Annotated in this window: 119 protein-coding genes, 4 tRNA genes and 1 pseudogene (2 of these 124 cut by a window edge); 68 read left to right on the top strand and 56 right to left on the bottom strand. The window is 64.9% G+C overall.

All coding sequences use genetic code 11. From position 1 onward, the window contains the following. Positions 1–763 carry the 3' portion of a GTPBP1 family GTP-binding protein gene (locus HSRCO_RS11985; RefSeq protein ID WP_259517875.1) on the top strand. The gene continues 836 nt to the left of window position 1, outside the view, so the window shows 763 of its 1599 coding nt (coding positions 837–1599); the start codon falls outside the window, past its left edge; the stop codon is at positions 761–763. Here the strand turns inward: HSRCO_RS11985 and HSRCO_RS11980 are convergent. The 5 genes from HSRCO_RS11980 to HSRCO_RS11960 all read right to left on the bottom strand — a co-directional run bounded on the left by HSRCO_RS11980 (position 752) and on the right by HSRCO_RS11960 (position 4520). Continuing rightward, positions 752–1423 carry an HAD family hydrolase gene (locus HSRCO_RS11980; protein WP_259517874.1) on the bottom strand — a complete coding sequence of 224 codons (672 nt, stop codon included), beginning with the start codon at positions 1421–1423 and terminating at the stop codon, positions 752–754. The two genes, HSRCO_RS11985 and HSRCO_RS11980, sit on opposite strands and share 12 nt — an antisense overlap. 48 nt (positions 1424–1471) lie before the next feature. Then, positions 1472–2404, bottom strand: coding sequence for a methenyltetrahydromethanopterin cyclohydrolase (gene mch / locus HSRCO_RS11975; protein WP_259517873.1), 933 nt, complete (start codon positions 2402–2404; stop codon positions 1472–1474). A gap of 39 nt (positions 2405–2443) precedes the next feature. Beyond that, positions 2444–2755 carry an MTH1187 family thiamine-binding protein gene (locus HSRCO_RS11970; protein ID WP_259517872.1) on the bottom strand — a complete coding sequence of 104 codons (312 nt, stop codon included), beginning with the start codon at positions 2753–2755 and terminating at the stop codon, positions 2444–2446. Between the two features lie 35 nt (positions 2756–2790). After that, positions 2791–3267, bottom strand: a complete 477-nt coding sequence (locus tag HSRCO_RS11965; RefSeq protein WP_259517871.1) for a universal stress protein — start codon at positions 3265–3267, stop codon at positions 2791–2793. Positions 3268–3782: 515 nt separating this feature from the next. Beyond that, positions 3783–4520 (bottom strand): thermonuclease family protein, encoded by a 738-nt coding sequence (locus HSRCO_RS11960; RefSeq protein ID WP_259517870.1) that lies wholly within the window; start codon positions 4518–4520, stop codon positions 3783–3785. A gap of 170 nt (positions 4521–4690) precedes the next feature. Here HSRCO_RS11960 and msrB point away from each other — a divergent pair, with 170 nt between their 5' ends. Together msrB and HSRCO_RS11950 are read left to right on the top strand one after the other, a co-directional pair. Next, the gene (gene msrB / locus HSRCO_RS11955) at positions 4691–5116 is read left to right on the top strand and encodes a peptide-methionine (R)-S-oxide reductase MsrB (RefSeq protein WP_259517869.1); all 426 of its coding nucleotides are present in this window, start codon (positions 4691–4693) and stop codon (positions 5114–5116) included. Positions 5117–5196: 80 nt separating this feature from the next. Then, positions 5197–5397, top strand: a complete 201-nt coding sequence (locus tag HSRCO_RS11950) for a hypothetical protein (RefSeq protein WP_259517868.1) — start codon at positions 5197–5199, stop codon at positions 5395–5397. A 79-nt stretch (positions 5398–5476) separates the two neighbouring features. On the opposite strand, the gene HSRCO_RS11945 is transcribed toward HSRCO_RS11950, so the two are convergent. The 3 genes from HSRCO_RS11945 to HSRCO_RS11935 all read right to left on the bottom strand — a co-directional run bounded on the left by HSRCO_RS11945 (position 5477) and on the right by HSRCO_RS11935 (position 7923). Continuing rightward, a complete protein-coding gene (locus HSRCO_RS11945) occupies positions 5477–5941 on the bottom strand; it encodes a pyridoxamine 5'-phosphate oxidase family protein (RefSeq protein ID WP_259517867.1) in 465 nt (154 codons plus the stop codon). 730 nt (positions 5942–6671) lie between these two features. Then, the gene (locus HSRCO_RS11940; protein ID WP_259517866.1) at positions 6672–7136 is read right to left on the bottom strand and encodes an OsmC family protein; all 465 of its coding nucleotides are present in this window, start codon (positions 7134–7136) and stop codon (positions 6672–6674) included. Between the two features lie 716 nt (positions 7137–7852). Beyond that, positions 7853–7923, bottom strand: a tRNA-Gly gene (locus HSRCO_RS11935). A gap of 210 nt (positions 7924–8133) precedes the next feature. Here HSRCO_RS11935 and HSRCO_RS11930 point away from each other — a divergent pair. The 28 genes from HSRCO_RS11930 (at position 8134) to HSRCO_RS11795 (ending at position 28066) form a co-directional block, all read left to right on the top strand. Beyond that, a complete protein-coding gene (locus HSRCO_RS11930; protein WP_259517865.1) occupies positions 8134–9006 on the top strand; it encodes a putative RNA uridine N3 methyltransferase in 873 nt (290 codons plus the stop codon). A 4-nt stretch (positions 9007–9010) separates the two neighbouring features. Beyond that, positions 9011–10024, top strand: coding sequence for a 50S ribosomal protein L3 (locus tag HSRCO_RS11925; protein ID WP_259517864.1), 1014 nt, complete (start codon positions 9011–9013; stop codon positions 10022–10024). Between the two features lie 3 nt (positions 10025–10027). Further along, positions 10028–10780, top strand: coding sequence for a 50S ribosomal protein L4 (rpl4p, locus tag HSRCO_RS11920; protein ID WP_259517863.1), 753 nt, complete (start codon positions 10028–10030; stop codon positions 10778–10780). Continuing rightward, entirely contained in the window at positions 10777–11031 is a 255-nt protein-coding gene (locus HSRCO_RS11915; RefSeq protein WP_259517862.1) for a 50S ribosomal protein L23, read from the top strand. Before rpl4p ends, HSRCO_RS11915 begins: the two co-directional genes overlap by 4 nt. Before the next feature lie 2 nt (positions 11032–11033). After that, positions 11034–11756 carry a 50S ribosomal protein L2 gene (locus HSRCO_RS11910; protein WP_259517861.1) on the top strand — a complete coding sequence of 241 codons (723 nt, stop codon included), beginning with the start codon at positions 11034–11036 and terminating at the stop codon, positions 11754–11756. A gap of 1 nt (position 11757) precedes the next feature. Next, positions 11758–12183, top strand: a complete 426-nt coding sequence (locus HSRCO_RS11905) for a 30S ribosomal protein S19 (protein ID WP_259517860.1) — start codon at positions 11758–11760, stop codon at positions 12181–12183. 3 nt (positions 12184–12186) lie between these two features. Beyond that, positions 12187–12666: a 50S ribosomal protein L22 gene (locus HSRCO_RS11900; protein ID WP_259517859.1), complete on the top strand. Its 480-nt coding sequence runs from the start codon at positions 12187–12189 to the stop codon at positions 12664–12666. Continuing rightward, positions 12666–13571 carry a 30S ribosomal protein S3 gene (locus HSRCO_RS11895; RefSeq protein ID WP_259517858.1) on the top strand — a complete coding sequence of 302 codons (906 nt, stop codon included), beginning with the start codon at positions 12666–12668 and terminating at the stop codon, positions 13569–13571. Before HSRCO_RS11900 ends, HSRCO_RS11895 begins: the two co-directional genes overlap by 1 nt. Next, positions 13568–13849: a 50S ribosomal protein L29 gene (rpmC, locus tag HSRCO_RS11890; RefSeq protein WP_396266401.1), complete on the top strand. Its 282-nt coding sequence runs from the start codon at positions 13568–13570 to the stop codon at positions 13847–13849. The genes HSRCO_RS11895 and rpmC overlap by 4 nt, the downstream gene beginning before the upstream one ends. Beyond that, a complete protein-coding gene (locus HSRCO_RS11885; protein WP_396266400.1) occupies positions 13849–14214 on the top strand; it encodes a ribonuclease P protein component 1 in 366 nt (121 codons plus the stop codon). The genes rpmC and HSRCO_RS11885 overlap by 1 nt, the downstream gene beginning before the upstream one ends. Further along, the gene (locus HSRCO_RS11880; protein ID WP_259517857.1) at positions 14205–14534 is read left to right on the top strand and encodes a 30S ribosomal protein S17; all 330 of its coding nucleotides are present in this window, start codon (positions 14205–14207) and stop codon (positions 14532–14534) included. The genes HSRCO_RS11885 and HSRCO_RS11880 overlap by 10 nt, the downstream gene beginning before the upstream one ends. Further along, positions 14534–14932 (top strand): 50S ribosomal protein L14, encoded by a 399-nt coding sequence (locus HSRCO_RS11875; protein ID WP_259517856.1) that lies wholly within the window; start codon positions 14534–14536, stop codon positions 14930–14932. Before HSRCO_RS11880 ends, HSRCO_RS11875 begins: the two co-directional genes overlap by 1 nt. A gap of 2 nt (positions 14933–14934) precedes the next feature. Further along, positions 14935–15291, top strand: coding sequence for a 50S ribosomal protein L24 (gene rplX / locus HSRCO_RS11870; RefSeq protein ID WP_259517855.1), 357 nt, complete (start codon positions 14935–14937; stop codon positions 15289–15291). Continuing rightward, complete coding sequence (locus HSRCO_RS11865) at positions 15288–15998, top strand: 30S ribosomal protein S4e (protein ID WP_259517854.1); 711 nt, start codon at positions 15288–15290, stop codon at positions 15996–15998. The genes rplX and HSRCO_RS11865 overlap by 4 nt, the downstream gene beginning before the upstream one ends. Further along, positions 15998–16522, top strand: coding sequence for a 50S ribosomal protein L5 (locus HSRCO_RS11860; RefSeq protein ID WP_259517853.1), 525 nt, complete (start codon positions 15998–16000; stop codon positions 16520–16522). Before HSRCO_RS11865 ends, HSRCO_RS11860 begins: the two co-directional genes overlap by 1 nt. Next, positions 16519–16689 carry a 30S ribosomal protein S14 gene (locus HSRCO_RS11855; RefSeq protein WP_259517852.1) on the top strand — a complete coding sequence of 57 codons (171 nt, stop codon included), beginning with the start codon at positions 16519–16521 and terminating at the stop codon, positions 16687–16689. The genes HSRCO_RS11860 and HSRCO_RS11855 overlap by 4 nt, the downstream gene beginning before the upstream one ends. A gap of 2 nt (positions 16690–16691) precedes the next feature. Further along, positions 16692–17084: a 30S ribosomal protein S8 gene (locus HSRCO_RS11850; protein WP_259517851.1), complete on the top strand. Its 393-nt coding sequence runs from the start codon at positions 16692–16694 to the stop codon at positions 17082–17084. Between the two features lie 4 nt (positions 17085–17088). Beyond that, positions 17089–17625, top strand: a complete 537-nt coding sequence (locus HSRCO_RS11845) for a 50S ribosomal protein L6 (protein ID WP_259517850.1) — start codon at positions 17089–17091, stop codon at positions 17623–17625. Next, positions 17626–18342, top strand: a complete 717-nt coding sequence (locus HSRCO_RS11840; RefSeq protein ID WP_259517849.1) for a 50S ribosomal protein L32e — start codon at positions 17626–17628, stop codon at positions 18340–18342. Next, positions 18335–18799 carry a 50S ribosomal protein L19e gene (locus HSRCO_RS11835; RefSeq protein ID WP_259517848.1) on the top strand — a complete coding sequence of 155 codons (465 nt, stop codon included), beginning with the start codon at positions 18335–18337 and terminating at the stop codon, positions 18797–18799. The genes HSRCO_RS11840 and HSRCO_RS11835 overlap by 8 nt, the downstream gene beginning before the upstream one ends. Next, positions 18799–19347: a 50S ribosomal protein L18 gene (locus tag HSRCO_RS11830; RefSeq protein ID WP_259517847.1), complete on the top strand. Its 549-nt coding sequence runs from the start codon at positions 18799–18801 to the stop codon at positions 19345–19347. The genes HSRCO_RS11835 and HSRCO_RS11830 overlap by 1 nt, the downstream gene beginning before the upstream one ends. Before the next feature lie 3 nt (positions 19348–19350). After that, complete coding sequence (locus HSRCO_RS11825; RefSeq protein ID WP_259517846.1) at positions 19351–19986, top strand: 30S ribosomal protein S5; 636 nt, start codon at positions 19351–19353, stop codon at positions 19984–19986. Then, positions 19986–20453, top strand: a complete 468-nt coding sequence (locus tag HSRCO_RS11820; protein WP_259517845.1) for a 50S ribosomal protein L30 — start codon at positions 19986–19988, stop codon at positions 20451–20453. Before HSRCO_RS11825 ends, HSRCO_RS11820 begins: the two co-directional genes overlap by 1 nt. Before the next feature lie 2 nt (positions 20454–20455). Continuing rightward, a complete protein-coding gene (locus HSRCO_RS11815; RefSeq protein ID WP_259517844.1) occupies positions 20456–20917 on the top strand; it encodes an uL15m family ribosomal protein in 462 nt (153 codons plus the stop codon). A 3-nt stretch (positions 20918–20920) separates the two neighbouring features. Further along, entirely contained in the window at positions 20921–22399 is a 1479-nt protein-coding gene (gene secY, locus HSRCO_RS11810) for a preprotein translocase subunit SecY (RefSeq protein ID WP_259517843.1), read from the top strand. Positions 22400–22655: 256 nt separating this feature from the next. Beyond that, positions 22656–24854, top strand: a complete 2199-nt coding sequence (locus HSRCO_RS11805; RefSeq protein WP_259517842.1) for an amino acid permease — start codon at positions 22656–22658, stop codon at positions 24852–24854. A 232-nt stretch (positions 24855–25086) separates the two neighbouring features. Then, the gene (locus tag HSRCO_RS11800; protein ID WP_259517841.1) at positions 25087–26634 is read left to right on the top strand and encodes a TrkH family potassium uptake protein; all 1548 of its coding nucleotides are present in this window, start codon (positions 25087–25089) and stop codon (positions 26632–26634) included. Positions 26635–26815: 181 nt separating this feature from the next. Continuing rightward, entirely contained in the window at positions 26816–28066 is a 1251-nt protein-coding gene (locus HSRCO_RS11795; RefSeq protein WP_259517840.1) for a Glu/Leu/Phe/Val dehydrogenase, read from the top strand. Between the two features lie 44 nt (positions 28067–28110). On the opposite strand, the gene HSRCO_RS11790 is transcribed toward HSRCO_RS11795, so the two are convergent. From HSRCO_RS11790 to HSRCO_RS11775, 4 genes are all read right to left on the bottom strand, one after another. Beyond that, a complete protein-coding gene (locus HSRCO_RS11790; protein WP_259517839.1) occupies positions 28111–30339 on the bottom strand; it encodes an amino acid permease in 2229 nt (742 codons plus the stop codon). A 33-nt stretch (positions 30340–30372) separates the two neighbouring features. Then, positions 30373–31092, bottom strand: a complete 720-nt coding sequence (locus HSRCO_RS11785) for a universal stress protein (protein WP_259517838.1) — start codon at positions 31090–31092, stop codon at positions 30373–30375. Between the two features lie 103 nt (positions 31093–31195). Then, a complete protein-coding gene (locus tag HSRCO_RS11780; protein ID WP_259517837.1) occupies positions 31196–31291 on the bottom strand; it encodes an archaellin/type IV pilin N-terminal domain-containing protein in 96 nt (31 codons plus the stop codon). Between the two features lie 97 nt (positions 31292–31388). Then, positions 31389–32153, bottom strand: a complete 765-nt coding sequence (locus HSRCO_RS11775; protein WP_259517836.1) for a VOC family protein — start codon at positions 32151–32153, stop codon at positions 31389–31391. Between the two features lie 154 nt (positions 32154–32307). On the opposite strand from HSRCO_RS11775, the gene trkA reads away from it, so the two are divergent. Both trkA and HSRCO_RS11765 read left to right on the top strand, forming a co-directional pair. After that, positions 32308–33645 carry a Trk system potassium transporter TrkA gene (gene trkA, locus HSRCO_RS11770; RefSeq protein WP_259517835.1) on the top strand — a complete coding sequence of 446 codons (1338 nt, stop codon included), beginning with the start codon at positions 32308–32310 and terminating at the stop codon, positions 33643–33645. A gap of 2 nt (positions 33646–33647) precedes the next feature. Beyond that, positions 33648–35192 (top strand): TrkH family potassium uptake protein, encoded by a 1545-nt coding sequence (locus HSRCO_RS11765; RefSeq protein WP_259517834.1) that lies wholly within the window; start codon positions 33648–33650, stop codon positions 35190–35192. A gap of 33 nt (positions 35193–35225) precedes the next feature. Here HSRCO_RS11765 and HSRCO_RS11760 read toward each other — a convergent pair whose 3' ends face one another. The 3 genes from HSRCO_RS11760 to HSRCO_RS11750 form a co-directional block, all read right to left on the bottom strand. Continuing rightward, on the bottom strand, positions 35226–37442 hold the full coding sequence (locus HSRCO_RS11760) for an amino acid permease (protein ID WP_259517833.1): 2217 nt from the start codon (positions 37440–37442) through the stop codon (positions 35226–35228). Then, complete coding sequence (locus HSRCO_RS11755; RefSeq protein WP_259517832.1) at positions 37439–37879, bottom strand: universal stress protein; 441 nt, start codon at positions 37877–37879, stop codon at positions 37439–37441. The genes HSRCO_RS11760 and HSRCO_RS11755 overlap by 4 nt, the downstream gene beginning before the upstream one ends. A 104-nt stretch (positions 37880–37983) precedes the next feature. Continuing rightward, on the bottom strand, positions 37984–38376 hold the full coding sequence (locus tag HSRCO_RS11750; RefSeq protein ID WP_259517831.1) for a hypothetical protein: 393 nt from the start codon (positions 38374–38376) through the stop codon (positions 37984–37986). Positions 38377–38453: 77 nt separating this feature from the next. Between HSRCO_RS11750 and HSRCO_RS11745 the strand changes: the two genes are divergently transcribed. The 5 genes from HSRCO_RS11745 (at position 38454) to HSRCO_RS11725 (ending at position 41824) form a co-directional block, all read left to right on the top strand. Continuing rightward, entirely contained in the window at positions 38454–39092 is a 639-nt protein-coding gene (locus HSRCO_RS11745; RefSeq protein ID WP_259517830.1) for an adenylate kinase, read from the top strand. 43 nt (positions 39093–39135) lie between these two features. Further along, the gene (locus HSRCO_RS11740; protein ID WP_259517829.1) at positions 39136–40050 is read left to right on the top strand and encodes a DUF106 domain-containing protein; all 915 of its coding nucleotides are present in this window, start codon (positions 39136–39138) and stop codon (positions 40048–40050) included. 71 nt (positions 40051–40121) lie between these two features. Further along, positions 40122–40700 (top strand): (d)CMP kinase, encoded by a 579-nt coding sequence (cmk, locus tag HSRCO_RS11735; RefSeq protein WP_259517828.1) that lies wholly within the window; start codon positions 40122–40124, stop codon positions 40698–40700. Position 40701: 1 nt separating this feature from the next. Next, positions 40702–41577: an RNA-guided pseudouridylation complex pseudouridine synthase subunit Cbf5 gene (locus HSRCO_RS11730; protein WP_259517827.1), complete on the top strand. Its 876-nt coding sequence runs from the start codon at positions 40702–40704 to the stop codon at positions 41575–41577. A gap of 174 nt (positions 41578–41751) precedes the next feature. Continuing rightward, positions 41752–41824 (top strand) — tRNA-Pro (locus HSRCO_RS11725). Positions 41825–42447: 623 nt separating this feature from the next. Here HSRCO_RS11725 and HSRCO_RS11720 read toward each other — a convergent pair. Next, positions 42448–43143, bottom strand: a complete 696-nt coding sequence (locus HSRCO_RS11720; protein ID WP_259517826.1) for an SOS response-associated peptidase — start codon at positions 43141–43143, stop codon at positions 42448–42450. A 141-nt stretch (positions 43144–43284) separates the two neighbouring features. Here HSRCO_RS11720 and HSRCO_RS11715 point away from each other — a divergent pair, with 141 nt between their 5' ends. The 3 genes from HSRCO_RS11715 (at position 43285) to HSRCO_RS11705 (ending at position 46280) form a co-directional block, all read left to right on the top strand. After that, positions 43285–43701, top strand: coding sequence for a high-potential iron-sulfur protein (locus HSRCO_RS11715; protein WP_259517825.1), 417 nt, complete (start codon positions 43285–43287; stop codon positions 43699–43701). 213 nt (positions 43702–43914) lie between these two features. Beyond that, positions 43915–44793 (top strand): universal stress protein, encoded by an 879-nt coding sequence (locus HSRCO_RS11710; RefSeq protein WP_259517824.1) that lies wholly within the window; start codon positions 43915–43917, stop codon positions 44791–44793. Positions 44794–45035: 242 nt separating this feature from the next. Continuing rightward, the gene (locus HSRCO_RS11705; RefSeq protein WP_259517823.1) at positions 45036–46280 is read left to right on the top strand and encodes an MFS transporter; all 1245 of its coding nucleotides are present in this window, start codon (positions 45036–45038) and stop codon (positions 46278–46280) included. Between the two features lie 64 nt (positions 46281–46344). On the opposite strand, the gene HSRCO_RS11700 is transcribed toward HSRCO_RS11705, so the two are convergent. Then, positions 46345–47082, bottom strand: coding sequence for a hypothetical protein (locus HSRCO_RS11700; protein ID WP_259517822.1), 738 nt, complete (start codon positions 47080–47082; stop codon positions 46345–46347). Between the two features lie 181 nt (positions 47083–47263). On the opposite strand from HSRCO_RS11700, the gene HSRCO_RS11695 reads away from it, so the two are divergent. After that, the gene (locus HSRCO_RS11695; protein ID WP_259517821.1) at positions 47264–48439 is read left to right on the top strand and encodes an inorganic phosphate transporter; all 1176 of its coding nucleotides are present in this window, start codon (positions 47264–47266) and stop codon (positions 48437–48439) included. On the opposite strand, the gene HSRCO_RS11690 is transcribed toward HSRCO_RS11695, so the two are convergent. The 10 genes from HSRCO_RS11690 to HSRCO_RS11645 form a co-directional block, all read right to left on the bottom strand. Then, complete coding sequence (locus HSRCO_RS11690; protein ID WP_259517820.1) at positions 48440–48859, bottom strand: universal stress protein; 420 nt, start codon at positions 48857–48859, stop codon at positions 48440–48442. 84 nt (positions 48860–48943) lie between these two features. Next, the gene (locus HSRCO_RS11685; protein WP_259517819.1) at positions 48944–49966 is read right to left on the bottom strand and encodes a BtrH N-terminal domain-containing protein; all 1023 of its coding nucleotides are present in this window, start codon (positions 49964–49966) and stop codon (positions 48944–48946) included. A 104-nt stretch (positions 49967–50070) separates the two neighbouring features. Further along, entirely contained in the window at positions 50071–51288 is a 1218-nt protein-coding gene (locus HSRCO_RS11680) for a CBS domain-containing protein (protein ID WP_259517818.1), read from the bottom strand. 127 nt (positions 51289–51415) lie between these two features. Further along, the gene (locus HSRCO_RS11675) at positions 51416–51763 is read right to left on the bottom strand and encodes a hypothetical protein (RefSeq protein WP_259517817.1); all 348 of its coding nucleotides are present in this window, start codon (positions 51761–51763) and stop codon (positions 51416–51418) included. 2 nt (positions 51764–51765) lie between these two features. Further along, on the bottom strand, positions 51766–52335 hold the full coding sequence (locus HSRCO_RS11670; protein ID WP_259517816.1) for a molecular chaperone: 570 nt from the start codon (positions 52333–52335) through the stop codon (positions 51766–51768). A 5-nt stretch (positions 52336–52340) separates the two neighbouring features. Next, a complete protein-coding gene (nrfD, locus tag HSRCO_RS11665) occupies positions 52341–53642 on the bottom strand; it encodes an NrfD/PsrC family molybdoenzyme membrane anchor subunit (RefSeq protein ID WP_259517815.1) in 1302 nt (433 codons plus the stop codon). Continuing rightward, positions 53642–54400, bottom strand: a complete 759-nt coding sequence (dsrO, locus tag HSRCO_RS11660) for a sulfate reduction electron transfer complex DsrMKJOP subunit DsrO (RefSeq protein ID WP_259517814.1) — start codon at positions 54398–54400, stop codon at positions 53642–53644. Before dsrO ends, nrfD begins: the two co-directional genes overlap by 1 nt. Further along, positions 54397–56862 carry a molybdopterin-dependent oxidoreductase gene (locus tag HSRCO_RS11655; RefSeq protein ID WP_259517813.1) on the bottom strand — a complete coding sequence of 822 codons (2466 nt, stop codon included), beginning with the start codon at positions 56860–56862 and terminating at the stop codon, positions 54397–54399. The genes dsrO and HSRCO_RS11655 overlap by 4 nt, the downstream gene beginning before the upstream one ends. A gap of 202 nt (positions 56863–57064) precedes the next feature. Further along, positions 57065–57703: a helix-turn-helix domain-containing protein gene (locus HSRCO_RS11650; RefSeq protein ID WP_259517812.1), complete on the bottom strand. Its 639-nt coding sequence runs from the start codon at positions 57701–57703 to the stop codon at positions 57065–57067. A gap of 114 nt (positions 57704–57817) precedes the next feature. Further along, positions 57818–58984 carry a bifunctional oligoribonuclease/PAP phosphatase NrnA gene (locus tag HSRCO_RS11645; RefSeq protein ID WP_259517811.1) on the bottom strand — a complete coding sequence of 389 codons (1167 nt, stop codon included), beginning with the start codon at positions 58982–58984 and terminating at the stop codon, positions 57818–57820. Positions 58985–59072: 88 nt separating this feature from the next. On the opposite strand from HSRCO_RS11645, the gene HSRCO_RS11640 reads away from it, so the two are divergent. Both HSRCO_RS11640 and HSRCO_RS11635 read left to right on the top strand, forming a co-directional pair. Further along, positions 59073–59216: a hypothetical protein gene (locus HSRCO_RS11640; RefSeq protein WP_259517810.1), complete on the top strand. Its 144-nt coding sequence runs from the start codon at positions 59073–59075 to the stop codon at positions 59214–59216. Between the two features lie 67 nt (positions 59217–59283). Beyond that, on the top strand, positions 59284–60252 hold the full coding sequence (locus tag HSRCO_RS11635; RefSeq protein ID WP_259517809.1) for a beta-ribofuranosylaminobenzene 5'-phosphate synthase family protein: 969 nt from the start codon (positions 59284–59286) through the stop codon (positions 60250–60252). A gap of 151 nt (positions 60253–60403) precedes the next feature. Here the strand turns inward: HSRCO_RS11635 and HSRCO_RS11630 are convergent, their stop codons facing one another. Together HSRCO_RS11630 and HSRCO_RS11625 are read right to left on the bottom strand one after the other, a co-directional pair. Continuing rightward, on the bottom strand, positions 60404–62632 hold the full coding sequence (locus HSRCO_RS11630; protein ID WP_259517808.1) for a CDC48 family AAA ATPase: 2229 nt from the start codon (positions 62630–62632) through the stop codon (positions 60404–60406). A 133-nt stretch (positions 62633–62765) separates the two neighbouring features. Further along, positions 62766–63515 (bottom strand): hypothetical protein, encoded by a 750-nt coding sequence (locus tag HSRCO_RS11625; RefSeq protein ID WP_259517807.1) that lies wholly within the window; start codon positions 63513–63515, stop codon positions 62766–62768. 92 nt (positions 63516–63607) lie between these two features. On the opposite strand from HSRCO_RS11625, the gene radB reads away from it, so the two are divergent. Beyond that, positions 63608–64306 carry a DNA repair and recombination protein RadB gene (gene radB / locus HSRCO_RS11620; RefSeq protein WP_259517806.1) on the top strand — a complete coding sequence of 233 codons (699 nt, stop codon included), beginning with the start codon at positions 63608–63610 and terminating at the stop codon, positions 64304–64306. 43 nt (positions 64307–64349) lie between these two features. Here the strand turns inward: radB and HSRCO_RS11615 are convergent, their stop codons facing one another. After that, positions 64350–65492, bottom strand: a complete 1143-nt coding sequence (locus HSRCO_RS11615) for a CBS domain-containing protein (RefSeq protein WP_259517805.1) — start codon at positions 65490–65492, stop codon at positions 64350–64352. 140 nt (positions 65493–65632) lie between these two features. Here HSRCO_RS11615 and HSRCO_RS11610 point away from each other — a divergent pair, with 140 nt between their 5' ends. Next, positions 65633–66919 carry a PQQ-binding-like beta-propeller repeat protein gene (locus HSRCO_RS11610; RefSeq protein ID WP_259517804.1) on the top strand — a complete coding sequence of 429 codons (1287 nt, stop codon included), beginning with the start codon at positions 65633–65635 and terminating at the stop codon, positions 66917–66919. Then, a complete protein-coding gene (locus HSRCO_RS11605; protein ID WP_259517803.1) occupies positions 66919–67557 on the top strand; it encodes a hypothetical protein in 639 nt (212 codons plus the stop codon). Before HSRCO_RS11610 ends, HSRCO_RS11605 begins: the two co-directional genes overlap by 1 nt. Before the next feature lie 45 nt (positions 67558–67602). On the opposite strand, the gene HSRCO_RS11600 is transcribed toward HSRCO_RS11605, so the two are convergent. The 3 genes from HSRCO_RS11600 to HSRCO_RS11590 form a co-directional block, all read right to left on the bottom strand. Next, positions 67603–67746: a hypothetical protein gene (locus tag HSRCO_RS11600; RefSeq protein ID WP_259517802.1), complete on the bottom strand. Its 144-nt coding sequence runs from the start codon at positions 67744–67746 to the stop codon at positions 67603–67605. A gap of 100 nt (positions 67747–67846) precedes the next feature. Further along, a complete protein-coding gene (locus HSRCO_RS11595; protein WP_259517801.1) occupies positions 67847–70105 on the bottom strand; it encodes a PAS domain-containing protein in 2259 nt (752 codons plus the stop codon). Positions 70106–70407: 302 nt separating this feature from the next. Beyond that, positions 70408–70482, bottom strand: a tRNA-Val gene (locus tag HSRCO_RS11590). 157 nt (positions 70483–70639) lie between these two features. On the opposite strand from HSRCO_RS11590, the gene trpD reads away from it, so the two are divergent. From trpD to HSRCO_RS11560, 6 genes are all read left to right on the top strand, one after another. After that, positions 70640–71644 carry an anthranilate phosphoribosyltransferase gene (gene trpD / locus HSRCO_RS11585; protein WP_259517800.1) on the top strand — a complete coding sequence of 335 codons (1005 nt, stop codon included), beginning with the start codon at positions 70640–70642 and terminating at the stop codon, positions 71642–71644. Between the two features lies 1 nt (position 71645). Then, positions 71646–72284: a phosphoribosylanthranilate isomerase gene (locus HSRCO_RS11580; RefSeq protein WP_259517799.1), complete on the top strand. Its 639-nt coding sequence runs from the start codon at positions 71646–71648 to the stop codon at positions 72282–72284. After that, positions 72281–73852, top strand: coding sequence for an anthranilate synthase component I (trpE, locus tag HSRCO_RS11575; protein WP_396266398.1), 1572 nt, complete (start codon positions 72281–72283; stop codon positions 73850–73852). The genes HSRCO_RS11580 and trpE overlap by 4 nt, the downstream gene beginning before the upstream one ends. After that, complete coding sequence (trpG, locus tag HSRCO_RS11570) at positions 73849–74451, top strand: anthranilate synthase component II (protein WP_259517798.1); 603 nt, start codon at positions 73849–73851, stop codon at positions 74449–74451. Before trpE ends, trpG begins: the two co-directional genes overlap by 4 nt. Positions 74452–74729: 278 nt before the next feature. Further along, positions 74730–77894, top strand: a complete 3165-nt coding sequence (locus tag HSRCO_RS11565) for an adenosylcobalamin-dependent ribonucleoside-diphosphate reductase (RefSeq protein ID WP_259517797.1) — start codon at positions 74730–74732, stop codon at positions 77892–77894. A 4-nt stretch (positions 77895–77898) separates the two neighbouring features. After that, positions 77899–78030: an HVO_2523 family zinc finger protein gene (locus tag HSRCO_RS11560; protein WP_259517796.1), complete on the top strand. Its 132-nt coding sequence runs from the start codon at positions 77899–77901 to the stop codon at positions 78028–78030. On the opposite strand, the gene HSRCO_RS11555 is transcribed toward HSRCO_RS11560, so the two are convergent. After that, complete coding sequence (locus HSRCO_RS11555; RefSeq protein WP_259517795.1) at positions 78031–78669, bottom strand: TVP38/TMEM64 family protein; 639 nt, start codon at positions 78667–78669, stop codon at positions 78031–78033. Positions 78670–78748: 79 nt separating this feature from the next. On the opposite strand from HSRCO_RS11555, the gene HSRCO_RS11550 reads away from it, so the two are divergent. Further along, positions 78749–79114, top strand: a complete 366-nt coding sequence (locus HSRCO_RS11550) for a DUF5830 family protein (RefSeq protein ID WP_259517794.1) — start codon at positions 78749–78751, stop codon at positions 79112–79114. Here the strand turns inward: HSRCO_RS11550 and HSRCO_RS11545 are convergent. Next, complete coding sequence (locus HSRCO_RS11545) at positions 79098–80075, bottom strand: hypothetical protein (protein ID WP_259517793.1); 978 nt, start codon at positions 80073–80075, stop codon at positions 79098–79100. The two genes, HSRCO_RS11550 and HSRCO_RS11545, sit on opposite strands and share 17 nt — an antisense overlap. A gap of 399 nt (positions 80076–80474) precedes the next feature. Here HSRCO_RS11545 and HSRCO_RS11540 point away from each other — a divergent pair. Next, a tRNA-Met gene (locus tag HSRCO_RS11540) sits at positions 80475–80625 on the top strand. Positions 80626–80889: 264 nt separating this feature from the next. On the opposite strand, the gene HSRCO_RS11535 is transcribed toward HSRCO_RS11540, so the two are convergent. The 3 genes from HSRCO_RS11535 to HSRCO_RS11525 all read right to left on the bottom strand — a co-directional run bounded on the left by HSRCO_RS11535 (position 80890) and on the right by HSRCO_RS11525 (position 83135). Beyond that, the gene (locus HSRCO_RS11535; protein WP_259517792.1) at positions 80890–81447 is read right to left on the bottom strand and encodes a TIGR02587 family membrane protein; all 558 of its coding nucleotides are present in this window, start codon (positions 81445–81447) and stop codon (positions 80890–80892) included. Then, positions 81444–82622: an NAD-binding protein gene (locus HSRCO_RS11530; RefSeq protein ID WP_259517791.1), complete on the bottom strand. Its 1179-nt coding sequence runs from the start codon at positions 82620–82622 to the stop codon at positions 81444–81446. Before HSRCO_RS11530 ends, HSRCO_RS11535 begins: the two co-directional genes overlap by 4 nt. Before the next feature lie 84 nt (positions 82623–82706). Continuing rightward, positions 82707–83135: a universal stress protein gene (locus HSRCO_RS11525; protein ID WP_259517790.1), complete on the bottom strand. Its 429-nt coding sequence runs from the start codon at positions 83133–83135 to the stop codon at positions 82707–82709. A 234-nt stretch (positions 83136–83369) separates the two neighbouring features. Here HSRCO_RS11525 and HSRCO_RS11520 point away from each other — a divergent pair, with 234 nt between their 5' ends. Beyond that, entirely contained in the window at positions 83370–83630 is a 261-nt protein-coding gene (locus tag HSRCO_RS11520) for a hypothetical protein (protein WP_259517789.1), read from the top strand. 25 nt (positions 83631–83655) lie between these two features. On the opposite strand, the gene HSRCO_RS11515 is transcribed toward HSRCO_RS11520, so the two are convergent. Genes HSRCO_RS11515 through HSRCO_RS11500 form a run of 4 tightly spaced genes read right to left on the bottom strand, consistent with a single transcriptional unit; the run spans position 83656 to position 86266 of the window. Continuing rightward, on the bottom strand, positions 83656–84267 hold the full coding sequence (locus tag HSRCO_RS11515) for a YbhB/YbcL family Raf kinase inhibitor-like protein (protein ID WP_259517788.1): 612 nt from the start codon (positions 84265–84267) through the stop codon (positions 83656–83658). Next, positions 84268–84759: a GNAT family N-acetyltransferase gene (locus HSRCO_RS11510; RefSeq protein WP_259517787.1), complete on the bottom strand. Its 492-nt coding sequence runs from the start codon at positions 84757–84759 to the stop codon at positions 84268–84270. Positions 84760–84799: 40 nt separating this feature from the next. Next, complete coding sequence (locus HSRCO_RS11505; RefSeq protein WP_259517786.1) at positions 84800–85726, bottom strand: DMT family transporter; 927 nt, start codon at positions 85724–85726, stop codon at positions 84800–84802. Between the two features lie 45 nt (positions 85727–85771). Further along, a complete protein-coding gene (locus HSRCO_RS11500) occupies positions 85772–86266 on the bottom strand; it encodes an HPP family protein (protein WP_259517785.1) in 495 nt (164 codons plus the stop codon). A 126-nt stretch (positions 86267–86392) separates the two neighbouring features. On the opposite strand from HSRCO_RS11500, the gene HSRCO_RS11495 reads away from it, so the two are divergent. Further along, positions 86393–87019: a ribonuclease H gene (locus HSRCO_RS11495; protein WP_259517784.1), complete on the top strand. Its 627-nt coding sequence runs from the start codon at positions 86393–86395 to the stop codon at positions 87017–87019. Positions 87020–87390: 371 nt separating this feature from the next. Here the strand turns inward: HSRCO_RS11495 and HSRCO_RS11490 are convergent, their stop codons facing one another. From HSRCO_RS11490 to HSRCO_RS11465, 6 genes and pseudogenes are all read right to left on the bottom strand, one after another. Further along, positions 87391–89646 carry an NADP-dependent malic enzyme gene (locus HSRCO_RS11490; protein ID WP_259517783.1) on the bottom strand — a complete coding sequence of 752 codons (2256 nt, stop codon included), beginning with the start codon at positions 89644–89646 and terminating at the stop codon, positions 87391–87393. 57 nt (positions 89647–89703) lie between these two features. After that, positions 89704–90792: pseudogene (locus tag HSRCO_RS11485) on the bottom strand (zinc-dependent alcohol dehydrogenase family protein). Positions 90793–90826: 34 nt separating this feature from the next. Continuing rightward, the gene (locus HSRCO_RS11480; protein WP_259517782.1) at positions 90827–92263 is read right to left on the bottom strand and encodes a replication factor C large subunit; all 1437 of its coding nucleotides are present in this window, start codon (positions 92261–92263) and stop codon (positions 90827–90829) included. Positions 92264–92306: 43 nt separating this feature from the next. Beyond that, on the bottom strand, positions 92307–92681 hold the full coding sequence (locus tag HSRCO_RS11475) for a PIN domain-containing protein (RefSeq protein ID WP_259517781.1): 375 nt from the start codon (positions 92679–92681) through the stop codon (positions 92307–92309). Next, a complete protein-coding gene (locus HSRCO_RS11470) occupies positions 92682–92912 on the bottom strand; it encodes an AbrB/MazE/SpoVT family DNA-binding domain-containing protein (RefSeq protein WP_259517780.1) in 231 nt (76 codons plus the stop codon). It lies immediately after the preceding gene. A gap of 106 nt (positions 92913–93018) precedes the next feature. Further along, on the bottom strand, positions 93019–93501 hold the full coding sequence (locus tag HSRCO_RS11465; protein WP_259517779.1) for a GNAT family N-acetyltransferase: 483 nt from the start codon (positions 93499–93501) through the stop codon (positions 93019–93021). 159 nt (positions 93502–93660) lie between these two features. Here HSRCO_RS11465 and HSRCO_RS11460 point away from each other — a divergent pair, with 159 nt between their 5' ends. Beyond that, positions 93661–94368 (top strand): helix-turn-helix domain-containing protein, encoded by a 708-nt coding sequence (locus HSRCO_RS11460; protein ID WP_259517778.1) that lies wholly within the window; start codon positions 93661–93663, stop codon positions 94366–94368. Between the two features lie 7 nt (positions 94369–94375). Here the strand turns inward: HSRCO_RS11460 and HSRCO_RS11455 are convergent, their stop codons facing one another. The 3 genes from HSRCO_RS11455 to HSRCO_RS11445 form a co-directional block, all read right to left on the bottom strand. Continuing rightward, entirely contained in the window at positions 94376–94558 is a 183-nt protein-coding gene (locus HSRCO_RS11455; protein WP_259517777.1) for a hypothetical protein, read from the bottom strand. 106 nt (positions 94559–94664) lie between these two features. Next, positions 94665–96002 carry a hydroxymethylglutaryl-CoA synthase gene (hmgB, locus tag HSRCO_RS11450; RefSeq protein WP_259517776.1) on the bottom strand — a complete coding sequence of 446 codons (1338 nt, stop codon included), beginning with the start codon at positions 96000–96002 and terminating at the stop codon, positions 94665–94667. 77 nt (positions 96003–96079) lie between these two features. Further along, a complete protein-coding gene (locus tag HSRCO_RS11445) occupies positions 96080–96934 on the bottom strand; it encodes a type IV pilin N-terminal domain-containing protein (protein WP_259517775.1) in 855 nt (284 codons plus the stop codon). A gap of 98 nt (positions 96935–97032) precedes the next feature. Between HSRCO_RS11445 and HSRCO_RS11440 the strand changes: the two genes are divergently transcribed. Further along, on the top strand, positions 97033–98265 hold the full coding sequence (locus HSRCO_RS11440) for a hypothetical protein (RefSeq protein WP_259517774.1): 1233 nt from the start codon (positions 97033–97035) through the stop codon (positions 98263–98265). A gap of 1 nt (position 98266) precedes the next feature. Here HSRCO_RS11440 and HSRCO_RS11435 read toward each other — a convergent pair whose 3' ends face one another. Further along, complete coding sequence (locus tag HSRCO_RS11435) at positions 98267–98845, bottom strand: DUF2150 family protein (RefSeq protein ID WP_259517773.1); 579 nt, start codon at positions 98843–98845, stop codon at positions 98267–98269. A 121-nt stretch (positions 98846–98966) separates the two neighbouring features. Between HSRCO_RS11435 and HSRCO_RS11430 the strand changes: the two genes are divergently transcribed. Then, entirely contained in the window at positions 98967–99587 is a 621-nt protein-coding gene (locus HSRCO_RS11430) for a SagB/ThcOx family dehydrogenase (protein ID WP_259517772.1), read from the top strand. 16 nt (positions 99588–99603) lie between these two features. Here HSRCO_RS11430 and HSRCO_RS11425 read toward each other — a convergent pair whose 3' ends face one another. Both HSRCO_RS11425 and HSRCO_RS11420 read right to left on the bottom strand, forming a co-directional pair. Then, complete coding sequence (locus tag HSRCO_RS11425) at positions 99604–100452, bottom strand: TatD family hydrolase (protein WP_259517771.1); 849 nt, start codon at positions 100450–100452, stop codon at positions 99604–99606. 30 nt (positions 100453–100482) lie between these two features. Beyond that, positions 100483–100923 (bottom strand): NYN domain-containing protein, encoded by a 441-nt coding sequence (locus HSRCO_RS11420; protein ID WP_259517770.1) that lies wholly within the window; start codon positions 100921–100923, stop codon positions 100483–100485. Positions 100924–101012: 89 nt separating this feature from the next. Here HSRCO_RS11420 and HSRCO_RS11415 point away from each other — a divergent pair, with 89 nt between their 5' ends. The 5 genes from HSRCO_RS11415 (at position 101013) to gcvPB (ending at position 106529) form a co-directional block, all read left to right on the top strand. Continuing rightward, complete coding sequence (locus tag HSRCO_RS11415; RefSeq protein ID WP_259517769.1) at positions 101013–102188, top strand: sorbosone dehydrogenase family protein; 1176 nt, start codon at positions 101013–101015, stop codon at positions 102186–102188. 102 nt (positions 102189–102290) lie between these two features. Continuing rightward, positions 102291–103409, top strand: a complete 1119-nt coding sequence (gene gcvT / locus HSRCO_RS11410) for a glycine cleavage system aminomethyltransferase GcvT (RefSeq protein WP_259517768.1) — start codon at positions 102291–102293, stop codon at positions 103407–103409. After that, complete coding sequence (gcvH, locus tag HSRCO_RS11405; RefSeq protein ID WP_259517767.1) at positions 103409–103786, top strand: glycine cleavage system protein GcvH; 378 nt, start codon at positions 103409–103411, stop codon at positions 103784–103786. Before gcvT ends, gcvH begins: the two co-directional genes overlap by 1 nt. Continuing rightward, positions 103783–105108, top strand: coding sequence for an aminomethyl-transferring glycine dehydrogenase subunit GcvPA (gcvPA, locus tag HSRCO_RS11400; protein WP_259517766.1), 1326 nt, complete (start codon positions 103783–103785; stop codon positions 105106–105108). Before gcvH ends, gcvPA begins: the two co-directional genes overlap by 4 nt. Then, positions 105105–106529, top strand: coding sequence for an aminomethyl-transferring glycine dehydrogenase subunit GcvPB (gene gcvPB / locus HSRCO_RS11395; RefSeq protein ID WP_259517765.1), 1425 nt, complete (start codon positions 105105–105107; stop codon positions 106527–106529). Before gcvPA ends, gcvPB begins: the two co-directional genes overlap by 4 nt. Here gcvPB and HSRCO_RS11390 read toward each other — a convergent pair. Both HSRCO_RS11390 and HSRCO_RS11385 read right to left on the bottom strand, forming a co-directional pair. Beyond that, complete coding sequence (locus HSRCO_RS11390) at positions 106526–106843, bottom strand: MarR family transcriptional regulator (RefSeq protein WP_259517764.1); 318 nt, start codon at positions 106841–106843, stop codon at positions 106526–106528. The genes gcvPB and HSRCO_RS11390 overlap by 4 nt on opposite strands. A gap of 77 nt (positions 106844–106920) precedes the next feature. Further along, the gene (locus tag HSRCO_RS11385) at positions 106921–107292 is read right to left on the bottom strand and encodes a helix-turn-helix domain-containing protein (protein ID WP_259517763.1); all 372 of its coding nucleotides are present in this window, start codon (positions 107290–107292) and stop codon (positions 106921–106923) included. A gap of 281 nt (positions 107293–107573) precedes the next feature. On the opposite strand from HSRCO_RS11385, the gene HSRCO_RS11380 reads away from it, so the two are divergent. The 3 genes in view from HSRCO_RS11380 to HSRCO_RS11370 are tightly spaced (at most 2 nt apart) and all read left to right on the top strand, a layout consistent with a single transcriptional unit that may run on beyond the window. Further along, a complete protein-coding gene (locus HSRCO_RS11380; protein ID WP_259517762.1) occupies positions 107574–108497 on the top strand; it encodes a substrate-binding domain-containing protein in 924 nt (307 codons plus the stop codon). A gap of 2 nt (positions 108498–108499) precedes the next feature. Then, positions 108500–109219 carry an ABC transporter permease gene (locus tag HSRCO_RS11375; protein ID WP_259517761.1) on the top strand — a complete coding sequence of 240 codons (720 nt, stop codon included), beginning with the start codon at positions 108500–108502 and terminating at the stop codon, positions 109217–109219. Then, positions 109216–109325, top strand: partial view of an amino acid ABC transporter ATP-binding protein gene (locus tag HSRCO_RS11370; protein ID WP_259517760.1) — the start only. The gene runs 655 nt beyond the window's last position; only the first 110 of its 765 coding nucleotides appear in the window; the start codon lies at positions 109216–109218; its stop codon lies beyond the right edge, outside the window. The genes HSRCO_RS11375 and HSRCO_RS11370 overlap by 4 nt, the downstream gene beginning before the upstream one ends.

Raw genomic sequence — 109325 nt, 5'->3', positions numbered from 1 at the left:
GGCGCGCGTCGACGAGGTGGAACGGGAAGTGGAGCGACTGCTCCGGAACGCGGACCGCAGTCCACTGCCCGTCTCCCGCCACGGCGTCGAGGCCGCCATCGACGAGATCGGGGACTCCGTCGTTCCGATCGTCCGCACCTCCGCGGTCTCGCGAGAGGGCCTCCCTGCTCTCGACACGCTCTTCGAGCGACTGCCGAAGACGGCCAGGGCTGACGGCGATTTCGAGCTGTACGTCGATCGCTCGTACAAGGTGGCCGGGGTCGGCGCCGTGGCTTCCGGGACCGTGAAATCCGGGACCGTCGACGTGGGCGATCAGCTACAACTCGGTCCGTTCCACGATGGCTCGTACCGGGAGGTGGAGGTCCGGTCCATCGAGATGCATTATCACCGGGTCGACCACGCGGAGGCCGGCCGCATCGTCGGTATCGCCCTGAAAGGGGTCAGGGAAGCCGACGTCGAGCGCGGGATGGCCCTCCTCGCCGAGGACGCCGATCCGGAACCGGTCCGTGCCTTCGAGGCGGAGGTCATGGTGCTCAATCATCCGACGCGGATCCACACGGGCTACGAACCGGTCGTCCACCTCGAAACGATAAGCGAGGCGGCCCGTTTCGACCCCCACGGTGGGCAACTCCTGCCGGGCGACCGGGGGACGACGACGGTCCGGTTCAAGTTCAAACCGTACCACGTCCAGGAGGGACAGCGGTTCGTCTTCCGCGAGGGACGGAGCAAGGGGGTCGGAACCGTGACCGACCTACTGGACTAGCCAGCTATCGAGAAGTTCGTCGAGGCAATCGACAGTCGCGTCGGGTCGCACGGCGGGCGTGCCCTCGGTCCCGTTCCTGATCCACACCGAGCGCAGCCCGACGGACTGTGCGCCGTGGACGTCGGCGACCGGATCGTTGCCGACGAAGGCACCGGTGGGGGCGTCGACGTGCAGGTCCTCGAGGGCCCGTTCGAAAGGTTCTGCGTCCGGTTTCGAGGCCGTATCGTGTCCGGCGTAGACCACCGTGTCGAAGCGCCCGTCGAGCCCCGTCGCTTCGAGCTTTGGCCGCTGCATCTCGGGGTCACCGTTGGTGACCAGCCCGAGTGGCCGGCCGTCGAGCGCGTCGAGGAGCGCTGGGGCGCCGGGGAGGAGGTTCACCCGGGCGTGGTCGCGTTCGTCGGCGTACTTGGCGGCCAGATGACGGCCCAGGGAGGGGTCACGTCCGGCGTCAGTCGCGATGTCCTCGAAGACGAGTTCGCGGAGGTGATCGATCGATTCGCTCTGGGGGAAAAACGTATCGTACCGATCCTGGAAGTCCCGAACGTCGAAGAAGGGGTCGACACCGACCGCCTCGAACGCCAGGTCGAGAACTGCCGATGCGGGTCGCTCGTACCGCACCAGCGTCTCGTCCAGGTCGAAGAGGACGCCGTCGACTGTCATGGTTCGTCGTAGACCGTCGACCCGAATAAGGCTCGCGCTACCTGGCCGCTACAAATCGAAGCTCTCGGCCAGCAGGCCATCGTTCCGTTCCCCGAGCGCGTAGGTGGGGCCACCGACCACGTCGACCGTGACCGTGGCCGGAGCGAAGACCGCGGGGGCGACCGACTGGAGATCCCAGTCCTCCGCCTCGAAGATGTCGAGGAATGGCATCCCGTAGGCGTCGGTCGCGGTGGACGGCAGTTCGTCGAGGATGTCCGCGTCCTCCGTGACCGTCAGGTGGACCTGGCCGCCGTAGGCGATGGCGTCGTTGGTTCGGCCCATCGCCACCTCCTCGGTGGCTGGGATGGGGGCCATGGGGGCTGACCCACTCGCCGTCAGCACGTTCGTCGGGTCGTAGCCGAGTTCGAAGAGGCGGAACATGGCGAGTTCGGCGGCCCGTGCCGCGATGGAGACGCTTCCGGCGATGCTGGCGGTCGGGAACGCGGCGATGTAGACGCCCTCGGGGTTCACTCCGGTCCGATCGGCGACCTCCTCGGCGACCTGCACGGTGGGCAGTCGGTCGGTCTCGACGGCGAGGACGGTGAGGTCGAAGGCGTCGGTGTACTCGATGGCCCTGAACTCATCCTCGTCAGCGACGAGCGATCGGGCGGGGCCACTTCCGAGCCCCTCGAACCCATCAACGCTGAGTTCCCACCCCGCCTTCTGTGAACCGAGCAGCGCGAGATCCGGCCGGTCGGTGGCGAGTTCGACGTGCGGAATCGGTGTCCCGGCGACCGTGTCCATCCGGGTCTGGACCGTCGCGAGGCCGGCGGTCTGTAGTTCGGTGAGGAGGAGACCCGCCTCGATACCGCCGGAGAAGTCGATGCCGAAGTCGATGACCGTCGCGCCGTTGTCGAGTTCGAATGCCCCGACGTTCAGCTCCTCGGCGAAGTCGAGGGCCTCGTCGGCCAGCTCGATGGCCATCCTGTTGAGACTATCCATACGGCCGAATTCGCCGGCCTCGGTGAAAGGGTTTCGTCCTCAGCGTTCCCGACGTGGCGGTCGGCCCAGTTCACGCTCGACGGCGTCGACCTTGTCGGCCGCACTCGTCTCGCTGGTCCGTTTGTCGTCTATCTTGAGGAAGGTGCTCACCCGGTCGCCGTCGACCGCCGTATGTGCGGCCCCCACGGCGGCCAGCAGTTCGTCTACGTCCGTCGCTTCGATGACCGTCCCCATCGGAGTCGTCTCGTAGGTGACGTCGTACTCGTCGAGTGCGGCCACGGCGTGGGCGACGGCTGGAGCGAGACTCCCCTCCTGTACGGGCGATACCGACAGAAAGCCGATGACTGTCATATCGTGTCAGACGGTCGCATCCCGCAAACCAGTTTCTATCGTTCGTCCGGCACGACCGTCGTGACCGGCCCGTCGAACTCGATGATGAGCCGCTGAGCGAGGTCACCGAAGATGGCCTTGCCGCTAGGTGAGCGCTGCTCTCCAACTACGAAGAGGTGGTCTACGTCTCGGTCGTCGGCGACCTCGAGGATCGACCGCCCCTCGCGCCCGACCGTCCCGAGGGGCTCCCACTCGACGGTACCAGCTGTCAGGACGTCGTCGCCCATCCTTTCGGCGAACTCTCTGGCGTCCGACTCGGCCTGGGTGATGGGGTAGGTGCTGTACTCGCTCCCGTCTTTCTGTAGGGCTCCGGATTCCCGCCGGGATTCGGCTCGTTGTTCGTACTCGGACTCCGGCATCACGTGCAGGACGAACAGCGTGCCATCGACGCCACCGACGATGTCGCCCGCTTCTCGAAGCAGCTCTCGTGTCTTCGTGGAGTCTCGCCGGGCGACGAATAACGCTCGTTCCATACCGGTTCGTGGAATCCCGACGAAAAGAATGTGACGTACTGTCCCGGCCACACTTCCATACGTCGCAGTCGCTCCGGATGGACTGAGTCTGTCGAAGGAGGCGGGTTGGCCACACCTCGAGTGACCGCTGTGTCAGCGATGGTACGTCTCGAGGACCGACTGGCAGTTGTCGCAGTAACGGATGCCGCTCTTGCTGTTCGGGTCCCACTGGAACCCGGTCGATCCGGTCGGAAAGCCACTCGAATGGCTCGTCTGGCATGTCGTGCAGTACATTGTATTTCGGTTCCCTGCTCGGGTACTTGCCCATTAACGATGATGATATATAATGGTCGTTAGTGATGCAAGTCTTGGCGCGAGCGCGTCCTGAGTCGCATACCCATTCCTTAAGGTCCAGTGCAGCCATCCGAACTGGCCGGCCGTGCGACCGGCGGTCTCGATAGGCCCCTGGTATTAACGACTCGGACGTCGAACTGGACGACATGGGACACTGTCCATACTGTGAGGAATCCCTCGAATCAGTCGCGGTATCCGACACCGAGGTGACGAGCGGTGTCGTCTACGAATGCGGCGAATGTGGCGCGATACTGGGGGTCTCCGACGCGCTCGACCTGTGACGATCCGGGTCGAACGGCGGGCGCCGTCTGCAAGGTCGATTCGGTCTTATCGAACGCCCAGAGCCCACGCTCGTCATTTCGGGCCTCGGTCTCGGCTGCCTCGAACTCGGAGCGGAGCGAGAATGGCGTGTCGTAGAGTCGGGCGTATCCCTCGCGCAGCAATCGCTCGTTGAAGTTCTTCCCGTCCGCGTAGACGTAGACCAGGAGTCGTCCGTAGCCACCGCGTCGATCCGCCGACTCGTCGACGGCGATCCGGACCGTCTCCCCTTCGAGTTCCTCGGTCGCGAAGGCAGTCGCACGCTCTCCCCACTCGAAGAGGTGGTCGCGTCCCGCGACGGTGTCCGGTACCCCCTCGTATTCGTCAGGAGTGATCCGGTCGTGGGCGGTCTCCGGGGTATCGACGCCGAGCAACCGAAGGGTGGCTGTCTCGCCGTTCGGGAACCGAGCCTCGACGGTGTCGCCGTCGACGACGTGTGTTATGGTAACGTTCCACGCACTACCGTCGCCCGGTCCACCGGTCGAGAGGCCGGATTCGTCGGGACCCGCACTGTAATCCGTCGTCTGGAACGAGATGGTGCATCCCGAGAGGAGTACCAAAATTGCGAGGAGGACCACCACTACGCTGGACCGGTCGGGCATGTACTGTCGCCCAAGCGCGTGTTCACGAAAAGTGTTCTCAGTCGCCTTCCACGAAGGTCGCGTCGTCGAGGGCGAGGAAGGGGCCTCTCGGACCCCGTGATCGGGGAACACTCACCGCCCCGAAACTGTCCCCATCAGACACTTCTCCAACCGGCCCGTATCGGTACGGCATGGACGAATCCACGCCCGCCCCTGCGGAGCGAACCGAGGACGAATGGCGCTCGATACTGTCCGAGGAGGAGTATCACATCCTCCGCGAACGCGGCACCGAACCGAAGTTCAGTGGAGAGTTGCTGGACGTCGACGAGCCAGGGCGATTCCGCTGTGCCGGCTGTGGTGCGGTCCTCTTCGAGAGCGACACGAAATACGGGTCGAACTCTGGCTGGCCGAGTTTCTACGACGTCGTCGACGCCGGCGCCGTGGAGACGGCCGTCGACGACCGACATGGGATGCAGCGCATCGAGGTCACCTGTGGAACCTGTGGCGGCCACCTCGGCCACGTCTTCGACGACGGGCCCGAACCCACCGGCAAGCGATACTGCATCAACTCCGTCGCACTGGAGTTCGACCCCGCCGACGGATCCGAACCCGAGTGACCGAGCGTGCCACCTCGAATCCCTGGACAGAGCGTTGTCCAACCCACTGACCCGACTCGATTCGGGAGCGTTGCTCACCGATGAGCGGTGCCATCGGTGGTATCGAGGTCGAGACGAAGTGGGTGAAACTGGGGCTGGTGATCGGGAGCCTGCACTTCGCGTTCCTTCTCGTCCTGTTGTACCTCCTGACAATCGACGTCACGCTGGGGCTCGCGTTCGCGGTCGTCGGGAGCATCGTCGGTGGTGTCACCCTGATGGTGTTCGTGCTGTACGTATACTGACGCGGTCCGACGAGGCCGGCCATCGGTTGCGAATTCGAGAAACCGTCGGTCGGGACTGGTCCTTCCGCTTTCGATCCGACTATGACGGTGATCTCTCTCCGTCGTACCGGCCGCTGATCTCCTCGATCCGGAGTTCGTACCACGCACGTTCGAACTGGTCCAGTTCGACCATCTGGCCATCGGTCTCGGGCCCCTCGGGGTAGAAGAACAGCGCTGCGAGATCTTCGGGGACGTCGGCGTCACGAACCTGATGGAGCGTTCCCGTGGCGATGACGCTTTCCCACGTATCGACGTCGTGATACTCGTAAACGGTCATCGTCGCCTCGTCGGTCTTCGAAGCAAACGTACTCCGCTTGCTACCCGGCAGTTTCACCATCCCGACGACGATCCGATGGTGATCCGCATCGTAGTGATACGATATCGGGACGCCGTAGCCCCGATTTTCCGTCCCCATACTCAGGACGCCGTGACCCTTCCGCTCGAGCAGGCTCTTGATTGCCTCCTCGCTCATCTCCGAACCGGTCTTCGAGGGGAGGTTCACCATGGACGCCATTCACCTACACGGTGGCAAAGGCGTTTGGGTATCCCACGTTCTACACGTCCCGGTTGGTGACTGGGTTGGCCGTCGCAGTGCCGCAATGACGGCGGATACGGGCGGTTCACCTGCCGAACTGCGTCGGGTTATTCTTGGCCCGCCGTCTCGGGGGAGACTGTGGACAACTCGACCGATGGACGGGGGACCACGAAGTGATCAGTGCCCGACGCGACCGGACCGGCCACGACCGATACTGTTCGTGGACGTGCGCTGTCGAAGGACGTCGAAACCACTGGGTGGCGGTTTGACGCATTCTCGGCTGTTCTCAGTAGACACCACTGAACGACTGCGTCGAACGGATGAGCGCAAAGACCACCCGGCGTACGATACACCGATCACTAACGGGTCAAGTGAACGGCGTCAACCGGCGACCAGCACAGCGGCGAAGACACTGGCGAGGACCTGATCGAAGCCCTCGAAGACGAACTCGATACACGAATCGGTTCGATTTATCCGCTCCAGTACCGTTCGAGGGAGTATCGACGGCTCTCAATACGGTTTAGACCGATGCGTCCTGGTATGGTATCCGGCCGGGTTCCGTGGCGCCTGCGAGCGAGTACGCGGTATCTTCTGCGTGGGGTTCGCGACGACTGGCCAGCGAAACGCCGAACAAACTCTACCGAAGACGCTGGATCGCTATCCGTTCGGAAAACCCGTAGTGGCCGGCCAACTCCACCACTCACTCGGTGTCGACGGTGAAGTCGATCGGCGTCGTGTTGGCGATGTTATCGCTCAGCGGACAGCGCTCTTCGACCGATTCGAGCCAGGTCTCGACGGTCGATGGGTCCGCATCGGTGGCGACCGACAGGTCGACCCGAACAGTTTGATAGCCCGCGCGTGGCTCCGGATCCTTCCCGAGGAACTTCGCCGGGTCGAGATCGCCTTCGATATCGACTTCGAGGTCGTCGACGGGCATGTCCATCTCGTCGGCCACCGTGTGACCGACCACGTTGAGGCAACCCGCCAGCGCCCCGAGGAGGTACTCGACGGGGTTCGGGCCGGAGTTAGAGCCGCCGAGGTGCTCCGGCTCGTCGACCGAGAACTCGAAATCGCGGGCCTGCACGACCGTGTGAGTCGGGCCTTCGCTTTCCGCCTGGACCGCGAACGTCGCCAACCGCTCGTCGGTTGTCGCTTGTTGTGACATACACGAAAAACTTCGACGACCCATCCCAAAAAAGTACCCCTATCGCTACGATTGCTGGTAATTTTACCATGTATATTGAATACATAATATATTCGTTACTGACGATTGTATCAGAAGATCATCATAGTTTGAACTGTTCATCTGGTCTCGCGGCGGTGTGCCGTTCGGATCGACAATCGAATATGTATCACTGCGGCGTGGTCGAAAGCGGTCGTGGATTGTCGTCTCGCCACCGGCGCTCCAGGGGTGTCGCCCAGGCTTCCGGGCTTGCGATTCGGAGAACTGCGCTGGCTGGGAGTCCCGTGAGCCCCTGGCGAACGGGACGTCGATAGACGAGCGAAGCGAGTCTATCGGAATTTGAACCAGAGCAAGACGGTCCTGCTCACCTCCCTCCGGTCGGTTGCGCGGGCTGCGACTTGCAGGGTTCAAATCCCAGAGCGATTTCGTCTCACCCCGATAGCTCGCGTTGGCATGGCCAACGCTCGCGGATGTGGTTCGACAGAAATGCGCTGGCTGGGAGTCCCGTGAGCCCTTGGCGAACGGGACGTCGATAGACGAGCGAAGCGAGTCTATCGGAATTTGAACCGAAATCAGACGGTCACCCTCGCTTCGCTCGGGAGCTGCGACTTGCTGAGTTCAAATCCCAGAGCGATTTCGTCTCACCAGCATTGCTCGCAATGGCAAAGCCATTGCTCGCGGATGTGGTTCGACAGAACTGCGCTGGCTGGGATTTGAACCCAGGTTGTGACCATGGCAAGGTCACGTGATACCACTACACTACCAGCGCCCTGTTGCAATTTATTCTGAACCGGTGGGCATGAATAACCCTTTCGAAACGGTCGAGTAGGTCGCACCGATGTCGCCACTTGCGAACCGAATATTCACCACTCAACCGGCGTGCGAGGCCCTCACAGCCGGCATTGGAAACGCCACCCTTTTATGGACATAATCTGTACGTCGACTACAGTCTCATGGTGAGACGCGGACGCGACACGGCATGACGCGCAGTGTGCTCGTGCCGTCATCCCTCGTCCGGGAAGCCGAGGACAAACGCGAGGCAACTCGCAAACTCGGCTACGTGGCCCGTGCGGCCGCGGTCTTCCGGGCCGACCGCCTCGGAATCTTCGACGATTCCGACGGCGAGCGTCGATGGGGTGGCGGGTTCGTCGAGACCGTGCTGCGGTACGCCGCGACGCCGCCATACCTCCGAAAGGAGGCCTTCGGCACGCGGGACGAACTGGAGTACGCCGGCATCCTGCCGCCGCTTCGCGTTTCAGCATGGACCGGCTCCGAATCGAGCGGTTCGGGGTCGTTACGACAGGGAATAGTGACCCAGGTCGGATCTGAAGGGCGCGTTCGGGTCAATTGCGGTCTGCAACACCCGATCTCCCTCCACGTCCCGCCATCGATGGCGGTCGAGGAGGGGGAGCGCGTGACCATCAGGGTCTCTTCGCGACGACCGGTTCGTGCGAAGCTGGTCGACGAACCCCTTCCGGGGTTCGTCGTCACTCGGACGAACCTCCGGGATGCCCTCGACCGTCCCGACGCAGGCTTTCGCGTCGCCACGTCCCGTCACGGGACACCCGTAACGGTGTCCTCGCTGGCGGGACTCGTAGAGCGCGTCGCCGCCGACGGGCTGACCGTCGCCTTCGGAGCACCGGGTCGTGGCCTCCCCGACATTCTGGACGTCGACGTCCGGGATATCGGGGCCGCGACCGGCTCCGCGACGGCCGGCGAGGGCGACCCCACCACCGACGCCCCAGCGGGATTCGACGCCTGGCTGAACACGATCCCAGACCAGGGGAGCGAGACGGTGCGAACTGAGGTAGCGATGTTCGCATCACTCGGCTGCCTGACGCTCACGGAGTGATACGATGCCACAACCAAACCGACCACGCAAAGGCTCGATGGGGTTCAGCCCCCGCAAGCGCGCGGCCACCGAAGTGCCGCGCTTCAACACGTGGCCCGACGACGACGGGCAGGTCGGTCTGCAGGGATTCGCCGGCTTCAAGGCCGGGATGTCCCACGTCGTCATGGTCGACGACCAGGCCAACTCGCCGTCAGAAGGGATGGAGCAGTCCGTCCCCGTCACCGTCGTCGAGGTGCCGCCCATGCGGGCGGCCGCCGTTCGCGCGTACGAAGACACGCCGTACGGTCGCAAGCCACTGACTGAAGTGTGGGCCGAGGACCTCGACGAGGACCTCGACCGCGCGCTCTCCGTCCCCGACGGGGACCAGAGCGAGAATCGAGAAGCACTGACCGAGGCGCTCGAAGCCGGGAGGGTCGCGGATGTCCGCGTCATCTCCCACACGGTACCACGTGCCGTTCCGAGCGTCCCAAAGAAACGCCCCGACATCATGGAGAACCGCGTCGGCGGCGGCACCATCGACGAACGCGTCGAATTCGCCCTCGACCTCATCGACGAGGACGGCTCCTACGAGTTCGGCGACGTCTTCCGCGCCGGGGAGTTCCTCGACGTGGCTGGCGTCACGAAGGGCAAAGGCACCCAGGGCCCCGTCAAGCGCTGGGGCGTTCAGAAGCGCAAGGGCAAACACGCCCGCCAAGGCTGGCGGCGCCGCATCGGGAACCTCGGCCCGTGGAACCCGAGCCGCGTTCGCTCGACGGTTCCACAGCAGGGCCAGACCGGCTACCACCAGCGCACGGAACTCAACAAACGTCTCATCGACTTCGGCAACGAAGACGACGTCACCGTCGCTGGTGGCTTCCCCAACTACGGGGAGGTCGAGGCCGACTACGCGCTCGTCAAGGGCTCGTTGCCGGGCCCCGAAGGCCGCCTCGTCCGGTTCCGACCGGCCGTTCGGCCGAGCGAATCGCCGCGCCTCGACCCAGAGGTGCGCTACGTGAGTACCGCAACCAACCAGGGATAAATCATGCAGGCAACAGTACGAGACCTGGACGGCGACGAATCCGGCAGTACGGAGCTGCCGTCGGTGTTCGAGACACCGGTACGCCCCGACCTCATCCGTCGGGCCGTCCTCGCCGCCCAGGCCAACCGAAAACAGGACTACGGTGCCGACGAGTTCGCTGGGATGCGAACGCCGGCCGAGTCACCCGGGAGTGGTCGCGGTATGGCCCACGTTCCCCGCGTGAACGGACGGGCCGCTCGCGTCCCGCAGGCCGTCGGCGGCCGCAAGGCACACCCGCCGAAGGCCGAGAAGGACCAGACTCTCTCCGTCAACACGAAAGAGCGGAAATCGGCCGTCCGCAGCGCCATCGCGGCGACTGCCGACGCCGACCGCGTGGCCGACCGTGGCCACCGCTTCGACGAGGACGTCGAACTGCCGCTCGTGGTCGACGACGCGTTCGAAGACCTCGTGAAGACGAAGGACGTCGTCGCGCTGCTCGAGGACCTCGGCGTCGCCGAGGACATCGAGCGTGCCGACGACGGCTCGTCCATCCGTTCCGGCCAGGGCAAACTTCGCGGCCGCAAGTACCGCACACCGAAATCGATCCTCTTCGTGACCTCCAGCGAGTCCGGTCCGTCGAAGGCCGCCCGCAATCTCGCGGGTGCCGACGTCGCCACCGGCGCCGAGGTGAACGCAGAGGACCTCGCACCCGGCGCGGCGCCGGGTCGACTGACCATCTGGACCGAGAGCGCCCTCGCGGAGGTGGCCGAGCGATGACGGATATCATCGACTACCCGCTGGTCACCGAGAAGGCCATGAACGACATGGACTTCCAGAACAAGCTCCAGTTCGTCGTGGATATCGACGCCACGAAGCCCGAGATTCGCGACGAGGTCGAGTCCAGTTACGAGGTCACGGTCGACGACGTGAACACGATGATCACGATGAAGGGCCTGAAGAAGGCGATCGTGACACTCTCTGAAGAGGACGACGCACAGGACGTCGCCTCCAGAATCGGGGTGTTCTGACGATGGGACGACGCATTCAAGGACAACGACGCGGTCGCGGGTCTCCGACGTTCCGCGCCCCGTCGCACCGATACAAGCAGGAACTCACCCACAAAGACAACGAAGACGGCGAACTGCTCGCCGGCGAGGTCGTCGACGTCGAACACGACCCCGCCCGCAGTGCACCGGTCGCCCGCGTCCAGTTCGAGGACGGCGACGAACGCCTCGTCCTCGCACCCGAGGGCGTCGGCATCGGTGACGCCATCGAGGTCGGCATCTCCGCCGCCATCGACCCCGGCAACACCCTTCCGCTGGGCGAGATTCCCGAGGGCGTTCCCGTCTGCAACGTCGAGAGCCAGCCAGGTGACGGCGGCGTGTTCGCCCGCGCGAGCGGCGTCAACGCCGACCTGGTCACCCACGAGCAGGACGTCGCCGTCGTCCAGCTCCCCAGCGGCGAAGTCAAACGTCTCTCGCCGGAGTGCCGCGCCACCATCGGCGTGGTCGCCGGCGGTGGCCGGACCGAGAAGCCGTTCGTCAAGGCTGGGACGAAACATCACAAGATGAAAGCCCGGGGCACGAAGTGGCCGCGGGTTCGCGGGGTCGCGATGAACGCCGTCGACCACCCCTTCGGTGGCGGCGGCCGCCAGCACCCCGGGCGCCCGAAATCCGTCTCGAAGAACGCCCCGCCCGGACGGAAGGTCGGGGACCTCGGTTCCCGGCGCACCGGCAGAGGAGGGAACAAGTAACATGAGCGATTCGGAATACCGAACCGGCCGCGAGGGTGAGTTCACCTATCGCGGACACGACCTCGAGGAGTTGCAGGCGATGAGTCTCGAGGAGGTCGCGGAACTGCTCCCCGCACGACAGCGGCGAACCATCACTCGAGGCCTCGGCCCCGAGTACGAGAAACTGCTCGAGGAGGCGCGTGATTCCGAGCCCGAGGAGACGGCCAACGATCCGATCCGGACCCACCTCCGGGACATGCCGATCATCCCGGAGTTCGTGGGACTGACGTTTGCCGTCTACTCCGGTCAGGAGTTCGAACGCGTCGAGGTCGAGCCCGAGATGATCGGGCACTACCTCGGCGAGTTCCAGTTGACGCGTAACTCGGTCGAACACGGCCAGGCGGGTATCGGTGCGACCCGCTCCTCGAAGTTCGTGCCACTCAAGTAAATCATGGGAATCAACTACAGCATCGACGTCGACCCCGAATCCACCGCGAAAGCAATGGTTCGGGAGCGGCCCATGAGCTTGAAGCACAGCAAGGCAATCGCCCGCGAGATCAAGGGCTCGACGGTCGCCGACGCGAAGGCGTACCTCGACGCCGTCATCGCCGGCGATCGCTCGGTCCCGTTCCGCCAGCACAACAGCGGTGTCGGACACCGTTCCGACATCGACGGCTGGGACGCCGGACGCTATCCGGAGAAGGCCAGCGAGGAGTTCCTCTCCCTCCTGGAGAACGTCTCGAACAACGCAGCACAGCAGGGATTCGACGCCGACGAGATGGAGATCATTCACGTCGCCCCTCACAAGGTCGGCGAACGCCAGGGCCGCAAGCCTCGGGCGTTCGGTCGTGCCTCCCAGTGGAACACCCCCGAGGTGGACGTCGAACTCGTCGTCGCCGAACCCGGCGAAGCGGAGGAGGGTGATACATAATGGCAGACGAACTCGAATTCATCGAAGAAGGGCTCCAGCGCTCACAGATCGACGAGTTCTTCGCTGAAGAACTCGCCCGCGCCGGCTACGGTGGCATGGACGTCGCCCACACCCCGATGGGAACCCAGATCGTCCTCAAGGCCGAGAAGCCCGGGATGGTCATCGGCAAGGGCGGGAAGAACATCCGCAAGATCACGCGCCAGCTCGAGGAACGATTCGACCTCGAGGATCCGCAGATCGACGTACAGGAGGTCGACGAACCCGACCTGAACGCACAGATCGTCGCGGACCGCCTCGCGAACGCGCTCGAGCGCGGCTGGTACTTCCGGAAGGCCGGACACACGACCATCGACCGGATCATGGACGCCGGCGCACTTGGCGCCGAGATCGTCCTGGCCGGCAAGGTTACCGGTGCCCGCTCGCGGGTCGAGAAGTTCAACCGCGGGTACATCAAGCACAACGGTGAACCCGCCGAGGAGATCGTCGACGCCGGACAGGGCGTCGCGGTGATGAAACTGGGCACCATCGGTGTCAACGTCAAGATCATCCCACCGAACGCCGAGCTCCCCGACGACTTCCGTATCGAGGAGGACGCCGACATCTCCGACCTCATCGTCGAAGAGGAAGGCGAATCCGTCGAGGAACTCCTCGAAGGGGAACCGGACGAAGAACAGACCGAAGCGGCCGCCGAGGACTTCGAGGAGGTCGAGACGCCGACGGGTGACCCCGAGGAACTCGACGAGGAAGTCATCGAGGAGGAGGTCGTCGAGGACGTGGAGGACGAACTCGACGAACTCGAAGACGAAGTGGATGACGTCGAAGACGACTTCGAAGACGTCGACGAGGACGCCGAGGCGGAAGCCGAGGAACTCCTCGAGGACGCCGACGAGGAGGGTGAGGAATGATCCTCCACCCAGAGGAACTCCGCGATATGACGCCGGCCGAACGGCAGGCCGAACTCGAGGAGATCGAGACGGAACTACTGAACGACCGCGCCGTCAAGGCGGCCGGTGGCGCACCGGAGAACCCCGGACGGATCGGGGAGCTCCGCCGCACCATCGCCCGGATCAAGACGATTCAGACGGAGGAAGGCGACCCCGCGGAAGCGGCGTCGGGATCGCCGAGTGACGAGGAAGACGAGAGCGCGGCGACCGAAGAGCAGCAAGCGGAGACAGACGAATAATGGCACTGACACCCGAGACACTCCCGAAACACGAACTCGTCGGCCTGCACGTGCGGGTCGTCGAGTCGACCGACCCCAACCGGGTCGGTGTCGAAGGCCGCGTGGTCGGCGAGACCATGCGGACCCTTCGGATTCGGGAGGACTCGGGGGTCGTGCAGGTTCCCAAGGCGGGGACCACGTTCGAATTCGCGATCACAGATGAAGCCGCCGGAACCCGTGAGGGTACCGGGGCTACGGCGGAACCGTCCGACACCACGGCTGGGTCGGACGGCGACGACGTGACCTACGTTACGGTGGATGGCAGTACGCTGCTCTCACGACCCGCCTACCGAACCGAAAACGGAGTTACCAAACAATGGCAATAGGATTGAACGTACCAGAGCCCGACGGCACCTGCTCTGACGACGACTGTCCGTTCCACGGGACCCTTTCCGTGCGTGGACAAGTCATCGAAGGAGCAGTTGCCTCGACGGCCATGGAGAAGACCATCGTCGTCGAGCGAGAGTACGATGTCTTCGTACCGAAGTACGACCGGTATATGAAACGCCGGTCACGCGTTCCGGCCCACGCGCCGGAGTGCTTCGACATCGCAGAAGGCGACACGGTCCGCATCGCAGAGACACGACCGCTCTCGAAGACGAAATCACACGTCGTCGTCGAGATTGTAGACGGAGGTGAGGCCTGATGGAAGCCATCAAGGCCGACGTCACGCAGGGACTCGAGAAGGGTTCGCTCATCACGTGTGCCGACAACAGCGGCGCCCGCGAACTCAAGATCGTCAGCGTGTCCGGCTATCAGGGCACGAAGAACCGTCACCCGAAGGCTGGCCTGGGCGACACCGTCACGGTGTCCGTCACGAAGGGCACGCCCGAGATGCGCCGACAGGTGCTGGAGGCCGTCGTCATCCGCCAGCGCAAACCGATTCGTCGGCCCGACGGAACCCGCGTGAAGTTCGAAGACAACGCCGCCGTCCTCATCGACGACATGGGAGAACCCCGCGGGACCGAGATCAAGGGTCCCATCTCCCGTGAAGTCGCAGAGCGGTACGGCAGCATCGCGAGCACCGCGACAATGATCGTATAGATATGAGCAGACAACCACGCAAACAGCGCACCCGAACGGAACGCGCACCGCTGCACGAGCGACAGGACCAGGTGCGAGCGCACCTCTCCGAGTCGCTTCGCGAGCAGTATGACCAGCGCAACGTCCGCGTCAACGCGGGCGATACCGTCGAGGTCATGCGCGGCGACTTCGCCGGCGAAGACGGCGAAGTGATGGAGGTCGACCTCAAAGACGGCGTCGTCTACGTCGAAGACGTCACCATCGAATCGGCCGACGGCGAGGAGGTCCCGCGCGCCATCGAGGCGAGCAACCTCCGCGTCACCGACCTCGACCTCGACGACCCCGTCCGGGAATCGCGCCTCGAAGGTGATACCGAATGACTCGACACCAGAAACGACTCTCCGTTCCCAAGGCCTGGCCGGTCGAGCGGAAGACCGAGACCTTCACCGCGAAGGCCGGTGCCGGCCCGCACGGTGAGGCCGGCGTACCGCTCGTCGTGGTCCTTCGGGACGTCCTGGGCTACGTCGATAGCGCCAAAGAGGCGAAGTACGCCGTCCACCACGACGGTGTCCTCGTCAACGGCGACTCCATCAACGACATCAACCGCCCGATCGGGATGTTCGACATCCTGGCGTTCCCGGACCGCGATGAATTCTACCGCGTCTTCCCGGACCAGGGTGGTCGCCTCGGGCTCACGCCTATCGACGAGGACGCCGCCGACAGCCGGCTCGGGAAGATCGACGACAAGACGCTCGTGCAGGGCGGTCGCGTCCAGTTGAACCTCCACGACGGTTCGAACGTTCTCGTCGACGAGGACGACTACAGCGGCAACGACTCGGTCGTCATCGACAACGAGACCAAGGACATCGTCGCTCACTTCGTCTACGAAGAGGGCGCCCTCGTCACCGCCGTCGCCGGCAAGCACGCCGGTGACATCGGCGAGGTCACGCGAATCGACGTCACGCCCGGCAGCGCCGACAATACGGTCGCCGTCGAGACGGACGACGGGTCCTTCGAGACCATCGAGGACTACGTCGTCGTCATCGACGAGAACTTCGTCGCGGACGACGAGGAGGCTGAGGAGTGATGTCCGAGACCGAAGCCGACTTCCACGAGATGCGCGAACCGCGCGTCGAGAAGGTCGTCGTCCACATGGGCGTCGGCCAGGGTGGGGTCGACCTCCAGAACGCCGAGGAGATCCTCGAAGCGATCACCGGCCAGCAGTCCGTTCGGACGCTGGCTAAGCGCACCGAACCGGAGTTCGGGATCCGCGAGGGCGACCCGATCGGTGCGAAAGTCACCCTCCGCCACGACGCGGCCGTGGACTTCCTCGACCGCGCGCTGGCGACGACGTCCCTGTCCCGGTCGCAGTTCGACCAGACGGGCAACGTCAGTTTCGGCATCGAGGAGCACACCGACTTCCCGAGCCAGGAGTACGACCCGTCCGTCGGAATCTACGGGCTTGACGTCACCGTCAACCTCGTCCGGCCGGGCTACCGCGTCGCCAAGCGCGATACGGTCACCCGCCAGATCCCGTCGAACCACCGACTGACACCCGAGGACGCCATCGCGTACCTCGAGTCCCACTACGACGTGGAGGTGAGCGAATGAGCGACGCCGACGACGAGAACCACGACCAAGAGGAAGCGACCGGACAGTCCCACGCGTGCCGCCGCTGTGGCCGCGAACAGGGACTCGTCGGTAAGTACGACATCTGGCTGTGTCGACAGTGCTTCCGCGAGATCGCCCGCGACATGGGCTTCAAGAAGTATAGCTAACCATGACGGCAAACGACCCACTGGCAAACGCGCTCTCCGGCGTGAACAACGCCGAGAGCGTCGGGCAACTGACCCATACGGTAACGCCCGCTTCGAACGTGATCGGTGCCGTCCTCGAGGTCTTCTACGACCGCGGGTACATCGGCGGATTCGAGTACCACGAGGACGGCAAGGCCGGCGAGTTCGAGGTCGAACTGAAAGGGGCCATCAACGAGTGTGGCCCGGTGAAGCCGCGGTACTCCGCGAGCGTCGACGAGTTCGAGGACTGGGAGAAGCGATACCTCCCGGCCCGCGACTACGGGACGCTCATCGTGACGACGAGCCACGGCATCATGAGCCACTACGAGGCCCGCGAACAGGGCATCGGTGGCCAGATTATCGCGTACGTGTACTAGAATCATGCCACGAATAGAATGCGAACTTCCGGACGACGTGGACGCCACCGTCGACCGCTTCGACCTCACGGTCGAGGGGCCGAACGGGGCGGTCACGCGCCGGCTCTGGTTCCCCGACGTCACCGTCTCCACGACGCAGGACGCCGTGGTCATCGAGAGCGACGAGGACACCAAGAAGGTTGCCGCGACGATGGGGACCTTCGAGAGCCACGTCGACAACATGATCCACGGTGTGACCGATGGATGGGAGTACAGACTGCAGGTCCACTACTCTCACTTCCCGATGCAGGTCAACGTCGAGGGGAGTGAGGTCGTCATCGAGAACTTCCTGGGCGAGAAGGCGCCGCGACGGGCCGAGATCCGCGGCGACACCGACGTCCAGATCGACGGCGAATCCGTCGTCCTCAACGGCCCCGACAAGGAGGCCGTCGGCCAGACCGCCGGCGACATCGAACAGCTCACGCGAGTGAAGGACAAGGACACGCGCGTCTTCCAGGACGGCGTGTACATCGTCGAGAAACCCGGCACCGGAGGTGCCTAGATGTCCGACGACGAAATCACAGACCTAGATGACATCAGCGGGGTCGGCCCATCGAAGGCCGACGCACTCCGCGAGGCCGGCTACGAGTCGGTCGAGGACGTGAAAGCAGCGAGTCAGTCGGAACTGGCCGAACTCGACGGCATCGGCAACGCCCTCGCGGCCCGCATCAAGGCCGACGTCGGTGGCCTTGAAGTCGACGAAGAAGCGGCCGCCGAGGTCGAAGAGGCCGACGTCGAAGAAGCCGAAAAAGCGGAAGAGGAGCCCGTCGAGACGGAACTCCAGCCCCGCGGTCTCGTCGACAAGACGCCGGACCTCTCCGAAGAGGAGGAACGCCTGGTCCGCCAGCGACGGCGGGAGGGCAAGCCCCAGTTCAATCGGCAGGATTACCACATGAAAAAACGGACGCCGGAGTCCTGGCGTCGCCCCCGTGGTGGCCTCTCGAAGCAGCGCCGCCGCATCAAGGGCAAAGGCGACGTCGTGCAGGCCGGCTTCCGCACGCCCACCGCCGTTCGGGGCAAGCACCCGAGTGGCTTCGAGGAGGTTCGCGTGCACAACGTGGACGACCTCGAGGGCATCGACCCCGACACGGAGGCTGCTCGTATCGCTTCCGCGGTCGGCGCGCGAAAGCGCGAACGAATCGAAGAGGTCGCAGAGGACCGCCAGATTCGCGTCCTCAATCCTACCTACGTGGAAGTCGAGGTGACCGACGATGAGTGATCTGAGCGCACAGAAACGACTCGCAGCCGACGTCCTCGACGTCGGCGAGAACCGCGTCTGGTTCGACCCCGAATCGCAGGGCGAGATCCTCGAGGCGATCACCCGCGAGGACATCCGCGAACTCGTCCAGCAGGGCGTCATCCAGGCGAAGGACGCCCGGGGCAACTCGCGCGGTCGCGCACGGGAGCGCGACGAGAAACGTGCGTACGGCCACCGCAAGGGCCCCGGCACCCGAAAGGGGAAAGCCGGCGCCCGTCAGAACGCGAAGACGGCCTACGCCGGGCGCGTCCGCGCCCAGCGCCGGACGCTGCGCGAACTCCGCGACGACGGGACGCTGTCACCGTCACAGTACCGCGAACTCTACAACAAGGTCAACGGTGGCGAATTCGACAGCGTCCGTCGCCTGGAGACCTACATCGACGAACACGAAGACATCTCCACTGGAGGTGACGACTAATGGCAACCGGACCACGATACAACGTACCGATGCGGCGACGCCGCGAGGTCCGGACCGACTACCATCAGAGGTTGCGCCTGTTGAAATCCGGGAAGCCCCGGCTCGTCGCTCGCAAGAGCAACAGGCACATCAGGGCGCAGCTGATCGGCACCGGTCCGGACGGCGACGAAACCTTCGCGAGTGCCCACACCGGCGACCTGGCCGAGTACGGCTGGGAGGCTCCCACCGGGAATCTCCCCAGCGCGTACCTGGCCGGGTTCCTGGCCGGGAAGCGGGCCCTCGACGCTGGCGTGGAGGAGGCCGTCCTCGATATCGGCCTCAACACCGCTACGCCCGGTTCGAAGGTGTTCGCGGTCCAGGAAGGCGCCATCGACGCCGGCCTGGACGTCCCGCACAACGAATCGGTGTTCGCCGACTGGGATCGGACCCGTGGCGAGCACATCGCTGAATATGCTGAACAGCGCGAAGAGCCCCTGTACGGGGACTTCGACGCGACGACGCTGCCGGAGCACTTCGACGACGTGCTCGCAGCACTACAGGAGGACTAACATATGAGCCACGACACCTGGGAACCGAAGACACGCCTGGGTCGCCTCGTGCAGGAGGGCGAGATCGACGACATGTCGACCGCCCTCGACTCCGGTCTCCCGCTGAAGGAACCGGAGATCGTCGACACTCTCCTCCCGGGCCTGGACGACGAAGTCCTGGACATCAACATGGTCCAGCGGATGACCGACTCCGGCCGCCGGGTGAAGTTCCGCTGTGTGGTCGCCGTCGGGAATCACGACGGTTTCGTCGGCTACGCAGAGGGACGGGACGATCAGGTCGGCGGCGCGATCCAGAAGGCGATCGACATCGCGAAACTGAACATCATCGACGTTTCCCGCGGCTGTGGGTCGTGGGAGTGTGGCTGTGGCCGTCCGCACACGGTCGCGCTGCGCACCACCGGCAAGGCCGGTAGCGTCGAGGTCGAACTGATTCCCGCCCCCCGCGGGCTCGGCCTGGCGGCCGGGGAGACCGTGAGCCACGTCCTGGACCTCGCCGGTATCGAGGACATCTGGACGCGTAGTTCCGGGAAGACCCGAACCACGGTCAACTTCGCGAAGGCGACGTTCAACGCGCTGAAACACACGACCGAAGCTCGCATCCCCGAGCACACCATCGACGTCCGAGAGGTGATCGAGTGATGCAGGCGGTCGTCCAGCTCCGCGGCGACGTCAACATGTCCGAGGCCGTCGAGGACACCCTCGACATGCTCAACGTCCACGGCGTCAATCACTGTACGCTCGTTCCCGAGCGCGACACCTACCAGGGGATGCTCACCAAGGTCCACGACTTCGTGGCCTTCGGTGAACCCAGTGAGGACGTGCTGGTGACGCTGCTCCAGCGACGTGCCGAACCGGCCGAGGGCCGGATCGCCGACGTCGACGAGGAGTGGATCGCCGAGAACACGGACTACGAGGATTTCGAGGACCTTGCGGCGGCGCTGATCGCCGAAGAGACGACCCTCAAAGAGCAGGGTCTCTCGCCGACGCTCCGACTGCACCCACCACGTGGCGGCCACGACGGTATCAAACACGCCGCGACCACGTCGGGTCAACTCGGAAGACACACTACCGAGGAGATAGACGACCTCCTCAACGCGATGCGATAATCATGACCAGTAAGAAACGACGACAACGCGGCTCGCGGACCCACGGTGGCGGGACGCACAAGAACCGTCGCGGTGCGGGGCACCGCGGTGGCCGTGGTCGTGCGGGACGCGACAAACACGAGTTCCACAATTACGAACCGCTCGGGAAGAGTGGCTTCAAACGCCCGGAAAAAGCCCAGACCGAGACCGTCGAGGTCTCCGTCCAGAAACTCGACGAGGACATCGCGCTCCTCGTCGAGGACGGTATCGCCGAGGAGACGGAGTACGGCTACCGCCTGGACGCACGGGACGTCGCCGAGGACGGACACGACGCCGACGTCGTGAAGGTGCTGGGTGACGGACAGGTGCGCTCACAACTCGAAGTCACAGCTGACGCGTTCACCGAGTCGGCCGCAGCGCTCATCGAAGAAGCCGGTGGCGACGCCATCGTCTCCGAACGCGCACGCGAGGAATCCGAGGAATAACCCATGGGATGGAAGGAGACCGCTGAACCCGTCCTCACGCGGATGCCCGGTGTGGCCCGTCCGGAGGGCCACGTCCCGTTCCGCCGCAAACTCATGTGGACGGGCGTCGTCCTGATCCTGTACTTTTTCCTGACGAACATCAACCTCTGGGGCCTCCAGGGGAGCGGATCCGACCTGTTCGGTCAGTTCCGCTCGCTTCTCGCAGGTGGCCAGGGGACGGTGATGCAGGTGGGCATCGGTCCGATCGTCACCGCGAGCATCGTCTTGCAGCTGCTCGGCGGTGCGAACCTGCTCGGACTCGACACCCAGGATCCACGGGACCAGATGCTCTATCAGGGTCTCCAGAAGCTCCTGGTCATTGTGATGACGATCCTGACGGCCGCGCCGATGGTCTTCATGGGGAACTTCCTCCCACCGAGTCAGCAACTCGCTTCGAGTCTGGGCGTCGGTCTCACCGGGGTCCAGTTCATCATCTTCCTTCAGATCTTCATCGGCGGCGTCCTCATCCTGTACATGGACGAGGTCGTCTCCAAGTGGGGCGTCGGGTCCGGTATCGGGCTGTTCATCATCGCCGGCGTCTCCCAGAGCCTGGTCGGTGGGCTCTTCTACTGGGGCGGCGAGGGCGGCCAACAGGGGATCATCCCGCAGTGGATCGATATCCTCCTGGGACAGGCCGGCACCATCCCGCCGCTGCTGACCTCCGACGGCATCGTCTGGCTCCTCCTCGATGCGAGCGTCCTGGCGATCATCACGACGGTCATCATCTACGTCGTGGTAGTCTACGCGGAGAGCGTTCGCGTCGAGATCCCGCTCAGTCACGCTCGTGTGAAGGGCGCCCGCGGTCGCTTCCCGGTGAAGCTCATCTACGCCAGTGTCCTGCCGATGATCCTCGTTCGCGCGCTGCAGGCCAACATCCAGTTCCTCGGCCGCATCCTGTACTCCCAGATGGGAGATGCGATGCCGGCGATACTGGGCGCGTACACGGTCAGTGGTGGACAGGCCTATCCGGTCGGCGGTCTGTTCTACTACCTCGCGCCCATCTACAATCCGGGCGACTGGATGTGGTGGCTCGGTCAGACGGCGAACGAGCCCTGGCAGATCCTGCTCAGGGTCTCGGTCGACCTGACGTTCATGATCGTCGGTGGCGCCATCTTCGCCATCTTCTGGGTGGAGACCGCCGACATGGGGCCGGACGCGACGGCCCGGCAGATCCAGAACTCCGGGATGCAGATCCCCGGATTCCGGCAGAACGTCGGGGTCATCGAGAAGGTCATGGAGCGCTACATCCCGCAGGTGACGGTCATCGGCGGGGCGCTCGTCGGCCTGCTCGCCGTCCTCGCCAACATGCTGGGCACGATCGGGCAGGTGAGTGGGACGGGGCTCCTGCTCACCATCTCCATCACCTACAAGCTCTACGAGGAGATCGCCGAAGAGCAGATGATGGAGATGCACCCGATGATGCGCCAGATGTTCGGCGACTGACCGGGTCGGCACCGACCATTTCCCTTTTAGAACAACTCGTCTGCGCTGAATCTATCTCTCGCCACTCGATCGGGCAGCCTCGCCATCGCTCCATTGCGAACGGCCGACACGGGTTCCGGTGATTCCGTAGGTCATCCCTTCGTTTATTGGCGCAGGACCCTACCCACGAGTATATGAACGAATGGTCAATAGCCGTTGCTTCGGCTATCGACGGACTGAATGAATTCGACGAGCGTTTCGCACTTCTCGCCCGGTAATGGGGAAAGAACTGGAGCGCGACCTGGGACTTCCGTCGGTGACGGCCATCAGCATCGGCGCGATGGTCGGCAGCGGCATCTTCATCCTGCCGGGGTTGGCGATGACAATGGCCGGGCCGGCGGTGGTGTTCGCCTACTTCCTGGCCGGCGTGCTCGTGCTCCCCGCGGCGCTGAGCAAGTCCGAGATGGCGACGGCGATGCCCGAGGCCGGTGGGACCTATCTGTACATCGAGCGGGCGATGGGCCCGCTGTTCGGCACCATCGCCGGCGTGGGGGCGTGGTTCTCGCTGACGTTCAAGGGGGCGCTGGCGCTGGTCGGCGGCGCACCCTACCTGGTGTTACTGTTCGACCTCCCCGTGACGCCGGTCGCGCTCACCGTCGCCGTCCTCCTTATCATCTTGAACGTCGTCGGCGCGAAGCAGACCGGCCGGATGCAGATTGCTATCGTCGCGATCATGCTGGCGGTGATGGTCTGGTTTATCGTCGTCGGTGCGCCGAGCGTCGAGAGCGCCCGCTTCGAGGGCTTCTTCGACAGTGGATTCGAGGGCATCCTCGCTGCGACCGGATTCGTCTTCGTCTCCTACGCCGGCGTCACGAAGGTCGCCAGCGTCGCCGAGGAGGTGGAGAACCCCGACCGCAATCTTCCACTGGGGATCCTCGGCTCGCTCGTCATCACCGCCGCGATCTACGTGGCCATCGTGACCGTCATGGTCGGTGTCGCGAACGAGACCGCCCTGACCAACTCGGCCACCCCGATGCAGGTCGCGGCGACCAACGCACTGCCAGCGATCGGAGTCGCCGCGGTCGTCGTCGCTGCGCTGTTGGCGCTCATCAGTACCGCCAACGCTGGCATCCTCTCCTCGTCGCGATATCCGTTCGCGATGAGCCGCGACGGACTCGCCCCCGACGTCTTCGAGGCGGTCAGCGAACGGTTCGCGACACCGGTGAACGCGATCACGATAACGGGTGGGGTGTTGCTCGTCCTCATTGCCTTCGTCCCCATCGACGACATCGCCAAACTCGCCAGTGCCTTCAAGATCATGGTGTTCATCCTGATCAACGTCGCGCTTATCGCCTTCCGCCAGGGGTCGATCGAGGCCTACGATCCGAGCTTCGAATCGCCGCTCTATCCGGTTCCGCAACTGGTCGGAATCGTGGGTGGCGTCGTCCTCCTGCGGTACATTGGCTTCGTCCCGCTGGTCGGGGCCGTCGTCATCGTGGCTGGTTCGATGGTCTGGTATTACTTCTTCGTCGCCCGTCGGGGTGGGGTCGGTCGGGAGGGAGCGATGACCGACGCGGTCCGCCGACAGGTGGGCCGGGACGTCGTCGAGCAGACCGAATCCGAGGTCGAAAGCGACGGTCACGAAGTCCTCGTCGCCGTGACCGAACGGACGGCGTCCGACGTCGAGCGGTCGCTGATCGACCTTGCCACCGACCTGGCGCGAACCCGCGAGGGCGGCATCCGCGTCGCCCAGTTCGACGAGGTGCCCGATCAGATGCCCCTTCCCCAGTCGTCAGATACCCTCACCGAGGCGGATCAGGCGTTCGAAGCTCGAATGGCCGACCGTGCAACGGACTCGAAGATGCCGGTGCGGTACGGAGAGATCGTCAGCCACGACACCCGGCATGCAATCGTCAACTACGCCGAACGGGTTGGCGCCGATACGCTGATCATCGAGCGCACGACCGGTCACGACACATTGCTCCACAACGATGCGGACTGGATCGAGAATCACGCCCCCTGCGACGTCGTCGAGGTCACGAATCTGGATCACGACGCCGTCGAACACATCGGCGTCGTCACCGACGAGGGACCGTTCGATCCGGCCAAGGTCGGTCTGGCAGGCGCCCTCGGCGCGGCCGTCGGTGCGACCGTGACGTTTTATTTCCCCATCGGCGCAGACCCGCCCGAGAGTCGTCGGAACACGATCGACGACTACCTCTCAGAGCTCGTCGGAATGTGTGACGCGCCGGTCCAGACCCGGATCGTGGAGGCAGACACCGACGACGCGATCGAACGGGCGGTCGAGGACTCCGACCTTCTCGTGGTCAGTGGGACCCAGCGTCATCTCACGGACAGACTGTTCGGTCACCTCTCGGAGCTCCCGAGGGACGAAACGGAACACGGGACGCTCATCGTCTACGGTGCCAGTAAGCCGGGGCGACTCCGTCGGGCAGTCGAACGGCGGCTGTTCTGACGTTCGACTCGAACTTCTACGGGTAGTTGAGGACGGCGTCTTCTACCCCCTTTCGCCCAAACTTCCCCGTTTCCAGAAAAGTGTTCGGTCGGACCTGCGATTCTCTGTGAGCCCGGTTGACCCGCTCCTCCCGACCGAGGCCCCGCCGAGAACGGATTGTCACCGGTCTTCCGAACCGGTTACCTGGTGTCGAAACGACCATCAGTCCCCCGGCCGACGGAAGCAGTATCGAATGGTATCGAGTCCGAGTACGTACGTCGATTATCGGCTGAGCGTGGCGTACGTCGGGAGCGTCCTCAAATTCCTCGGCGTCACTCCCCTGTTCCCACTCGTCCTGGCGCTCTATTACGACGAAGATCCAGTCCCGTTCGTCGCGGCGAGCGTCCTCATGATCGGTGGGGGCGTCCTACTGGAGCAGCTACGGGGTGATGGAGAACTGGGCAATCGCGAGGCATTTTTGCTGGTGAGTCTCGCGTGGCTGGTCGTCCCGATGGCTGGCACGGTCCCCTATCTCGTGGCCGGAACCGGGACGGTCGGCACCCCCGTCAACGCCATGTTCGAGAGTATGAGTGGGTTCACCACGACGGGCGCGACGATCCTCGGCGACATCTCGATCGGCACGCATGGTCGAGCCATGCTGCTGTGGCGCCAACTCACCCAGTGGCTCGGTGGCATGGGGATCCTCGTGTTGATGGTCGCCATTCTCCCGAAATTGTCCGTGGGTGGGGCACAGGTCATCGACAACGAGTCACCGGGACTCTCCCTCGAGAAACTGACGCCCAGAATCCAGGAGACTGCCCGAGCGCTCTGGGGCATCTACGCCGGGTTCACCGTCCTCGCGGTGCTCGTCTATTACGCCCTCCATCTGGGTGGTCTCGCGCCGAAGATGGATCTCTACAACGCCGTCGCGCACGCGCTCACGACGTTACCGACCGGCGGCTTCTCGCCGCAGGCACGGAGCATTGAGGCATTCTCGCCCGCGGTCCAGTGGGCGGTGATGCCGTTCATGCTCATCGCGGGGACCAACTTCGCCCTGTTCTGGTACGTCTTGCAGGGAGAGCCGAACCGGTTGACGAAAAATCCCGAATTCCGGTCGTATCTGTACGCTGTCGTCGGATTCGGAACCGTTATTTCTGGAATCCTCTTTGCCGGTGTCGGTCTCGCAGGGACGCCGACGAACATCGCGGTCATCCACGGGAACCTCGAGAACGCCCTGAGACAGGGGCTCTTCCAGGTAATCGCAATCGTGACGACGACCGGCTACGCCAGCATGGACGTCAACACGTGGGACGGGTCCGCACAGACGATCTTGCTGTTCGCGTACTTCCTCGGTGGCTCCGCTGGGTCCGCCGCCGGGTCGATCAAGATCGTCAGGTGGGTGCTCGTGAAACGAGCCATCGGTCGGTCACTGTTCACGTCCGTCCACCCCGACGTCGTCAGACCGATTCGCTTGCGCCAGGACATCGTCGAGGAGGAGACCATCCGGGACGTGTTCGTATTCGTCGTGTTCTTCGTGGCCTTGTTCGCGTTCTCGACGATGGTCCTCTACCTCGACACGCTCCGAACGCCGGACGTCTCGCTGTCCGGACTGGAGGCGATGAGTGTCGCCATTGCCACGCTGGGGAACATCGGCCCGGGATTCGGCGTCGTCGGACCGATGAACAGTTTCCTGCCGTTCTCTGCCGGGGCGAAACTCTACATGGTCTTCCTGATGTGGATCGGTCGGCTGGAGGTCCTCTCGGTGGTGGTCATCTTCACCCCCTCCTTCTGGCGGCAGTGATCACGTCTGGGGGCGTGTTACCGTGCTAACCGTACACAATTTTTCAGCCGGTGAGACGGTGCGCAACACTTGTGGTGCAGACAATATAATTATCGACCATGGGTGATGCCCAGTCCGTACCGACTCCGTTCCGGACCCGACCGTTCCAGATCACCGCCGGACGAGGAAGGGGGGATCGGCGATGAGTGACGGCGGCCCGTTCGAGAATCTCCGGACGATGATGGACCGGGCCCACGAGTATACAGACGTTCCACAGAACGTATTCGTCCGCATGAAACATCCCGAACGCACACTCCGCGTCGGGGTGCCCCTGTTGCGCGATGACGGGAGCGAGGAGATCGTGGAGGGATTCCGGTGTCAGTTCGACAGCACACGCGGTCCGTACAAGGGCGGTATCAGATATCACCCAGACGTGACCGTCGAAGAGGTGATCGCGATGGCCGGACTGATGTCGCTCAAGACGGCCCTCGTGGACCTGCAGTACGGCGGGGCGAAGGGCGGGGTCGTCGTCGACCCGAAGGAGTTGAGCCGCGACGAGATCAAGCGGGTCACACGACGCTATACGGAGGGTATTCGTCGGATGATCGGGCCCGAGATGGACATCCCGGCACCCGATATGAACACCGGTCCCCGCGAGATGGCGTGGGTCATGGACACCTACTCGATGTACGAGGGATATCCGGTCCCCGAGGTCGTCACCGGGAAGCCCCTCGAACTGGGCGGGACCCCGGGCCGGATCGAGGCGACCGGTCGCGGCGTGGCTATCATCACGCGGGAGTTCGTCGAACACGTTCAGGGCTCGCTCGAGGATACCACGGTGGCGATCCAGGGGTTCGGGAACGTGGGTTCGTGGACCGCCAAGATCCTGGAGGAGTTCGGAGCGACCGTCGTCGCAGTCAGTGACGTCACGGGCGCGATCTACGACCCCGATGGACTCGACGTCGAAGCCGTCTTCGAGCACGCAGACGCGGGCGGGATGCTCGATTCGTACGACGCAGAAGAGGAGATCAGTAACGACGAACTCCTCCGTCTCGACGTCGACGTCCTCATTCCGGCGGCCATCGCCGACGTCATCACGGACGACGTCGCCGAGGACCTCCGGGCGGAGATCGTCGTCGAAGCGGCCAATGGCCCGACCACCCCGGCTGCAGATCGGGTCCTGCGCGAACGAAACATCCCGCTCATTCCGGACATCCTGGCGAACTCCGGGGGCGTCATCGTCTCCTACCTCGAGTGGGTCCAGAACACCCAGGAGTACGCCTGGACGCTCGAGGAGGTGAACGAGGACCTCGAACGGCGGATCGTGAAGGGCTTCGACGACGTCATCCGACGGGCCGACGAACTGGGTACCCCCGACTTCCGCGTGGCGGCCTACGCCATCGCGATTCAGCGCATCGGCACGGCCCACGCCTACCGCGGACTGTTCCCCTGAGTCTGCAGCAAACGCGTACTCAGCGCAGACTCCTTTTGAGACGCTTACCGACGGTTTTCCCTCCGGCTCTGGGGGGATTCCGTGGCGTCGTATGCTCCTCGAACGATCGCGACGTTGCCAGTCGCCTCCTGGCTGATCCGCTCGGCGATGGTTCCGAAATTGACCCGTTCCGCGTCGCTACGTTCCGAGAGACCCACGCAGACGGTGTCGTACTGACTCACCGCGTCGAGGATGGCCCCCTCGACGTCGTCGACCACGACAGCCGACCGATACTGGGACGAGTCGAGACCGGCGCGATCGGCCACGTCGGCGATCACTGCCGCCCCGCGGGCTTTCGGATCCCCGTCCCCATCGGTCGTCGTCGGTTGGACGGAGAGCAGTGTCGGGACGGAGTCGTCGACGGTCGCGAATTCGACCGCTCGGCTGGCGGCGACCTGCGAGTGTGGCCCCGGTCCCGCGAGTGCCACCGGCGTTCCGACGGTCTCGTCGTGGAGCGTCACGAGCGAAACCTCGCACGGCGCTCGTTCGACGACGGCGTCCAGGTTGGGACCGAACACGTAGCCATCGCGGACCAACTCGCCGCTCCAGCCCAGTAGCACCTGGTCGGCGTCTTCCTCGACGAGCGTCTCCAGAATCGCCTCGTCGACATGGCTCCCGGTCAGTGCCCGTGTTCGCAACGAAACGTCCAGGTCGGCTGCCACCGTCAGGGCCGCTTCGAGGAGGTCGTGCTGGTGTTCGAGGCGCTCCGCCTCGACGTTCTGCCCGGGGGATGGGTCGTCGACCTGAAGAACGTTGACAGCTACCAGCTCGGGCGTGGCCTCGTCGGTGTGGGCCTGGGCCGTGGCCGCCGCCAGTCGGAGCAGGTCCGTCTGGGTCGCCGGATTCGCGATGGGGACGACGACGCGGTAGCCGTCCTCGATTTCTCCGGCGAGTGCCTCCGATAGCAATCCGGTGTCGAGGGCGTGGTCTCTGACGTAGACGACGTACCAGGCCATCCCGAGACCGACGATACCGAGCCCGAGCAGGATGATGGTCGTCGCCATCTGCGTGATGACGAGGACCGACAACAGGACGCCCAGTATCGGGACGGCCGGATACAGGAAATCGGGGATTCGAAACGAGGGGTCGTACACGTCCGGGTCTGCCCGTCGAAAGACGACCAGCGAGACGTGGACCAGCGAGTACGAGACCAGGAAGCTGAAACTCGCGACCTCGGCCAGCAGTGCGACGATGGTCTCGACAACCAGGCCGACGGTCACGAGGAGGCCGGTCAGGACACCGGTGGCGACGATGGCCCGATGTGGCGTCCCGAACCGTGGGTGTGTCACGTTCAGCCGGTCGCTCATGAGGTCGTCGCGCCCCATCGCGAAGTTGACCCGAGCGGCCGCGAGTATCGAGGAGTTCGAACTCGAGATGGCGGCGATCGCCGCCGCCGCGACGATGGCCACAACGCCGCCGGCACCCAGGAAGACCACGGCGACGTCGGAGACCGGGACGAGCGAATCACCGAGCGATTCGTAGGGAATGACGCCGGTACTGACGATCATCACCAGCGCGTACAGGATGGTGACGAGCACGACCGAGAGGAGCATGGACTTCGGGATGTTCCGACTCGGCTCTTTCACCTCGCCAGCGACGGTGGCGATGATCTCGAAGCCGAGGAAGGAGACGAAGACGATACCGGTCGTGGCGATGATCCCGCTCGGTCCCGTCGGGGCGAACGGCTCCAGGTTCGCGGTATCCACGAAAAACAGGCCGACGAGGACGTAGACGAGGACGATGGCCGTCTCCGTCCCGATCATCACGTTCTGGAGCTGGCTCGACTCCTCGGTGCCGTAGTAGTTCACCCCCACGATCAACGACAGGCCCACGAGACCGACGAGGACCACGAGTGCCCGACCATCGAGAAACGGCATCGGGCCGACGAGGTACTGGCCGAATCCGATCATGTAGAAGGCGCTCGCGAACATCAGCCCGGTCCACATCCCCCACCCGACGATGCTGCCGAAGAACCCGCCGAGTGCCCGGTTCACGTAGTGGTAGCTGCCGCCGGCGATGGGCATGCCGGTCGCGAGTTCGGAGAGGGAGAGGGCCGCGAGTAACGCGACGAATCCGCCGATCAGGAACGACACCGAACTGGCCGGTCCGGCGTTCTCGGCAGCGATACCCGGAAGGATGAATATCCCCGCGCCGATCATCGTCCCGCCACCAAGCGTCATCGCCTCGAGGAACCCGATGTTCCGTTCGAGTTGCCCCTCCAGCTCTCCCGTCATGGCCCTCGAGCGTATTTCCTCGTCATCGTTCGGTCAGTCGATGTCCCTGACGATGATGGCCGGAATCGCTATCTCGTCGAGGATCGGTGACAGGACGGCGCCGATGATGCGCTCGCGCAACGAGGGTTCGGTCTCCCCGAGGATGACTAGATCGTGCTCCGAAGCGAGGGAGACGATATCCGCCCTCGGTTCGTCACGCTCCGAAAGCGTCCATTCGATCCGGTCACGTTCGACGCCCTCTTCGGAGAGACGGTCGGCCGCCCCACGGAGGACGAACTCCCCCTGGCTCGGATCGGCGTCGGGCTCAACGGCGTGAAAGAAGGTGACGGAGGCGTCGCTCGCCCTGACGAGTTCGCCGACCAGGGTCACGATCCGCTCCAGGTTCACGTCGCCGCGAAGTGGTACGAGGAGGCGGTCGATCGGTCCACCCTCGCCGGGCATGAGCACCGCATCGCAGTCGTACTGGTCTGCCACGCGGTCGATGCTGTCCCGCCGGTCCTTCGTGAAGACCAGGACGCTCTCCACCTCGTGGTCGGTGGCCGCAAACTGGTCCACGACAGTCGCCAGTCTCGCTGCCGCTTCCGATTCGTGGTCTGCTTTGAGGTGGGCCGGGGCGGTCTGCTTGGGGACCGGGTACCACCCGAGCACCACGACGTTGACCGGTTGGAGGAGTTCCAGCACCCCGCTATCGGGCGGTTCCACGGTCGAAACGTCGACCGGAACCAGAATCGTCGACTCACCGGTGAGTGCCATGAAGTGCTATTGTCCGACGAACGGTTTCACTGTTTCCGTGAGGGCCGTCGTCGTATTGACACGGCGCACGGCAATGGTCACGTCGGGAAACGGGAACGGTCGGTCAGATCGTCAACGCACCGATCAGGACGACCAGAACGAGCGTGAACATCACCATCAATGCGACGGCAATCGGGGAAGATATCGCTCTATCGGTCATTGCCGGATATTTCCGTGGAGGCTTTATCAATGTGTATGTACGCCCGAAATAGTGACAGCACCTACCACTGGGTAGCCAGCGTCTCCCGGCGGCCGCCTCAGCGCTCGACGATCTCGATCTCGTGGCCGTCGGGGTCTTTCGTGAACGCGTAGTTCCAGTCACAGGATTCGGGGTCGCGGTAGTCGGGGGCGCCTCGGGTCTGCAACTGCTCCCAGTACTCGCCGAGGTCAGTCGCCCGTACCGCGAGGTGGCCCCACGCGTCGCCCATATCGTAGGTCCGCCCGTCGTAGTTGTAGGTGAGTTCGACTGCCATGGCCTCCGGGGGTGCTCCCGCGGGTTTCATGTAGTAGTTCGCGAAGGTGTCTGACTCCCAGCGGCCGGTGTGTTCGTACCCGAACTTCCGCGTCCAGTAGCCGATGGACTCGTCCGCGTCTTCGACGCGGAGCATGGTGTGATCGATGCTGAACAGGGCGCCGTGATCGCGCTGGACCAGTTCGATCTCGTGGCCGTCGGGATCTTTCACGAACGCGTAGCCGGGGTTCTCCGATGGCGGTCGATACTCGTCGACCCCGTCCTCGATCAGTTCGTCGTAGACCCGTTCGAGTTCGCCGTCAGGGACGCGGACGGCGATGTGCCCCCAGGCGTCGCCCATATCGTAGGTTCGGTCGTCGTGGTTGTAGGTCAACTCGAGTTTCGCGCCCTGCTCGTGGCCGTCGCTCGGGGCGAGATAGACGTTGGTGAACGTCTCCGCCTCCCAGCGACCCGTCTCCTCGTACCCGAGGTGGCCAGTGTACCACTCGAGGGCGGTCTCCAGGTCTTCGACGCGAAGCATAACGTGATCGAGAATGGCGTCGTCGGTCATATCGGGAACGAAGGGCGCCGGGGTGTTAACGGTCCCGGACTCCGCAGTTCGGGCCGCCAGTGCGGGTTGAAGACTGCTCGATGTCCGTCCGCATGTCTTAACGCTTTTGTGCTCCGGCAGTCAGGATTCCATCGTACGAACAGGTGGTCAAGACATGCGATTACTCGTCATCGGTGCCGGCGACGTCGGTTCGTCGATCGCCGCCAGTCTGTCGGGCTCACACGAGGTGGTCGTCGTCGACACCGATCGAGAGCGGGTCGACGCGCTCACCTACGAGTACGACGTCCTCCCCATCCACGGCGACGGGACCTCACTCGACGTTCTCGAGGAGGCGGATGCGGCGAAGGCAGATATCGTCATCGCCAGTACTGACTCGGACGAGACGAATCTGGCCATCAGCGGGACGATCAAGACCATCTCCGATGCGTTCACCATCGCCAGAGTCCAGAAACTCGCCTATCTCGAGACCTGGCAGCGGTCCCATACCGCCTTCGGAGTGGACTTCATGGTCTGTACCGACCTCCTCACCGCGCAGTCGATCGTCCGTCTTATCGGGCTTCCGACCGCGAAGGACGTGGACCCCTTCGCGGGCGGTCGCGTGCAGATGGCCGAATTCGAAGTGCCCACAGGTGGCCCCCTCACCAGTCGAACCATCCAACAGGCCGACCAGTACGACGGCCTGACGTTCGCCGCAATCGTTCGCGACGACGAAGCGATCATCCCGAGCGGCGAAGACGTAATCGAAGCGGGTGACCGGGTGGTCGTAATCGGGAATCCAGAAACCGTTCGACAGTTCGCGACCGCCGTGACTGCCGAAGAGACCGTCGAGGCATCCCGGGACGTCGTCATCGTCGGCGGCAGTTCCATCGGGTATCAGGTGGCGCGGTTGCTCGAGGAGCGGGACATCGGGCCACGGCTGTTCGAGTCGGACCCGGACCGGGCCCGAACGATCGCAGAGCAGTTGCCGAGGACCACGGTGATGGAACACGACGCGACGGATCTCGACTTCCTCGAACGGGAACACGTCGCCGAGGCCGACATCGTCGTGGCGACACTCGACAGCGACGAGAAGACGCTCCTGGCGGCACTCATCGCCAAACGCGTCGGAGTCGAGCGAACGGTCGCCGTCGTCGACGAGGCGCAGTACGTCGACCTGTTCGAGGCAGTGGGTGTCGACGTCGCCGTGAACCCACGTGAAGTGACTGCCGAAGAGATAACCCGGTTCACCAGGGAGCGCCGTGCCGAGAACGTCGCGATCCTCGAATCGGGCACTGCCGAGGTGATGGAACTCGAGATCGGGGCCGATAGCTCCCTCACGGGCCGCCCCATCAGCGAGGCGGTTCGTGACTTCCCCGAGGGCGTCGTTATCGGCGCGATCACTCGCGGCGGGGAGTTCGTCGTCCCCCGCGGCGACACCGTCGTCGAGGAGAACGACCACCTCGTACTGTTCGCCCGAGAGGGCGTCGTCGACGACGTGCTGGATCTCCTCTGACGATGTCGCGACACGTGTACGTCGACTGGCGGTCCGCACTCTCGCTTGTCGGCCGGGTCGTCAAGTATCTCTCCGTCCCGCTTCTCATCCCCCTCTTCCTGGCGGTGGTCTACGGGGATGGCATCCTCGCGTTCGCCGTCACCATCGCGGTGGCCTTGCTGACAGGCACGCTCCTCGAGTCGCTCTACCCCGACGACGTCGATATCGGGGCTCGCGAGGGATTCCTGATGGTGGCGATGTCGTGGCTCGCCGTCAGCATGGTCGGCGCTATCCCCTACGTGATCGCCGGCTTCGGGACGGCCTCGACGGTGGCCCACCCGGTGAACGCACTCTTCGAGAGCATGAGCGGGTTCACGACCACGGGCGCGACCGTGATGGGCGATATCTCGGTCGAGACCCACGGCGAGGCGCTCATGCTCTACCGCCAACTCACCCAGTGGCTCGGGGGCATGGGGATTGTCGTGCTCGCCGTCGCCATCCTCCCGGAGCTCTCCGTCGGTGGCGCACAACTCATGGACGCGGAGGCGCCCGGACCGGGCATTCAGAAACTCACTCCTCGCATCCGGGAGACGGCCCGGGCCCTGTGGAAGGCGTACCTCGGGATCACCCTCCTGGAGATCGCTCTTCTCTACGGCCTCTATCTGACGGGGTTCGCCCCGAACATGGGACTTTACAACGCCGTCGCCCACGGATTGACCACGATGCCGACCGGTGGGTTCTCGCCGGAGGCCCGGTCGATCGAGGCGTTCTCGGCCATCGTCCAGTGGGTCATCATCCCGTTCATGATCGCGGCGGGGACGAACTTCGCGCTGTTCTGGCACGTCCTCTCCGGCGACCCGAAGCGACTCTTCCGGGACGACGAGTTCCAGTTCTACGTCGGGGTGCTCGGTGTGCTCGCCGCGGCCGTCACCGGCGTGCTGTTCACGCACGGTGAATCGTCGATTCAACTGGTGGAGCTGCTCTCGGGCGACCTCGAAGCCTCGGCCCGTCACGCGGCCTTCCAGGTCGTCTCCATCGTGACGACGACGGGGTACGCCAGCATCGACTTCAACGGTTTCAACGAGGCCGGGACGTTCGTCATCGTCGCGGCCATGTTCATCGGCGGCAGTGCCGGGAGTACGGGTGGGGGGCTGAAGATCATTCGGTGGCTCGTCATCCTCAAGGTCATCCGTCGGGAGTTGTTCGTGACCGTCCATCCGGAAGCGGTCAAACCCATCCGGCTCAATGGGAAACCGGTCGCCGAGAACGACATCCGTGGGATATTCGGCTTCACGCTCATCTACGTCGTCGGATTCGTCCTCGGCACGGCCATCATCGTGTTCGACGCCCAGCGCGTCGACCTGACGCTGTCCGTCCTCGAGGCGGCAAGTGCCTCGGCCGCGACGCTCGGAAATATCGGCCCGGGGCTCGGCATCGTTGGCCCGATGAACAACTACTTGCCATTCCCTCCGACGACGAAACTGGTGATGGTCGGTCTGATGTGGCTCGGCAGGCTGGAGATTCTACCCGTGCTGGTCGTGCTCACCAGGGCGTACTGGACCTCCTGACGAGAGGGGGAGCGATCCAGATCCCCGCGACAGTCAGCCCAACAACCGTCGCCAGAACGACCGTTCGGACTTCGTCTCGGCCAGCAACACCGAGCAGGACACCTCGTCCAGCACGTCCATCACGAGCGATCCGCGGACCAGCCGGGAGAGGAGCCCCTTCTCGGTCGCCCCGACGATGAGCAGGGTGGCGTCTTCGGCTTCTTCCTTGATGGCCGATTCGATGTCCGCATCGACCCTGACGATGCGCTCGGCGTCCTCGAGGTCGTGCGAGCGGGCCCACCCCTCGAGGAACTCCTGCCCCGTTTCCTCGTCTTCGGCGACGTGGAGCAGCGAGACCCGACTTCCGTACTCGTCGGCGAGGATCCTGGCGACGACCGCGCTCAGGTCGGAATCCGGGCCGCCCGCGGTCGGCACGAGGATTCGCGAGTTGTCGAGTCCGCGGTCTTTCAACACGAGGAAGTCCGCGGGGAGGTCGTGGGCAAGTTCGTCGATCGCACTCTCCGCCCGGCCTGGCGACCCGTGCTCGCTCTTGCCCCATCCCATGACTACCGTGTCCGCGTCGTGGGTCCGCGCGGCGTCGAAGACCTCCTCGAAGGCCCGGTGGGAGAAGATCGTGTGCGTCTCCACGTCGACGCCGAGTTCGTCGGCCTTGGCTTCGGCACGATCGAGCGTGTCACCGGTGGCGAGGTCGAATTTCTCGGTGTGTTCTGCGGCATAGGAGAGCGAGGTCTGGTCGGGGACCGTGACGATGTGGACGGCCACGACCGTCCCCTCGTTGGCTTTGCCGATCGCGCCGCCGAGGGTCATCAGGTCGTCGACGTGGTCGGGGTGGGCGAGCGGAACGAGGACGCGGTAGGTTCCCCCGTCGGGAGTGGGTGCTGCCGTCTGGGTCGTCTCCGGGCCGGCCTGCAATCTCCGCAGGGCCGTCGACGCGACACCGGTCGTCTTGCTTCGCTCGCGCGCATAGAAGAAATACCAGAGGACGGCGAAGACCACGAAGGCCACGCTGAGTAGGATGACGATCGGTTCGATGAACCCGATGAGGGCGAAGGAGACGATGGCACCGACGACCGGGGTGAAGGGGTAGAGCGGGACCTCGTAATCGGGCTGATAGGTGGGCGGGTTGACCTCGCGCATGACGATGAGCGCGACGTTCAACAGACCGTAGATGAGGAGGTGTAACACACTGCCGGCAGTCGCCAGAGTCTCGACGTCGCCGAAGACGATGAACACGAGGATGAACAGGCCGGTGACGGCGATGGACCGATAGGGGGTCGCGAACCGTTCGTGGACCTCGTTCAGCCACGCCGTAACGATACCGTCTCGACCCATGGCAAAGTTGATACGGGAGGAGGCGAGGATGGAGGCGTTTGCGCTCGAGGCCGTCGCGAGCAGTCCGCCGAACAAAAGGAGGGCCGCCCCGGCGGGGCCCGCGAGCATGCGTGCCACGTCGACGACCGCGGTCTCGTTGTTCGCGACGACCGGCGTCTCGACGACGGCGAGTAAGACCACGAGGACGAGTGCGTAGATGACCGTCACGATGAGGACGCTCCCGATGACGGCCCGCGGGAGGTTCCGCCCCGGATCTTTGATCTCCTCGGCAACAGAGGTGATCTGGACGAACCCCAGGAAGGAGACGAAGATGAGTCCGGTCGTGGGCAGCAGTGGGCTGTAGCCGAAAGGTGCGATCGGACGCAACGTCGAGAGGTCGGCGTTGAAGGTCCCGACCAACGTGAACCCGGCCAGGATGAGAACCAGCGTCACGACGATAATGTTCTGGAGTCTGCCGGTCTCCTTCGCACCGACGTAGTTGACCGCGACGAAGAACCCAGCACCGAAGAGGGCAATGACCTTCGCGGGAGGCAGCGACAGCAATCCGATTTCCACCCCGGGAACGGAGAGGAACTCACCGACGTACTGGCCGAACCCGTACATGTAGAACGCTGACGCGAACGCGAGCCCCATCCAGTTCGCCCACCCCGCGATGGAGCCGAACAGCGGCCCGAGCGCGTGGTTGATGTAGTAGTACGCGCCGCCGGCCTTGGGCATGGCCGTTCCCAGTTCGCTGGCCGACAGGGCAGTCAACAACGCGATAGCGCCACCGAGGACGAACGCCACGGCGACCAGCGGCCCAACCCTGGCGACCGCGGGGCCGGGGAGGACGAAGATACCCGCGCCGATCATCGTCCCGACCCCGATGGTCAGCGCGGCCAGGGGCCCGAGGTCTTTCGCCAGTTCCTGTTCGCTCATTCCTCCTCACCGTCGCTTGGGAAGACGATCACCGGTCGGTCGGCCTGCTTGACGAGTTTCGCCGAGAGGTTGCCCGAGAGGAGATCGAGCCACCGCGACCCCCGCCGCGGCGAGAAGACGATTGCCGAAGCGTCCGTATCGCGACCGAAATCGAGGATGGCATCGACGACGTCCGTCCCGAAGACGATTTCCGTCGAGCAGTCCACGTCGGCGCCGTTACAGGCGCTCCGGACCGCTTCGAAGGCCTCCTCGGCGAACTCCTCTCGCTGTTCGACGGACGCCTTATCGATCGCCCCGCCCGCCTTCTCGACGACGTACACCGCGGTCAGCGAGCCACCGGCCGCGGCCACGTGCGGAACGGCCACCTCGCACGTCGCGGCGGCGTCATCGGGGCCGGCGACGGGGACGACGACCCTGGAGAGCAGAGATTCAGCCATGGTCCTGGCGGTGACGAAGGGTGCTCGGCCACTCGTCTACCGATGCGAAAACGCTCATGCCATCGCTCTGGAACGCGTCGTATAAAGTGTTGTCCGAGTCCGGCTCAGACCGCCGTCACCCACAGCCGGTAGTCGACCGGACGCTCGTACACCCTGCGAAAACACTGCTCGACGAACTGGGCGATTCGTTCGTCGTCGACCCGGGTCCTGATACGGACGTTCGTGCCGTCGACGTCCGCCGGTGCCGTCCGCTCGTGGATGGTCATCCCGCCGAACTCGTCGAATAACCCCTCCAGTCGATGCAATTCTTCGTCGGTGCAGTCCAGATTGAGGAGTGATTCCCTGGCGTCGAACTGGATCCACGGTTCGGGGTCGTCGTCCGCGTCCGTGGGGGTTTGTAGCGTGGTGAACCTACTATTACGCTCGCGATGCGCACGAATCGCGTCCACCACGAGTTCCACGCGGTCGGTCTCTGTGTCGGCGTCGAATCGTCCCATACGCGCACGGACGGCTTCGGGGTGCAAAAACGAGGGGTTCCTGACCTTCTTTATAGGTGGACCCGGTGTGTTCCTGTATGGGAGCACCACGAGTGTTGCTTCTCGGCGCCCCGGGTGCCGGGAAGGGAACCCAGTCACGACGACTCGTCGAGGAGTTCGGCGTCGAACACGTCACCACTGGCGACGCCCTCCGCGCGAACAAGGACATGGAGACCGAGTACGGGACGCCACGAGAGTTCATGGAGGCCGGCGACCTCGTGCCGGACCCCGTCGTCAACGAGATCGTGGAGGCCGCACTGTCCGAGGCCGACGGCTTCGTACTGGACGGGTATCCGCGAAACGAATCGCAAGTCGAGTACCTGGATGGCATCACTGACCTCGATGCAGTCCTGTACCTGGCCGTCGCGGAGTCAGAACTCATCGCCCGTCTCACCGGACGGCGCGTCTGCGAGGACTGCGGGGCGAACTACCACGTCGAGTTCAACCCACCCGAGGAGCCCGGGGTCTGTGACGAGTGCGGCGGCGACCTCTACCAGCGGGACGACGACACCGAGGCGGTCGCTCGCGACCGCATCGAGACCTACCGCGAGAGCACCGAACCGGTCATCGAGTACTTCCGGGAGAAGGGAACCCTGGTCGAGATCGACGGCGAACAGACCCCCGATGAAGTCTGGACCGACGTGCACGAGGCGGTGGCCGAGCGCGCCGACCCGTGAGATTGTAAAAGGTTCTTAACCTCCGGTCGCCGAGAGACAGATAATGGTACGAACCGCGGAGAAGGTACGCGACCTCGTCGAGGAGGACCCGGCCCTCCAGAGCGTGCTCGCGGACCTGCTCGAATCCGAGGACGAACTCCGCTGGCGGGACGTGAAGGGAGACCTCACCAGCGGACAGTGGGGCCGCCTCCTCCAGAAGGACGTCCTCGTGGAGGGCGACGATGGGTTCCGTTTCGCCGACCCGGAAGCCGTCCGCGAGGGCCTCGACATCGCGGGCGATGGTGAATCGGGCTCCTCCCCAGCACCGGAAGACATCGAGGACGAGGAGACGAGCTGGACAACCTACGACAAGGCCGCAGCCCTGTTCTCGCTCGGCCTGTTCGCGGGTTACTCCTTCGGTCCGGTCCGGAACATCATCGGCTCCGCGATGGACGTCTTTTTGGGCCCGCTCGACGCGATACTCCCGTTCTACGCCGTGATCATCGTCCTCGCGGTGATGACCGGCCTGTACTCGACGGTCCTTCAGGGGAGCCTGATGAACATGGACAAGATGGGTGCCTATCAGGAACGGATGAAGGACATCCAGGAGCGCCAGAAAGCGGCCCGCGAACGCGGTGACGACGAGGCCCTCGACCGCATCCGCGAGGAGCAGATGGACGCGATGGGCGACCAGCTCGGGATGTTCAAAGAGCAGTTCCGCCCGATGGTCTGGATCATGGTGATCACCATCCCGGTGTTCCTCTGGATGTACTGGAAGATTTTGCCAGGGGCCTCCGGGCAGATCGTCGGGGTCGAACCCGACCAGATCATTATGCCGATCGTCGGCTCGGTCGACTCCTGGCGGTCGGGCGTCGTCGGCCCGCTCCAGGCGTGGATCCTCTGGTACATCCTGGCGTCGATCAGCTTCTCCCAGGTTATCCGGAAAGCGCTGAACATCCAGACCACGCCGACGTCCTGAACCGGTTCTCGTTTCGACGGGGTCGCCGACCGGTTCACAATCCCTTTAGTTCGTCCCGTCTCACTTCGACTATGTTGATCACCATCTCCGGTCCCATCGGTAGCGGCAAGAGCACCGCTGCCCGGGCGCTCGCCGAGGAACTCGGCTACGAGCACGTCTCCGGGGGCGACATCTTTCGCTCGCTCGCCGACGAGCGAGACTATACGCCGCTCGAATTCAACAAACTCGCCGAGGAGGACGACCAGATCGACCGCGACCTCGACCGACGGCTGCGCCAGACGGCCCGCGAGCGGGACGACCTCGTGCTCGAATCCCGACTCTCCGGGTGGATGGCCGGCGATTACGCGGATATTCGGGTCTGGCTGGACGCCCCAGAGGACGTCCGGGCCGCCCGCGTCGCCGACCGCGAGAACACGCCGATCGAGGAGGCCCGACGTACCCTCCACGCCCGGGCAGAGAGCGAGGTCGTCCGCTACCGCCGGTACTACGACATCGACTTCTCCGATCGCTCCATCTACGACCTCTCCGTGAACACCGCACGCTGGGGGCCGGAGGGCGTCATGGAGGTCGTTCGAACGGCCGTCGCGCAGTACGATCCCGACGATGACGAGGGCGCGTTCCCCATCGAAGGCGTGGACTACGAGTTCTGACATGCCACACCTTCGCGACGCACCGGACGACCGCGATCCCGAGGCGCTACTCGAGTTCGGCGTCCTCAACCTCGACAAACCGCCCGGCCCGTCGGCCCACCAGGTCTCGGCCTGGATCCGCGACTCGGTCGGCGTCGAGAAGGCTGCTCACGCCGGAACGCTCGACCCGAAGGTCACCGGCTGTCTCCCGGTCCTGCTCGGTGCGGGAACCCGCCTCGTCCCCGCGCTCCTGGAAGGCGCGAAGTCGTACGTGGCCGTCCTCGAACTCCACGACGACCCGCCGGCCGATCTGGAATCGGTCGTCGCCGAGTTCGAGGGCGAGATCTACCAGAAGCCCCCGAAGAAGAGCGCCGTCGCACGCCGCTTGCGCACCCGGACGATTCACGACCTCGACGTCCTCGAGGTGGCAGATCGCCAGGCGCTGCTCGACATCCGGTGTGAGAGCGGGACCTACGTCCGGAAGCTTTGCCACGACGTCGGGCTGGCGCTGGGGACCGGCGCCCACATGGGCGACCTGCGCCGCACCGGCACCGACCCCTTCGACGACACCGACCTGGTCACGCTGCACGACCTCGCCGACGCCCTGGCCGTCTGGCGAGACGACGGGGACGACGAGTGGCTTCGCGAGGTCGTCCATCCCGCGGAGCGGGCGCTGACACACATCCCGAGCGTGACCATCGCGCCGAGTGCCGCCGAAGAGGTCGCCGAGGGCGCGCCGGTCTACGCCCCCGGCGTCATCGACGCGGACGACGCTCCCGAGGACAGTCTCGTGGCCTGTTACACCCCGAACGGGGCCGCCGTCTGCCTGGGCCGGCTGGTTGGCGACGCGGACGCCGACGAGGGACTGGTCGTCGACCTGGAACGGGTACTGGTGTAGGGCGAACACGTGACACTGGCGGGTCCCGAGCGGGCGTGTCACGATTTCGCGGGTCCGACTCGGGATCCGGGCGGTGGGATGGCGGTCGCTTGCCCGGTCATCGTTGATAAACGCCCAGTCGTGGCAGGGGTGGAACGAAGGCCTTAATGCGCGGTCACGCTTTGGTCCGAGTGCGGGACCGTGGGGTAGCTTGGTATCCTCGGCGGATGGGGTCCGTCGGACTCGAGTTCGAATCTCGACGGTCCCATTTTCGACGAACGAAGTGAGGAGAAAATGGGAGCCAGAAACGTCGCGTAGCGACGTTTCGACGGTCCCACTTCTGACGAACGTAGTGAGGAAGAAGTGGGAGCCAGAAGCTTCGCGAAGCGATGCTTCGACGGTCCCATTGGACCGTTTTACGAGATGGGTTTCCTCGCTCTCTAGCGCTCGCTGTGGGACCCCATCTCGCAAAAATCTCTCGCGCAGAAGCGAAGCTTCTGCTGGATGTCGTCAGAAGCGGTGCTTCTGACTGCAAGCCAGACCGCTTCGCGGTCTGGTAGTGCCACCGAGCTACGCTCGGTGAGCACACCAAAAACGTCCTCATCGCTCACTACGTTCGCGATGAGTGAACCGTCTCGTTCGGTGGAAGCCTGAGCCCATCACACTACGATAGAATCAGCACTCGTTGTTGGTGGCGGCTTCGTCGGTCGCTGGGCATCTGCTGTACAATCGGTGGGGGTATACGGTCCAGATGAGGAATTTGGACGTTGCGTGACTCAACCCGGGATAGGTCGAAACGAGCCGCGACGTCGTTCACGCGGCGCGGAATGGGTACCGCGACGAAGCGGCACGTGAGGAATCTAGCGAAATTGGAGGTTGCTGACCCACCGATCAATCCGACCCGAACGAATCGAGACCGGTCTGGCCGGTCTCACCGCCGATCGGGTCGATGACCGCCGGCGAGTCGTTCGCGGGGTCGTTCACGACCGTCGATATCGGATAGGCCCCGAGGTCCTCACCCTCGTAGGGGTGGAGCAGATCCTTTGCGTCCGCGAGCGAGTCCGGTTCGAGCCACGTCGATTCGTGCGCTTCGTCGAGGATGACCGGCATCCGGTCGTGGATGGGTTCGACCACGTCGTTCGCGTCGGTCGTGATGATCGCGACGGTGGTCCGTTCCGCCCCGCCGTTCGCCCACCGACTCCAGATGCCGGCCATCGCGAACAGCCGGTTCTCCGCCATGGCGACCCGGTAGGGCTGCTTGCCGCCCCGATCACCCTGCCACTCGTAGAAGCCGTCGGCGACGACGAGCGCCCGCCGGTTCTCGAACGCCGAGCGGAACAGGTCGTTCTCGTCGACCGTCTCGGCACGAGCGTTTATCGGGCGCGGACCCTCGGCGAAATCGTCGGCCCAGTGGGGAACGAACCCCCATTCGTCGTCGGTGAGCGTCTCCTGATCGTCGTCGTGGACGACGACGAGCTCCTCGCCCGGGGCGACGTTGTACCGGGGTTCGAAGTCGCGTTCGAACGTCGCCTCGAAGCGCCGTTCGATCTCGGGCTGTGGCGTGAACAGCGAGGTGCGCCCGCACATGCGTCGCGGTAGGCCCTGTGGGGTACTCAAGGTGTGGGCGGTCGGGTTCGTACCGCCATGCCAGTGGCCCCTTGCAGCGGTGTCGCTCCCCATCGCCGATCCGAAGCAAAGGTTTTAGTTCACACGAGCTGACATTTTACCATGGACCTGGATACGCTCGCGAATCGGCGGGCCTACCTGAGATACACCGGTGTGGCGGCCGTCACGGCACTGGCTGGGTGTGGTGGGGACGGGAACGGTGGGGAACCCGAACCGAACCACGAGGTTCCGCATCCCGACGATGGGAGCCTGGCGGACGCCGAGGCGACCGGAACGGCCTTCGAGGGCGAGGACCGCGACCCGGACCTCGTGCAGGCCAAAGATGCGGAGACGGTCAATTACCAGCACATTCCGGAGGGGGACGAGCACTGTGGCAACTGTGAGGAATTCGTCCCCGACCAGAACGACGACGACTACGGCGCGTGCCTCCTCGTCGACGGCAAGATCCATCCCTGCGACTGGTGTGCCCTGTACGAGGGACCGTACGAGGGTGACGACGCAGTACCGTGTTCGATGTGACCTGGCCCCCGATCGAAATCAACCGCCATGGGTACCCAGCTGGTGGCCTGTGCGGAACTATCGAACCAAAGGGTGCGATTCTTCCCTGCGCACTCGAACTGACCGTCGGTACCCGTATTCTCTCGACTGGCCGACCAGCGAGTCGAAACCGTCTCGCGATGGCGAAATTGTTGGACAGGTTATACTATATCGGGGAACGTACCTGGCGGTAGGATGTTCGACGCCATTCTCGTTCCGACCGATGGGAGCCCCGAGATCGACGGGGCGCTCGCTCGCGCCGTGGACCTCGCCCGGATGGACGACGCGACGGTCCACGCGCTGTACGTGGCCGACAGCGGTGCCGAACCAGTCTCGAGCGAGTCTCAGGCACAGACGACACTGCGACAGGCCCTGGTAGCACGCGGGAACGAAGCGACCGCGGCAGTGCGGGAGTTCACCAGCGACTACGACGTCGAGGTCGTGAGCGACGTCCTGGAGGGCGTCCCCTATCGGACGATCCTCGAGTACAGTCAGCGCGAAGCCATCGACCTGATCGTGATGGGAACCCGCGGTCGCTCCGGCGGGGGAGACCGTCGGCTGGGAAGCACCACCGAGCGAGTCGCGGTCGTCTCGGAGGTACCGGTCCTCTCGGTCCCACTCGCCGCCGGTGCCACGGTCCCGTCGTCGAGGTATGGACTGGTGGACACGGTCCTCATCCCGACCGATGGCAGCGATCCAGCGGCGCGGGCGGCCGAACGCGGCATCGAATTCGCCGAGCGATACGGCGCCGACGTGTACTTGGTCTACGTCGTCGACACGTCGACGTACGACTTCGAGGATACGCCACGGAGCATCCTCGGGTTGCTCAAGGACGGGGGACAGAACGCCGTCGACGAGATCGCATCACTGGCCCGTGACCGCAACCTCCAGACGACGACGGACGTCCTCCGGGGCCTCCCGGAAGCGGAGATCCTGGAGTACGCCGCGGGGATCGACGCCGACCTGATCGTGATGGGGACCCGCGGTCGGGGCGCGACCCCGGACCAGGTGCTCGGGAGTATCACCGGACGGCTCCTCCGGCGATCGCCCATACCGGTGTTGACGGTCGGATAGCGCTTCGGCCGGTCCCCGGCAACCGGTGGTCGTCGGCAGAGCCAGCGGCCCCCTGGTGGCGATTGGCCGAGTGGCTACCGGCCACCGTCTCCGACCGTCCCGGTACGGGTTTCGACCGACGAAGGGATGGAACCGCAAGGTGGGAGCGGTCCATCACGGCCACGGCGCCGTCCATCCTCGCCGCATCCCGTATATATACGGTCCTGGCCACCCCAGTCATCTCCCGAGACGCCGCTCTCAGTATGACCAATCGCCGCGACCGATTCGCGCTCGCCGCCGTCGTGTTCGCCATCATGCTCTCCCAGGTGCTCCTCTACCCCGGTATCGACACCCTCGTCGCCGCCCTGGGCGCCGAGACGGCCCTCGACGCGAGCATGTGGTTTCTCGCCGCCGAGTTTGCGGCATTCGTCGCGTTCGCGGGGGTCTGGGGCGCGGCGAGCGACGCCGCCGGGCGCCGCCGGGCTTTCGTCGTCCTGGGGGCCCTCGGTGGAGCCGTCGGGTACGGCCTCCTCGCCGTGCTGCCGCGGTTCACCACGGTGACATTCGGGACCGTCCTGGGCGTGCGCGTTCTTCAGGGGGCCGCCACCATCGGCGCACTCTCGCTCGCGATGACGATGCTGATGGACCTCGACGGCGGGCACGGTCGGAACATGGGCGCGGCGGGGATCGCCATCGGCCTCGGGACAGCCATCGGGTCACCGCTGGGGGGCCAACTCTACGAGGTCGGACCGCTGGTGCCGCTGTTTGCGGCCAGCGGGTTCCTCGTAGTGGTCGCCGGTCTCGCGCTGTTCGTCGAGGAGCGGGCGGCGAACCCACAGCGGGAGACGTTTCGGCGGGCCGTCCAGACGGTCCGCTCCCGCCCCGTACTCGGGGTGCCCTACGCCTTCGGGTTCATCGACCGCCTCACCGCCGGATTCTTCGCGCTCGTCGGGACGCTGTACTTCCGGACCGTCTTCGAACTCGATCCCGGCGCCACCGGCGCGATGCTCGCACTCTTTTTCGCGCCGTTCGCGCTGTTCCAGTACCCCTTCGGCGTTCTCTCGGATCGGATCGGGCGGACGATACCGATCGTCGCCGGGTCCGCGGCCTACGGACTGGGTATCGTGGGCGTCGGCCTGGCGGCGGGACCGCGGCCCGCTGGGGCGATGTTGTTCGTGGTCGGCGTGCTCGGGGCGCTGATGGCGCCGGCCACGATGGCGCTGGTCACCGATATGGCCGACGCGACGGAGCGTGGCGTCGCGATGGCCGGGTTCAACATCTTCGGGAGCCTCGGATTCCTCGCGGGGATCCTCGCGGGTGGGATCATCGCCTCGGAACGCGGCTTCCGGGACGCCTTCCTCGCGGTCGGGGGCATCGAGATCGCCATCGCGCTCGTCATGATCCCCTTTTTCGTCTCCTGGCGGCGTCGCAACCCGAACGACCTCGAAGCGACAGCGGAGTCCGCCGATGCGGGAGAGGCGGGACAGACGGAGGAATCTCCCTCGTAGAAACGGATCCGGGTGTGTAGGGTGTCGCTCGGCGCGATCTGGTTAGTCCGGCCCCGCAGACCGACTATTCCTCGTCATCGTCCTCGTTCTCGCTGATCTCGTCGACTTTCTCGATGACCTCGTCGATCTCCCTGCCGACCGTCTTCTCGACCTCTTTGCCCACCGCTTTCTCGACTTCGTCGCCGACCGCCCGTTCTACCTCGACGCCGACGGCCTTGCCGACGTCCTCGGTCACTTCCTCTTTGACGGTCTCGCCGACCTTCTCGGCCACTTCGTCCATCTCCTTGTGGACCGTATCGCTGACCGTCTTCTCGACCTCTTCGCTGACTGTCTTGACCTCTTTGCTCACGGTCTCTTCGACCTCCTTGCTGACCGTCTCGCCGACTTCTTCTTTGACGGTTGCACCGACCTCCTTGCTGACGGCTTCGCCGACTTCTTCTTTGACGGCCTCGCCGACCTCTTCTTTGACCGTCGCACCGACTTCCTTGCTGACGGTCTCTTCGACCTCTTTGCTGACCGTCTCACCGACTTCTTCTTTGACGGTATCGCCGACCTCCTTGCTGACGGCCTCGCCGACTTCCTTCGTGACCGTTTCTTCGACGCGTTCGGCGACCTCGGTGGTCATCCAGTCGGGGTCGAACCGTGCCATCTTCCAGCCGATGTGGATGACGTAGGAGACCAGCACGCCCAGTCCGAACGCAATACCGACGCCGGTTCCGACCAGCAAGATGAGCCCGATGGCGACGAAGATCGCCACGCCGTACAGGAGGTCGACGACGAAGTCGACCCGGCTCGGGTTCATCGGGATCCCTCCGCTGATCCCGTAGTGTCCGCTCGTAGTCCGTACATGGTCTGCCATCTGGCCTCCAGACGGGAATAGGCATCCATTGACGCCCGGCCGGGGCGTGGCTCGTGGTGGCAGATCGCGTTTGCGGCGCCGGTCGGACGGTCCGTTTAAGGAACTTCGAGATAGTGCTCACTGTATGGCCGAACTGCTCTTCCTGCTCGGAACTATCGTCGCGCTGTTCGTCGGCTTCAACATCGGGGGTGCGACGACCGGTCCCGCGTTCGGTCCTGCGGTCGGATCGAACGCCATCTCGAAGACCGGCGCCGCGGCGCTGATGTCGATATTCTTCATGATCGGCGGCTGGACCATCGGCCGCAGGGTGGTCGAAACCCTGGGTGTGGAACTCGTCACCGACCCCGGTGTGTTCACGATCGAATCGAGTATCGTCGTGCTCTTTTTCATCGGCGGCGCCCTCTTCGTCGGCAACTATTACGGCGTTCCCGCCTCCACGTCGATGACCGCAGTCGGGGCCATCGCCGGCCTCGGAATCGCGACCGGGGAACTCAACTGGGAAGTGATGGGTGAGATAGCGGTCTGGTGGATCGTCGCCCCGATCGTCGGCTTCTGGGTCTCCGGGATGATCGGCCGGTACTTCTACCCGCGGATCAATCGCTGGGTGGCCATCGATACGACGCCCGGCGCGCTCTTCGAATTCGATCGGTCGGGCCACGTTCCGCGGCTCCGTGCCGGCCCGAACACGACGCGACGGGAGATGGTGGGTGGGGTCACGGTCATCGCCATCGGGTCGCTGATGGCATTCTCCTCAGGCACCTCCAACATCGCCAACGCCATCGCCCCGCTGGTCGGTGCCGGCGCGGATCTGAACACCATGATCCTCCTCGGCGGTGCCGCCGTCGCGGTCGGGGCATTCACCATCGCCCGGCGGACGCTGGACACGCTCGGCAACGACATCACCGACCTGCCGCTCACCGCGGCCATCGTCGTGGCGATCGTCTCTTCGGTCATCGTCGTCGGCCTCTCCGCCATCGGCATCCCGGCCTCGTTCGTCATCATCGCGACCACGTCCATCATCGGCCTCGGCTGGGGTCGCGCGACGCGGACGACGACCCTCCCCGAGGTCGTTCGCGGCGAGAAGACGCCGAACGTCTCGGTCGGCGCGCTCACGGCAGAGGAACCCGGACAGGAGGTCCCCGACATCGGGGCCGAGGACCCGCGGGATATCCCCTCCGCGGCGGACCTCTTCGACCCCGCGACGACCGGGCGGGTCATCGTGATGCAGAACGTCGTGCCGATCCTCTCGACGTTCGGGGCCTACGCGACGTTCACGCTGCTGTTCTCGTTCTGGTGGTGATCACCTGACGACGGTCACGGGCACCGGACACCGTCTGAAGACGGTCTCGGTGACGTTTCCGACGAAGAGTCGTTCGACGACCGAACTCCCGTGGCTGCCGATGACGACCGTATCGAAATCCTCCGCGATATCGACGATCTGGCGCGCCGGGTGCCCCGTCGCCACGCGCGTCTGTATTTCGACGTCGTACTCGGCGGCGATGTCCCGTGCCGTCTCCAGTAGCTTCTCTGCTGCTTCGTCGCCGCCCCGTTCGGCATCGTCTTCGAGGGCCACTCGGGTCGCCTCGCCCATCATCGGCGAGGGACCGCCGACGACGTGGAGGACCGTGATCTCCGCATCTGGAAGCGTCTCGAGGGCGTAGCGTAACGCCCGTTCGGCGAGTTTCGAGTCGTCCATCGGGACCAGGACGCGGAGTGACATGAATGGGGATTGGTGTGATTGCACAATAAAGGCACGCGACGGCTCGATGCCGCTGGAACACGCCGACACGGTAGGCGACCCCAATCAGGCTTGCTGGTCCTCGACCTGCCCGAGTTCGGCCGCGAGTTCCTCGAAGATCGCCTCCTCGCGGTCCGCGATGCCCCCCACGACGCTTGCCGCCTCTTCGAAGGTGGCCGCCCGCTGGCCGTCCTCGTCGAGGATGTCGTCGAGGCGGTCTGCCACGGTTCCCCACTCACGAGCGACCCGTTCCATCCGCTCGGAGAGGTCGATCGGTACCCCGGTCCGTCGACCGAGTTCCGCGAGCGACTCGGCGAAGAGGGCCCGGAACGCGGTCCCGTCTCCGTGCTCGTCGATGGCTCGTTTCGCGGCCCTGACGGGTGGCTCGGGGTCCTCGAGACCCGACCACAACCCGAGCGAGTCGGCGAAATCGCGCAGGGCCGCCAGCCCCTCTTCGCCCGGTCCACGGGCGTTCCGTTTGACGTGGAGCGGATCGAGCATGTACGTCGCTGCCTGTCGAAGGCCCGCGGCAGCAGCGTCGGTCCCTTCCTCGGTCTTCGCCGATCGCGTCACGACCAGGTACTCGTTCTCCATCGAGAGGTATCGGTCGTGCGACCAGGCTGTGGCGAGCGTCTCGCGGGATAGCTCCTGGCGGTCGTCGACGGCGGCGTCGGAGACGAACACCATCTCGTCCTCGTAGCCGACGACCACGGCCACGTGGGGTGGGACGTGGGCAGCATCTGCGGACAGGTACGGCAGCGATTCGGGGTCGAGGAAGACGAGGACGGGGTCGTCGTCCTCGACCCGCGCGGCGACGTTCTCCCAGGCCATGGCGAAGTCGTCGCCCGACCGGTACAGGTGGGGGATGCCAGTCCGTTCGAAGAACGCCCGTTCGAGCCAGACCGGACTGGCTCTGATCGGTCCCCAGTCGGTCCCGGGGTCCGCGTACTGGACGAACGCCGGCCCGCCGCCGATGCCGAAACTCGTCGCCTCGGTGTACTGCCAGCCGTAGTGTCTCGTGACGTTTCGAATCGCTGTCGCTCCACAGTGGACGCCTGGCTGGTGGTCGTAGCCGTCGATGAGCTCCATACTAGATAGTCGGATGACACGTCCTTAACTCTCACCCGTGCAGCCGCGCGAGCAACCCATCGAAATCCGTCGGTCGGTGCGCCCGTCCCGGCCGACGACCTGGCTTACTCCTCTAGCATCCAGCCGAAGCGCTTCTCCCAGTACTCTTCGGTCGGCGGCTTCTTCGATTTCCCCTTGGTCTTGTGGTCACGGATCCGCCGTTCGAGGACGTCACGGGCCTGCTTGATGGCGTGGCTCGCGCCGTATCCCTCGCCGGAGGCCATGAACAGCCCGCGGTCGGTGTGGAGTCGAATCCTGGCGAGGAGTAGCGGCCGACCCCTGAGCGTCTCGTCGTGCTCGTGGAGATGGATCTTCGCGTCCAGGATGGCCATGTCGTGGTCTTTGTCGTCGAAGTTCTCGATCATCGCGACGACTGCGTCGTAGCTCATGTCGTCCAGGAGGTCGGAGCCGTAGAGCTGGACGCTCCGGTTGCCGCCGGCCTCCCACGTGAGCGAATCGAGGACGTCCGTCTTGGTGACGATGCCGTCGGGACTCCCGTCTTGCATCACGACCAGCGACGAGCCGCCCATCTCGAACATCGCCTCCACGGCCGCCTGCAACGTCTCGTCCGGTTCGATGGTCCGGACCGGTGCGGCCATCAGATCGCGTACCGGCAGGTCGAGCATCCGTTCGAGTTCGCCCTCGCGCGAGCCGAACCCGCCCCGACGTGAGCGGCCGGCACTGTCCGAGATGTCGCCGCCGAACGTGTCGGTCCCGCCACCATCGCCGCCCTGACTCCGCCTCGCGGACCGGACGGTGAGGTCGGTCACGTCGTAGAGACTCACGATGCCCAGCGCCGAGCCGTCCTCGACCACGGGCAAATGGGCGATGTGCTGGCTCCGGAAGACGTTGAGTGCCTCGCCGAAGGTGGTCTCCGGGTCGACCGAGACGAGGTCGCGGCTGTAGGCCTCCCGTACCGTCGCCGCGTCCAGGAACTCCTGGACGGCCTCGAGGATGTCGTCTGCGGTGACGACGCCAACGAGTTCTCGGCCCTCGAAGACGGGGAGAACCTGTGAGTCGCCGTCGATCATCAACTGGGCGACCTTCCGGACGTCCTCGTCGGGCGACAGTCTGGGGACGTGCCACACCAGCGATCCGAGTTTCTGATCGGGTTGGTGATGCGAGGTGGCGAGCTGTCGTCGCGTGATGACGCCCTCGAAGAGGTCGTCGCGGACGATGACACCTTTCACGCCGGGGTCCTCGAAGGCCCCGACGAGCTTCGAGACCGGTGTGTCGGGTGAAAATTCCACGTAGTCCGTCGAGACGATGTCGGTGATATCCATGGGTGTTGAATTCCAGTCTGGCGGTCGTCGGATCGATACGGTCGGCTGTACGTACCTATCTATTGGATTTCGAACAGCAAATAACCGCCGGACAGATGGACGGTTCGAGAACAGCCGAGAGGCCCGTTCACTGCCGGTTGGCTACCACCGACGTCTGCGTCGGCGACCCCCGGGATAACGGCGGATACCACAGGGTCGCTTGCACCGTGCTTGCGAGTTCTCGGAGCGTCTCCATGTTCTCCGAGTGCGCTCGCCCCTCGACGAACCCGGCCCAGTCCTCCAGCGACTCGAAACCGAACACGAATCGCGTCTCTGGCCCGAGTCCGGTGTCGTTGTGTTGCTCCTCGAACGAGACGACCCGCCGGTCGATCCCCCAGCGACAGGTGGCCATCGGCAGCCACCGCTCGAAGCTGTCCCGTCGCTGGCCCGGGATGGCGAACTCCACGTCGTACTCGTACAGGTCGTTGGTCGGCATGATCACTCTCGGGGAGCGTCGGTGACCGCCCGCGTGGCGGCCACGAGCTCCTGGTAGAACGGCGAACTCGTCGCCGTATCGACGCGGTCGAGGAACGGTTCGAGCCACTGGCGCGGGTGTTCGTCGAGGAACTGTTCGACGGTCGCCGCGTCAGCGGTCTGATGGAGGTGGCCGACGAATTCGAGTTCCGTCGCGACGTGATCCGGCAGTTCGCTGTGCTCGTCGTCGAGGACCACCCCGAATTCGCGGTACCACTGCTCGACGGCTTCCGTCGAGGCCCCCATCACCGGTCCCAGCTCTTGGCCCGCTTCGGCGTCGCGGTAGACGCTCTCGTAGGGCGGGCACGGATGCTCGCCCGGCCCCACGAACAGGCGGGTGTACTCGCGTTCGAGCGCGGCGCGGTCGACCGGGGGCGCGCGTTCGAACACCGTCCCGAAGTCACCGTCGTTGACTGCGGTCACGAGATCGTCGGTGGGCGCCCGCCAGCACGCCGCGAGGGCGAGGTACCCCGATTCGGCGTCGGGGCCGTCGCCCGGGGAGACGGCGTCGTCAGTCACGGCGTCGCCGTGCATTCCGCTCACTCCTCGCCACCGCCATCGGCGCGAACGTCGGTCGGCCGGTGCTGGATCGGCAGGAGCGCGAGACCAACCGTCAGGATCAACGCGCCGATAGCGATGATGCCCAGGGAGATGGCGACCTCGATGAGCGTCGGCGTATAGACGCCGGTCTGTGCCCAGATGGTCGATCCGAGGCCGCCGTATTCGCCGACGGAGACGCCGGGCGCCATCGAGAGGTTCACGCTCTCGTAGCCGACGAAGATGAGCCGAACGCCCTCGAAGATGACGCCGAAGACCGCGAGCGCCCCCGCGGTGAAGACGGCCCAGGCCGTCTCGCGCAGGGACGGAATCGCCAGCAACGCGATGGGAATCGCGCCGCCCACGATCGTCCAGAGCCAGAAGAACGAGGTCTCGCCGACAAGGAAGCCGCTCGTGATGGCCCAGAACTCGAAGTTCGCCGCCCAGGCGTGCGGGAGGCGTTCGGCGGCCACGAGGTAGACCACGTGGACCGCGAGGAAGACGCCGAGGAACTTGCCGAGTCGAGTCCGGAGTTCCGCCTCGAACTCGAAGTTGGTGAGCCGGTCAGCAGCGATGGCTGCGACCAACAGCAGTCCGAGCCCGGAGACCAGCGCCTTCGCGATGAACGTCGGCGCGACGAGCGGGCTGAACCAGTCGCCACGACCGACCTGGGTCGCGAAGATCCAGCCGGTCACCGAGTGGAGCATGACCGCCAGCGGGAGCGCGATGGCCGCACTCCAGAACGCCAGACGGCGGTCGCGGTCGCGTCCCGCGGCCGTGTCGTCGGTGCCAAGCGCCAGCGCCGACCCGCGCGCTGCGAGATCACGACGGGTGAGCAGCCACAGGTACCAGACGTTGAACAGCCCGTAGAGCACGACGATGGCGAAGTCCCACACCATCGGCGACCGCAGATCCGGCGAGGTGATGAACTGGTAGATCCGGCCCGGACGACCGATGTCCGGGAGGATGAGCAGGCCCGCGACGACGATCGCCGCCAGGCTCAACAGCACGCCAAAGCGCGCCAGACTCTCGTACTCGTCGGAGTGGAAGAACTTCGGCGCACTCGAGATGATCAAACCGCCGGCCGAGAGGCCGACGAACAGCACGAACAGCATGATGTACAGCCCCCACGAGAACACGTTGCGCATGCCCGTGGCCGCCAGACCCAGCTGTAACTGCTGATACCAGGCGAACAGGCCGCCCAGGATCAGCAGGCCGAGGAACCCGAGCCAGACCTTCCCGAGCGTTCCGAAGCCGTCGACGGCGACGATGGAGTCGTGCTCACCGGCAGTGTCGACGGCCATCAGTCGTCACCTCCGACGGCCGATTCGGGAACGTGTGGGGTCGGTGGAAGGCCCGCCTCCTCACGTTCGTCCGCGTTCAGTTCGGACTCCATCTTGTCCGCGATCTGTGGCCGCCCCGGGCTCATGCCGCCCTGGATGTAGTAGGTCTTCGGCTCCGTCTCCTTGTCTTCCAGGAGGCGGGTGGTGTTGTACTCCCTGACGTACTTCGAGACCGTACTGTTCGGGTCGTCGAGGTCGCCGAAGATACGCGCGTCCGACGGACAGTTGACGACACACGCCGGGTCGAGCCCCTCGTCGACGCGGTGTGAGCAGAACGTACACTTCTCCGCGACGCCGCGAGGTCGATCGGGAACGTCGCCAGTGCCCTCAGCGGGGGTGTGCTCGGCCTCGCTCCAGTTGAATACGCGGGCGTTGTACGGACAGGCCGCCATGCAGTACCGACAGCCGATACACTTGTCGTAGTCGATCTCGACGATGCCGTCCTCGCGGGTGTAGGTGGCGTTGACCGGACAGACCTTCACACACGGGGCGTTGTCACAGTGCTGACACGCCGTTGGCTGATACCCCATCGAGAGGGTGCCGTCCTCGCCGTGCTCGGGGTAGCCCCCGGCCGGTTTGTCGAGGCTGTCGCCCCCTTCAGTGAGTACGCGGTTCCAGAACTGACCGTGGCTCACGTTGTTCTCCATCTTGCAGGAGACCGCACAGGCCTGACAGCCGATGCAGCGTTCCTGGTCGATCACCAGTCCGTATCTCGTCATTGCCGGTCACCCGCTTGCGGGACACCGGTCTGATCGTCAGTGTACATGCTCGTATCGATGTCGTCGGGGGCCGATTCGACCTCGACGCGGACGTCGTAGAAGGCGAAATTCCCGGTGACGGGACTCACGTCGGTGTGGGTGAGGTCGTTGTGGTGACCGCGGACGAAATCGGTGTTGTACCAGCCCTGGTCGGTGTTGACCAGTCCGGGTTGGATCGCGTCGTTCACCTTGGCCTTGACGACCATCTCGCCGCGGTCGTTGTGGACGCGGACGTATTCGCCGTCCTCGATGCCCCGGGCCGTCGCGTCTTTCGGGTTGATATCGAGTTGCGGTTCGGGGTTGATCTCCCGGAGGACTGGCTGATACTCGAATTGGGAGTGGATGCGCCACTTGGAGTGTTTCTGCATGAAGGTTAGTGGATACTCGTCTGCACCCTCCCAGTCTTCGGCCGTCCGACTCTCCACGGGACGGGGAACCTCGAGGGAGATGCCCTTCTCGCTCGGCGCGTCCTCGTCGTAGATCTCGAGCCGGCCGGAGTCCGTGTTGAACTCGCCGGTGTACTTCACCACGGGTGTCGGTTTCTCGACCGTTCCCTGAGCCTTGAGCGTCTCGTAGTCGACGTGCTCGTCGGCCTCGAGCATCGATTCGAGTTCTTCGCTTTTCGTCTCGTGGAAGTACTCGCCGTATCCGAGCTTCTTCGCCAGTCGGCTGTTGATCCAGAAGTCCGACCGCGCCTCCCAGAGCGGGTCGTGGGCCTTCGCCCGGTACATGACGTGTGGATGCGTGCTCGGCGACGTCGCGCCCACCTTCTCGAACCAGTGGGCCGCGGGGAGGATGAGGTCGGCGTGCTGGACCGTCGGCGTGTGGTGCATGTCGGCGACCGCGATGAGATCGAGGTTCTTGGCGGCCTCGAGCCATCGCTGTCTGTCGGGTAACTGGTTCCCGATGAAGTTCGACTCCTGGGCGAACATGACCTTGATCTGGAACGGATCGCCCGATTCCATCCCGGTGAGAATCTTCGTCTGGCGGATGAACTCGTAGCCGGGACTGCCCTCCGGTGCGGTGTAATCGCCGAAGTCCGCGGCGGCGCCGTTGAAATACCCGCCCTGGAACGAACCGCTGCGACCGTAGTCCCCGGTCAACGCGACGAGTACCGCATACGCCTGACCGAAGATGTGTCCGTACTTGTACCGGTCCACGCCGAGGCCAGGAACGACCCCGCCGGGCCCGCGTGTCGCGAGCCATTCGGCAGCTTTGCGGATGTTTCCGGCCTGGACGCCGACTGTCTCTTCGATGTCCTCCGGAACGTAGTTCGCCGCCTCCGCTTCGAGTGCGTCGAGTGCGACCCGTCCGGTCGTATCGCCGACCGAGAATTCGCCGGTGAGTGCATACGCCCCTTCGGTCTCGGGCTCTAAGACCTCGACACTCTCGGTCTCCGTGTTGTACGCGACTGCCTTGTCCGCGTCACTGCCCGGCACCACGTCGGCGGCTTTCAACAGCGTATCGTCGGGCCCGACGAGTGCGGGTCCGAGCGTGCGCTTACGGAGGAACTCCGCGTCGTAGAGGTCGTTCTCGAAGATGTGGTGGATCATCCCGAGCGCCAGGTGGACGTCCTTCCCCGGCTCGACGGGTAACCACAGGTCGGCTTTCGCGGCCGTCCCGGTGTACACCGGGTCGACGACGACCAGTTTGCCGCCGTTTTCGATGGCATCCAGCATCTTCGAGGAGTCCTGCTGGAGTCGACTCGCGAAGATGTCACCGCCCCACGCGATGAGCGTGTTCGCGTTCTTCAGGTCCGAGGCCTGGTTGGTCGGGACGTTGAACCAGCCGGCGCCGCCGACCCGGCGGAAGCCCTGTCCGACGTTGATGTCGATGGACCAGTCCATCCGGGTCCCACCGAACAGCGAGGCCAGACGGGCCTGATGATCGCTGGCGGTCCCGTAGTCGCCGGACCCAGACTCGAAGTAGACGCTCTCGGAGCCGTACTCCTCGGCAGCCGCCTCCATCTGCTCGGCCATGTGGGTGAGCGCCTCGTCCCAGCTGATCCGTTCGAATTCGGCGGCCTCACCCCGTCCCTCGACATTGGGGTCGTCGGGCGACCAGTCCGTGCGCTTCATCGGGTACTTGAGCCGCGTCGGGTTGTAGATGCGCTGGACGTGGGAGAGACCGAGCGTACACCCGCGTTTGTACTCCCGGTTTTCCGGGATACCCGGCTCCGTCTTCTTCACGCGGCCGTCCCTGACGTGGACTTCGATCGGACAGCGACCCCGACAGTTCGGGGCACAGGAGTTCGGGAGTACCTCGTCTTCGCCGACGTAGTTCTCTACCGTTGCCCGCTGCTCCTCGGTGAGTTCGTCGAGGGTGGCGAGACTGCCGCCCCCGAGTCCGAGACCCGCAGCCGCTGCGCCCGTCGAACGCAGGACGGACCGACGAGTCACGCCTTCCTCGTCGCTACCGGACATCGCGGTCCACCTCCTTCGACGCGGTGCGGACGCGGTTCGTTCCGTGTCTTCTGACGATTTGATGTGCCTTCATTACGGTTCCAGGAATTTTTAGCGGGGTCCCGCGCCTGCGGTCGATGCCTGATAATCAGGTTCTTTAAGTGGAGGGGGATACTGAAACCGATAGCGAACACACACGGTGGGCGAAACGAGCGCCGACCGACTACTGGAACAGGTCTTTGGTTATCTTCGATTCGGCCACTCCGAGGCGCTCCGAGCAGGTCTGTTTGGTCAGGCCGAATACCTCGGCGATGTCCGTGAGCGAGACCTTCCGATCGCGGTCGTAGTAGCCCGCTTCGACCGCATACTTCAACATCTCGCGTTCTTTCTCCGTGAGTCGACTCGTATCGAAGACCCGGAACGCGGGGATATCTTCGCCATCGTCGACGGTCGTGAGTTTCCGGATGCGGACGGTCCGACCGGTCTCGCGGATGTCCGAGACGAGTTCGCGGAGCGTCTCGCGGTCGGGGACGTAGGTCTCGGAGATGGTGACGCTGTCCGCTACCCTGATGTCGAGTACGCGTTGGAACGAACCGTGCTTCCAGAACGCCGGACAGGAGCAGTTATCGACCGGTTGGTTGAATCTGATCTTGGTACAGTCTTCACCGTCCGGGCAATCGCTGAGTTCGACCTCGATGAAACACGTCCCGTCGTGGTGGTCCACGGTGATCTGCTGGGGGTCCTCGCTCAGATTGGTGAACAGCGGGCAGGAGGTGTCCTCGGGAATCCCGAGTTCGAACTCGACGCGAAGCCGGAGCCGTTCGGCCGTCGATTCGATCTTCGGCGATGATGGAGTAGGCATGGTACGTGTCTCGATCGAGCCACTCTCAGCACTCTCTCGAATCGATGTAGGCACAGTAGGTGGATAAGCCCGAGCGGGCTTCCCAGCTTCCGGGAATCCTCACGTCTTTACGATTTAGACCTCGCCGGCCATCGCGGTGAACAGTCGGTCGTGGAGTTCGTCCATCGAGACGCCATCGGACGGCCCGATACCCTCCATGTGGTCGATGGAGGCCTGTCCGCCGCCCATCCTGGCGTGGCCCCCACCGCTCGCCATCGGGATGTCGCCGAGGACGTGCTCCAGGATGCGACCCATGTGGACGCGGTCGTCGCGTGACCGACCCGAGAGGAATAGCGTCCCGTCTTTTCGGCCCGAGACGACGACGGCCGTGACGCCCTCGAGGTGGAGTAGTTCGTCCGCCGCCTGCGGGATGGCGTCGACGTTCGAGAGGTCCCCGACGTGGCTCATGGCGAAGGGGTTTTTCACTTCTCGACCGGTGATCGCCCGTGCTTTGACATCGAGGGTCTCGGCGTCCACCTGCGGGTTCGCGATCCGATCGAGCAGGTCCGAATCGATGCCCGGAGAGAGATAGGCACTCGCCTCGAACTCGGCCGGCGAGGCGCCGTTCGTCAGATGACTGGTATCGGCGAGGATCCCGTAGAGGAGCCCCGAAGCGATCTCGGGGGGAATGGGCTCGCCGTCCGTCGGATCACCGGGTTCGAACCCGAGTGAATCCAGGTACTCCGCGAGGATGGTCGACGCGGCGCCGTACTCGGGCCGGACGTCCGTGAACCGCGTGCCGTCGCCCGACCCTGGATGGTGGTCGATGACCGCAACCGGCCGGATCCGTTCGGCGCCATCGAACCCCCGCGGTTCGTTGTGATCGACGAGGACCACCCTGTCGGACGCGATGTCCTCGGCGCTCTCGATTCGTTCGAGGTCGAGGTCGAGGACGGTCCTGAACGAGCGGTTCTCCTGATGGCGGATCTCGCCGGGATACTGAATGAATGCCTCGGTGTCCACCCGGTCGGCGAGGTGGGCGACGCCGATTGCGGCGCCCATCGCGTCCGGGTCGGGATTCGGGTGCATGAGGACGGTGACCTCCTCGGCTGATTCGAGGACCTGGGTCAGGCCCCTGGCGGTCGGTCTCCGGTACCACCGGAAGAGTAGCCAGCCGGCGACGAGGAGAGCGACGATGCCGATAGCCGCGGCTACGGCCACCGTTGGATCCGTCCGGGCGAAGGCGAGAAACTGATCGATGGCTCGGTCGACCCCCAACTGCCCCACCAGACGCCCTGGCATATCGGGACAGTTGGTGGATGGGGGTTGTATAACTAGCCCCTCGTGGCAGATGGCGAAGAATAAATCCCTGGGCGCTCCCAGTATCCGTATGAACCCGCGTCACTCGGAAGCCTTCCTCGCCGTCGTCCTGGGACTGGTCTTCGGCTTCGTCTTCCTCGGGCCGGGTGGACTAATCGCGGGGACGGTGCTCGGTGGGCTCGTCGGCTACTGGCGTATTCGGACCGCACCGTGATCGGCGAACTCCGGGGAACGTCGGCCGATGGCGAAAGGGTCAATCGCCTCCCGGTCGCAGTCGCCGTATGGACGTCCAGGTCTCGACGAGCGCGCGCCTCCACTTCGGCTTTGTCAATCTCTCGCTCTCGAACGAGCGACTGTACGGGAGCGTCGGCGTCGCCCTCGAGGAACCCCGGACGGTCGTCCACGCCTCGCGAGCGGACACTCCCACGGTCGACGAACCTGGCCTCCACTCGCTGGTCGAAGCGGTGTGTTCGGTACTGGACGTCCCTGGGGCCCGCGTCCGCATCGAGACGGAGTATCCCCAGCACGTCGGTCTGGGAAGCGGTACCCAGCGGGCACTCGCCGTGCTGGCCGCCGTCGCCCGTGCCTACGACGACGAGCCACGGATCCGGACCCGCGCCCCGATGCTGGGCCGTGGCGGCCGGAGCGGCGTCGGGGTGGCGACCTTCGAGTCCGGCGGGTTCGTCCTGGACGATGGACACCCGACCGGTCAGTTCACTACCGAGCCACCGGTGACCGGCGACTGGACCGTCCCGCGGGTCGCGGCTCGTCACGACATTCCCGCGGACTGGCGCTTTCTGATCGTCGTCCCGGCCGGGAGTCGGGGCCCTCACGGTCAGGACGAGGATCGGAGTATGCGCGCGACGGTCGAACGCGCGGACCCGACCCTCAGCGATCGCATCGCGGGCCTCGTCGTCCGCCGTATCCTCCCGGCGGTCACGGCCGGCGACGTTTCGGCGTTCGGTGACGGGGTCGCAGAATTGGGTCGGTTGAACGGCCGGTGGTACGCCGAAGAGCAGGGTGGCGTCTACCGACCGCCGGTCGGCGACCTTGTCACGCATCTCTCCCGGGAACCGGCCATCGAGGGCGCGGGGCAGTCGTCGTGGGGGCCGGCCGTCTACGGCATCACCGATGCGGCGAACGCGGCCGCCGCCAGACGGGCCGGGAAGACGGCGTTAGCGGCCGCCGGACTCGACGGTGACGTGGTAGTCACTGGCGGGCGTAACGTCGGTGCGTCGGTGGAGTGGTGACCGGAACGCCCTCGGTGGCGGGTCGTCGGTCCACGTATCTCCTCCCCATCCCTCCCGTGACGAACTTTCCCGAGGGCGATGATGTGTCTATCGTGAACAATAATGAAGGTTTCTATCTTTCGGCGACGTGCCCCCAAACGCGGTCTCCCGCCTACTGGAACCCGATGTGGCCTTCGCGGCGGCGGTCACCGGCAGCAGGCGTGGACCCGCCGGTCAGATCTTCTTCGACCCGCTCGTAGTACTCGAGGAGGTCCTCGGTGATCGTCGGGCGGACCGAATCGAGGGCGGCACGGAAGTGTCGCATCTCGACCGCGTCCGCCTCGTCGTCGTCGCGAAGGGCCTCGATGGCCGCTTCGCGGGCGATGTTCGCGAGGTCCGAGCCGACGTAGCCGTCGGTCCGCTCTGCCAGTTCGCGCAGCGAGACGTCGGGGGCGAGCGGCGTGTCCTGGGTGTGGATCCGCAGGATCTCCTCGCGACCTTCGACACCTGGTTGGCCGATCATCACCAGGCGATCGAAGCGGCCCGAGCGGATCAGGGCCGGATCGATGATGTCCGGGCGGTTCGTCGCGCCGATGACGACGACGTCCTCCATGTCTTCGAGCCCGTCCAGTTCGGTCAGTAACTGGTTGACGACCCGTTCGGAGACGTTGTTGCCCGTGTCCTGGCCGCGGCCTGGCGCCAGACTGTCGAGTTCGTCGAAGAACACGACCGTCGGGCTGACCTGCCGGGCCTTCCTGAAGGTCTGTCGGATCGCCTTCTCGGACTCGCCGACCCACTTCGAGAGGAGTTGTGGGCCGCGCACGCTGATGAAGTTCGCGTTCGTCTCGTTGGCCACGGCCTTCGCCATCAGCGTCTTGCCGGTCCCCGGCGGGCCATAGAGGAGGACCCCGGACGGCGGGTTGATCCCCAGGCGGGTGAACTTCTCCCGGGACGTCAGCGGCCACTCGACGCTCTCTTTGACCTTCGACTTCGCATCCGCCAGCCCCCCGACGTCGTCCCAGGAGACCTTTGGGAGTTCGACGAGGACCTCGCGCATGGCGCTGGGTTCGACCTCGTTGAGCGCGCCCTGGAAGTCGTTGCGTTTGACGATCATCCGGTCGATGAGACTCGGCGGGATGTCCTCCTCGTCGAGGTCGATCTCCGGGAGGTAGCGGCGGAGCGCGCGCATCGCGGCCTCCTTCGTGAGCGACTCGATGTCCGCCCCGACGAAGCCGTGGGTGTCGTCCGCCAGTTTCGAGAGGTTGATGTCGTCGCTGAGGGGCATCCCGCGCGTGTGGATCTTGAGTATCTCCTCGCGACCCACCTCGTCGGGGACGCCGATCTCGATCTCGCGGTCGAATCGTCCGGGCCGGCGCAGCGCCGGATCCACGGCGTCCACGCGGTTGGTCGCGGCGATGACGATGACCTGGCCTCGTCCCTCGAGACCGTCCATCATCGTGAGCAACTGGGCGACGACCCGCCGTTCGACCTCGCCGGTCACGTCCTCGCGCTTCGGCGCGATGGAGTCCAGTTCGTCGATGAAGATGATCGCCGGCGCCTCGTCTTTGGCGTCCTCGAATATCTCCCGGAGTTGCTGTTCGGACTCGCCGTAGTACTTCGAGATGATTTCGGGGCCGGCGATGGAGAAGAAACTCGCCGACGTCTCGTTGGCCACCGCCTTCGCGAGGAGGGTCTTGCCGGTCCCCGGCGGGCCGTGCAGGAGGACTCCCTGTGGCGGCTCGATGCCGAGTTTCTGGAAGATCTGCGGGTGCTTCATCGGGAGTTCGACCATCTCCCGGACCCGCTGGATCTCGTTTTGCAGGCCGCCGATATCCTCGTAGGTGATGCCACCGCCGGTGCGCTCGAACCCCGAGATCGGTTCTTCTCGCAACTCGACTTCCGTGTCTTCGGTCACGAGGACGACTCCTTCCGGCTCCGTCTCGACGGCGATGAGCGGTATCGCCTGGCCCGGTGACCGCATGAACGGGTGGTTCGTACTCGACATCACCGGGACGATGTCGCGAGCGACGACCGGTCGCTTGAGGATCTGGCGTTTCACCATGCCGGCCGCATCGGAGCCGAACTGCACGCTCGCCTCCTCCGGCGGGGCGAGCACCAGCGTCTCGGCCTTCTCGGCTTCAGCTTTCCGTATCTTCACCCGTTCGCCGATGCCGACGTCGGCGTTCTGCCGGGTGAAGCCGTCGATACGGACTGTATCGGTGTTCCAGTCCTGTCTATCCGCACGCCATACCTTCGCCGCGGTCATCTCCGCGCCCTCGATTTCGATGATATCGCCGGGGCTCAGTTTGAGGTGCAACAGCGTGTCGGGGTCGAGGCGGGCGATTCCGCGACCCGAGTCGTTCGGGTACGCCTTCGCCACTTCCAGTTGGACTTCGTTCATGGCACTCGTGCGGGATACTGTGGTTTCTGTCGGGCCGACGGAAGAACGTTGCGCCGACCGTCGGTCCGACCTTGTAAACTACTACCATTCCAAGGCTCATAGGAATACCGCATGGCCCGGGTTCCTGCCGGCATCACGTCCCATCGCTGTCGTCGGAAACGGCATCCCCGTGTTCGACGATGGCCTCGTCGAGGGTGAGGTCGCCGCGGGCGACCCGTCTCGCGAGCGCTTCCGTGATGGTCCGGTTGTCCGTCGAGCGTTCACGAGATCGACTCTTGATGACCTGGATCTCGCCCTCGGTCGGTTCGATGTTTCGCCCCTCGATGGCCGTCCCGGAACGACGGGCGATGTTGACGGCGGCGAGGACGTCGCCCATCCCGCGAGCCCCACTCCCGAGATGGGGCGACGTCCCCGACTCGTCGACCAGTTCGACGGCGACGTCACCCAGTTCTTCGAGTAGCCGGGCCCCGTGCAGGCGAGCACCGTCGCCGAGTCTGACAAGCGCGTCGGTCGATCCGTCGAGCTCTCGGTGAATGGTGGCCGCGGCATCGTCGATCGGCACCTGAAAGGCTGCCACTACCAGGTCGCCGTGGAGCACGGCGATTCCCGGATCGGTCCCCGGGTCCACGCCGACGACCAGCGGTCCCTCGCCGGATCGAAGCGCTGCCATCGCCTCGTCGACCGCTGCTCGTGGGTCGGTCGGGTCGGCCTCGACGATCGGGACGTCGGCCGCTCTGTCCTCTCCCGGACCGACGATGACCACTGCGGCGTCCGACGGCAAGTCCGCGCCCGCGCGAATTGTGGTGAAATCGCTCCCGCGAGCACGGAGTGCCGCGACCACGTCGTGGTAGACTTCGAAGTTCTCCGTGGCGACGACGATCACTAGCCCTAACTCGGCGGTCTGTGGGCAAAAGTCCGGTGTCGACATCCCGGCAATCGGGGTGTTTTTCCCACGGTCCTGCCTACTGGCCGGTAGTGACCGACACCGGACTGTCGACGGGCTGTTCGGCCCTCGACGAACTCCTCGGCGGTGGACTGGAACGGGGCACCGTCACACAGCTGTACGGCGCTCCGGGCGCGGGGAAGACCAACGTCGCGCTGAGTGCCGTCGTCGAGGCCGTCGCCGACGGCGGTACGGCGGTGTTCGTCGACACCGAGGGGCTCTCGGTCGAACGCTTCGAACAGGTCCTCTCCGCCAGGGTCGACGACGTGGAGGCCGCCTCGTCCCGGGTCATCGTCCAGGCCGCCCACGACTTCGAGGAACAGACCGAGGCCGTCCGCGACGTCGCGGACTTCGCCGAGCGGGCGGACGTCGTCGTCCTCGACAGTGCGACTGGGTTCTACCGCCTGAAACGGACCGAGGACGAGGAGAGCGGCGACGCACTCCGGGAGGTCGCCAACCAGGTGACTCACCTGCTGTCGCTCGCTCGACGCAACGACCTCGTCGTCGTCATCACGAACCAGGTCTACAGCGACCCGGAGAGCGACTCGGACCGGGTCCGCCCGCTCGGCGGGCACACGCTCTCGCACTGGACGGGAACGGTCGTCCGTCTCGACCGGTTCCGCGGCGGGAAACGTCGGGCGACCCTCGAGAAACACCGCTCCCGTCCGGAGGGCGAGACGGCCCAGTTCGCCATCACGGGGTCGGGTATCGAGAGCGCCGGTCCCAGGTGACCCCGGAACGACGACCGGCAATACCGGGAGAAGCGGTCTCCGTCTACAGTTCGTTGAGCTTGCGGAGCAACTGCCCCTCGTACTCGGCGTCGGCCTGGATGCCCTTCATCTCGAGGACGTTGCGCTCCAGTTTGTCCAGCGCGACGTAAAAGGCGTTGTCGGCGCCGTACCCCTCACCCGAGCCAGCTGCCTGGCCCTTGTTGGTCCGGAGACGGATCTGGGACTGGATCAGCGGGGTCCCGCGGAGCTTCTCCTTGTGCTGGTGGAATCGCACGTGGGCGTGGTGGACCTGCATCTCGCTGTACTTGTCGGCGATGGCCGCGATGTCCTCGCGGATCTCGGTCCGGGTGATGGCATCGAGCAGGTCGATGTTGGTGATCTGGACGTCCATACGCTCCTCTTCGGTGAACGTGAGCGCCCTGAGGACGTCCGTCTTGGTGACGACGCCGATGACCGAGCGGTCGTTCCCGGCGTCCGTGACGATGAGCCCGGAGAAGTCGTTCTCGAGCATCTCCTCGACGGCCTCCTGGACGGAGTCCTCGAGGGTGACGGTCTCGACGGGACTGGTGAGGACGTCCGCCACCGGGATATCCAGGATGCGATCGATCTCGCCGGCCCGGTCGCCCGTCGTCGCCTTGTCCATGTCCCTGATGACCACGTCGACGACGTCGTGGATGGTCACGACGCCCGTGAGCAGGCCTCGTTCGTCGACGACCGGGAGTCGGGAGATACCGTGCTCGCGCAGGCGGTTGATCACGACGCCGACGGTATCGCCCTTCGAGATGGTGATGGGGTTCTCGGAGTAGATGTCGGCGACGTCGAGGGCGTCGAGATTCTCGAGGACGGCGTCGAGGATGTCATCCTCGGTGATGATTCCGTGCAGCACCTCGCCGTCGAACACCGGCGCGACCTTCGTGTTCCCCTCGACGAGCATCCGGGCCGTCTCGCGGATGTCTTCGTGCTGATCGACCTTGGGGGCGGGGTTCGTCAACGAGGACGCCTTCGCGTCGTCCTCGACGTGCGACTGGAGCAACTGGCGTTCGGTGATCACTCCGGCGTACGAGCCGTCGTCGGTGACGATGATACCCTTGGGATTCTCGGCTTCGAAGACGGCACGAACCTTCCCGAGACGTTGTCCGGCGTCGACCTCGACGAAGTCCGTAGCGGCGATATCGGCGATATCCATACCTGCGAACGTTTGCGTGGGAGCGTCTTGAAGGTTGTTCAACCGCCAGGATTTCCGACCTGTCCGGTCCCGTGGTAGCCGCCGTCCGTGAGTCGAACGTATCACAACACTCACAACATTTGCGGACCCTCTGGCCGGTAATGGCTGCCACCCGTCGAAAGCTCCTGCAGACCATCGCCGGCACTGCCTCCGTGGTCGGTCTCGCGGGACTGGCTGGCTGTTCGTCTTCCTGTCCGGATTCCGACCCACCTACTCCAGAGGAGACGATCTCCATACTGGCCGACACCCGTGGCCCGTTCGAGACCACGCCGTCAGGCGTTTGGAATGGATTCGCCGGTGACGTGGGGAATACGGGGTACGCGGGTCGTTCGCTACCAGACGGCGATCTCGTCGTCCGGTGGCGGATCGATCTCGCCCTGCCGGACACGGACGCCGGGAGCCTCTCCGCGAGCGCTCCGACCGTCGGTGAGGGACTGGTGCTCGTCGCCGACGAACGACGTGTTCACGCGCACTCGCTTCGAAGCGGCGATCGTCGCTGGGCCACCGACGAGGTCTCACCGACCACCGACGACGCGATAGCGGAGTATCGGTCGAACACCGTCGCTCCGGTTTTCGGCCCGGCGGGAACGGTGCTCGTCGGGGCGACGGATGGTCTCGTTGCCCTGGACCCGTCGGACGGGTCGGTACGATGGCGGATCGGGAACATGACCCGGGTGAGCAGACCGGCCGTCCTCGACGGGACCATCATCGCCCTCGGGACGGAGCGGCTGGTGGCAATCGCGCCCGACGGGACCGAACAGTGGCGCCGGCCGGCGAACCGACTGTCGGCCCCGGTGCCACCCGCTGCGGGCGACGATCGTATCGTCTATCCGAGCGGCGATGGCGTCGTCGCCCGCGATGTGGAACGCGGTTCCCAGACCTGGGTACGGGACCGCCAGACGGAAACGCAGCTGGTGGTCGACGACGGGACTGCCGTCCTCGGCAACGACGAGGGACTCCACGCCATCGAGCTGGACACGGGGGACCCGCTGTGGACGTTCAGCCGTGGAGAGTTCCGCGCGCTGCTCTCTCCGGTCGTCACGCCCGAAAACATCTACGCGGTAGAGCAACCGGGAGAGGCGGGGGCGGCGACGTTCGCACTCGATCGGACAGACCGCGAACCAACGCCACGCTGGTGCTCGTACGTCGGGAGTGGGGCGGTCACGGCCGCCACGGACGACCTCGCGCTGACGACCATGTCACTGGGGAGCGGTCCGGACCGCGCGCAGTCGATCGTCGCGTTCACGGCGGAACTGGGCGCGTCCCCGTGGGCCATCGAGGGCGGGTCACATCCACGGGCGTGGGTGACCCCACCTGCCATCGTGGCCGGCGCCATCGTCGTGACGACGCGGGGCGGGACGGTGGTCGCTATCGGGGGTGCAGACTGATGACCGAGCGTCATACGCAACTCCTCGGTATCGTCGCGGCGATGGGCGGATTCCTCCTCGCGGTCAGCGCGATTCCACCAGGCTGGTATGGCGTTCCAGCACTGGACTCCTACGTCTTCGACCCGGGGCTCGGTAGTCCGCTGTGGATCCACCGGACCGTGATGCCCGTAGTATCGGTCCTCGGGGTCCTGGGGCTGTTTCTGGGCCTTCTTGGCCTGCTCAGACGGGACTGGGCCAGCGCCGGTCGGTTACGTCGCTGGAGCGGCGTCATCGCGCTGGTCGGCCTCGGCGGACTGACTGTCACCACACCGATACTCGCGTTTGGCGCCTTCGGCGACACGGGCACGGACACGGTGTTGGCACTCGTCGGGGTCGTTCTGGGTGGGATCAGCGTCCTCGTGCTGACCATCGCGCTCGTCTTCCTCGGCCTGGGATACGTCCGAACGACGCGCCCACTCCTCGGATACGTTCTCGGCGGCGTGGTCGTCGTCCTGCCGCTGGTCGTCTACGTCGCTCCCGATACGATGGCGACGTTTGCGGCGTCACTGCCGGTGGCGCTGGCGGCCGCAGTCATCGGTCACGACCTCTATCATCGACCGGAACCCCTCCCCCGGTACATTGGGACCGACGTCGAGTGACGATTCGGTCGGTGTACTGTTGCCCTGGCTCGGTCACCGACTGGGTCACTCGCGACCCTTTCTCACTTCACGCACGTGGGCGTGTCCACGGAACGTGTCGGCGAACCACTCGAAGCCGGCACGGAGTGACTGCCAGGCCCGTTCTGCGAGGGACGGCGCCGGTCCGCTGGATTCGTCGTTCGAATCCATCGTAGGTGGATGTTAACAATTCTCATGTATAAATCACGCGGCGATTGATGGCCCGCCGTCGCTTTCGTGAGGACTGGACCGCTCCGGATCTCCGATACCGTCAGTCGTCGTGAGCCCGGGGCAATTCGATCCGAACGACGTTCCCCCGTGGTTCGTTCTCTTCGAACGCCAGCGATCCGGAGGAGTGGTCGACGACGAGTTTGACGAACCACAATCCCAGGCCACTTCCGTGGTGAAGTTCGCTGATCGTCTCCCCTCGCAAGACCCCGCGGTCCATCTCAGATATCGTCTGGTTCGTATCGATCACGGAGACGGTGGCGGCCCGTCCGGTGGTGCGTATCTCGATGATTACCGAGGGATCGTCACGGTTCGCGTGGACGATACTGTTGGTGAGGAGCTCCTCGATAGCGTCACCGATGGCCCTATTCGCGGTTACGTGGACACGCTCGTCGACGTGGACGGCTATCTCGGCGGTTGGGAACGTCGACCGAACCCGTCGAACGGTCTTCGTGACCACTTCGTCGAGGTCGAGGACCCCGATCGGGGGCACGTCGGAGAGGAATTCGGTGATCTTGCGTTGCTTGTCGGCGATATCGAGCAACGTCTCGCTGTTGGCCATGATCGCGGTGGCGTGGTGTTCAAGGTCGCCACTCGTCGCATCGCGGATCATCTCCGCGTAGCCGAGGACCACGTTCATGTTGTTGCTCACGTTGTGTCGCAGGACACGATCGAGCACCTGTAGCTGGCGCTGGTGCTCCTTGAGGTCGGTCACGTCCCGACAGATCGCGAGCGTCCCATCGACGTTCCCCTGGTCGTCGACGGAGGGATATCGGGTCGTGGAGAAGGTGCGTTCACGACCGTCCGGGAACCGTGGCGACACCTGATAGGAGACCGGCTGTTCGGTCTCGATGACTCGTTGTTTCATCTCGCGAACCGTTCTGGCGACCGTCTCGTCCATGAACGCGGTCTCGTCGCTGCCGATCAGCGATTCCCTGTCCATTCCCGCGAAGTCCGCGACGGCGTCGTTGAGGACGCGGAACGTCCCATCGCGGTCCTGGAGCATCACCGGGTCGTCGATCCGCTCGACGATGTCGGTGAACGTCCGATGTTCGGCCGCGAGGTTCCGGTTGTAGATGAAATATCCCAGGTTGTTCCCGATGGTCTCGAGCACGTCGAGTTTCTCCTCGTCCAGGCCGTCTCCTGTCGGGACGTGGACGGTGAGGACTCCATACTGCTCTCCGTCGTGTGTGATTGCGATCCCCGCCCCCGAATGCGATGGTCCCTCCGAACCGTGGTGACCGAACGGCGGTTCTGTCACGTCGTCGATCGTGAGGGCACCCGCCTCGAAGACGGCCTCGACGTATGCATCAGTGTGGAGCCCTTCGACCTCGGCCGAATCCAGTGTCCAATCCCGGGCACAGGTGACGTCGGCCTCCGCCGTATCGAGGAGGTGGATGAACGTACAGGTGAAGTAATGACTCGACCCCATGAGGTCGGCGACGAGCGGGACGATCTCGTCGATATCGTTCGACCTGACGAGCGCCTGATTGACGTCGGACATGAGCCGTCGATACTCCGATTCCCGTTCGATTGCGGCCTCTCGCTTCCGATCCTCGGTGACGTCCCGCATCGATGCTCCGACACCTCGTATGTCGCCGTTCGACCCCTCGAGCGGAAAGAGCCGAACGTCGAGGATTCGCTCCTCGCCCTCGCGATTTTCGCGGGAGATCTCGGTCTGGACCGGACGACCGTAGAGAGCCGTCTCGATCATCGGCTCCACTCGATCGAACTCCTCGGGATCCAGGACATCGGCCAGCGAACGGCCGGCTATCTCGCCCGTTTCGATCCCGTGGTACTGTCGATATTCGTTGTTGGCGAAGAGGTACTCGTGATTCGTATCGATCGCCGCCAACAGATCCTTCGAACTCTCGACGGTCTGTTTGAACTGTCGTAACGATAGTTCCTGATCCCGTCGCTGGATGTCGACCCACCCGGTCAGCAGGCCTGGAATACTCCCGTAACTCGCGAAGGTCCCGATGAGATACAGCGAATGGGGCGGTGGTCTGCCGCCGGTTGACGCGTAGATAATCAGCCCGATGCCGACGATGGTCATCCACCCGACCCCGAACAGCAACCACAGAATCAGTCGGGTCATCGCTTTTCGGTCCCAGTGCTGTCTCCACACCCAGGTCCCGATCGCGACGGTGCCGAGTGTCATCACGAGTGGCACTGCTCCACCGATAAACGCACTCAGTGGTGGTTGTTCTGTCTGGAGGTGTTGGATGTTGATGGCCGATAACCCGATTCCTATCCCGATAATGACGAGCGACCAGCGTCGGGACAGCCAACCACTTCTCACTGGTCTCAATTCGATGGCTGCCGGGATAACAGTTTTTATAACTGAAAAACAACCATCCCGATTCTGATCGTCACGTGAGCACAGGTGGTTCTCGTATTGTGGCGGTCCTCAGACAGCGCTGTCTACCGCATTCCGGCCGCTGACGCTCGCCACTCGGATCCGTTGAAAAGTGGGTTTGGGCGGATTGTGAACCACGCGGACGTCGCTACGCTCGTCCGCTGGGCTCAAATCCGCCACCCACTTCTCTTCCGGAGGGACCGCGACGAGCGGGGCTGCCGCTCGTCGCTTTGGGGTTCGAGAAGTGGGTTTGGGCGGATTTGAACCGCCGGCCTCCTCCATGTCAAGGAGGTGTCATAGCCAGACTAGACCACAAACCCTGTCCGGCACTCGTCTGCTCGCACTCAATCGTATCCGGTGGGGACAATTGAAGGTTTCGAATCGGCAGCCCCGACAGACCGCTGGCGCACTCGCAAGGGTTAAGTTGTTGTACAGAGTTGTCCATCACAACGCAACAATGTACATTGGGGGCCTACCATGAACGATATCATCGAGCGGGTGGTCGAAGGGCAGGATCTGACCGTCGATCAGGCTCGGGAGGCAGCGACACGGGTCTTCGACGGGGCGACCGAGGCGCAGATCGGTGGCCTGCTCACCGCACTCCGGGCGAAGGGCGAGACGGAGACCGAGATCGCCGGGTTCGCCCAGGGGATGCGCGACGCCGCGCGGACCATCGATCCGGACCGAAGTCCGCTCGTCGACACCTGTGGCACCGGCGGAGACGACTTCGACACCATCAACGTCTCGACCACGAGCGCGATCGTCGCGAGCGGGGCCGGCGTCCCGATCGCGAAACACGGCAACTACTCCGTCTCGTCGTCGTCGGGAAGCGCGGATGTCCTCGAGGAGGCGGGGGTGCGGGTCGACGCGGAACCGACCGCGGTCGAGTCGGCCATCGAGACCGACGGCATCGGGTTCATGCTCGCGCCGGTGTTCCACCCGGCGATGAAGGCCGTCATCGGGCCTCGCAAGGAACTCGGGGTCCGGACCATCTTCAACGTCCTCGGTCCACTCACCAATCCGGCCGGGGCGGACGCACAGGTCATCGGCGTCTACGACGCCGACCTCGTGCCCGTGGTCGCTCGAGCGCTCTCTCACATGGACGTCGAGCACGCGCTGGTCGTCCACGGCGCGGGTCTCGACGAGATCACCATCCACGACGAGACGACCGTCGCGGAAGTCCGGGGCACTGACATCGAGGAGTACACGCTGACGCCGGCCGACCTCGGTATCGATCACCACACCATCACCGACGTGGCGGGCGGGTCGCCGACGCAGAACGCAGAAGACATGCGCCGGGTCGTGACCGGCGAGGCGAACGGCGCGAAACGCGACATCATCCTGGCGAACGCCGGCGCAGCCATCTACGTCGCCGGCGCGGCGACGTCGCTCGCGGACGGCGTCGAGGCCGCCGATCAGGCCATCGCCGACGGTGGGGCCGCAGCGAAACTCGCGGACCTCCAGTCGGCGGTCGCCACCTGAGATGCCCCGCGTGAAAGTGTGCGGGTTCACCCGCGAGGAGGACGTCGCGATGGCCATCGATGCAGGGGTCGACGCGGTCGGCGCCATCGTCGACGTGCCGGTCGAGACGCCTCGAGAGATATCGCAGGACCACGCTCGGCGACTCTTCGCTGGCGTCCCGCCGTTCGTGACGACGGTCCTCGTCACGATGCCCGAGACGGTCGGCGCTGCGGTCGACCTCGTGGAGCGGGTCGGACCCGATGCGCTACAGGTTCACGCCGGACTGTCGCCGGACGAGGTCGCCGCCCTCACGGAGTCCATCGATGCAGACGTGATCGTCGCCGTCGACGCTACGTCGGCGGACTCGGCACGACAGTACGCCACCGTTGCGGACGCCGTCCTCGTCGACTCCACCGACGAATCGGGTGCCGGCGGCACCGGTCGGGTGCACGACTGGGATCGGACGCGGTCACTCCGCGACGAACTCGACGCGCCTCTGGTACTGGCTGGCGGGCTCACTCCCGATCTCGTCGGATCCGCCATCGAGACGGTCGAACCCTATGCGGTCGACGTCGCCTCGGGCGTCGAGTCCGACGGTGGAATCAAAGACCGCACTGCCGTCGCCGACTTCGTTCGAGCGGCGAGGAGCGCAGAGTCGTGACCAGTCTGAACCTCGACCGCGACGAGTTCCGCGATCTCGTCTCGGGGTCCGACCCTGTCGTGGCTCGCGTCGAGGTGCCCCTCTCCGTGGACGTCTCGCCACTCGCCGCGTACGCGACCCTGGCCGGGAACGACGATTACGGGTTCTTACTCGAGAGTGCGGAGAAGACGTCCGCAAGCGATCCCGACGGGGCGTTCTCGCCGACTACTGGCCCCGAGGAACGCCATGCCCGGTTCTCGTTCGTGGGGTACGACCCGGACGCGGTGGTCACCGTGGACCCGAGCGGCGACGACGTCACGACCCTCCGGGACTCGAGTCTCCTCGACTACGTGGCCACGGGGGACGGTGACGCACTCGACCGTCTGCGCCAGGCACTGCCCGCGGTCGAGCGTCGAGGGTTCCCGGAACGGGACCGCCAGTTGCTCGATGGCGGACTCGTTGGCTTCATCGCCTACGACGCGGTCTACGACCTCTGGCTCGAGGACGTCGGCGTCGAGCGACCGGACTCGACGGTCCCCGACGCGGAGTTCGTGTTGACGACGCGAACGCTGGTCTTCGACGACCTGGCCGAGAGCGTCTCGCTCGTGTTCACACCGCTCGTCGCTCCGGACGACGATCCGGACGCGGTCTACGACGAACTGCGAGCAGAAGCCCAGCGCGTCAGCGAGGCACTATCCACTGCGAAACCGCCCGAGACGGGTGGTTTCGAGCGGTTCGACGATCGAACCGGTTCGAAAGAGACCTACGAAGCGGCCGTCGCGAGGGCGAAGGAGGCCGTCTTCGAGGGCGAGATTTACCAGGCTGTCATCTCGCGGACGCGAGAACTTCGCGGTGATGTCGACCCACTCGCGCTCTACGAGTCGATGCGGTCGGTGAACCCCTCGCCATACATGTACCTGCTGTCCCACGGCGAGCGGACCATCGTCGGGGCGAGCCCCGAGACGCTGGTCTCCGTCGACGGCGAGACCGTCCTGAACAACCCCATCGCGGGGACCTGCGCCCGGGGGACGAGCCCCGTCGAGGACCGTCGACTGGCCGGTGAGATGCTGGCCGACGAGAAGGAGCGCGCCGAACACACCATGCTTGTCGACCTGGCGAGAAACGACGTCCGCCGGGTCTCCAAACCCGGGAGCGTCGACGTGCCGGAGTTCATGCGCGTGCTCAAGTACAGCCACGTCCAGCACATCGAGTCGACGGTCACCGGAACGCTGCGGGATGACCGGGACGCCTTCGACGCGGTTCGCGCCTCTTTCCCGGCCGGCACCCTCTCCGGTGCCCCGAAGATCCGTGCCATGGAACTCATCGACGAGTACGAGGAGACCCCTCGCGGCGTATACGGTGGAGGAGTCGGCTACGTCTCCTGGCAGGGCGACGCCGACTTCGCCATCGTCATCCGGACCGTGACGGTCGACCACGGCGACGAGGACACCATACGCGTGCGGGCCGGGGCCGGCGTGGTGGCCGACTCAGATCCGGCGAGCGAGTACGCGGAGACCGAATCGAAGATGGACGGGGCGCTGGCGGCCCTCGAGCGCATCGAGTCGACGGCACCGGAGGCGTCGCGATGAACGTCCTCTTCGTCGATAACTTCGATTCGTTCACCTACAACCTGGTCGAGTACGTCTCCGATCAGCGCCTCGCCGATGGGACCTCGCCGGAGACGACCGTCGTCCAGAATACCGCGACGCTCGACGACGTCCGGGCGGCCGACCCGGACGCCATCGTCATCAGTCCGGGACCGGGCCATCCCGAGAACGACCGTGACGTCGGCGTCTCTACGGGGGTCCTGCGCGAACTCTCGCCCGAGATTCCGACGCTCGGTGTCTGTCTGGGGATGGAGGCCGCCGTCTACGAGTATGGCGGGAGCGTTGGACAGGCCCCCGAACCGGTCCACGGGAAGTCCTCACCGATCCATCACGACGGGGTCGGTCTCTTCGATGGCATCGCCGACGGATTCCAGGGTGGGCGCTATCACTCGCTCGTCGCCCTCGACGTCCCACCGGCGTTCGCGGTGACGGCGACGACGGACCACGCGGGGCAAACGATTCCGATGGCGATTCGCCACCGTGAGCATCCCATCGTCGCCGTTCAGTTTCACCCCGAGAGCGTGCTCACCGCCGCCGGCCACGACGTCATCGAGAACTTCCTCGCCACGGTCGAGGCCTGACCCGGCCGGAACGACGGTCCGTCGTTCTCCGTCACCGGCTGTTCACTTTCAGTCCGCTTTGCGAGGTCTTATACAGGACCCCTTCTATCCATGTACTGCTCACACGCCCGTCGGTGCGACACCAGAATCGCCCGACCGAACCACGGGAGCGGGTGCGGGGAACCCAACCCATATGCGCCGGTAGCGGGTATGGTCTCACCACGCTCTCGACTTTCAAGGACATCAAGCATGCACGGCTACACTGCGTTTACCACGACTGTACGCGAGGGGGATCGAATATGAGTGCCGACGGAACGGACGCGGGGGATCTGACGCTGCCGATCAAGCGTGTCACGGGGGACGCGCTCGAGGAACGTCTCACTGCCAACGCCTACCACAACATCCTGCCCGCACGATATCTTCGCAAGGACGCGGACGGCAATCTCGTCGAGGAACAGGAGGGGCTGTTCCGTCGCGTCGCCAGGAACATCGCGCTCGCGGAGGCCTTCTACGAGGCCGACCGGAAGGACGAGACAATCACGGTGACGCCGGACCAGATCAAACCGGACCATCCACGACGTGACGAACTGGCCGCAGCGGTCTTCGGCGACGGCGTCACCACCGACGATGACGTCGAGACGGCGCTCACCGAGGAGAATGTCAACAAGTTCGCCTACGAGACAGTCGTCCCCGAACTCCCGGACGACGTCCGCGAGCACGTCGAATCGGTCGCCGCCGAGTACGAGGAGCTCATGTCCACGCTCTCATTTATGCCGAACTCGCCGACGCTGATGAACGCCGGCGACGAGCTCCAGCAGCTCTCGGCCTGTTTCGTCAACTCGCCGGCGGACGACCTCGCCGACATCCACGAGACCGCCAAGGAGGCAGCGTTGACCTTCCAGAGCGGCGGCGGTATGGGGTACGCCTTCTGGAAGCTCCGGCCGTACGGCGACGCCGTCGGCTCGACCGGTGGCATCGCCTCCGGGCCCATCACGTTCATGCGGACCTTCGACCAGATGACCGAGACCATCGCCCAGGGCGGGACCCGCCGTGGGGCCCAGATGGCGGTCATGCGCGTCTCACATCCCGACGTCATCGAGTTCATCCACTCGAAGAACAAGGACGTCTCGCTCGCCCACGCGCTCAAACTCAACGACCCCGACGACCCCACGTACACCGACTTCTCGGAGGCGCTCGAGGAGGCCCGCGAACTCATCGACGAGGACGGTCGCGTCCCCAAACACCTTCGGAACGCCGTCGAGGGCCATCTCTCCAACTTCAACATCTCCGTCGGTATCACCGACGACTTCATGGACGCCCTCTACGCGGACGAGGAGTACACGCTGACGAACCCACGAACCGAGGAGCCCCACATCGCGACCGCCGAGACCAAGGAGATGTACGGCCGCTATGGCCTCGGCGACTACGTCGAGGTCGGCGAGGAGCTCTCTATCCCCGCGTCGGTTCTCTGGGAGCGCATCGTCGGCGGGGCCCACGAGAACGGCGAACCCGGCGTCATCTACCTGGAGCGCGCGAACAAGGAGCACTCCTTCGACGTCAAGGAGCACCCCGACCACCGGATGCTCGCCACGAACCCGTGTGGCGAACAGCCACTCGAGGAGTACGAAGCCTGCAACCTCGGGCACATCAACCTCTCGACGGTCGCCGCCGAGGACGGGGCCGACTGGCGGGTCTGGTCGGCCGCACACGCCGACGAGTACGACAGCCAGGCCGAGGCGGTCGACGCCTTCCTCCAGGAGAGCATCGACTGGGCGGAGTTCGACCGTCGCATCCAGTGGGGGACCCGGTTCCTCGAGGACGTCGTCACGATGTCGGACTTCCCGGTCGAGGAGATCACCGAGAAGGTACGCGAGATGCGCAAGATCGGACTGGGTATCATGGGACTCGCGCAGCTATTCGTCCAGTTGGGGATGCAGTACGGGTCGGCGGAGGCCAACGAGGTCGCCCGACAGCTCATGACCTACATCAACCACGAGTCGAAGTGGGTCTCCCACGAACTCGCCGAAGAGCGCGGCAGTTTCGAGGAGTGGGGCGACTCGAAATACGCCGATCCCGAACGGTACGATGAGTGGTTCGAACACCACACCGGTCAGGACGCGACGGCGTGGAGCGACGGGTTCCCGATTCGCAACCACAACACCACGACCATCGCCCCGACCGGAACGACCTCGATGGTCGGTAACACGACCGGCGGCTGTGAGCCCATCTTCAACGTCGCCTACTACAAGAACGTCTCCGACGACGTCCAGGGCGACGAGATGCTCGTCGAGTTCGACGACTACTTCCTGCGTACCCTGGAGGCCAACGACGTGGACGTCGAGACCGTCAAGGAGGAGGCCAAGACGCAGATGGCCGCAAACGAGTTCGACGGCGTCGTGGGACTCTCGACCGTGCCGGACGCCATCTCTGAACTCTTCGTCACCACCGGTGACCTCTCCGGGAAAGAACACGCGTCCATCCAGACGGCTCTCCAGGAAGGCGTCGACTCCTCCATCTCGAAGACGGTCAACTTCCCCAACGAGGCGAGCGTCGAGGACATGGACGAGGTCCTCAGGTACATCTACGACCACGGCGGCAAGGGCGTGACAGTCTACCGGGACGGCACTCGCTCCAAACAGGTGTTGACCACTCGCGCGAAGAACGCTGACTTCGCCGACATGGACGAGGACGAAGCGGCCGAGGCTATCGTCGAACGCATCGAGACGGTATTCGGTGGCCTGGGCGAGTTCCTCGACCGCGAGGACGTCCACGAGCTGATCGGCGAAGACATGGCCGCGATCGTCCCGGAGAACGGGTACGCCGAGAAGCGTGCCAGACCGGACGCCCTTCAGGGCGTGAGCCAGCGCGTCGACACCGGCTATGGCAAGATCTACGTGACCATCAACGAGGACCCGAAGACGGGCCGACCCTTCGAGCTCTTCGCCAACATCGGTCACTCAGGTGGCTTCACCAACTCCTTCACCGAGGCCCTCGCGAAGGTCGTCTCGACCGCGCTGCGCTCGGGCGTCGACCCCGAGGAGATCGTCGACGAGTTGAAGGGCACCCGCAGCCCGAAGGTCGCCTGGGACAAGGGCGAACAGATCAACTCCATCCCGGACGCCATCGGCACGGCGATGCAACGGTACCTCAGAGACGAGGTCGACAAACCGTATCCGCGCCAGGAGACCCTCGACGACATCGCCGAGGAGGAACGCGAGGCGGCCCAGGCGGCTCCGGATGCCACCACCCACGAGACGGACGGCGGGCCGACGGCGGCCGCCGGAACTAGCGAGCAGCCAGCAACGGCGGGTGCCGATCAGGGAACTGCCGCCTCGGACGACTCCACACAGTCGCTCATCGACGCCGGCGAGAGCCCCGAATGCCCGGAGTGTGGATCGATGGACCTCTACTACTCCGAGGGATGCAAGACCTGCCAGTCCTGTGGCTGGAGCGAGTGCAGCTAGGCCGATGCCCTCGGACACCGACGAACCGACCCGTCGGTGTCCGCGCTGCGAGACGCCGATACGCACGCGACACTGCAAACTCGTCTGCCCGAATCACGGCGTCATCGCCGACTGTTCGGATCCCTTCTGGTTCTGACTACCGTCGTCTACCGATCGTGCGATAGACCGGGCCTGCGAGCAACACGATAGCCCCGGCCAGACCGATACCCACCAGCCACCAGTCTACGGTCACGTCCTCGACCGCGAAGACCGTCATCGAGTGGCCGACGGAGACCGCCGCGATGGTCCAGGGGAGTTCTCCGGCCACGGTCCCGAGCACGAACGCGGGAAGCGATACCCCACCCGCGCCGGCGGCCGCCGAGACGGGTTCGGCGGGGAGCGGTGCCAGCCGCGCCGCGACGAGGCCCCGAAACCCGCCCATCTGGCGAAAGTAGGCGTCACTGCCCGCGGTCAGTCGACTCAGCAGTCCGTCCGAATCTGGAACCAATCGGCCGGCAGCGTAGGGGACGAGGCTCGTGTACGCGGCACCCAGGAGTGCGATCGGAACGCCGACGAGTACGCCGAACCGGAAGCCGACCAGCGCGGAGATGGCCGTCACGGGCCATCCGAGCACGGGTCGGACACTGTAGAGGGAGAGCAGGACGAGCGGAAACCACGGACTGGTAGCGATCCTTCCCAACAACGGCCCCACGGTCGCCGGGCGAACGGTGGCAGCGAGCGCCAAGAGTGCGAGGGCGAAAAGCCCGATGCCGACGCCACGACGCGAGATCCGCATCGACCGGTATTCGAACGACGTCACCTTGAACATCCCGTTCCACGGAAGGGTTAATTGCCCGCACTCCCTCACTGTTCCCGTGTCGGATTCCGAGCCAGACCCCGTGGAACTCGGCGTTGAACTCCTCTCGAAACTCGAGGACCCGGAGCTATCGGTCGCGACGGTGGTGGATCGACTCGAGTCGGTGACGACCCACCCCCGGACAACGCGGCAGATACTGGAGACGGCGGCGGAGCGCGGCGTGATCGAGCGGGATGGATCGACGGTCAGTCCCCGGGGTGGCGACTACGTTCGCTTCGAGAGCGAGGTGATCCAGAAGGAGGGCGAGTTCACCTGCCAGCGCTGCAGCGCGGAGATTTCGACGGGGTACTTCATCGATCTGGACGCGGGCGAACTCGGTCCCTACGGATCGTCGTGTATCCGGACGGTCACCGGTCGGGAATGAGGTCGTAGAGGTCCTCGACCCACTGCTGTTGGGCCTCGAGGATCTCGCGCTGGCGTTCGATGGACTCCTCCAGTTCGGCCAGCTCCGCGCGCAGTTCTCCCGGATCGATAGCCGGTTCGACCTTCGTCGACGCCGCAGTAAACCCCTGCTGTTCGAGTTCGTCTGCGGGGTCGGTCGTCGATTCCGTCGGTGCGTCGGAGGACTCCTCGGCCGGAGCAGCCGACGCCGCTTCGCTCGCCTCCGGGTCGCCCGCTCCGATCGGATCGACGTCACTTTCGAAGGTGACGTCGCCTGAATCGCCGGCGGTTTCGATGTCTTCGTCGTCGGCCCGCCGGGCCTCGAACGCCTCGATCGAGTCGACCCCGTGGAAGGCGAGGATGGCGTCTTCCATGGTCTCCCGGACCGCACGGAAGGACTCGTTCGGGGCCTTGATGCGCTGGGTTCGCCCGTCAGTTCGCACCACGAACTGCGAGGAGACGTTGCCCTCCTCGATGTCGATACCCGTGATGTCGTCGAAGGGGATCTCCTCGAACTCCCGGTCCCACACGGCGCTACCGATGTGCTTGACCAGTCGATCGCTCGTGACGACGACGGTGAGTTCGCTGAACCGGAACGTCCGGATCACGGTCTCGCCGGGCCCCGTGACGTCGTTCGCGTTGAGCACGCCGGCGAGCACCGGGTGGAGTGCGCGGTCGACCGAATTGAGCGGGATGGCGAACTCCTTGACGCCGTCCGTTCCGTAGTCCAGTTGGACCGTCGCCTTTCGTCGGCCAGTCGAGACGGAGACGCGTTCGGCGGTGTGCGGGAATTCGGCGACGGATTCGTCGCTGAGAAGTCCTTCGGCGGAGTAGCGGATGGTCCGGGTCGGGGTGACGTAGAGACCGTCCTCGCCTTTGAGGGAGACGTGGGCGGCGACCTCCTCGTCCCCGAGGGACTCCGCGACGAGCGTGGGAACGTCCATATTGTCGGTGTACCGGGGTGGCGATATAAACCCGGCGGGAAGAGGGAGGTCTGAGCGCAGCGAAGACCTCCGAAAACTGAGCGGAGACCGTAGGGAACCGCGAAGAGGGCGGGGCATGAGCGAAGCGAATGCCCCGAAGATGCGAGCGGTGAGCGAAGCGAGCCGTGAGCCGGGAGGCGCGAACGTAGTGAGCGCCTCCAAATTGCGAACGGTGAGCGAAGCGAGCCGTGAGCCGGGAGGCGCGAACGCAGTGAGGACCTCCGAAAACTGAGCGGTGACCGGAGGGATCCGCGAAGCGGGCGGAGTCGATCCAGCCCCGCGAATCCGGTGTGTGAGACCGCCTAATCGCCCGCCTGAATTACGAAGATTAAAGGGTGCCAGCGGCATACGCCGACATGAGCCCGGGTGGCTTAGCTGGTCATAGCGCCGCACTCATAGGGTTCAGAGAATCGGTGCGGCCGCCGTTCGGCGGCTCCCATGTCTCCGAGGCGCGCCCGAGCCTCGAACCTGGGACATGCGGAGGTCGAGGGTTCGAACCCCTCCCCGGGCATTCTATTCAGAACGACGAGCTACCTGTGAGTCGTTCGTCCCTCGAATGCCCGGGAGCAGTCGAACCCGGAGGTTCCCGACGAACGGAGCGAGCGAAGCGAGCGAGTGAGTCGGGAGTACGCGAGAACTCGTTCTCGCGGTAGTTCGAACCCCTCCCCGGGCATTTTTCCAGCGATGGGGGCTGCGAGGCGCGAGCGACGCGAGCGCCTCGATGACGTGAGTGGAGAGGAACGACCAGCGAACCGTTAGCGAATGGGTGGCCCACTTAACTCCCGGGCAGGATATCCCCGAGCGCGCCCCCGATGGACATCGGCACCATCGCGACCAGTATCTGGCTCACCGCGAACCACGGTTCGGCCCAGTCGACGCGGCCCCAGACGGTCATCATGGCCGTCGCAGTGAGCAGCGAGGCGCCGAGCACACCGACCAACCGACGCGGAACGAGTCCGAAGAAGGGCTCGTGGACCCGGACGTCCTGGATGTCGGCCACGTAGATGATACCGACGGTCAGTCCGACCACGAGCGCGATGGTGACGATCATCGCCAGGGGACGGGTTGCGATGTACGACCCAGCTTCGTTCGTCCCGCCCTCGACGAACATCGGGATACCGAGCAGCAGGGAGCCGACAGTGGCCTCGGTCAGGTCGGCGCGGTCGAACCCGCGGATCACCCGACCGAAGACCGGCGGTGTCCCAATGCGTCGGGCGGTGGCGATGGCCTCATCGACCTGTTCGCGCGTCGCCTCGCTCTCGAGGTTCGTTTGGATGGCTTCCAGGTCGTCGATGAGGTCGACGACGGTCGGGTCTCCAACGGAGTCACTCATTTGGACGCCCCTCCCGTCACGTCACTTGGGCGGTCGGATTCGAGGAGTTTGTCTGCGACGTCCTCGATGCCCGATGTGCCGAGGGCAGAGCGGACGAGAAGGTGGGCACCGATCACCTGCGGGCTGATGACGGTGCTCGCCCCGGCGCGACGTAACTTGGTGACGTTGTCGCGGTCGGTCGCCGCGGCGACGATACGGACGGACTGATTGAGCTCGCGTGCGGTCATGATGGCGAAGGCGTCGTCGGGGTCGTCGTCGGTAGCGGCGACGACGGCTTTCGCCGTTTCGATGCCCACCCGCTCGAGGACCTCGTCGTCGCTCGGGTCGGCGGTGAGGACGTCGAAGCCGCGGTCGCGCAACGACGTCGCTCGCTCGCTGTCCGGGGTGACGACGACGATGGTCGCGCCGTCGAGTTCTTCGAGAATCGGTTCTGTCAGGTCGCCATAGCCGAGGACGATGACGTGGTCCTCGAGCAGGTCGTATCGTAGTTCGCTCATGCGTCCGAGTGTTCGTGCGAGGCGGCGTTCGATCGCCGGGCCGAGCAGGGCCCCCAGTGCGGCCGCGAAACTGGCGGTTCCGAGGACGACGACGGTCATGGTGAACCAGCGCGCCAGCTCCGTTGCTGGCGTCACGTCACCGTAGCCGACCGTCGAGGAGGTGATCAGGGTGAAGTAGATGGCGTCGGTGACGGTCTCGATGTCGGCGAACTGTGCCCGGAGGGCGAACGCCCCGACGCTTCCGTAGAGCTGTGTTCCGAATATGGCAACCGCCGCCGCTGTCTGCGTCGTCGACAGGGCGAGCGACTGGTCGAAGGTCCGCCGGTTGCGGTAGACCGTCGGCAACGACACCAGCGAGAGGACGATCAGCGGCACCGAGAGCGGACTCGACTGGACCAGCCCCTGGATGGCCGTCACCGGAAAGAGCACCAGCGTTCCGTACCACGCGACGCGGAGGTGTCGTCTGAGACCGAGCGCTCCCAGGAGGATCGCGAAGCCGGTCATGGCCCCGGTGAAGCTGGCGGCCTGGCTGAGTCCGGCCGGGACGACCGGGAGGAGGGGGCCGATGGATTCGCCAGCGCCGATATTCGCGACACCGGTCAGGATAGAGAGGGTTCCGACGGTGGTCGTCAGGAGGACGGCGGCTCGTGCGCCGAGCAGGCCCGTTCGTCGCTCCATATCTCCCCGTCCCGGGGCTCCCCGATAAAACCTCACAGTTGTGGCGACGCTGCGAACCGGTATCGTCGGTGTTCGCGATTCAGCTCAGTCGCCGACCTGGACGGTCAGTACCGGGACGGCGGACTTCGCGACGACCTGCTGGGCGACGCTTCCCAGCATCGCGCGCTGGTCCTGTTCGTCGTGGTTGCCCATCGTCACGAGGTCGACGTCCGTCTCGAAGCAGTAATCCAGGATGACCTCCGCCGGGTTGCCACGACGGACTTCTTCGACGGTCTCGAGGCCGGCTTCTGCGGCCCGGTCCGCGACCGCAGCGGTCGCTTGCTCGCCCGTGGCGGTGAGTTCGGCCACCACCTCGTCGACCGTCTCCGCGCCGAGGGTGATGAACGAGCGGGTGTCGACGACGTAGAGCGCGTGGATCCGTGCGTCACGGCGGCGGGCGATGTCCAGCGCGTGGTCGACGACACGGTCGACGTCGTCCCCACCGTCGGTCGGCACCAATATGTCCTCGTACATGTGGTGGCTGATTCTCGCGGTCCCCGGGCGATGAGGGTATCGATATCGGCTCGGGGAGCGGCGATATCCGAGTTACGGATGCAGCGCCCTCGATAAATGGTTAGCGGCCACGAGCGCTGTCGATGAAACGTCGTAGGTGGCGTATTCCGCGCGTGAAAGGTCGTGAACTCGGTCCAACGGACAGCCCATTATATCGTCGTTGCACCCCATCGATTACTCGACGAGGTGAATCCCATGTCCCGGCCCTCCACTCCAACCGCCCTGAACGCCGATCAACTAGCCAGTACCCTGTCCGGTGCCCTCTCTGGGTACGAGACGATTCTCCGCCCCATCGAGGCCATCGCCTTCTGGGCAGCGGTCGTCATGCCCTTCGTCTACCTCCCACTGTTACTCACCGGTCTCGAGACCTCCTCCGAACAGGTCGCGGTCGTCGCGCTCGTCGCCGTCCACGTCCTCTCGCTGGTGGTCGGAAAACGATACAGCCCGCAACGGTAAGTCTCTCCCGGACTGGTCCCCCCTTCTATCGTCCGAACGTGCCTGTGAGGACGTCGGTCGTCACTGTAGCGTCGTCGAGTGCAGGTTCGACCGTCTCCCGGCCCGCTTCGGCTTCGACATCCAGTCGTGAATCGAGGGCGTAGGCCCGGAACCGATAGGTGTGGGGACCGTCGTCTTCCGGGGGGCAGGGGCCCCGATAACCGATGGAGCCGAAATCGTTCTTTCCCTGTGAGGCATCGTCGAGTGCGCCGACGATCTCGGTCGGTTCCACGGCTTCTGGAATCTCGGTCCGGTCGGCGCCGACGTTCCAGATCACCCAGTGGGTGAACGTTCCGCCCGGAGCGTCGGGGTCGTCCACGATGATGGCGAGCGTCTGGGCCGCCAGTGGAATCCCCTCGAAGACGAGTCGCGCCGAGACGTCCGCACCGGAGCAGGTGTGCCGGTCGGGGATCGTCTTTCCTTCGTCGAACGCCGGGCTGGTGACGCGGAATCTCTCACCGTCATTGCTATCGCCGCTGTCGGTATGTCCATCGTCAACGCCTTCGTTCCCACCGCCTCCCGGGGAGCCGGTACACCCGGCGGTTCCGAAGATCGTGACGGCGATACCACCCAGAAATGCGCGTCGATTCTCGAACATCTATTGATCCTCTGCTCGTTCGAATATGGCTTCCTCGTACCGTTCTCCACTGATCGTCGTGGTGTCGGTATCGACGCGGTCCAGTCCCAGCGCCCGATAGAACGCACATCCCCGCTCGTTGGCCGCGAGTGCCATGGCTCGGACAACATCGATATCCCCTGCCGACATCGTCTCCACCGCCGCTTCGTACAACGCGGTCCCGACGCCCGATCGACTGTGGTGGGGATCCACGTAGAGCCGGAGGACGTGTCCCGTCCGGTCCGACCGGTGGGTCTGAACGAACCCGACGACTTCTCCGTCGTGCTCGGCGACGAAGATGGACGAGCGGGGATTGGCCAGGTCGGCCCGGATGCTATCGTGACTGTACCACTCCTCGATACCGTCGCTGATGGTCTCCCGGGTCAGGAACGGAGGGTAATCGGTGTCCCAGGATCGCTCGGCGACCCGTCTGATGGCCTCCACGTCACCCCCGTCGGCACGACGGATCTCCATGTCCGTAAATACAGGAACAATGACAAAAACTGTATCGGCGTCAGGAGTGGAACATCCGGCGGAGTCGGGAGAGCTCCCGACCGAGTTCCTCGCGTTTCAGGAGCCAGAAGCCCATGAAGATGATGACGAACCCGACCACGGAGGTCACGGTGATGACCTCGCCCAGGAACACCCAGCCGGAGAGGGCGGCGAACACCGGAGCCACGTACGAGACGAGGTTGATCTCGATAGGGCCGAGTCGCGCCAGCAGGTCGAAATAGATGAGGAACCCGATAGCGGACGCGGCGATGGAGAGATAGGCGAGAGCGAGGATGGCCGTCGGGGTGATCTCGACGGCGCCCGCGTTCTCGCCGATTGCCAGACTCGCCACGTGCATCAGTCCTGCACCGAGCACCATCGACCACGCCTCCATCGTCTCGATGGGCAACGGGGCATCGATGACCTTCGTGAGGACGGTGCCCAGCGCGAACGAGAGGGCCGCCAGGAACACGAGGAATTCGCCGAGAACCTTCGGTTCGGTGAGCGTACTCAGCCTGGGATTCGAGAGGACGAACACACCGACCAGGCCGAGGAACAACCCCAGGAGACCGAGCGTGCTCAATCGTTCTCCCGGGAGGAAGGCCCGCGCGAACCCGGTCGTCAGGACTGGACTTAGACTGACGACGATCGCCGCCGCGGCACTCGTCGTGTGCTGTTCGCCCACGAAGAGGAAGGCGTGATAGGCGGCGATCATGAGCGTCCCGCCGACGCCGACGAGGAGCCACTCGTCTCGGCCACTCGGAACCCAGTGGTCGACGGCGAAGAACGCGTAGCCCAACATGATGACGCCGGCGATGTCGTAGCGAACGGCCGCGAAGAGGACCGGTGCCGGTCCGAACGGGTCGAGTCCGGCCTTTATCGCCATGAACGCAGTCCCCCACACCGCCGCGAGCGTCACGAACAGCCCGACGTTCCGATACGAAGACACGGGTCGATATGTGAGCCGACCCGCGTTGACGGTTTCGAAAACCGCCTACCGATCCAGTCGTTCCTCGTAGAGCGCCCGGAGGACGTCCTGTCGGGTGATGATGCCTTCCACGTACCCGTCGACGACGACCGGGACGCGGTTGATATCGAGCTCCTGGTCCGCGAGCACTTCGAGCACCGATTCGATGTCATCGTCCGGCGCCACCGTCACCACGTCCTCGGTCATCACCTCGCTGACCGGCTTGCTCGCGTTCCGTAACAGGTCGAGGTTGACGTCCAGGTCGTTCCAGGAAATGTCGACGGCGTATTCGACCGGTTCGAGGAACGGCGGGAAGCCGACGGGGATCCAGAGCGTTCGCTCGCTCGGCTGGAAGATGTCGACGAGGTCGCGCTGTGTCACGATGCCGACCAGACGTCCGTCGTCGTCGACGACCGGGAAGCCGGTGAACGTCCGGCGGGCGAGTTTGGTGAGGACGTCGCTCACCTCTTCGTCGGACTGGACGGTCTCGACATCATGGGTCATCACGTCGCGTGCGTCCATACCGGACCAACGCGCGGGGGCGTCCTATGCGTTATGGGCGGGCAGACGGATCGAATAGCGCCGATCGGTGCCCAAATGGCCCACAATCGGCGCACGATTTATCTATTGTGGCCGATAAACCCGAGTATGGCCGCTATGGGCCGGCCCACGTTGCGGGATCGCTTCGATGATGCACCCACCCCGCACATCGCTCATCCGCCACACACGCACCATCGCGACTTCTACGTCGCGACGGACGGGTCCTTTTCGCGTGACGGCGGCGGGCTGGGCGTGATCATCGAAGCAGCGGACGGCGAACGCGTCGCTCGCCTCGCCGTGGCCGACGAGCCCCCCGATAACAACGTCGCGGAGTATCGGGCACTGCACCTCGGCCTCGATACACTCGCCGCTCGGGCGCCGGCGGATGCCTCGGTGGGTGTTCTGGTCGACCACGACGACCTGGCGGCGAACGTGAACGCCGCGGTGCTCGCCGCCCGAGGCCCCGACTTCAGACCGCTCACCGACTTCTCGCACCCGCCCGGGATCGACCATCACTGGCGGGGCATCAGGGCCCGTATCGTTGGCTTCGACGCCGTCAGAGCGGCGACGGTGGCCGGGCGGGACAATCCGGCCCATCCGCTGGCGAACGCACCCGACGAGTACGCCCACGTCAACCGCGAACCGGCCCGCTGTCGGGTCCCAGGGACCCGGGGTGACCGACTGACCGGTCAGGTCCCCCCACCGTCTCGTGCTGACAGGCACGCCGGGGACTGAATCGACCCGACCTGGTTCTCGTCGTCGATGGTGTTCGGGAGCCGCTGCTCGCTCGTGGCAGAGAACATCCGGGGCGCTTCGGATCGACTCGATCGGTCGAGATCCGGCGACGCGACACGGGTGGTCTCAGCGTATCGGGAATTGGTACTCACTGGTGGACTCGGTGGTGTTGTCGTTTGTCGTTCGATCGTCGCTTCGTCGGCCGGCGATCTGGCAGGGTACTGCGTGCATGGTCGGCCTCTCGAGCCCCCCGTATTAATAATGAACGATTATGATATATTCTGCCGCCGGTAATGACCCCGAGCTGGGCGCCGCCGAATTCACAGAAACCGAAGCCGCCGGAGTGACCGAATAAACGGTGAACCGAGCCGTTACTCTTCTTGCGCGTCGACGACGGCGACCGTCGCCAGGTTCACGATGTCCTTGACCTCGTCGCCTCGCTGGAGGACGTGGACCGGTTTGTCCATGCCGACCAGCATCGGGCCGATGGCCTCCGCGCCGCCGAGCCGCTGGAGGAGCTTGTAACCGATGTTGCCAGCCTCGAGGTTCGGGAAGATGAGGACGTTCGCCGGTTCCTCGAGGTCGGCGAAGTCGTAGGTACCGGTGAGGATGTCCTCGACGATGGCGGTGTCCGCCTGCATCTCACCGTCGACGGGGAAGTCGATGGCGTCGTCCTCGCGGAGGTCGCGAGCCGCTTCGCTGACCTTCCGCGTGCCTTCGTTCTCGACGCTTCCGAAGTTGGAGTACGAGAGCATGGCGACCCGCGGATCGACGTTGAAGTCTCGCGCGAGTTCGGCGGTGTGACGCGCTATCTCCGTAAGTTCCTCGGTTCCGGGATCCTGGTTGACCGTGGCGTCGGCGACGAAGACGACCTGGTTGTCGATGGTCAGCATGTAGACGCCTGCGGCGTATTCGGCGTCCGGGGCCGTACCGATGACTTCGAGCGGCGGCCGTAGTGCGGACGGATAGTGATGGGTGAGTCCCGTCAGCATTGCGTCGGCGTCGTCGGATTCGACCATGACACTCCCCAGATAGTTGGGGTCCGTTTCGAGAAGCGACTCGGCCTCGTTGAGGGTCACACCTTTGCGCTTGCGCAGTTGGTGGAGCCGCTCGGCGTACTCCGGGTGTTCGCCGGCGGTCGGGTCGACGATCTCGGGATCGTAATCGAGACCCAGGGTTCCGATTCGCCGTTCGATGGTGGCAGCATCGCCGATGAGCACGGGTTCGGCGATGCCCTCTTCTTGCATCTGATAGGCGGCCCGAATCATCTTCTCGTCGTCGCCCTCGGCGAGTGCGACCCGCTTCGGGTCGCTTTTCGCCTTGTTGATCATGATACGCATCATCTCGCGGGACTTGCCCAGGCGCGCTTCGAGGCGTTCGGCGTACTCATCGAGGTCGAGGTCGATGCGAGCGACGCCGGAATCGATCGCCGCTTCCGCGATGGCGGGGGCTACCTGGAAGAGGACTCGTGGGTCGACCGGCTTCGGGATGATGTAATCCGGGCCGAACTGCAGGGGCTGGTCGCCGTAGGCCTTGACGACCGCGTCGGGGACGTCCTGGCGGGCGAGCTCCGCGAGGGCCTCGGCTGCCGCGATCTTCATCTCCTCGTTGATGTCCGTCGCGCGCACGTCGAGGGCACCACGGAAGATGAAGGGGAACCCGAGAACGTTGTTGACCTGGTTGGGATAATCGGAGCGTCCCGTCGCCATGATGACCGTGTCGTCGCGGGCGGCCTTCGCGTCCTCGTAGCTGATCTCTGGGTCCGGGTTGGCCATGGCGAAGACCATCGGGTCCTCGGCCATCGAGCGGACCATGTCCTGTGAGACGATGCCGCCGACGGAGAGGCCGACGAAGACGTCGGTCCCCTCCATGGCGTCCGCGAGGTCGCCCTCGGGGACGTCCTGGGCGAACTCCTGTTTGAACTCGTTGACGTCGCCCGCCTCGGCGCGTTCCTCGGTGATGATGCCCGAGGAGTCACACATGGTGATGTTGTCCTTCTCGACGCCAAGCGAGACGTAGAATCGAGCCGTGGCGATCGCCGAGGCACCGGCCCCCGAGAAGACGATCTCGAGGTCCTCCATGTTCTTGTCGGCGATGTCGACGGCGTTGAGCAACGCGGCACCGCTGATGATGGCCGTCCCGTGCTGGTCGTCGTGGAACACCGGGATGTCCATGCGCTCGCCGAGTCGCTCTTCGATCTCGAAACACTCCGGCGCCTTGATGTCCTCGAGGTTGATGCCGCCGAAGGTCGGCTCCATCGCGTCGATGGCCTCGATCATGTCGTCGGCGTCCTCGAAGTCGAGTTCGATGTCGAAGACGTCGATGTCAGCGAACCGCTTGAACAGGACGCCCTTGCCCTCCATGACCGGTTTGGAGGCCTGTGCGCCGATGTCACCGAGGCCGAGGACGGCGCTGCCGTTGGAGATGACGCCCACCAGATTCCCCTTGGCCGTGTACTTGTATGCGTCGTCCGGATTGTCGGCGATACGCCGGCACGGCTCCGCGACGCCCGGCGAGTACGCCAGGCTCAGATCTCGCTGTGTGTTCGCCGGTTTCGTCGTCGAAATCTCGATCTTTCCCGGCGGCTCTCGTTCGTGATACTCCAGTGAATCCTCGTCGAGTCCCATACCCAACCCTCCCGCGTGAATTGGCAAAAAGCTACCCACTGTCGAATGAAGATTCCGCTATCTGTCGATATCGTTCATGGAAGATCGTCCGAACTCGGTGACCACCTCGACGCCGACCGTGTCGAAGTCGTCCATGGCTGCCAGGCGGTCCGGCACGTCTTCGAGCGCCACCGTGGCCGTCACGAGTGCCTCGGGGTCGACCCGCTCGTCGGCGATAAACCGAAAGAGTTCGGCGTACCTGGTGGGTGGCATCCCCCGTGACCCAACGAAGGATATCTCGTGGCGAGTCATGTAGTCCGTCGGCAGCGAAATCTCGCCTTTCTCCTCGTCGGTTGTCAGCCCGACCTGGACGTGTGTTCCCCGGGGCCGGACCGACCGGACCGACGCCGTCGCCGTCTCGGCGGCGCCGAGGGCGTCCATGGAGACGTGGACGCCGCCGTCCGTCAGGTCGCGAACGATCGCCGCCGCATCGGTCTCGCTCGCGTCCACGGTCTCTACGGCCCCGAACCGCCTGGCCATCTCGAGCGGTTCGTCCCTGACGTCGACCGCGATGACGTTCGCCCCGAGGGCGTTCGCGACCTGGACGGCGGACAGCCCGAGTCCACCACAGCCGTGGACGGCGACCCAGTCGCCGGGGTCGACGTCTACCTGGTGGGCGAACGCGTGGAACGCGGTCATGAACCGACAGCCGAGTGCCGCAGCGACGGTGAACGAGACCTCCTCTGGCAGTGCTTCGAGGTTGTAGTCGGCTTCCGGGACGTGGAGAAACTCGGCGAAGGCACCCTGGGCCGCCGGTTCGAAGCCGAGGGCGTAGCCGTCCTCGCAGACGTTCCCGTGGCCGTTTCGGCAGTATCGACACGAGCCATCGCCCAGACTGAACGGGACGGCGACTCTGTCGCCCTCGTCGAACTGCTCGACCTGCTTGCCGACTGCAGTCACCACGCCGGCCGGTTCGTGGCCGAGTATCTGGCCTCTCGGCACCTGGTCGTCCGCCCACTCGCCGTGGCCCTTCTACGCGTGCCAGTCGCTCCGACAGATGCCACAGGCTTCCGTCCTGACGACCACGCCGGCGGGGTCGGGTTCCGGTCGGTCGACCGCCTCGATGGACAGGGGTTCGTCGTACTCCCGGAGGATCGCTGCTCGCATAGTCGGACCCTCGACGGGTGCCGACAAAAAGCTATCAGAAGAAGTCGTCGAGGCCCGACTGCGCCTTTTCGTCCTCTTCGGTCTCTGTCCCCGTGTCGGTATCCGCTTCGACCTCGTCTCCATCCGCTTCGATGTCGATATCGGCGCCTTCGGCGGCGGTCGCGCCTTCGAACGCCGACCCGGAGTGCTCGACGGCGGCCTCCTCGCGCAACGCCTCGGCGTCCTCGACGATCGACTGGACTTTGTTCGTGTCCTCTCCGCTCCCGGTCACGAAGGAGACGTGGGTCTCGTCGAGGTCGTAGGCCGCCGTCATCGCGACGGTCAACTCGCGGTTCTTGCAGTGATGGGTCATCACCCCGAGGAACGGGACGACCTCCCGACGGGCGGTGCTCATGCTCACACCGCTCGTCTCCGCGATGGCGCGTGCGACGTAATCCCGGGTATCTCGAGCACCCCGTGACCGCCCGAGCTTTCGCCAGTAACTGGGCGGACCGTAGCGCGTCCACCCGCCCTTCGTGCCGTCGCGGGCCGCTGCGACGCCGGCGGCGACGTTGTCGGTGACGTACCGCCAGTACGCGTACTCCTGGGTGGCTCGGACCCGCCCGAGCCAGCGATCCGCCGTGGTCAGGTACCGGTACGCTCGGGCGAGTTCCGCCCCGTCGTAATCTTTCGGGACGTTGTCCTCGACCCAGTGGATGAGGTCGTCGGGCGTCTCGTCCACGTCGTATGACAGCTTCAGGGCACCCTCGGCGTCCTCCTCCTTGAGGACCGCATCGAGGAAGTCGAAGATGCCCTCGGTCGTGTCCCGGCTGCCGGTCACGACGTCCTCCTCGGTCAGCACCGCCGTCTGCTCGGCGAGCGCCTGCAGGTCGTTGATAGCCGAGCGGAGGTCGCCGGCGTTCTTGGCCGCGAGCGCGTCCAGGGCGCTGTCCTCGTACTCGATCCCCTCGCGGCGACAGATGTCTCGCAGGACCGGGAGGATCGAGCGCTTCGAAACGTCCCGGAACTCGATCTCGCGGGTGGCGTTGCGCAACCCGCGGCTCATGTCGTAGAAGTCGTTCGCGATGAGGACGATGGGCTGGTCCGACTCCTTGACGAGCCGCGTGATGGCCCCGGCACCGCCCCGATCGACGTTCCCGTGGAGGTTGTCGGCCTCGTCGAGGACGACGAGTTTTCGCCCAGTCGTCCCACCGGCGAGCGTCCCGCTCTTGGCCGCTTCCCCAGCGACCCGCTCGATGACGTCGGCGGTCCGCTGGTCGCTCGCGTTCAACTCGATGACGTCCCAGTCCATGTCGGCCGCGAGCGCGTGGGCCGCGGAGGTCTTCCCGACGCCGGGGCTCCCGTGGAGGACGACGGATTCGCGGTGCTCTGCCCACGTTCGCGCCCACTCCTCGAACTCGTCCCGGGCCGAGTCGTTCCCACGCACCTCGGACAACGACGTCGGACGGTACTTCTCCGTCCAGTCAACCATTGGGTCTCTCTAATCGTGAACCGCGTTTAGTGGTTGCGGAGCGCTACGACTGATCGACGGACTGCAGATCGAGACGCTCGGCGTACTCCTCGTACGCTTCGTCGCTGGAGACGATCGTATCGCCGTCGGACTCGATCAGGTGGAGGGCGTCGAACGGTGTGAACCCATGGTCTTCGACGTAGGTGGCCGCGGCGACGACCGTGTCCACGTCTCCACGGACCTCCACGAGGTTCGACGCGTTCGCGACGACGCGTTCGGCGTCTCTCTCCTCACGGTACGCCACGAGCAACAGTTCGATCAGGGTGAACTGTGACGTCCACAGTTCGTCACGATGGTCTCGATAGACCGTTTCAGCCGCTCGGCCGAGCCAATCTTCGTCCTTGAAGAGTGCGAGCAGGAAGTCGGTCTCCACGTACATCTATCGTCCCGCCTCGTCGAGTGCCACGGTCCGGCCTTCTCTCCGGAGTTCAGCGGCGCTTCGCTCGACGTCATCGAACTCGTCCCTGAGTGCGGCGAGTGGGTCCTCCTCGAGTGGAAGCAATTTGATCCCGTCGTGAAGTTCGACGACGTAGTATCGGTCCCCGAAGCGGCGCCGTATCTCCTTCGGAAGTGTCAGTCGACCCCGATCGTCCACAGTCGTCTCGGTCATACTGGAAGTAGTGTGGGGGTAGATATATAATTTCCCCACATTATCTACACTTCCCATATTCTAGGAAATTGTGGGTAGAATCACTTCTAACCCCTACGCCGTCGGATCAGAGGTCGCGGGCGACCATCTCGCCCCAGTGTTCGAACCCCCAGCGCTCGTAGAACGCCTGTGCCCGATCGTTTTTCCCGTCGACGTCGAGGACGATCCGCTCGAGCGGGAGGTCGAGGTCCCGGGCGTAGGCGAGTGCTGCCTCCATCAGTTCGTCGGCGACGCCGGTCCCACGATGGTCCGGTTCGACGTAGATTTCGTTCAGCACCGCGGCGTCCCAGATGTACGCGAGCGATTCGGGCAAGACGAACACGTAGCCGACGATTTCCTCGTCCCGTTCGACGACCTGAATAGACCGTCGGTCGTCGGTCATGCACCGACCGACCCATTCGAGGTACGTGGCCCGGTACTCCTCGTCGAGTTTCTCCTCGTAGAGGGTCGCCTTCTCCGACCCACCCGTTCCCGCACCGAGTCCGCGCTCGAACGCCTGCTTGAGTCGCCACAGGTCCTCGGAATCGGACGGTTCATACTCTCTGGCCATGGTCGACAGACGGCTAACAGCGTCTAATCAGTTTGGCTCTGGGTCCGGGACTCGTGACCGTCCGTGTCGGGTATGTGCTTCGTTGCCGTCCAGAGTGAAATTCGGCACGTGTCGATATCGCTCCGGTATCCTTTTTGGACGGGACCGCCAACGGCGCGTATGGACACGGACCCGCGTGCCGGACTCGCGGAGCGGATCGCGGGGGAGATAACCCTCAGCGAGGACCCCGGAGCCACCCTGCGGAAGTGGCGGACCGACTTCGACGTCTCCCAGACCGACCTCGCGAAGGAACTCGGCGTCTCCTCGTCCGTCATCTCCGACTACGAGAGCGGCCGACGGGAGAGTCCCGGCATCGGTCTCGTCAGTCGCATCGTCTACGCGCTCCTCGATATCGACGAACGCCGAGGGGGCGACCACATCCGGCAGTACGCGCGGGTCCTCTCGGCGGGCTTCGAGAGCGACGTGGTCCTCGACCTCCGGGAGTACCCCACGACGGTCGCGCTGTCGACCGTCTACGAGGCCATCGACGCCACCGAGGTCGTCACCGGGGATCGGGACCGGGTGAGCGGCCACACCATCGTCGACAGCATCCAGGCCATCTCGCGGCTCTCCTCGGACGAGTTCTACCGGCTCTACGGGCAGTCGACCAATCGGGTCCTCGGTTTCACGAGTGTCACGCGGGGCGAATCGCCACTCGTCGCTCTCCGGGTCGTCAATCCCAAGCCGAATGCGGTGTTGCTCCACGGCATCGAGCCGGGCGACCTCTGGGAACACGCCCCGGCGCTCGCCCAGCGCGACGGCTTCTCGCTCGCGGTCACCGACCAGGACCTCGACGTGATGCTCGACCGATTACGCGAACTGCCGTAGTCGGCCGCTATGGCCCAAGGCGGTACCAGGCGATGACACCGGCAACCAGCCCGGCGGCCGCACCGACCGGGATGCCGACGAACAGCGAGGGCCAGACGACGTCGAGCAACAGCTGCGTCGTCACGACACCGACGACGAGAAAGACCACGAGGCCGAGGCCGACTGCGGCGATGAGCCTGCGCCAGTCCATGCCCCTTCTACGGTCGTCGACAGAATAAGCGTTGCAGTAGTCCGACAAGAATCGGGGGGCTGGGGCGAGGCGGGCGGGAAAGTCACCCACCCTTACGGCTGGCCGATCACTCGACGTAGGTGTACTTGCGCTCGTTCATCGGGCCCCAGCCGTCGAAGACGAACTCGCCCTCGGGAGTGGTGAACGGCTCGAGTTCGCTCTCCTTCTTGAGGTTGTGCTGGTCGTGGACCAGTTCGTACTCGCCGAAGTCGATGTCGTGACGCGCCTCGAGTTGCTCGTCGACGTTGTTCTGCCGGATCTCGTCTTTCCAGCCGGGGAGGATGGTCTCTTCGTGGATCTCGGCCTGCGCGCCGCTGCCGTAGGAGCCCACCAGGAACTTCTCGCCGGCGAGGTCGATGTCCGCCTCGAGGGCGTGCATGAGCGCGCTGACCCGGGCGATGTGCACGGAACTCGTGTACCAGTTGCCGACGTTCTCCGAGATGTAGAGGGTGGGATCGATGACCCGGTCGTACCACTCCTGGTAGGCCTCGGTCTCCGTGAGCTCTTCCATGTACGACAGGATGTCCTCCTCGTAGGCGTCCCGGTCGTCGTAGTCCTCCTCTCTGGGCTGGCGACCGATCTCGTCGGCGAGTTCCTCCTCGATCTCCGTATCGCGGATCATGTGCCGGAAGCCGAGCCGGGCGGCCTTCCGGACCATCCCCGGGAACGGCGTGTGGAACGGGATAAAGCGGTAGTCGTCGGGGTGGGTGCGACCGGCCACGCTCTCGAAGTCCTCCAGTGCCTCGCGCATGCGTGCGAGGTACACCTGCATCGAGCGCTTGCCGTCGACGCTCGGGAACTGCTGGTTCGGTTTGAGGAAGTCCGTCTCGTCCAGCGACCCGATACCCTGCGTGGAACTCAACTCCAGCAGGTCCGGATCCTCGGTCACGTACATCGCGACCGCGCCAGCGCCCTGGGTCGCCTCGCCGGCGTCTCCACGCTCGTAGAGTGCGGTGTCCGTCGTGATGACGAGGCCGCCGCGCCCGCGGTTCCGCCCGGCCAGGATCCAGTTGAGCGCGTCGTCGAGGGCTTGGGTCCCCGAGAGACAGGCGAACTTCCGCTCGCCCTTATTGGCGTGGGTGAAGTTGCCGTCGAAGACCTGTTCGAGCGCGCCGGCGACGTACGTCGAGATGGGTTTGGACTTATCGAAGGAACTCTCGGTCGCGACGTCGATGCGACCGACCTCCTCGGGGGCGATGTCCTTGCGGTCCATGAGTCGATAGGCCGCGTTGGCGCCCATCGTGACGATGTCCTCGTAGGCGTCGGGGAAGGAGGACGCGAAGAGGCCGAGTCCCTTGGTGTACTTCGCCGGGTCCTCGCCCTTCACGGGGGCGAACTCCTCCGGCAGGTCGAATCGGAGTTTTCCGGACCAGACCTCGATGGCGTCGATGCCAACCTTTGTCATGTATACTGGCGAATACCGACGGAGGTCATATGTATTTGTCTATGGCGAGTTCGTCGGTCGTCGAAACTGGCCTACTCTTACCCCCGCCCTACCTGGACCGTAATTGATTCCGTTTCCGTGTCGGTTGCTCCATCGTTATCAGTCACGATCAACCGCACCGTCACCCCATCTGGAACGTTGCCATTCGGGGCGGAATACGTCGGTGTCGCCGTATCCGCTCCCGAAAGCGATCCAACGTTGCCACCCTCGGTAACTATTTCCCAGGCATAGGTTTCGATTGAACCATCTGGATCTTCACTACCGGCCCCATCGAGGGATATCTCCCCTTTCTTCTCGACAGTGTATGGTCCTCCCGCATTTGCATTCGGTGGGTCATTTGGGGCAGTGGTGGTCGTTGTGGTGGTTGTGGGCGTCGTGGTCGTAGTAGTCGCTGTTGTGGTGGTTGGCGTCGCGGTCGACGTTGGCTCACTCGTTCCTTCCGTGGTCGTCGTGGTGCTGTCTGCCGTGGTCACAGTCACCTGGAAACCCACCCCCGTCTCGTCGAGAAGCACCCGGTCCTCGCCCGTGTAGATCAGCAGAACGTCCTCCCCATCGGCTATCGTATACCCCGCCTCGAAGATCCAGACCTCTCCCGGTTCGAAATACGCATCCGCGTCGCTCAGGGCCTCGTCCGGTTCACCGTCCGTTCCAGCCATCGTCGTCCCCGTGTCCTGCAACACGATTTCGAAGTCGTCCTCGTGGATCGGTTGCCCGGCCCGGTGTTCGACGGAGAGGTTCGTCCCGTCCGCAGTCGCCTCGATGCGGGCGTTCGGGTGCTCGCTGGGCGTATTCGCCGTGAACAGTGCGCCGGCGACCGTCGAGATGGCGATCACGGTGATCGCCACCAGGAGGATCGCGCCGAGCGTCTCCGACTGTCCACGGTCCCGTGTCACGCTTTCTCCTATGCCCGGACGAAGTATAAGGCTGTAGCTACCACGGTGGTCCCCGGCCTCCACCACAGTTATACCGCGTCCCGACCCCATGTTCGGGTATGGTATTTCGGGACGACGACCGAGCCCAGTCCGTGCAGGTGGGCGCGGTGTTGCTCTTTGCCGTGCTCGTCATCCTGCTCGCTGGTTACCAGTCGACGGTCGTCCCGAACGACAACCGGGCTGCCGAATTCGATCACAGCCTCGAGGCCGAAGAGGACATGCTCGATGTCCGGAACGCGATCATCGAAGCGTATCAGGACGGTGAAGCCTCGCCGGTCTCGGTGCGGCTAGGGATGACCTACCCTCGACACACGTTCGGTATCGATCCAGCACCGGTGGGTGGGACCTTACGGACTGGTGAATCCGGTACGATAGCGGTCAGCGAACCTGGGGAGGGTGCACTTGACGTGTGTCCATCCTCCGATCAGACGAAACCGCTTACCTACGCGGCTGACTACAACTACTATCAGCCGACGCCAACGTTAATCTACGACAATACCGTGCTGTATGCCGATTACGAGCCTGGCCGGGAGGTACTGATCAGCGAGCAGTCCCTAATTAGGGGAGATACGGTCAACCTTGTGGCTTTGCAGGGCAATTACTCCACCAATGGAATCGGATCGACGGATTACAACCCCCGCGCAGGGCAATTACGAGAAACGACGGGAGTCGAGAACCCGACGGTGACAGTTCCAACCCAGTTATCCCAGGAGCGGTGGCGGGAATTGCTCGCCGACCAGGTCGACGACCCGGCGGCCGACGTGACTGTCAGCGACGGCGTGCTCACTGTGTCACTCGACGGAGAGTACGACGTTCGATGCAGCGCCATCGGCTCGAACGAAGCTCCTCCGGGCGGAGACAGGTCGGCCGAAGGGGAAGGCGATGAGATCAATCCTGTTGGCGCCGAGGAGGTCCTCCTCCTCGACAGCACGGTAGAGGGGAATACGAATGCCGACGTGAGGTTCGAGAATGAAGGAGAGGAACCGGTGAGTATAGTCGGCGCCCGACTCAATTTCTACCTTCAAAGCAATACAGGCAAGTCAACGCCGACATCCGCAACGCTGTATGACGATCCAGCGGGGGCCAATACCGAGTTGACCACTGTGCAGGTCAAAGGACCGAGGGAAAATTTCGACAGTACCGTTGAACTGACCCCGGGGTCGCCGGAGACCATCAGGTTCGACTTCGACTTCGATGACGGTGGAAACCCCCAGATGGAGAACGATTTCTTCGTCGTCAAGATCTACTTCGACGATGGGACCTCGAATCTGTACTTCGTAACCCCTGAGTAATCTACTCCTCTTCGTCGATGACTTCGGGATCCGCCAGGGCCGTCTGCAGGCTGTCCAGCCCGTTGACCCACTCCGTGACGAGGCCGTACTCGAACTCCTCGGTGACCGAGATGTCGAGTTCGTCGCCGTCGATGATGCGGGTGCCGGCGGCGGCCGCGAGCCCGAGTGCCCGGTCGAGGTCCTCGTCGGCCTCCGACGCGGCGGCGGCCTCGACGTACTCGTCGATGCTGCCATCGGTCGCGACGCCCTCGGCGAGGTACTGCTCGGCACTGAAGAAGACACAGACGAGACTCGTCTGGACGCCGTCGACGAGGATGAGCGTGTCCTCGTTCTCGATCTCGGGTTCGGCGAGGACGACCTCGCGGATGTCGGCCAGCTCCTCGAGTGCCGTCTCCTGGTCGATGTCGCCGTCGTCGTAGGCGGTCAGGATCTTCGCGACGGCGATGGCGACGTCGTCCTGGAGGTTCAACAGGAGGCGGGCGGAGTCCTCCTCCTCGGGGTCGATCTCCTCGTCGCGGAGGCGGTCCAGCCAGTTCTCCCAGCGTTCTTCGGAGTAGAACTCTTCCTCGGGCGTACTCATATCGGATATGCGGGCGGCCCGAGACAAAGGGCTTTCCTTCGACCAATCCGCCTCGAACGGAAGCGAGGGGCTGTCTCCCCACCGAAGGTGGCTTTTTCGTGGACCGGGGCCAATTTCCTCTATGGAACGAACGAACGCGGTCGAGCTCCCACCACCCGTGCTGGATGCGGACACCTCGGTGTTGGGGGTGATGGCGGATCGGCGGTCTCGGCGGTCCCTCGCCGGGGAATCGCTCTCGCTCGACGACCTCGGAGTGCTCTGCTGGGCGGCACAGGGTGTCTCCGACGAGGCGGAGGGATTCCGTACCGCACCGAGCGCTGGCGCCACGTACCCCCTCTCGCTGGTCGTCGTGGTTGGTGAGGATGCCGTTTCGAGGGTCGACGCCGGCGTCTATCGCTACGACCCCGCCGAACACGGCCTTCGGCAGACACGGGCGGGTGACCTCCAGGCCGACCTGCAGGAGGCCTGTCTGGATCAGTCCTGGGTCGGCGACGCGCCGGTGGATCTGGTCCTGACAGCGAGACCCGAGCGGACGGCTCGGCAGTACGGGGACAGAGGACGCGAGCGGTACGTTCCGATCGAGGTCGGCCACGCAGGACAGAACGTCTACCTCGCGGCGGAGGCGCTCGGGTACGGGACGGTGAACGTCGGTGCCTTCGACGACGAAGCGGTCGGCGATATCGCCGGTGTCGCGGACGACGAGTACCCGATGGCCGTCTATCCGGTCGGCGTGCCCCGGTGAGTGCGGTCCGTGCTCCCTACTCGTCGAGCGTGTCGACGGTATCGATGCCGTAGACCGTCTCTGGGGTCTCGACGTGGGCGGTGTGGACCGCCTCCTCGTGGCCGGCCTCGAGCAGCCAGTCGACCCGCCGGGGGACCGTCTTGGGACCCATGACGGCGCCGGGTCGGTCGGGGTCGTCGACGAAGTCCGTCTCCATGAGGAACGGTTCATCGGCCTCGATCGCGGTCTCGAGGTAGCCTTTCTCGGCCATCACGCTCTTCGTGACGCCCTCGAGTTCGCCACTGGCGTAATGTTTCACCACGCGCTCGGGGGTGAGGCCCGCGTCTTCTGCCCATTCGGCGACCTCGGTCAGGTCGGTCGTCTGCTCGGTGTGCAACTGGACGGCGACCCCGGTCTCGGCCGCGAGTTCCAGGGCACGTCGGAGGACGTCGTTCGAGGCCTCCCAGACGGCATCGCTGACCTCGTAGTGGGGGCGGCCGGATTTGAGTGCCACCGCGGGGCCGTCCGCTGCGTACGTGGCGGCCGTCTCCAGCCCGGCTTTCATCAGGTCGGCGGCACCTTCCGGGTCGAAGCCACGGTCGTCGACCAGTTTGGAGATGAGCGCCGGGTGGACCCCGAGCACCGGCCAGGCTCGGCCCCGAAGTGCAGTAGACGCGTCCTCGACCACGCTCTCGGTCTCCTCGTAGACCGCCCGGAAGTCCTCGCCGGTCTCCGGTTCGACGCCCAGCAGCCAGGAGGGTTTGTTGACCACGAGCAGGTGCGTGCCGCCGCTCCGGGCGAAGTCCTTCACGGCCTCGATGCCGCGCCCGTGACGGGGGTCGAGGTGGAGGTGATCGTCGAGGACTGGCGTCTCGAACTCGCGCATACCGGTCCTCGGCACGGCGAGGGCAAAAGGCTACTCGTCCAGGGTCAGGGCGTCCTGGGCGGCGTTTCCGAGGGCGTCCGACCGGCCGTGTTCGCCTGGAGCCAGGGCGAGCGTGCGGACGCCGCGGCGGTTTGCCAACTCCACGACCGGTTTGAAGTCGGTGTCCCGGGAGGCGATGACGAAGACCCCCGGCGGGTCGTCGACCAGCAGTTCGGCGGCGTCGACGGCGAGTTTCACGTCGACGTCGCCGCTCGTTATCGTGACCTCGTACCCGCGGGCCTCCGCGGCCTGTATCAGTCCCGATGGGGCGTGTGCGTCCAGGTAGAGGCGCGTGGCGACGAGCCGACCCACGTCGTCGGCAGCATCCCTGACGTCGTCGAGGTCGACGTCGAACTCGTCGCGGAGGACGTTCGGCCCGTCAACGAAGAGGGCGACCGTCGGTGTGTTCGAGAATAGCGACCGCAGTCCCATGGGTCGGCTCCGTGGCGGTCGGTGTTAGCGGTGGCGGTTCGCCGGTCACCGGACGAACGTTGATATGTCGGCGGAGCGAACTATGGGGGATGACCACACGGTCCAGGCGGGCCTTCCTCGCCGCAATCGGAGCGGGAGTGGGGTTCCTCGCCGGCTGTACGACGGGTGAGGGGCCGACGACCGAAGGAGAGACGGCAGCGTCGACCGAGACCACCGAGGCCGCAACCACGACGGATGGAATCGAACTCTCGACCGAGATCGTCGCGACGAATCTCGTCGTCCCCTGGGACTTCGATTTCGACGGTGAGGGCGGTCTCTACGTCACGGAACGACCGGGTCGAATCGGCCGTGTGGATTTGGAGTCGGGGGCGTACACGAGGCTGGCAACGGTCTCGGACACTGCCGACGGAGGCGAGGGCGGATTGCTCGGTATCGCGCTTCACCCCGAATTTCCCGATACGTCCGACTGTTACGTCTACCAGACCTACCGGGACGACGAGTTGCAAAATCGCATACTGCGGTACCGAATCGAGGGCGAGACTGCGAATCGAGTCGACACCGTCCTGGGCGGTATCCCGGGAGCACGGATCCACGATGGCGGTCGCCTCGCCATCGGTCCCGACGGGTACCTGTACGCCTCGAGTGGGGACGCGTCCGCGCCGGAGACCGCTCAGAATCGGGAATCTCTGGCCGGGAAGATCCTCCGTTTGGGGCTGGACGGCTCGATACCCTCGGACAACCCGTTTCCGGGGAGTCCGGTGTGGAGTCTTGGCCATCGCAATCCCGAGGGACTCGCCTGGCACCCCGAGTCGGATGCAATGTACGCCATCGAACACGGTCCGAGCGGCGGCGACGAGGTGAACCAGATCGACGCGGGAGCGAACTACGGGTGGCCAGTGGTGCGGGGTGACAGCAGCGAGTCCGGATTCGAACCGCCCGTCCTCACGAGCGGGGCGGGAACGTGGGCTCCCTCGGGTGGGGCGTTCTACGACGGCGACCGCATTTCCGAGTGGCGAGGCGACCTCCTGTTCGCCACGCTCGGGTTCAGCCCCGGTAGCGGGCGCCGAAGTCTCCACAGGGTCCGTTTCGACGAAGGCGGTCGGACCGTCGTCGAGCACGAGCGATATCTCGAGAACGAGTTCGGGCGACTCCGGGCCGTCGGCGTGGGTCCCGACGACGGGATCTACGTATCGACGAGCAACCGAGACGGACGGGGCGACCCGGTCGATACGGACGACCGAATCGTCCGGCTCGTCTCCACGTGAACGAGTTGCCGTGGGTGACCATGCCGACGGCCTGGTGTGTGACCACACACCGGCCTGACCGGGATACGAAAGCATTTCTTCCGCGCGTTCGACGGTTCTGGTATGGCCCTGCGGACGCCGCCGTTGCACGACCGACACGAGGCGCTCGACGCGTCGTTTACCGACTTCGGAGGCTGGGAGATGCCGGTGGAGTTCGACTCCATCCGGGCCGAACACGAGGCGGTGCGGACCGCCGCGGGCATCTTCGACGTCTCCCACATGGGGGAGATAACGGTCTCCGGCCCCGACGCCGAGCGTCTGACACAACGGCTCACGACCAACGACGTGACGGCACTGGGTCCGGGCGACGCCCAGTACTCGATGATCACGGACGAACGGGGGGTCATCCTCGACGATACGGTCGTCTACAGGATGCCGGAGACGGCACCGTCGGCCGACGCCCCCGGCAGTGACGCGACCTTCCTGTTCGTCCCGAATGCGGGCCACGACGCACAGATGCACGAACGGTGGACGAGCCACGCCGAACAGTGGGGGCTCACTGCCGACGTGGTCAACGTGACCGACGACTACGGGATGGTCGCCGTGCAAGGGCCAGACGCCACCGCGATGGTCGCCGAGGCGACCGATGCCGACGTCCTCGACCTCGGGCGGTTCGAGGCTACCTATGGAACCATCGCCGGAGCCTCGACCTGGATCGCGCGAACCGGATACACCGGCGAGGGCGGATTCGAACTGATCTTCCCGGCCGACGACGCCGAGGCCGTCTGGGACGCCTTCGACTGCCAGGCCTGCGGGCTGGGTGCCCGCGACACGCTCCGAATGGAGATGGGGTTTCTCCTGTCCGGACAGGACTTCGATCCGACCGACCAACCCCGGACGCCCTACGAGGCCAGGGTGGGCTTCACGGTCAAACTCGACACCGAGTTCGTCGGGCGGGATGCCCTCGAGCAGCAGGCCGAGGAGGGCGTCGACGAGAAATTCGTCGGCTTCACGCTGAACGAACGCGGGGTCCCCCGGCACGGCTACGAACTGGCAAACGAAGACGGCGAGTCCATCGGCGTGGTGACGAGTGGGACGATGAGCCCGACCCTGGGCGAACCGATCGGCCTCGGCTACGTCGAGACGGCGTACGCCGAGGACGGCGAACGGATCCGCGTCGTCGTCCGCGGTGACACAAAACAGGCGACGATCACGACACCCCCGTTCCTGGAGGGATACTAATGAGCTTCGACGTACCTGACACCCTGAACTACCGAGAATCGCACGAGTGGATCGACCCCGAAACCGGCCGAATCGGCATTAGCGATTTCGCCCAGGACGAACTGGGCGACATCGTCTTCGTCGAGGTCCCCGACGTGGGCGAGGCCATCGAGGCCGGCGAGGACTTCGGCGTCGTCGAGAGCATCAAGGCCGTCTCGGACGTGTACGCACCGGTCTCCGGCGAGGTCACGGCCGTAAACGAGCGCGTCTTCGACGAACCCGAACTCGTCAACGACGACCCCTACGGCGATGGCTGGCTTCTCGAGGTGGAACTGGCGGACGAGGGAGAACTCGACGACCTCCTCTCCGGATCGGAGTACGCGTCCCAGATCGAATGACTGGCGGAAGCCCATACGTCCCCCACACGGCCGAGGAGACCACGGCGATGCTCGACGCGGTCGGTGTCGAGGACGTCGAGGACCTGTTCGACGTTCCCGAAGCCGTTCGTTTCGACGGCGACCTGGGGATCGAATCACGGACCGAAGCCGAGACGAAGACCGAGGTCGCGGGTCTTCTCTCCCGGAACGACGACCTGACCGAGTTCCTGGGCCGCGGCCACTACGACCACTACGTCCCGAGCGTCGTCGACCGCATCTCCGGGCGGTCGGAGTTCCTGACCTCGTACACACAGTATCAACCCGAGGTCGCCCAGGGATTCCTGCAGGCACTGTTTGAGTACCAGTCGATGCTGGTGGAATTGACCGGCCTCCCCATCGCGAACGCGTCGATGTACGACGCCGCGACGGCACTCGGTGAGGCAGCGCTGCTCGCCGCACGCGTGCGAGAGACGTCGGGTTCGACCGTCCTCGTTCCCGGGTACGTCCGCGAGGAACGCGTGAGCGTCCTCGAGAACTACGGCGCCGGCGCCGACCTCGACGTCCAGCGCGTCACGACCGAGCAGGGAACCGTCGACCTGTCCGCACTCGAAGCCGCTGCCGACGACGACACGCTCGTCGTCTACGCCGAGAATCCGACGACGCGGGGAACGATCGAACCCGATCTCGACGCTATCGGCGACATCGCCCACGACAACGACGCGCTCTTCGTCGTCGGGAGCGACCCTGTGGCCCTCTCCTTGCTCGAACGACCGGCCGACGTCGGTGCCGACGTCGTGGTCGGGGACGCGTCGGTGCTCGGGATGCCGACGAGCTACGGGATGGGCCTGGGCCTGTTCGCGACCCGCGAGGACTTCCTCCGACAGGTGCCGGGGCGCCTCGTCGGAGCGAGCGAGGACGCCGCCGGCAAGCGGGCGTACACGCTCACACTCCAGACACGCGAACAGCACATCCGACGCGAACGAGCCACCAGTAACATCTGTACGAACCAGGCCTGGGTGGCCCTTCGGACCGCGATGCACGTCGCCTATCTCGGCCCGGACGGGCTGCTCGAGAAAGCCGAACGCATGGTCACCCTCGCCGACGAGGTGGCCGGGGCGTTAAACGGCATCACTGGGGTTCGCGCACCGGTCGACGACCGGTATCACTTCCGCGAATTCGTCGCCCACACTGACCAGCCGGCACACGCCATCGTCGAGGACCTCGACGCAAAGGGATTCGCCGTTCACGAGATCGGCGAACACGAGGTACAGGTGTGCGTGACCGAGACGAACGCGGGGTCGGTCGACGACCTCGTCACCGCGTTCCAGGAGGTGGCCCGATGACACATCACTACGATCAGGCACGATGGAGCGAGGCTGGAGGCGAGGTCTACGAATCGCTGCTCTCGGAAAAGGGCGAGAAGACCGTCGAGATCGACGACTCGGCACTTCCAGACGACCTCACCCGTGACTCGCTGTCCCTCCCGGACGTCTCCGAACCCGAACTCTCCAGACACTACGTCCGACTCTCACAGCAGAACTACGGCGTCGAGAGTGGCCCCTACCCACTGGGCTCCTGTACGATGAAGTACAACCCGCCGGTCACGGAGGACGTGGCCGCAGTCGATGGTGCCCTCGTTCACCCGGACCGGTCGCCGGAGAGCACCCAGGGGACGCTGGCACTCATGTATCGCCTGCAGGACTACCTCGCCCGGATCGGTGGCGTCGACGCGGTGACGCTCCAGCCGCCTGCCGGGGCTGCCGGCGAGTTCACCGGCATCCGCATCGCCGCCGCCTACCACGAGGCGAACGGGGACGACGGTCGAACGGAAGTGGTCGTCCCGGACTCCGCTCACGGTACGAACCCCGCTAGCGCGGCGATGGCCGGGTACGACGTCGTCGAGATACCGAGCGAGGACGGGCGGGTCGACCTGGACGCGCTGGCGGCCGCCGTCGGCGACGAGACGGCCGCCTTCATGCTCACGAACCCGAACACGCTGGGGCTCTTCGAGCGAGACATCGAGGCCATCGCGGACATCGTCCACGACGCCGGCGCGCTGTTGTACTACGACGGCGCGAACCTCAACGCACTCCTCGGACGCGTCCGACCGGGTGACATGGGCTTCGACATCATGCACTACAACGTCCACAAGACGTTCGCGACCCCACACGGGGGCGGTGGCCCTGGTGCGGGACCCGTCGGGGTCGTCGACGACCTCGCCGAGTTCCTGCCGGACCCCCACGTCCGCGAGTCCAACGGGGGGTTCGAACTGTACACGCCCGAGCAGTCCATCGGCAAGGTCCACGGCTTCGCAGGCAACTGGCTCGTGCTCGTCAAGGCATACGCGTATATCGCCCGACTCGGCGAGGAGGGGCTCCTCGATACGAGCGCGAAGGCCGTGTTGAACGCCAACTACCTCGCTTCCCAGATCGACCTCGAAGTGCCGTACGAGCCCTTCCACCACGAGTTCGTCGCGAGCGCCGGTGAGAGGGATGCCGCCGACCTCGCGAAACGGATGCTCGATTACGGGGTCCATCCGCCGACGACGAAGTGGCCCGAGATCGTCGAGGAGGCCCTCATGACCGAACCGACGGAGAGCGAGAGCAAGCGCACGCTCGATCAACTAGCCGACGCCTTCGACGCAGCGGCTGGGGACGACGATGCGACCCTCGAGGCGGCACCGAACCGAACGACTGCTCGGCGCATCGACCAGACGTCGGCGGCCCGCAATCCCCGACTCTCCTGGCAGGCGCTCGACGACTAACCGACGGACACCTCGTCCTCGACCCGTTCGACCCCTTCGACAGGGCGGTACTGTCGCATCCTCGCATCGGGAAGGTACACCTCCTCGATGACGACCCCCGCCGCCGTGAGAATCGAGAGTGCGTGCCGCGTGGTACGTTTGGTCAGTCTCGTCCGCTCTCTGAGTTGTGACTGTGTGAGTGGCGCCTCGTACTCGAGAACCTTGAAGACCAATTTTGCACTCGGCGGCAGCTCCGCGAGACTATCGGTGCGCGATTCGGCTTCGGGATCGGCAAAAACGGTCACCGGCGTCTGCCATGTCTCTGACCAACCCACGCACGTATTTAGGGATTTTCTTCCCGACAGGGTCGGCGTCTTTCGGCCGTGTCGGTCGGCTCCCCGTGCCGGCCGAGTCAGTCGGCGACCTGTGCGGTCCCGATGGGTTCGGTGAGGTTCTCCGTCCCCCAGGTCTGCATCTCGTCGATGATGCCCTGGGTCGACTCGCCACGGGGTGTCAGCGAATAGGCCACCCGGAAGGGTTTCTCGCTCACCACTTCGCGGTTTACGAGGGTGTACTCCTCGAGGTCGTCCAGGTTGTCCGAGAGGACCTTACTCGAGATGCCGTCGACGGCCTCTTTCAGTTCGTTGAACCCCATCGGTCCCTCGTCCAGGAGGCGGTGGATGATGACGGGATGCCACTTCTTGCACAGCAGTTTCGCCGTCGCCTGGATCGGACACCACTCCTCGCCGGCGCAGTGGACGCCGAGTTTTTCGTCCGTCGTCATACGTTTCACCTACGGGAGTCTTCGGTTTATACTTACCTACCAACAGCCAGTATCCTTGTACTACTAAGAAACGTCCCCCAGTGCGATCGGCGCAACGTCGCCCCTCGACGAAACAGAATTTGTTCACATCTCCGATTTCGGATTACGACAGAAATACCCGCAGTATCTCTCATACCGGCAATTCACCTGAAAATATGTCTGTAGCGTCACTTCCCAACGTGACTTCATATGGTTATCTCCCCATCGAAACGTATTTGGGAAACAGGTTCAACGACATATCTATGCCGATACAACGACGGCAGTTTATCAAGGTACTGGGCGCAGGAGCACTTGCGAGTACGGCTGGCTGTGTCGGGACGGGTTCGAACAGCGAACAGCCTGCGGTGGCCGGTGAAACGTTGACGCTGACCACGACGACCAGTACCTACGACACGGGACTGCTGGACGAGATACACTCCGACTTCGAGGAGATGTACGGGGTGACGGTCGACGCAATTGCACAGGGGACCGGTGCCGCCCTGGAGTCCGCTCGCAACGGTGACTCCGACGTGGTGATGGTCCACGCACGGGGTCTCGAAGACGAATTCATGCGCAACGGGTACGGGATCAACCGCCGCGATCTGATGTTCAACGACTTCGTCATCGTCGGGCCCGAGGACGACCCTGCGGGCATCCAGGGTATGAGTTCGGCGACAGACGCCCTCACCGCGATCGCGGACGCCGGGGCCACCTTCGTCTCCCGGGGAGACAACTCCGGAACCCATACCAAGGAGCTCAATCTCTGGGAGGCAGCGGGCACAGACCCTGGTGGAGACTGGTACCAGGAGACTGGTACCGGGATGGGTGAAGCGTTGAACATCGCCAATCAACAGGGAGCATACACGCTCTCGGATCGGGGAACGTTCATCTCCCAACGCTCGGAGGTCGATCTCGTCATTCTCGTTCAGGGCCCTATCGAGGATGGACCGGAGATCCTCGCGAATCCCTACGGGATCCTGGCGGTCAACCCAGGCGTTCACGACAATGCCAATTACGACCTCGCGATGGCCTACATCGGGTGGATCACCAGTCCCGGTGCGCAGGACGCCATCTCGAACTACACGATGAACGGCGAACAGCTGTTCTACCCCGAGGCCGTTTCCGAGGACCCCAACTTCCAGCAGTACGTTCCGCAAGGCTGGAGTAGCGACTCCACCGACGGGTAAGCGTGGCCCTCGAATCAGTCGCACAGCTACTCCCGACCGTCTTCGAGTTCTCTTTTAGGGAGGGCTACGTCCCCAGCATCGTCTACGTCTCGCTGTACGTGAGTCTCGTCGCGGTATCCCTGAGCACGCTGTTCAGTATCCCCGTCGCGGTCGTCCTCGGATTCACCGAGTTTCCGGGCAAGCGGTTCGTGCAATCGGTCATCAACACGGGGATGGGCTTTCCCAGCGTCGTGGTCGGCCTGGTCGTCCTGTTCGCCGTCTCGAACCAGGGGCCGCTAGGTTCGCTGGGGCTGGTGTTCACGAAGGAGGCGATGATCATGTCACAGTTCGTGCTCGCGACGCCGCCGATTACGGCGATCAGCATGGCGGCGATCGGTGGGGTAGACGAGAGCGTTTCCGAAGCCGCTCGAGCCCTCGGCGGGACGCGCGTGGACGTCGCACTCGTCGTCCTGAAGGAAGCCCGATACGGGATCGCGACGGCGATCCTTGCGGGGTTCGGACGGGCCATCAGTGAGGTCGGGTCCGTACTCATCGTCGGTGGGAATATCACGAGTGCGGAGGGCATCTCCAAGACTCGGACACTCACGACCGCTATCCAGCTCGAAGCCCGCCAGGGCCGTTACGAGACGGCGATGGTGCTCGGCGCAGTGCTGGTGGTGCTCGTCCTCGTCGTCAACGCTCTCGTCTTGCGCCTCGGGGATGACGGGGTGAGCCAGCGATGATCGGAGCGAGAAACGTCTTCCAATCGTACGGTGCCGAGACCGTACTCGAAGATCTCTCACTCGATATTACCCCCGGGGAAATCGTCGCCGTCATCGGTCCGTCGGG

The organism is Halanaeroarchaeum sp. HSR-CO (assembly GCF_024972755.1).
Taxonomy (GTDB): Archaea; Halobacteriota; Halobacteria; order Halobacteriales; family Halobacteriaceae; genus Halanaeroarchaeum.
This window is presented reverse-complemented; position numbering and strand designations above follow the sequence as displayed.

Coding starts and splice junctions, on each gene's coding strand:
- HSRCO_RS11480 (WP_259517782.1), bottom strand. CDS start 92,263: ATGGTTGACTGGACGGAGAAGTACCGTCCGACGTCGTTGTCCGAGGTG.
- HSRCO_RS11615 (WP_259517805.1), bottom strand. CDS start 65,492: ATGGATATCGCCGATATCGCCGCTACGGACTTCGTCGAGGTCGACGCC.
- mch (WP_259517873.1), bottom strand. CDS start 2,404: ATGGATAGTCTCAACAGGATGGCCATCGAGCTGGCCGACGAGGCCCTC.
- HSRCO_RS11895 (WP_259517858.1), top strand. CDS start 12,666: ATGGCAGACGAACTCGAATTCATCGAAGAAGGGCTCCAGCGCTCACAG.
- HSRCO_RS11875 (WP_259517856.1), top strand. CDS start 14,534: ATGGAAGCCATCAAGGCCGACGTCACGCAGGGACTCGAGAAGGGTTCG.
- HSRCO_RS11675 (WP_259517817.1), bottom strand. CDS start 51,763: ATGCCGACCAACGACCTGTACGAGTACGACGTGGAGTTCGCCATCCCG.
- HSRCO_RS11525 (WP_259517790.1), bottom strand. CDS start 83,135: ATGTACGAGGACATATTGGTGCCGACCGACGGTGGGGACGACGTCGAC.
- gcvH (WP_259517767.1), top strand. CDS start 103,409: ATGAGCTTCGACGTACCTGACACCCTGAACTACCGAGAATCGCACGAG.
- HSRCO_RS11685 (WP_259517819.1), bottom strand. CDS start 49,966: ATGGAGCTCATCGACGGCTACGACCACCAGCCAGGCGTCCACTGTGGA.
- HSRCO_RS11850 (WP_259517851.1), top strand. CDS start 16,692: ATGACGGCAAACGACCCACTGGCAAACGCGCTCTCCGGCGTGAACAAC.
- HSRCO_RS11825 (WP_259517846.1), top strand. CDS start 19,351: ATGAGCCACGACACCTGGGAACCGAAGACACGCCTGGGTCGCCTCGTG.
- HSRCO_RS11430 (WP_259517772.1), top strand. CDS start 98,967: ATGGAACGAACGAACGCGGTCGAGCTCCCACCACCCGTGCTGGATGCG.
- HSRCO_RS11820 (WP_259517845.1), top strand. CDS start 19,986: ATGCAGGCGGTCGTCCAGCTCCGCGGCGACGTCAACATGTCCGAGGCC.
- HSRCO_RS11860 (WP_259517853.1), top strand. CDS start 15,998: ATGTCCGAGACCGAAGCCGACTTCCACGAGATGCGCGAACCGCGCGTC.
- HSRCO_RS11970 (WP_259517872.1), bottom strand. CDS start 2,755: ATGACAGTCATCGGCTTTCTGTCGGTATCGCCCGTACAGGAGGGGAGT.
- HSRCO_RS11700 (WP_259517822.1), bottom strand. CDS start 47,082: ATGAACCCGAGCCGGGTCGACTTCGTCGTCGACCTCCTGTACGGCGTG.
- HSRCO_RS11795 (WP_259517840.1), top strand. CDS start 26,816: ATGAGTGACGGCGGCCCGTTCGAGAATCTCCGGACGATGATGGACCGG.
- HSRCO_RS11730 (WP_259517827.1), top strand. CDS start 40,702: ATGCCACACCTTCGCGACGCACCGGACGACCGCGATCCCGAGGCGCTA.
- HSRCO_RS11475 (WP_259517781.1), bottom strand. CDS start 92,681: ATGTACGTGGAGACCGACTTCCTGCTCGCACTCTTCAAGGACGAAGAT.
- HSRCO_RS11435 (WP_259517773.1), bottom strand. CDS start 98,845: ATGAGTACGCCCGAGGAAGAGTTCTACTCCGAAGAACGCTGGGAGAAC.
- HSRCO_RS11490 (WP_259517783.1), bottom strand. CDS start 89,646: ATGGGACTCGACGAGGATTCACTGGAGTATCACGAACGAGAGCCGCCG.
- HSRCO_RS11535 (WP_259517792.1), bottom strand. CDS start 81,447: ATGAGTGACTCCGTTGGAGACCCGACCGTCGTCGACCTCATCGACGAC.
- HSRCO_RS11945 (WP_259517867.1), bottom strand. CDS start 5,941: ATGGTGAACCTCCCCTCGAAGACCGGTTCGGAGATGAGCGAGGAGGCA.
- HSRCO_RS11855 (WP_259517852.1), top strand. CDS start 16,519: ATGAGCGACGCCGACGACGAGAACCACGACCAAGAGGAAGCGACCGGA.
- msrB (WP_259517869.1), top strand. CDS start 4,691: ATGGACGAATCCACGCCCGCCCCTGCGGAGCGAACCGAGGACGAATGG.
- cmk (WP_259517828.1), top strand. CDS start 40,122: ATGTTGATCACCATCTCCGGTCCCATCGGTAGCGGCAAGAGCACCGCT.
- HSRCO_RS11545 (WP_259517793.1), bottom strand. CDS start 80,075: ATGGACGTTCCCACGCTCGTCGCGGAGTCCCTCGGGGACGAGGAGGTC.
- HSRCO_RS11715 (WP_259517825.1), top strand. CDS start 43,285: ATGGACCTGGATACGCTCGCGAATCGGCGGGCCTACCTGAGATACACC.
- HSRCO_RS11560 (WP_259517796.1), top strand. CDS start 77,899: ATGCCCTCGGACACCGACGAACCGACCCGTCGGTGTCCGCGCTGCGAG.
- HSRCO_RS11785 (WP_259517838.1), bottom strand. CDS start 31,092: ATGGCACTCACCGGTGAGTCGACGATTCTGGTTCCGGTCGACGTTTCG.
- HSRCO_RS11440 (WP_259517774.1), top strand. CDS start 97,033: ATGGTATTTCGGGACGACGACCGAGCCCAGTCCGTGCAGGTGGGCGCG.
- HSRCO_RS11420 (WP_259517770.1), bottom strand. CDS start 100,923: ATGGGACTGCGGTCGCTATTCTCGAACACACCGACGGTCGCCCTCTTC.
- HSRCO_RS11745 (WP_259517830.1), top strand. CDS start 38,454: ATGGGAGCACCACGAGTGTTGCTTCTCGGCGCCCCGGGTGCCGGGAAG.
- HSRCO_RS11910 (WP_259517861.1), top strand. CDS start 11,034: ATGGGACGACGCATTCAAGGACAACGACGCGGTCGCGGGTCTCCGACG.
- HSRCO_RS11460 (WP_259517778.1), top strand. CDS start 93,661: ATGGACACGGACCCGCGTGCCGGACTCGCGGAGCGGATCGCGGGGGAG.
- HSRCO_RS11610 (WP_259517804.1), top strand. CDS start 65,633: ATGGCTGCCACCCGTCGAAAGCTCCTGCAGACCATCGCCGGCACTGCC.
- HSRCO_RS11840 (WP_259517849.1), top strand. CDS start 17,626: ATGTCCGACGACGAAATCACAGACCTAGATGACATCAGCGGGGTCGGC.
- HSRCO_RS11800 (WP_259517841.1), top strand. CDS start 25,087: ATGGTATCGAGTCCGAGTACGTACGTCGATTATCGGCTGAGCGTGGCG.
- HSRCO_RS11950 (WP_259517868.1), top strand. CDS start 5,197: ATGAGCGGTGCCATCGGTGGTATCGAGGTCGAGACGAAGTGGGTGAAA.
- HSRCO_RS11510 (WP_259517787.1), bottom strand. CDS start 84,759: ATGGAGATCCGTCGTGCCGACGGGGGTGACGTGGAGGCCATCAGACGG.
- HSRCO_RS11815 (WP_259517844.1), top strand. CDS start 20,456: ATGACCAGTAAGAAACGACGACAACGCGGCTCGCGGACCCACGGTGGC.
- HSRCO_RS11750 (WP_259517831.1), bottom strand. CDS start 38,376: ATGGGACGATTCGACGCCGACACAGAGACCGACCGCGTGGAACTCGTG.
- HSRCO_RS11470 (WP_259517780.1), bottom strand. CDS start 92,912: ATGACCGAGACGACTGTGGACGATCGGGGTCGACTGACACTTCCGAAG.
- HSRCO_RS11670 (WP_259517816.1), bottom strand. CDS start 52,335: ATGCACGGCGACGCCGTGACTGACGACGCCGTCTCCCCGGGCGACGGC.
- HSRCO_RS11905 (WP_259517860.1), top strand. CDS start 11,758: ATGAGCGATTCGGAATACCGAACCGGCCGCGAGGGTGAGTTCACCTAT.
- HSRCO_RS11630 (WP_259517808.1), bottom strand. CDS start 62,632: ATGAACGAAGTCCAACTGGAAGTGGCGAAGGCGTACCCGAACGACTCG.
- gcvT (WP_259517768.1), top strand. CDS start 102,291: ATGGCCCTGCGGACGCCGCCGTTGCACGACCGACACGAGGCGCTCGAC.
- HSRCO_RS11650 (WP_259517812.1), bottom strand. CDS start 57,703: ATGCCTACTCCATCATCGCCGAAGATCGAATCGACGGCCGAACGGCTC.
- trkA (WP_259517835.1), top strand. CDS start 32,308: ATGCGATTACTCGTCATCGGTGCCGGCGACGTCGGTTCGTCGATCGCC.
- HSRCO_RS11635 (WP_259517809.1), top strand. CDS start 59,284: ATGGACGTCCAGGTCTCGACGAGCGCGCGCCTCCACTTCGGCTTTGTC.
- HSRCO_RS11765 (WP_259517834.1), top strand. CDS start 33,648: ATGTCGCGACACGTGTACGTCGACTGGCGGTCCGCACTCTCGCTTGTC.
- trpG (WP_259517798.1), top strand. CDS start 73,849: ATGAACGTCCTCTTCGTCGATAACTTCGATTCGTTCACCTACAACCTG.
- HSRCO_RS11640 (WP_259517810.1), top strand. CDS start 59,073: ATGAACCCGCGTCACTCGGAAGCCTTCCTCGCCGTCGTCCTGGGACTG.
- HSRCO_RS11980 (WP_259517874.1), bottom strand. CDS start 1,423: ATGACAGTCGACGGCGTCCTCTTCGACCTGGACGAGACGCTGGTGCGG.
- HSRCO_RS11580 (WP_259517799.1), top strand. CDS start 71,646: ATGCCCCGCGTGAAAGTGTGCGGGTTCACCCGCGAGGAGGACGTCGCG.
- HSRCO_RS11790 (WP_259517839.1), bottom strand. CDS start 30,339: ATGACGGGAGAGCTGGAGGGGCAACTCGAACGGAACATCGGGTTCCTC.
- HSRCO_RS11865 (WP_259517854.1), top strand. CDS start 15,288: ATGACTCGACACCAGAAACGACTCTCCGTTCCCAAGGCCTGGCCGGTC.
- HSRCO_RS11830 (WP_259517847.1), top strand. CDS start 18,799: ATGGCAACCGGACCACGATACAACGTACCGATGCGGCGACGCCGCGAG.
- gcvPB (WP_259517765.1), top strand. CDS start 105,105: ATGACACATCACTACGATCAGGCACGATGGAGCGAGGCTGGAGGCGAG.
- dsrO (WP_259517814.1), bottom strand. CDS start 54,400: ATGACGAGATACGGACTGGTGATCGACCAGGAACGCTGCATCGGCTGT.
- HSRCO_RS11645 (WP_259517811.1), bottom strand. CDS start 58,984: ATGCCAGGGCGTCTGGTGGGGCAGTTGGGGGTCGACCGAGCCATCGAT.
- HSRCO_RS11465 (WP_259517779.1), bottom strand. CDS start 93,501: ATGGCCAGAGAGTATGAACCGTCCGATTCCGAGGACCTGTGGCGACTC.
- HSRCO_RS11755 (WP_259517832.1), bottom strand. CDS start 37,879: ATGGCTGAATCTCTGCTCTCCAGGGTCGTCGTCCCCGTCGCCGGCCCC.
- HSRCO_RS11885 (WP_396266400.1), top strand. CDS start 13,849: ATGGCACTGACACCCGAGACACTCCCGAAACACGAACTCGTCGGCCTG.
- nrfD (WP_259517815.1), bottom strand. CDS start 53,642: ATGGCCGTCGACACTGCCGGTGAGCACGACTCCATCGTCGCCGTCGAC.
- HSRCO_RS11925 (WP_259517864.1), top strand. CDS start 9,011: ATGCCACAACCAAACCGACCACGCAAAGGCTCGATGGGGTTCAGCCCC.
- HSRCO_RS11565 (WP_259517797.1), top strand. CDS start 74,730: ATGAGTGCCGACGGAACGGACGCGGGGGATCTGACGCTGCCGATCAAG.
- secY (WP_259517843.1), top strand. CDS start 20,921: ATGGGATGGAAGGAGACCGCTGAACCCGTCCTCACGCGGATGCCCGGT.
- hmgB (WP_259517776.1), bottom strand. CDS start 96,002: ATGACAAAGGTTGGCATCGACGCCATCGAGGTCTGGTCCGGAAAACTC.
- HSRCO_RS11915 (WP_259517862.1), top strand. CDS start 10,777: ATGACGGATATCATCGACTACCCGCTGGTCACCGAGAAGGCCATGAAC.
- HSRCO_RS11710 (WP_259517824.1), top strand. CDS start 43,915: ATGTTCGACGCCATTCTCGTTCCGACCGATGGGAGCCCCGAGATCGAC.
- HSRCO_RS11805 (WP_259517842.1), top strand. CDS start 22,656: ATGGGGAAAGAACTGGAGCGCGACCTGGGACTTCCGTCGGTGACGGCC.
- HSRCO_RS11960 (WP_259517870.1), bottom strand. CDS start 4,520: ATGCCCGACCGGTCCAGCGTAGTGGTGGTCCTCCTCGCAATTTTGGTA.
- HSRCO_RS11930 (WP_259517865.1), top strand. CDS start 8,134: ATGACGCGCAGTGTGCTCGTGCCGTCATCCCTCGTCCGGGAAGCCGAG.
- HSRCO_RS11515 (WP_259517788.1), bottom strand. CDS start 84,267: ATGTTCGAGAATCGACGCGCATTTCTGGGTGGTATCGCCGTCACGATC.
- HSRCO_RS11940 (WP_259517866.1), bottom strand. CDS start 7,136: ATGTCACAACAAGCGACAACCGACGAGCGGTTGGCGACGTTCGCGGTC.
- HSRCO_RS11900 (WP_259517859.1), top strand. CDS start 12,187: ATGGGAATCAACTACAGCATCGACGTCGACCCCGAATCCACCGCGAAA.
- HSRCO_RS11880 (WP_259517857.1), top strand. CDS start 14,205: ATGGCAATAGGATTGAACGTACCAGAGCCCGACGGCACCTGCTCTGAC.
- gcvPA (WP_259517766.1), top strand. CDS start 103,783: ATGACTGGCGGAAGCCCATACGTCCCCCACACGGCCGAGGAGACCACG.
- HSRCO_RS11555 (WP_259517795.1), bottom strand. CDS start 78,669: ATGCGGATCTCGCGTCGTGGCGTCGGCATCGGGCTTTTCGCCCTCGCA.
- HSRCO_RS11760 (WP_259517833.1), bottom strand. CDS start 37,442: ATGAGCGAACAGGAACTGGCGAAAGACCTCGGGCCCCTGGCCGCGCTG.
- HSRCO_RS11520 (WP_259517789.1), top strand. CDS start 83,370: ATGTCCCGGCCCTCCACTCCAACCGCCCTGAACGCCGATCAACTAGCC.
- HSRCO_RS11695 (WP_259517821.1), top strand. CDS start 47,264: ATGGCCGAACTGCTCTTCCTGCTCGGAACTATCGTCGCGCTGTTCGTC.
- HSRCO_RS11690 (WP_259517820.1), bottom strand. CDS start 48,859: ATGTCACTCCGCGTCCTGGTCCCGATGGACGACTCGAAACTCGCCGAA.
- HSRCO_RS11740 (WP_259517829.1), top strand. CDS start 39,136: ATGGTACGAACCGCGGAGAAGGTACGCGACCTCGTCGAGGAGGACCCG.
- HSRCO_RS11680 (WP_259517818.1), bottom strand. CDS start 51,288: ATGGATATCACCGACATCGTCTCGACGGACTACGTGGAATTTTCACCC.
- HSRCO_RS11500 (WP_259517785.1), bottom strand. CDS start 86,266: ATGGACGCACGCGACGTGATGACCCATGATGTCGAGACCGTCCAGTCC.
- HSRCO_RS11455 (WP_259517777.1), bottom strand. CDS start 94,558: ATGGACTGGCGCAGGCTCATCGCCGCAGTCGGCCTCGGCCTCGTGGTC.
- HSRCO_RS11530 (WP_259517791.1), bottom strand. CDS start 82,622: ATGGAGCGACGAACGGGCCTGCTCGGCGCACGAGCCGCCGTCCTCCTG.
- HSRCO_RS11655 (WP_259517813.1), bottom strand. CDS start 56,862: ATGTCCGGTAGCGACGAGGAAGGCGTGACTCGTCGGTCCGTCCTGCGT.
- HSRCO_RS11495 (WP_259517784.1), top strand. CDS start 86,393: ATGGCCGCTATGGGCCGGCCCACGTTGCGGGATCGCTTCGATGATGCA.
- HSRCO_RS11605 (WP_259517803.1), top strand. CDS start 66,919: ATGACCGAGCGTCATACGCAACTCCTCGGTATCGTCGCGGCGATGGGC.
- HSRCO_RS11775 (WP_259517836.1), bottom strand. CDS start 32,153: ATGACCGACGACGCCATTCTCGATCACGTTATGCTTCGCGTCGAAGAC.
- rplX (WP_259517855.1), top strand. CDS start 14,935: ATGAGCAGACAACCACGCAAACAGCGCACCCGAACGGAACGCGCACCG.
- HSRCO_RS11415 (WP_259517769.1), top strand. CDS start 101,013: ATGACCACACGGTCCAGGCGGGCCTTCCTCGCCGCAATCGGAGCGGGA.
- HSRCO_RS11780 (WP_259517837.1), bottom strand. CDS start 31,291: ATGACCGATAGAGCGATATCTTCCCCGATTGCCGTCGCATTGATGGTG.
- HSRCO_RS11705 (WP_259517823.1), top strand. CDS start 45,036: ATGACCAATCGCCGCGACCGATTCGCGCTCGCCGCCGTCGTGTTCGCC.
- HSRCO_RS11600 (WP_259517802.1), bottom strand. CDS start 67,746: ATGGATTCGAACGACGAATCCAGCGGACCGGCGCCGTCCCTCGCAGAA.
- trpD (WP_259517800.1), top strand. CDS start 70,640: ATGAACGATATCATCGAGCGGGTGGTCGAAGGGCAGGATCTGACCGTC.
- HSRCO_RS11425 (WP_259517771.1), bottom strand. CDS start 100,452: ATGCGCGAGTTCGAGACGCCAGTCCTCGACGATCACCTCCACCTCGAC.
- HSRCO_RS11845 (WP_259517850.1), top strand. CDS start 17,089: ATGCCACGAATAGAATGCGAACTTCCGGACGACGTGGACGCCACCGTC.
- rpl4p (WP_259517863.1), top strand. CDS start 10,028: ATGCAGGCAACAGTACGAGACCTGGACGGCGACGAATCCGGCAGTACG.
- HSRCO_RS11380 (WP_259517762.1), top strand. CDS start 107,574: ATGCCGATACAACGACGGCAGTTTATCAAGGTACTGGGCGCAGGAGCA.
- HSRCO_RS11385 (WP_259517763.1), bottom strand. CDS start 107,292: ATGACGACGGACGAAAAACTCGGCGTCCACTGCGCCGGCGAGGAGTGG.
- rpmC (WP_396266401.1), top strand. CDS start 13,568: ATGATCCTCCACCCAGAGGAACTCCGCGATATGACGCCGGCCGAACGG.
- HSRCO_RS11720 (WP_259517826.1), bottom strand. CDS start 43,143: ATGTGCGGGCGCACCTCGCTGTTCACGCCACAGCCCGAGATCGAACGG.
- HSRCO_RS11835 (WP_259517848.1), top strand. CDS start 18,335: ATGAGTGATCTGAGCGCACAGAAACGACTCGCAGCCGACGTCCTCGAC.
- HSRCO_RS11965 (WP_259517871.1), bottom strand. CDS start 3,267: ATGGAACGAGCGTTATTCGTCGCCCGGCGAGACTCCACGAAGACACGA.